We start from the raw sequence: 115343 nt of genomic DNA, 5'->3' as shown, positions 1-115343 counted from the left end.
CCGACGGGGTCGCCGACGTTGCATCGAGCAACGATCCGGACCAGAGGAACAGCAGAGCGGGAGGACAGCACGTGCCCGCTTCCCGCCCGTTCCGCACCGGCGCGCCCCGGCGGGTGGCCACGCTGTCGGTGCACACCAGCCCGCTCGACCAGCCCGGTGCCGGCGACGCCGGCGGCATGAACGTCTACATCGTCGAGGCCTCGCGGCGGCTGGCCGCCCGCGGCATCGAGGTCGACATCTTCACCCGCGCCACCTCCAGCGACCTGCCGCCCGTGGTCGAGATGAGCCCGGGCGTCACCGTCCGGCACGTCAACGCCGGGCCGTTCGAGGGCCTGGGCAAGGAGGAGCTGCCCGCGCAGTTGTGCGCCTTCACCGCGGCCGTGCTGCGCGAGGAGGCCCAGCACGAGCCGGGCTTCTACGACGTCGTCCACTCGCACTACTGGCTGTCCGGCCAGGTCGGCTGGCTGGCCCGCGACCGGTGGAGCGTGCCGCTGATCCACACCGCGCACACGCTGGCCAAGGTCAAGAACGAGGCGCTGGCCGCCGGTGACCGGCCCGAGCCGCGCGCCCGCGTCATCGGCGAGGAGCAGGTCGTCGCCGAGGCCGACCGGCTGATCGCCAACACCGACGAGGAGGCGCGCCAGCTCGTGCGTCTCTACGGCGCCGACCCGGCCCGCACCCTCGTCGTCCCGCCCGGCGTCGACCTCGACCGGTTCGCCCCGGGCGACCGCGCCGCCGCCCGCCGCGCGGTCGGGATGGCGCAGGACGCGATCGTGCTGCTGTTCGTCGGCCGCATCCAGCCGCTCAAGGCGCCCGACGTCCTCCTGCACGCCGCGGCCGCCCTGCTCGAGGACGACCCCGCGCTGCGCAGCCGGCTGCGCGTCCACGTCGTCGGCGCCCCCAGCGGCTCCGGCCTGGACGCACCCGAGCAGCTCCAGAAGCTCGCCGGGGCACTGGGCATCGCCGACGTCGTCACGTTCTTCCCGCCGCAGCCGCCGGAGCAGCTGGCCGACCACTACCGCGCCGCCGACGTCACGGTCGTGCCGAGCCACAACGAGTCCTTCGGCCTCGTCGCCCTGGAGTCCCAGGCCTGTGGCACGCCGGTCGTCGCCGCGGCCGTCGGGGGCCTGCCGACGGCGGTGCGCGACGGCGTCTCCGGTGTGCTGGTCGCCGGGCACGACCCGGACGACTACGCGGCCGCGGTGCGTGCGGTGCTGGCCCGCCGCGAACTGCTCGCCGCCGGCGCGCGGCGGCACGCCGGGCGGTTCTCCTGGGACCGCACGGCCGACGCGCTGATCGAGGCCTACACCGCGGCGGCGCGCGACATGGCCGCCGCACCCGTCCGCCCCGCACGCGAGCGCCTGCTCGGACCGCTGCGCGTGCTGCCCGGGATCCAGGTGGCGCGATGAGGGCGCCCGGGGGCCGGAGCACCGAGGAGCTCGACGAGGTCATCGACCAGACGCTGCGCGACGCCGAACTGGTCCACGAGCACCCGGGGCCGGGGGTCTGGCTCGTCGACCTGCCCGGCACCAAGAAGCTCAAGACCGTCTGCGGGCTCAGCGTCGGCGAGCACGCGCTGCGGGTCGAGGCGTTCGTCTGCCGCCAGCCCGACGAGAACCGCGAGCAGCTGTGGACCTTCCTGCTGCAGCACAACGCCCGGATGTACGGCGTCTCGTACTCGATCGACAACGTCGGCGACGTCTACCTGACCGGCCGGCTGCCGCACGCGGCGGTCACCCCCGAAGAGCTCGACCGCATCCTGGGCTCGGTCCTCAGCTACGCCGACGACCACTTCAACACCATGCTGGAGATCGGCTTCGGCACGTCCATCCGCCGCGAGTGGGACTGGCGGGTGAAGCGCGGGGAGTCGCTGCGCAACCTGGAGGCCTTCGCGGCCTTCGCCGACCCCGCCCGCCGGGACGCCGACGGCAGCACCGACGCCGGCCGCGGGGAGTGACGACGGACCGCACCGAGGCCGAGGAGGCACCTCCCGGCTACGCCCGCCGCTGGTGGGTGCTCGCCACCATGACGGTGTGCCTGCTCGTGGTGATCATGGGCAACACGATCCTCAACGTCGCCCTGCCCACCCTGCAGCGCGAGCTCGGGGCCACCCAGGCCGAGCTGCAGTGGGCGGTCGACGCCTACATCCTCGTGTTCGCCGGGCTGCTCTTCTCGTGGGGCGTGATCGGTGACCGGATCGGCCGCCGCCGGGTGCTGGTCATCGGCCTGTCCATCTTCGCCCTCGCCTCCGTCATGGCCGCCCTGAGCGACAGCCCGATCGAGCTCATCGCCTGGCGGGCGGTCATGGGCGTCGGGGGTGCGGCCGTGCAGCCGACCACCCTCGCGGTGATCACCAACGTCTTCCCCGGTCCCGAACGCGGCCGGGCCATCGGCGTGTGGGCGGGCACCGCGGGCATCGCGGTCGCGGGTGGCCCGCTCGCGGGCGGCGCGGTGCTCGAGCACTTCTGGTGGGGTGCGGTGTTCCTCGTCGGCGTCCCCGTGGCGCTGCTCGGCATCGTGGGCGTGCTGGCCATCGTCCCGGAGTCCAAGGACCCCCACCCCGGCCGGCTCGACGTGCCCGGTGTCCTGCTGTCCATCGTGGCGCTCGGCGGCATCGTCTACGGGATCATCCGTGGTGGCGAGGGCGCCGGCTGGACGACGCCGGGCGTGCTCGTCCCGCTGGTCGGCGGGCTGCTGCTCCTGGCGTTGTTCGTGCAGCTGCAGCGCCGCTCGGCCCACCCGGCGCTCGACGTCTCGCTGTTCCGCAACCCGGCCTTCTCGGCCGCCGCGGCCGCGCTCGGCCTGAACTTCTTCGCCCTGCTGGGCGCGACGTTCTACGTCGTCTTCTACCTGCAGGGCGTACTGGGCTACAGCCCGCTGCAGGCCGGCGCGACGCTCATCCCGGTGGCTCTCGGCATGGCGATCATGGGTCCGCGCAGCTCGGTGCTGGCCGAGCGGTACGGCGCCAAGGTCGTCTGCGCGGTCGGGTTCGCGCTGATCACGTCGTCGTTCCTGGGCTTCCAGCTGCTCGGCGCCGACTCGCCGCTGTGGCTGCTGCTGGTGATCCTGTCCGTGCAGGGCGTGGGCATGGGCTCGGTCATGGCGCCCGCGACGGAGTCGATCATGTCCGTCGTCCCGCGGGAGAAGGCCGGGGCGGGCGCGGCGGTGAACAACTCCGTACGCCAGGTGGGTGGGGCGCTGGGGGTGGCGATCCTGGGCTCGCTGCTGGGTGCGACGTACACCGCCAACCTGGGCGACGCCACCGACGTGCTGCCCGCGGAGGTCCGTGAGGAGGCCGGCGAGTCGATCGTGAGCACGCTCCAGGCCGTCGGCCAGGTGGGCGAGTCAGGGGATGCCGAGGCGGCGGCAGCGGCGGCCGGGCTGGTGGAGCCCGCCCGGGAGGCCTTCGTCGACGCCATGCACATCACCGCCATCGGGACGGCGGGTGCCGGCGCGATCGCCGTCGTCGTCGTGCTCGTCTGGCTGCCGGGGCGCCGCGACCGGGTGACTGCGCCCACCCGCTGAGGTGGTGCGTGCACCGGGCTCGCGCTGCGGCCGGACGTCGTTCGGGCAGGATGTGGTCGTGACTTCTACGGGAACCCTCGTGCTGCTCCGCCACGGCGAGAGCGAGTGGAACAAGGCCAACCTGTTCACCGGCTGGGTCGACGTCCCCCTGACGGACAAGGGCCGCGTGGAGGCCGCCCGCGGTGGGCAGTTGCTCGCGGAGCACGGTCTGCTCCCCGACGTCTCGCACACCTCGCTGCTGCGCCGGGCCATCATGACCGCGGAGCTGGCCCTGCACGAGGCCGACCGGCAGTGGATCCCGGTCCACCGCTCCTGGCGGCTCAACGAGCGGCACTACGGCGCCCTGCAGGGCAAGGACAAGGCCGCCACCCTCGCCGAGTACGGCGAGGAGCAGTTCATGACCTGGCGCCGCTCCTACGACACCCCGCCGCCGCCGATCGAGCCCGGCAGCGAGTTCGCCCAGGACGGCGACGCCCGCTACGCCTTCCTCCCGCCGGAGGCCCGCCCGGCCACCGAGTGCCTGGCCGACGTCGTCGTGCGCATGCTGCCCTACTGGTACGACGCGATCGTGCCCGACCTGCGCCAGGGCAAGACGGTGCTCGTCGCCGCGCACGGCAACAGCCTGCGCGCGCTGGTGAAGCACCTGGACGGGATGGGGGAGGACGAGGTCGTCGGCCTCAACATCCCGACCGGGGTGCCGCTGCGCTACGACCTGGACGACGACCTGCGCCCGGTGACCCCCGGTGGGCAGTACCTCGACCCAGACGCCGCGGCCGCTGCCATCGAGGCCGTCAAGAACCAGGGCAAGCACTAAGCACTGACGAGCCGGCCCCGGAGGGGTCGGCGAGGAGGTGCTCGAAGCCGCCCCGCGAGGCGCGCCGACGAGCGGGGGCGGGGACCATCCCCCGAGGAGGCAGCGGGAAGGGGCTCAGCTCAGGTCGGGGACCCCTCCTGACCGCGGTGTCGTCCGGAGGACGACGGTGTCATCGCCGCGGTGCGGTCCGGAGGACCGCCATGTCACCAATCAGATGGGGGTGCTGGCCTCGGGGACGTGCCGCTCGCCGGTCACCAGGTAGACCACCCGGCGGGCGACGCTGACCGCGTGGTCGGCGAAGCGCTCGTAGTAGCGGCCGAGCAGCGTGACGTCGATGGCGGTCTCGACGCCGTAGGGCCAGCTGTCGGCGAGCAGCTCCCGGAACAGCCCGCGGTGGATGCGGTCCATGGCGTCGTCGTCGGTCTCCAGCTCGCGCGCCTTCGCGACGTTCTGCGAGGCGATCACGGTGCCGGCCTTGGCGACCAGCATCTCCGCGACGTGGCCGGCCTCGAGGAACGCCGGGCGCACCTCCTGCGGGACGGCGTGGTCGGGGAAGCGCATCCGGGCCACCTTGGCGATGTGCTCGGCGAGGTCACCCATGCGCTCGAGGTCGCTGGCGATGCGGGTGGAGACGACGATCGTGCGCAGGTCCGTCGCGACCGGCTGCTGACGCGCGAGCAGTGTGAAGCAGCGCTGGTCGATGCTCTCCCGCGTCGCGTCGATCTGCTCGTCACCGGCGATGACCAGGTCGGCGAGGGCGACGTCCGCGTCGAGCAGTGCCGTCGTGGCGGTGCTCATCTGCGACCCCACGGAGTTGGCCATCTCGACCAGGCAGCCGCGGATGTCGTCGAGTTCCTCGTGGTAGCTGTCGCGCACGTCGTCCTCCCCGGTGGCGCAGCACCTCGCCGCACCGCTCCTGCCCGACCTTAGGCCGGTCGCGGGGGGTACCCGGCCGCGCCCAGGTGAACGCGGACCTACGCAGGCGTGAACACTCCCTCGTCCGGGGCGCCCGATCAGGTGTTCGGTCCGGAGCGGGTTCCCGGCAGACCTAGCATCGGCACCGTGAGTCCGTCGGTCGCCCTCGTGGTGGGCCTCGTCCTGGGTGGGGTCGTGGCCCTCACGGTCGTGCTCGGCTCGCGCCGCAGCTTCGACGGGCCTCGCCCCGACCCCCAGGTCGTTCCCCTGCCGGAGGCCGCGATGGCCCGGCGGCTGCTCGACCTCATGGACCCGGCGGTGCTCGTGGTGGACGCCGACGACGCCGTGCTGCTGGCCAACCCGGCCGCCCGCGCGCTGGGCATCGTGCGCGGCACCCGGCTGCTGGTGCCCGACCTGCTCGACCTGGCCCACGGGGTGCGCTCCGGCGCCGGCCGGCGTACCGACGTCCGGCTGCCCGGGAACCTGGTCGGTGCCGGCCCGCGGGTGATGAGCGTGCACGGGGTGCGGCTGGACAGCGGCGCCGCCCCGCCCCCCGGCCCGGTCGCGCTCGTGCTGGAGGACGTCACCGAGACCCGCCGCACCGAGGCGGTGCGCCGCGACTTCGTCGCCAACGTCGGCCACGAGCTGAAGACGCCGGTCGGCGCGCTGGCGCTGCTGGCGGAGGCGATCGAGGGCGCGGCCGACGACCCGGAGGCCGTGCAGCGCTTCGCCGCCCGCATCGCGCACGAGGCCGACCGGCTCGGACGCCTCGTCCGGGAGCTCATCGACCTGTCCCGGCTGCAGGGCGGCGAGCCGCTGCCCGAGCTTGTCCCGGTGCCGGTCGACCGCGTGCTGGCCGAGGCCGTCGACCGCACCCGGACCGCCGCGCGCGCCAAGCGGCTGGACATCGCCGTCGGCGGTCAGGCCGGCCTGGTGGTCCGCGGGGTGGAGAGCCAGCTCGCCACCGCGGTCACGAACCTGCTCGCCAACGCGGTCGCGTACAGCACGGGGGAGTCGCGCATCGCCGTCGCCGCGCGGGCCCGGTCGGGCTTCGCCGAGATCACCGTGACCGACAGTGGCATCGGCATCCCCCGCCAGGACCGGCAGCGGGTGTTCGAGCGGTTCTACCGGGTGGACCAGTCGCGGGCCAGCAGCACCGGCGGCACGGGGCTGGGCCTGGCCATCGTCAAGCACGTCGCGAGCAACCACGGTGGATCGGTCTCCGTGTGGAGCGAGGAGGGGCTGGGCTCGACCTTCACCCTTCGCATCCCGCTCGCCGCCGCACTGCCCGAGGCCCTCGCATCGGATGCACCTGCTACCGGCGACGCCGTCGCCGCTGACCCCGGAAAGGGGACCGCATGACCCGCGTGCTGGTCGTGGAGGACGAGGAGTCCTTCTCCGACGCGCTGTCCTACATGCTCCGGCGGGAGGGCTTCGACGCCGTCGTCGCCTCCACCGGCCCGGAGGCGCTCGCCGAGTTCGACCGCGGCGGAGCCGACATCGTCCTGCTGGACCTGATGCTGCCGGGCCTCCCCGGCACCGAGGTCTGCCGCGCGCTCCGTGCCCGCAGCGGCGTGCCGATCATCATGCTGACCGCGAAGGACGGCGAGATCGACAAGGTCGTCGGCCTGGAGCTGGGCGCCGACGACTACGTCACGAAGCCCTACTCCGCCCGCGAGCTGGTGGCGCGCATCCGGGCGGTGCTGCGGCGCCGGGGTGAGTCCACCGAGTCGGCCTCGGCGGAAGCCGTGCTCGAGGCCGGTCCGGTCCGGATGGACGTCGAGCGGCACGTCGTGGCCATGGACGGCGAGCCGGTCGCCCTGCCGCTCAAGGAGTTCGACCTGCTCGAGTTCCTGCTGCGCAACACCGGCCGGGTGCTGACCCGCGCGCAGCTGATCGACCGGGTGTGGGGCGCGGACTACGTCGGCGACACCAAGACGCTCGACGTCCACGTCAAGCGGCTGCGGGCCAAGCTGGAGCCCGACCCGGCGAACCCCAAGTACCTGCTGACCGTCCGCGGTCTGGGCTACAAGTTCGACGCCTGACCGCGGCCCCGGGAGGGGCCGGTCGCTAGTCCTTCAGCTCGTCGATCTTCTCCGACGCCTCGGCCTTGGTCAGGTCGTCGGGGACGTCCTCGTCGGTGCCGCGGGCCAGGGTCTCCAGGTAGCTCTTCTGCGCCCCGGTGGCCGGCTCGTCGCCGGTCACCCAGTCGGACGGGTCCTTCTCCAGCGTCGGGTCCTGCTGCTGCGATTCGCTCATGTGTTCGATGCTAGGCGGGTGCCGGCGTCTCCGCTCGTCGGACGGCGACCTCCAGTGCGGCGCTGCGCCGGGCCTGTGCCAGCCGGCGTCCGGTGCGGTGCACGTGCTCCTCGCCGCACGTGGGGCAGGTGACGGTGACGGCGATGTGGTCGGGGTGGTTGGCGATCGACCGGAGCGAGTCCGGCGTCGCCAGCACGCGGTGCCCGGTGGCCGGGCAGGTGATCAGCAACATGCGGGCAGCCTGCTCGGAGGCCAGAACCCGGACGAGTGGCAGGAGTGACCGCCGTCGCAGGTTTTCTGCCATCATGCCCGCATGACGCTTCCCGACCGTCCGCTCGTGGTCAGCGCCGTCGTCGCCGACGGGCTCATCGGCAGCTTCGGGCTGGGCGTCTGCCACGAGGTGTTCGGCTACGACCGCGCCCACCTCGGCCTGCCGCGGTTCGACTTCGCGGTGGTCGCCGAGACGCCCGGGATCCTGCGGACGGACACCGGCCTGGGCGTGCTCGTCGAGCACGGTCTGGACCGCCTCGATCGGTCGGACATCGTGCTGATCACCGCCTGGGAGCTGTTCGAGCACGTCCCGCCGCCGGCGCTGCTCGACGCGCTGCGCGCCGCGCACGCCCGCGGCGCCACGCTGATCAGCTCCTGCACGGGCGTCTTCGTGCTGGCCGCCGCCGGCCTGCTCGAGGGCCTGCGGGTGACGACGCACTGGCGGTGGGCCGGCGAGCTCGCCGGCCGCTTCCCGGGGCTCGACGTCGACCCGGGAGTGCTCTACGTGGACAACGGCACGATCCTCACCGGCGCGGGCACGGCCGCCGGGGTGGACACCCTGCTGCACCTGGTGCGCCGCGAGTGGGGCGCGGCGGCCTCCAACTCGCTGGCCCGCGAGATGGTCGTCCCGCCGCACCGCGACGGCGGCCAGGCGCAGTTCGTCGACGCGCCCGTCGCCCGGTGCGAGGACGACCTGCTCGGCGTCGTCCTGGAGTGGGCGAGCGCCCACCTGGCCGAGGACCTGAGCGTGGAGGTCCTCGCCCGCCGGGCGCTCATGAGCCCGCGGACCTTCGCCCGGCGCTTCAAGGCGACGACGGGGACGACGCCGCACGCCTGGCTGCTGGGCCAGCGGCTCTCGGCGGCCGAGACGCTGCTGGAGGAGAGCGACGCCCCGGTCGAGGAGATCGCGCGGCTCGTCGGCTTCGGTACCGCCGCCGGCCTGCGCGAGCAGTTCGCGCGCCGGCGGGGGGTCTCCCCGCGCGCCTACCGGCAGACCTTCCGGTCAGGAGGGGCGGCGCAGGTGCAGCTGGACGGGCGTCGCGCGGGGCCGGAGGGTGGGGGAAGGGCTCGCGGGGTGGGGGGCGATCATCCCCTGGTCGAGGCGGAGCTCGGTCAGCCGGCGTAGCTCCGCGTAGGCGGCCGCCCCCACCAGCGCGGTCAGCTCGGCCGCATAGGTGTCGACCAGGGGCTCGGGCGAGACGTGGGCGGCGGGCGCCCCCGTGCACCACCAGTGCAGGTCCTGCCCCCCGGGGCCCCAGCCGCGGCGGTCGAACTCGCCCACCGTGCTCACCAGCACCCGGGTGCCGTCGGGCCGGTCGACGTGCTCCTGCTCCCGCCGCACCGGCAGCTGCCAGCAGACGTCGGGCTTGGTGGTCAGCGGGTGCAGGTCGTGCCGCAGCGCCATCCGGTGCAGGGCGCACCCGCCTCCGCCCGGGAAGCCGGGCCGGTTGAGGAACACGCAGGCGCCGTCGACGACCCGGGTGCGCAGCGACCGGGCGCCCTCCTCGGCGTCGTCGGCCGCACCGGATGTCTCCGGGTCCTCGGCGTCGTCCTCCTCGGTCCAGGCGTCCCGCCCCACGGGCGCCAGCTGCCAGTCCTCGTCGTCGAGGTCGGCGACGGCCGCGGTGACCCGGGCCAGGTCGTCCTCGTCGGTGAAGAAGGCGCCGTGGCTGCAGCACCCGTCGTCGGGCCGCCCCTCGACGACGCCGGCGCAGCCACGGCCGAAGATGCACGTCCAGGCCGAGGCCAGCCAGGTCAGGTCGGCGCGGACGACGTGCCCGGGATCGGCGGGGTCGGCGAACTCCACCCACTCCCGGGCGAAGTCCAGGGGTACCTCGTCGGGTGGTTCGTCCGGCACCCGCCCAGCCTAGTGAGAGGGCCCTCCTCCTCCCGCCCCGCTCCGCTCGACGCGAGCCTCTGGACGGGGCCAGGCAGACTGGCCCCATGCGGCTGGGTGTGCTCGACGTCGGTTCCAACACGGTCCACCTGCTCGTCGTCGACGCCCACCGCGGTGCGCACCCCACCCCGATGCACGACGACCGCTGGGCGGTGCGGCTGGCCGAGCACGTCGGGCCGGACGACGTGCTGTCGCGCGTGGGGGAGAAGGCGCTGCTGCAGTCGGTGCAGGAGGCCTGCGACCAGGCGGAGAAGCAGGGCTGCGACGACTTCATGGCGCTGGCCACCTCCGCGATCCGCGAGGCGCGCAACGGGCAGGACGTGCTCGACCGCATCCGGCGCTCCACCGGGGTGGAGCTGCAGGTGCTCACCGGCGAGGACGAGGCGCGGCTGACCTTTCTCGCGGTCCGCCGCTGGTTCGGGTGGAGCGCCGGCCGCCTGCTCGTGCTCGACATCGGCGGGGGCTCACTGGAGCTGGCCGCCGGGATCGACGAGCTGCCCGACGTGGCGCTCTCGCTGCCGCTGGGGGCGGGGCGGATGACCCGCCGCTTCCTGCCCGACGCGCTCGACGGTGGTCGCCCCGACCTGGCCGCGCTGGAAGCGCTCGAGGAGCACGCCGCCACCCTGCTGGAGCCGGCCGTCGAGAAGCTGCGCGCCGCCGGGGCGCCTGATCTCGTGGCCGCGACGAGCAAGACCTTCCGCACCCTCGCGCGGCTCACCGGGGCGGCGCCGTCGTCGGCCGGCATCCGGACGCCGCGCGAGCTCTCCCTGACCGGCCTGGACCAGCTGGTGCGCTTCGTGTCGCGCATCGAGTCCGGCGCGCTGGCCGAGCTGCCGGGGGTCTCCGCCAACCGGGCGCACCAGGTTCCTGCGGGAGCGACTGTCGCTGCCGCCTCCATGCGCCTCCTGGACGTACCGTTCGTGCGGATATGCCCCTGGGCCCTGCGCGAGGGTGTGATCCTGCGGAGGCTGGACTCGTTGGGAGGAGCGTGATGGCCGAACCGGACTGGAACCCGGACACGGGTGGGCGCCCGCTCGCGGAGATCCTGCGCGAGGCGGGCATCGACACCTCGCGGGCGGCCAAGCGGCGCCGGTGGGACGAGCCCGACGAGCCCGTGCGCCAGCGCCGTCCCGACGCCCGGCCGCCCGCCGACCGGCCCTTCGGCCGCCGCCGGAGCGACGTGGAGGAGCAGGACACCGGTGCGGTCCGGTCCGGCGCGACCCGCGCCGGCTCACGCCCGCTCAGCGCGTCCCGGGCCGCCCCCGGCGCCGGATCCCCACCCGTCCGGCCCTCCGAGGACCGGCGTGCGGTGTCCGGTCCCACGACCACCGCCCTCCCGGAGGTGCGGCCCGACCGCTCCCCGGCGGCGCCGCACCCGTCGGCTCCGCTCCCCGACATCCCGCTGGGTGCGCTGCGCGGTGACCGCGTCGCGGAGCGCGTCACCGGTCGGGACACCGGCCGGGTCGCCGATCGCGCCGTGGGCCGGGACACCGGCAGGGTTGCCGACCGCGGCGTCGGCCGGGACACCGGCAGGGTCGCCGATCGCGCCGTCGGCCGGGACACCGGCCGGGTCGCCGATCGCGCCGTCCGTCCCGGTCACCGTGCCGCGCACCGCGACGAACTGTCGTCCACGGGCCCGATCCCCGTCGTCCGCGCCGGCGACGTCGACGACCTGGACGAGGACGCCAGCCCGCTGGCCTGGCTGCGGTTCGTGGGCGAGCTGCTCATCGCCCTGGCCGTGGGCGTCGGCGTCTTCTTCGCCGCCACGGTGTTGTGGGAGATGGCCGCCTACGTCGCGGTGCTGCTGGTGCCGCTCGCCGTGGCCGGCCTGGTCGCGGGTGTCGGCATGTGGCGGCAGCGGCAGGGGGCCGAACCCGTCGGCCCCCGCCTGCTCGCCCTCCTCGTCTTCGCCGGCACGCTGCTCACCATCGTTCCCGCGGCGCAGCTGCTCGCCACCCGCTGATCTCCGGCGCGCCGGCCCCGCTCACGCCGTCGCGTCGGCCGCCTCGTCGTCCTGGGCGGTGGCGAACTCCTCCACGATGGCTGACGAGAAGGCCTCCAGGTCGTCGGGCTTGCGGCTGGTGATCAGGTTGCCGTCGACGACGACCTCCTCGTCCACCCAGTCGGCCCCGGCGTTGCGCAGGTCGGTCTGCAGCGAGGGCCACGAGGTCATCCGCCGGCCGCGGACGACGTCGGCCTCCACGAGCACCCACGGGGCGTGGCAGATCGCGGCCACGGGCTTGCCGGCCTCGAAGAAGGCCTTCACGAAGGCCACGGCGTCGGCGTCGGCCCGCACGAAGTCGCCGTTGATGACCCCGCCGGGCAGGACCAGGGCCGCGTAGTCGTCGGGGTCGGCGTCGGCGACCGTGCTGTCGACCTTCTTGGTGTCGCCCTTGTCGATGTGCTCGTAGGCCGTGATGGTGCCCGCCTCCAGCGACACCAGCTCCGGCTCCGCGCCGGCCTCCTCCAGCGCCTGCCACGGCCGGTCCAGCTCGACCTGCTCGACGCCGTCGGTCGCCAGGACCGCCACCCTCATCCCGCTCAGTTCTCCTGCCATGTCGCCGCCGCTACCCGGGGCCCCGCCGGCACACACACCGGCGCACTACGGTTCGGTCGTGTCCGTGCTCACCCGCCCCGAGGTGCGGCGCCTCGTGGAGCACCCCGTGCTGGGCCGGCTGCTCGCCGGCCGGCTCGTCGCCGGCGCGCGGGCCGAGGACGGGCTGGCCGTGGCCGCCGCGCTCGTCGCCGAGGGGCGCGCCGTGGCGCTGGAGCACCGGCCGGGACCCGGGGACGACGGGGCCGCCGAGCTGGCCGCGCTGATCGCCCGCGTGCGGTCCTCGGGGCCGCCCGGGGACTGCGAGCTGACGGTGCCGGTGGACCGGCCGGCCGTCGCCCGGCGGCTCGCCGGAGCTGCGGCCGCGGCCGGTCTGGGCATCGTGTTCGACGGCGACCCCGGACCGGTGGACGCGCTGCTGGCCGAGCACCCCGGCGCACGGGCCGTCGTCCGGGCGGGGGAGCCGCGGGCACTGGCGCGCTGCCGGGCGCTCGCCGGGAGCCGGGTGCGGTTGCGGGGCTCCGGACCCGCTGCCCGACCGGCCTTCGTCCGCTGCGTCGACGTCCTGATGGCCGGCGACGGCAGTCCGGCCGTCGCCACGGGCGATCCACGACTGATCGCCATCACCGGAGAGCGCGCGGCCTGGCACGGCCGCGCGCCCGAGAGCTGGGAGCACGTCATGCCCTGGAAGGTCCGAACCCCCGAGCAGCAGCGGCTCGCGGCCGCCGGTGCGACGGTGCGGGTGGCCGTCGTGTCCGGAGCCGGCGCGGTCACCGCCCTCCTGGGCCGCCCGGGTGGGTTCCGGTGAGCGCCCCGGAGCGCCGCGGCGTGGCCGTCGTCGGCGGAGGCCGGATCGGCGAGGCGCTGCTGTCGGGAATGGTCCGGCGCGGCGGTCCGGCGGACGTCGTCGTCTGCGAGCGCAGCGCCGAACGGGGCGCCGAGCTGGCCCAGCGGTACGGGGTGGACCTGGTCGATCTCGCCGGCGCGGCGGCCCGGGCCCGCGTGCTGCTCCTCGCGGTGAAACCGCAGGACATCGACGTCCTGCTGGGTCTGCTGGCCGGGCACCTGGACCCCGACCACCTCGTCGTGTCGGTCGCGGCCGGCGTGACCACCGCCCGGATCGAGGCGGCCCTGCCGGCCGGGGTCCCGGTCGTGCGGGTCATGCCCAACACCCCGGCGCTGGTGGACGAGGGGATGAGCGTCCTCTCGGCCGGCGCGCACGCCGGCGACGCGCACCTCGACGAGGCCGAGGCGCTGCTGGCCGCGGTGGGCCAGGTCCGGCGGGTGCCCGAGGCGCAGCAGGACGCCGTCACCGCGCTGTCCGGCAGCGGTCCGGCGTACTTCTTCTACCTCGTGGAGGCGATGGTCGACGCCGGGGTGGCGCTCGGGCTGTCCCGGGAGCTGTCCGTCGACCTGATCGTGCAGACGGCGCTGGGGGCGGCGGTGATGCTGCGTGACTCCGGGCAGGAGCCGCAGGCGCTACGGGCCGCGGTCAGCAGCCCCGGCGGGACGACCGTCGCGGCCATCGCCGAGCTCGACCGGCACGACGTGCGGGCGGCGATGGCGGCGGCGGTGTCTGCCGCGCACGCCCGCTCGCTGGAGCTAGGGACGTCGAGCGCCTGAGACCTCCGGGTCCGGTGTCAGGGCAGGGGAGCGGGTGACCGCTGATCCGCCTGTCGTCTCCTCGTGCTCACTCCGCGCGAGCGGGCGAACACACTAACGGGGGAAGCGCCACAAAGCGAGCACGCTGCGTCGTTTCCTCGTCACCCGTCTGCGTGACACGCGGATCAACTTGTCGATCGGTCGACATAGGTGCACATCTGCCCAGGACGGATCGGTCCGTCTGTTCGATTCATCCATCGCTCCTGTCACGCCTGTCCCCTTACGCTCTGTTGCAGCACGTGCGTGTTCAGTTGCCGGTGGGGAAGCCGGCGCCACGACGCGAGCTAGGTCCGGAGACGAAGTCATGACCATGCCCCAGCGCCACCACGCCGCCACCGTCGTCCGCCCGGGGATCCCCGGCCAGCGTCCGATGGGCCGTCCGATGCAGGCCTCCGCCGTCGCCCGTCCCGTGCCCGCCGCCCACCCGGCCGCCATGCCCCTGGGTCGCCCGAGCGTCCCGGCCCCCCGCGCCGCCGTCACCTTCCTGACCGTCGCCGAGGTCGCCGCGATGATGCGCGTCTCCAAGATGACCGTGTACCGCCTCGTGCACGCCGGCGACCTCTCCGCCGTCCGCGTCGGCCGCTCGTTCCGCGTCCCGGAGCGCGCCGTGCAGGACTACCTGCGCGACGCCTACACCGACATCGCCTGAGTCGGAACACTGTCGTCCTCCGGACGACGACCGCGACCACGAGCCGTCCCCCGGGACGGTTGAGCCGCACCGTCGCGCCTGCGCGGACCCTCCGGGCCCACTCGGCACGACACCCGCGGCCACGAGCCGTCCCCCGGGATAGCTGAGCCGCACCGTCGCGCCTGCGCGGACCCTCCGGGCCCACTCGGCACGACACCCGCGGCCACGAGCCGTCCCCCGGGACGGCTGAGCCGCACCGTCGCGCCTGCGCGGACCCCTCCGGGGCCCACGCGGCACGACAACCGCCTTCGGATCCCGCCGTCTCCCGCGCCAACGTCGCCGCGGGGCGGCTCGGGTACGCTCGGCCACCGGGCGACACCGGGGTAGAGCCCCCGCTGTCGCGTACGAGCTGATCATCTGCGACGAAGTCGGGAGCACCACGTGGGTTCTGTCATCAAGAAGCGGCGCAAGCGGATGGCCAAGAAGAAGCACCGCAAGCTGCTCAAGAAGACGCGCGTCCAGCGACGCAACAAGAAGTGAGCTGAGGCTCGTGCCGCCCGCGGTCGTCCTCGTCACCGGTGTGAGCCGGTGGCTGGGCGGAGCGCTGGCGGCCGAGCTCGCGGCTGACCCCGCCATCGGGCGGGTGATCGGCGTGGACACCGTCCCGCCGTCGCCGGCCATGCTGCGCCGGCTCGGGCGCACCGAGTTCGTGCGCGCGGACATCCGCAACCCGCTGATCGGCAAGGTGATCGCGGCGGCGTCGGTCGACACCGTCGTGCACATGAACATCAGCTCGACCCCGGCCGGCTCCGGCGGGCGTGCCCCGATGAAGGAACTGAACGTCATCGGCACGATGCAGCTGCTCGCCGCGTGCCAGGCGGCCCCGTCGGTCCGGCGGTTCGTGCTGAAGTCGACGACCGCCGTCTACGGCGCCTCCTCGCGCGACCCCGCCGTGTTCAGCGAGCAGATGCAGGCCCGGCAGGTGCCCTCCGGCGGTTTCGCCAAGGACAGCGTCGACATCGAGGGCTACGTCCGCTCCTTCGGGCGCCGCCGTCCCGACGTCGACATCGCGGTGCTCCGGTTCACCAACTTCATCGGCCCGCGGATCGACTCGCTGCTGACCGGATTCCTCCGCATGCCCGTGGTGCCCACGGCGATGGGCTACGACGCCCGCGTCCAGCTCCTGCACGAGGACGACGCCCTGGCGGTCCTCGTCCGTGCGACCACCGGCGACTTCGTGGGCACGGTGAACGTGGGCGGCGAGGGCACCCTGCTGCTCTCGCAGGCCATCCGCCGGCTGGGCCGCATCGAGGCGCCGCTGCCCTCGCCCGCCCTGGGCTCGGTCGGCCGGGTCTCCCGCCGCTTCGGCTTCGTCGACTACTCGCCCGAGCAGATGCGGTTCCTCAACTTCGGGCGGGTCGTCGACACGACGGTCCTGCGCACCGGCTTCGGCTACGTCCCGCGGTACACCACGTCGGAGGCGCTGGCGGACTACGCGCGGACGGTGCCGCCGGTGGTCTCACCGCGGCTGGTCGCGACGACGTCCTCCCGGCTCCGCTCGGCCCTGGGCCGGGCCGGCTCGGCGGCGGCGGCACTCGGAGAGCGGCTGAACCCGGCGCCCCCGGCGCCCGGGCTGCGGGCGGTGCGCGATGCCTGAGGCGCGCGTCATCCCGCTGCGCCCCGACGACGACGAGCCGTTCGTGCCGCCGGCCCCGGCCCCCGGGTGGGAGGACCAGCTCGCCGGCGTGCTGGAGTTCCTCCGCCGCCGCGTGACCGGTGAGTACGAGACCGACGAGTTCGGCTTCGACCCGGACCTGACCGACCACCTCCTGCTGCCCGTGCTCCGGCCGCTGTTCCGCTCCTGGTTCCGGGTGGACACCCAGGGCCTGGAGAACGTGCCCGACACCGGCGGGGCGCTCGTGGTGGCCAACCACTCGGGCACCATCCCGGTCGACGCGCTGATGACGACGGTGGCGCTGCACGACGAGCACCCGGCACAGCGCCGGTTGCGGCTGCTCGGCGCCGACCTGGTGTTCGACGCCCCCTTCGTCGGTGCGCTGGCGCGCAAGCTGGGCACCACGCTGGCCTGCAACGAGGACGCCGAGCGGCTGCTGACCGAGGGCGAGCTCGTCGGCGTCTTCCCCGAGGGGTTCAAGGGCGTCGGCAAGCCGTTCTCCGAGCGGTACACGCTGCAGCGGTTCGGCCGGGGCGGTTTCGTCAGTGCGGCTTTGCGCACCGGTGTCCCGATCGTCCCGTGCGCGATCGTGGGCGCCGAGGAGATCTACCCGATGCTCGGCAACGCCAAGACGGCGGCGCGCCTGCTGGGCGTGCCGTACTTCCCGATCACGCCGACGTTCCCGCTGCTCGGCCCGCTGGGTCTGGTGCCGCTGCCGTCGAAGTGGCTGATCGCCTTCGGGGAGCCGATCGAGACGGCGTCCTACGGTCCGGGGGCGGCCGAGGATCCGATGCTGGTCTTCAACCTGACCGACCAGGTGCGCGAGACGATCCAGCAGTCCCTCTACCGCCTGCTCATGCAGCGCAAGGGCATCTTCGGCTGATCCAGCCCCCGACGCGGTGCGCCGATGCGCCGTCCGACGGCCGGAAACGGTGCGTCAGCGCGCCCTGTCGGCACCCGTCGGCGGATACCAGGGGAACTTGTTGCGACGGCGCAGCGCGAGGGCGCCGCCGACGAGACCGCCGGACAGCGCCGCGGCGGCGACGGTGGGGACGCCGATCTTCGCGGCCTTCCGGCCGGTGCGGAAGTCGCGGATCGTCCAGCCGCGCGCCCTCGCCACCGAACGCAGCTCGGTGTCGGGGTTGACCGCGACCGCCGTCCCGCAGAGCGAGAGCATGGGCAGGTCGTTCGCCGAGTCGCTGTAGGCGGTGCAGCGGGCCAGGTCCAGCCCTTCCCGCTCGGCCAGCGCCAGGACCGCCTCGGCCTTGGCCGGCCCGTGCATGAGCTCACCGACGAGCCGCCCCGTGTACTGCCCGTCGACCACCTCGGCGACCGTGCCGAGTGCGCCGGTGAGACCGAGCCGGTGGGCGATGATCGAAGCGAGCTCGACCGGCGTCGCGGTGACCAGCCAGACCCGCTGGCCCCGGTCGAGGTGCTGCTGGGCCAGCGCCCGGGTGCCGGCCCAGATCCGGTCGGCCATCAGCTCGTCGTAGATCTCCTCGCTGTGGCGGACGATCTCCGAGACCTCCCGGCCGGCGACGAAGGCCAGGGCGTTCTCGCGGATGGTCAGCATGTCGTCGGGGTTGCCCTCGTTGCCCCCGATCCGGAACTTGGCCTGCTGCCACACGAAGCCGGCCATGTCCCGCGTGGAGAAGTACTTGCGGGCGGCCAGGCCGCGGGCGAACCAGAAGAGCGAGGCGCCCATCATCATCGTGTTGTCGACGTCGAAGAACGCCGCGGCCGCCGGGTCCGGCTCGACGGCGGGCGGGGGCGCGACGTCGGCGGCCGCGGCGGACGCCGCCCCGGCCACGTGGGCCCGGGTCTCCTCGCCGCCCGGTTCACCGGGGCGGATGTCCTTGCGGCTCCGGAAGGGCAGTCGCGGCACGGGCATCCTCCCTGGATCCGGCCCGCCGTGCGGGCGGGTACCGACGTCAGCGACCCTAGCCGGGCGCGCGGAACCGGTCGAAGCGGCTGCTCAGCACTCTCCCAGGTGCAGCAGGCCGCCGACGCAGACCCCCAGTGGCAGGGGGCCGAGGGGCACGTCGAGCACGGGCTTCGGCGTGGCCGTCGACGGCGCCGGCGAGCTCGGCGCCGGGGGCAGCCCGGGCAGGGGAAGGGGCAGAGGGAGCAGGCCGCCGGGAGCGCTGCTCGGCGACGGCACGGGCGCGGGCACGGGCACCGGCGCCGGCGCCGGCTGGTTGCCCGGTGCCGGCAGCGGTGCGGGCGCCGGTGTCGGCTGCCCTCCCCCCGGGCCGGCCGGCACGGTGGGATCGGCGGCCGGGTCCGGAGCGGTGGTCGGGGCCGGGCTCTCCGGCACCGAGCCATCCGGGCCCACGGGGGCGACGGGGCTCTGCGGCGCCGGGGTCGTCGGAACGCATCCCCCGGGCACGGGGCCGAGCCGGTCGGCGCCGGCGATGGCCGGGCCGGTCGGGCAGTCGAGGGCCGCGCGCAGGACGTCGACGCGCTCGGTGATCTCGGCGAGCAGTCCCAGGGACCCGGCGACGTCGTCCGCCGCCGCCGCCGGGACCTCGGCACGCACCGCGTCCAGTTGCGCGGACTGGTCGGCGGTCCACCCGGACAGCCGGTCCAGCGACGCGGTGTCGGAGGTGTCCAGGGCCCGGGTGAGGTGCCAGGAGGCGCCCTCGCGGGTCTGCTCGTCCATCGTCGCGAGGGTGGACCGGACCAGGCTCGCGTCGCCGTCGAGGTCGGCGAGCTCGTCGAGCCGGGTCCGCGCCAGGTCCAGGAGGGCCTGGCCCCGGGAGTCACCGGCCAGCGCCAGCTGCGTCTGCTCGGTGCCGCGCTTCACGCCGTAGAGGACGTCGCCCGGTTGTGCCGCCGTGGACAGCGCCACCAGCGTGGCGAGCGAGGTCACCGTCAGGGCCGCGCCGGCCAGTCCGGCGGTCGCCCGGGTCCGCCAGCGGCCGGCGGGGGCATCGGCGGCGCGGGCGGCGAGCAGCCGGCGCAGCGGCGAGGGGCGGACCGGCTCGGGCGTGCGGACGGCGGCCATCGCGACCAGCCGCTGTCGGGTGGCCCGGCGGAACTCCGGGTCCGGTTCGGCGGCGAGGTGCGGCGAGAGCTCCTGCAGCATCGTGACGACCCGGGCGTCCTGGCTGTCCCCGCCACGGGCAGCACGGCGGGACGGCGCCGCGTTGCTCTCGTGCGTGGTCACGCGGTACCTCCGGTTGCCGGGGCGGCGCGGCCGATCGTCGGCGCACTCGCTCGCAGACGGCTCAACGAGAGCGGGGGCTGCCCGGTTACGCCCTGGAGCCATGGCGTCGCTCTCATCGCAGACCGTCCGGCAGGAGCCCGGCGAGACGACGCACGGCGCGGTGCTGCAGCGCCTTGATCGCACCGTCCTTCTTGCCCATGATCTCCGCCGTCTCGGCCACCGAGAGGCCGTGGATGAAGCGGAGCACGATGCACTCCTGCTGCTCGCTGCCCAGCTGCTGCACGCACGCCAGCAGCTCGCGGTTGGTCAGGTGGGCGACGACGGCGTCCTCGGGACCGTCGGTGATCCGGTCCGCGTCCCGCATGTCCGCGGTGGCGACCTCCAGCCGGTACCGGCTGCTCTTGACGTGGTCGAGCACGATGTTGCGCGCGATGGTGACCAGCCAGGCGCCGACGTCCCGGCCCTGGAAGCTCAGCGAGTCGATCCGGCGCAGCGCCCGCACGAAGGTCTCGCTGGTCACGTCCTCCGCGGTCGCCCGGTCGCCGATCCGGTTGTAGACGTACCGGTAGACCAGCGACACGTAGTGGTCGTAGAGCTGCCCGAACGCCTCGGCGTCGCCCTCCTGCGTCCGCCGGACCCAGTCCCAGACGTCCGGTCCGTCCGCGTCCGCCGGTCCGTCCGCGTCCGCCGGGGCGCCCGCGTCCCCGGGGCCGCCGGTGTCGGGCAGCGCCGCGCCCGGTGCCGCGACGTCGGGCTCGGCGGCGCCGGCCGGAGGCGTCTCCGCGCTCGGCCGGGGGTGCGGCGTCGGCCGCGGCCGCGGGCTCGGGCGCGGGCGCCCGGCCTCTGCCGGCGCCGGCTGCCCGGCGTCGAGGGGGTGCGGCATTGCGGGCGATGACCTCCTCGTCGGCCCGCCGTGCCTGGACCGTCTCCTCCCCGACGCGCTCGGCGACGTACGGCGCGTGAGCTGCGGGGCTGGCCCCATGGTGACAACATCGCCCCAGCCCGTCCACGCCAGCCCGCCGGACGAATCGCCGGTGCCGCCGGCGGAGCGCGAGGCCTGCGCCAACGGAGGAGATGTGTCGGACCTGGAGGCAGGGAGGTCGCTGGCCGCGCTCGTGCGGTCCGCGGCTCGTCAGCGCCCCGACGCGCCGGCCGTCGTCACCCGCGACGAGCGGCTGACCTGGGCGGAGCTCGATGCCACGGTCGACCGTGCCGCCGCCGGGTACGCCGCTCGGGACCTGGTGCCCGGTGACCGGGTGGCGGTGCAGCTGCCCAACGGCCTGGCCTGGCTGCGCGCGGTGCTGGGGGCGCTGCGTGCGGGGCTGGTGGTCGTGCCGGTGAACACCGCCTACACCGAGCCCGAGCTCGAGTACGTCCTCACCGATTCCGGCGCCGCGCTGCTCGTCGCGCCGGCGGAGCGCGACGCCATCGCCGGGGTGCCGGTCTGTCCCGGAGCGCCCGAGGGTGACGGCCCGCCACCCGCGGTCGCCGACGACCCCTCGGAGCTGGCCTTCCTCTGCTACACCAGCGGCACGACCGGACGTCCCCGGGGCGCGATGCTGACCTCGGGTGCGCTGCGGGCCAACCAGGAGCAGTGCCTGGCCATGGAGCCGCCGCCGGTGCGCGCCGACGACCGCGTGCTGCTGGTGCTGCCGCTGTTCCACGTCTACGGCCTGAACGCCGGGTTCGGCCTGGTCGCCGCCACGGGTGCGTGCGCGGTCATCGAGGAGAGCTTCGACCCGCGCGCCACCCTGGCCGTGATGGCCGAGGAGCACGTCTCCGCGGTGCCCGGCGCGCCGCCGATGTACCAGGCATGGCTGGCGCTGGCCGACGCCGCCGGCAGCGATGCGGACGTGCGGCGCGCCTTCGCCGCGGTGCGGGTGGCCTCCTCCGGGGCCGCCCCGCTGCCCGAGGAGGTCTGGACGGCGATGCGTGACCGCGCGGCGGTCACGGTCTGGGAGGGGTACGGGCTGACCGAGGCCTCACCCGTCGTCGCGAGCACCGTGGTCACCGGCCGACCCAAGCCCAACTGCATCGGTGGCCCGCTCCCCGGCATCGAGGTGGCCCTGCGCGACACCGCGGACACCGCCGACCCGACCGACATCGACGACGCCGCCCCGGCGGCCGGCGAGGGGACGGCGGACGGGGCGGAGGAGGAAGGCCCGGACGACGGCCCCGGCGAGGGTCCGGGCGAGCTGTGGATCCGCGGGCCCAACCTCTTCTCCGGCTACTGGCCGGACGGCGCCGACGGGCCCGACGCCGACGGCTGGCTCGGCACCGGCGACCTCGCCTACCGGGACGCCGAGGGCGACCTGCACCTGGTCGACCGGCGCAGCGACCTCATCCTGGTGAGCGGGTTCAACGTCTATCCGGCCGAGGTGGAGCGGGTCCTCGACACCCACCCGGCCGTCGCCGAGAGCGCGGTCATCGGTGTCGCCGATCCGCGCACCGGTGCCGCGGTGCGGGCGGTGGTGGCCCTGGAACGGGATTCCCGGCTCACCGTCGAGGAGCTGCGCGAGCACGCCGCCGGCTCGCTGGCCCGCTACAAGGTGCCCACCTCGGTGCACTTCCTGCCCAGCCTGCCGCACTCGCTGACCGGCAAGGTCAGCCGCGCCCGCCTGCGCGAGCTCGGTCTCACCGGGGTCGCGACGGACGAGGACTCCGATGACGAGTGAAGGCCCGCCGCGCCTGCGGCTGATGACCCGGGTGGGCTGCCACCTGTGCGAGGTCGCCGCCGAGACCCTCGGGCGGATCGCCGGCGAGGCCGGGCTGGTCCCCGACACGGTGGACGTGGACGCCGACCCGGAGCTGCAGGCGGAGTTCGGGGACCGCGTGCCGGTGGTCCTGCTCGACGGCCGCGAGCACTCGTACTTCACCGTCGACGTGCCCCGCCTGCGCAGGGATCTGGGACTCGGCTGAACGACGTGTGAACGGCCGGTGCACGGCGTCCGTCGACGTGGTCTCCACCACAGCGCCACCCGTTCGGGCAGGTCGGCGGGCTGACGCGTCGTCCGGCACTTTGTTCCTGCGTTCACAAGCGGCTACCGTGGCCTCCGCGGTCACCCCGGTGGCCGCGGATTCGAACCTTGTCGTCGTTCTGCGTGTCGTCGCACCGCCCGGTCGCTGCCGGTCGTCGGGGGCGGCCGCTGTGGAGAGCCCGTTGATGCAGCCGCGGCCCCGGACCATCCCGGAGGCCACCGTCGCCCGCCTGGCCGTGTACCTCCGGGTGCTGGCCACGCTCGCCGACGGCGGCCGGAGCACCGTCTCCTCCGGCGAGCTCGCCTCGGCGGCGGGCGTGAACCCGGCCGGGCTGCGCAAGGACCTCTCCCACCTGGGCCCGTGCGGTGTGCGGGGCGTGGGCTACGACGTCGGCCTGCTGCGTGACCGGCTGACCCGCGTCCTCGGCGTGGAGCGGGCCCACGGCTGCGTCCTGGTCGGCATCGGCAACCTCGGCTCCGCCCTGGCCGACTACGCCGGCTTCGGCACGCGCGGGTTCGAGTTCGTCGGCCTGTTCGACGCCTCCCCTGCCCGGATCGGCCAGCGCATCGGCGAGCTGCAGGTCCGCGCGCTGGACGAACTCGAGGACGTCGTCGCCGCGACGGGCGCCTCCATCGGCGTCATCACCACGCCGGCCGAGGTGGCACAGCGGGTGTGCGACCGGCTGGCCGCGGCCGGGGTCCGCAGCATCCTGAACTTCGCGCCCGTGACGCTCACGGCTCCCGTCGGCGTCGACGTCCGCAAGGTCGACCTGTCCGTGGAGCTGCAGGTGCTGGCCTTCCTCGGGCAGCAGCGGGTGCCCGCCGGCGTGGGGGAGTCGGCATGAGCCTCCTGGCAGTGGGGATCAGCCACCGGACCGCACCGGTCGCGCTGCTCGAGCAGTTCGCGATGTCCGACGACGACCGGGTGAAGGCCCTGCACGAGCTGGTCGACGGCGACCACGTGGCCGAGGCGCTGGTCCTGGCCACCTGCAACCGGATCGAGGTCTTCGCCGAGGTCGAGCGCTTCCACGGCGGCGTCACCGACGTCAGCCGGGTGCTCGCCCGCCAGGCGGGCGCCTCCGTCGAGGAGCTCTCCCCGTACGTGACCGTCCACTACGAGGACCAGGCCGTCGCGCACCTGTTCACCGTCGCCGCCGGGCTGGACTCGATGGTGGTCGGCGAGACGCAGGTCCTCGGGCAGCTGCGCGCCGCCTACGCCCTGGCCCGCGAGGAGGGCACCGTCGGGCGGGCGCTGCACCCGATCGCGCAGCGGGCCCTGCGGGTGGGCAAGCGGGTGCACTCCGAGACCGGCATCGACCGCGCGGGGGCCTCGCTGGTCTCCGTGGCGCTGGACCGCGCCGAGGCCCGCATCGGCGACCTCGCCGGCCGCCGCGCGCTGGTCGTCGGCGCCGGGTCCATGGGTGCGCTGGCCGCGACCACCCTGGCCCGCCGCGGTGCCGACGTCGTCATCGGCAGCCGCACCCACAGCACCGCGCAGCGGCTGGCCACGACCCTCGGCGGCCGCGCGATCGAGCTGGCCGAGGCGCCCGGGGAGCTGGCCGCCGCGGACGTCCTGGTGTCCTGCACCGGCGCCTCCGGCATCGTGGTGAGCACCGACGCCGTGGCCACCGCGATGCAGGAGCGCGAGGGCCGCCCCATGGCCGTCGTCGACCTGGCACTGCCCCGCGACGTCGACCCGGGCGTGGCCGCGCTGCCGGGGGTGCACGTCGTCGACCTGGCCCTGCTGCAGGGCGAGCGGGTGGCCGCCCGCGAGGCCGGCGCACCGGCGGCCGGTCCGGTCGCCGCGGACGACATCGACGCCGCGCACGCGATGATCGAGGCCGAGGCCGCGCTGCTGCGCGCCGAGCAGCAGGCGGCTGCTGTGGCGCCCACCGTCTCCGCCCTGCGCAGCCAGGCCGCCGAGGTGGTCGACGCCGAGCTCCTCCGGCTCTCCGCCCGGCTGCCCGACCTGGACCCCCGCTCGCGGCAGGAGATCGCGCGCACGGTCCGCCGCGTCGTCGACAAGCTGCTGCACGAGCCGACCGTGCGGGTGAAGGAACTGGCCGCCGTGCCCGGCGGCACCGACTACGCCGGGGCGCTGCGCGCCCTGTTCGGCCTGGGCATCGACGCCGACGTCGCGGGTGAGACCACCAGCCTGGCCGACGCCGTCACCGTCGACCCCGAGCGCACGGGAGGTACCGCATGACCGCTCTCCGTACCTCCGCCGGGACCACCGCGGGCACGGCCGTGCTCCGCCTGGGCACCCGCGCCAGCGTGCTGGCGCGCACCCAGTCCCAGACCGTCGCCGACGCGATCACCGCCGCCACCGGCACCCCGGTGGAGCTGGTCCACATCACCACCGAGGGCGACCGGTCGCAGGCCGCCATCGCCCAGCTGGGCGGCACCGGCGTCTTCGTCACGGCGCTGCGCGACGCGCTGCTCGCCGGCGAGATCGACCTGGCCGTGCACAGCTACAAGGACCTGCCCACCGCGCCGGCGCCCGGACTGATCCTCGCCGCCGTGCCGCCCCGGGAGGACCCGCGCGACGCCCTGGTCGCCCGCGACGGGCTGACCCTCGGCGAGCTGCCCCCGGGTTCCCGGATCGGCACCGGCGCCCCCCGCCGCGTCGCCCAGCTGCGGGCCCTCGGCCTCGGCCTGGAGGTCGTGCCGATCCGCGGCAACGTGGACACCCGCCTCGGCCGCGTCGCGGGCTCGGCCACCGGCCCCGGCGACCTGGACGCCGTCGTGCTCGCCCGCGCCGGGCTGTCGCGGCTCGGGCGGCTCGACGTCATCACCGAGACCCTCGACCCGCTCCAGGTGCTGCCCGCACCGGCGCAGGGCGCGCTGGCCGTCGAGTGCCGCACCAGCGACGCTCGCACCCGCGAGCTGCTCGGCCGGCTGGAGGACTCCCGGACCCGCGCCTGCGCCCTGGCCGAGCGGACCACGCTGGGCACCCTCGAGGCCGGCTGCAGCGCGCCCGTCGCCGCCTACGCCGAGGTGGCCGAGGGCGAGCACGGCCCGGAGCTGTTCCTGCGCGCGTCCGTCACCGCCATCGACGGCAGTGACGGCGTCCGCGGCTCCCTCAGCGGCGCGCTCGACCAGGCTGCGGTCCTGGGTCGCGCGCTCGCCGAGGACCTGCTCGACCGCGGCGCGGTCGAGCTCATGGCGGTCAGCCAGTGACCGCCGCACAGACCCCCGCAACAAAGGCCCCCCGGGCCAGGATCAGGAGCACGCGATGACGCGCTTCCGCAAGACCGTCGGCAGCACCGGCCGGGTCGTCTTCGTCGGCGCAGGACCGGGTGACCCCGGCATGCTGACCGCACGCGCCACCGCCGCGATCGCCGAGGCGGCCTCCGTGCTCGTCGACGTCGACGTACCGGCCGCCGTCCAGGATGCCGTCCGCGGGATCAACCCCGCGGTGGAGCTCGTCCCCGTCTCCGGCGAGCCGGCCGAGATCGCCAAGGGCGCCGTCACGGCGGCCAAGGGTGGCGCGGTCGTCGTGCGGCTGGTCGCCGGCGACCCCTACACCGACGACGCCGCCGTCAAGGAGGTGCTCGCCGTCGGCCGCACCTCCGTGGGCTTCGACGTGGTGCCCGGTGTCGCGCCGGCCACCGCGGTCCCCGCCTTCGCGGGCGTCGCCCCCGGCAGCACGGCCCTCACCGCCGACCTGAGCAGCGGTGTGGACGTCGGCGCGCTGGCTGCGGCCACCGCGTCCACCGGCGGCACCCTGGTGCTGCGGGCCACCGTCGAGGAGCTCCCCGACGCCGCCACCCGGCTGGTCGAGGGGGGCCTGTCCGGCAGCACCCCCGTGGTCGTCACCACCGGCGGCTCCTCGACCGCCCAGAAGAGCGTCGTCGCCAAGCTGTCCGCCGTCGCCGAGAAGGCGGCCGGTCTGGACTCCTTCACCGGGCCGGTCGTGGTCACGATCGGGGCGGCCGTCGACAAGCGGGCCCGGATGTCGTGGTGGGAGAGCCGCCCGCTGTTCGGCTGGCGCGTGCTGGTGCCCCGCACCAAGGACCAGGCCGGCGAGATGAGCGACCGGCTGCGCGCCTACGGCGCCGTCCCGGTCGAGGTGCCGACGATCGCCGTCGAGCCGCCGCGCAGCCCCGCGCAGATGGACCGCGCGGTCAAGGGCCTGGTCACCGGCCGCTACGGCTGGATCGTCTTCACCTCGGTGAACGCGGTCAAGGCGGTCCGCGAGAAGTTCGCCGAGCTCGGCCTGGACGCCCGCGCCTTCGCCGGCGTCAAGGTCGGCTGCGTCGGTGAGCAGACCGCCGACGCCGTGCGCGCGTTCGGCATCGTGCCCGAGCTGGTGCCCGCGGGCGAGCAGTCCAGCCAGGGCCTGCTGGCCGAGTTCCCCGAGTACGACGACGTCCTGGACCCGATCGACCGCGTGCTCCTGCCGCACGCCGACATCGCCACCGAGGTGCTCGCCGCCGGTCTGGTGGAGCGCGGCTGGGAGGTCGACGACGTCACCGCCTACCGCACCGTCCGCGCCGCGCCGCCGGCCGCGTCGGTCCGCGAGGCGATCAAGGGCGGCGGCTTCGACGCGGTGTGCTTCACCTCGTCCAGCACCGTCCGCAACCTGGTGGGCATCGCCGGCAAGCCGCACGCCAAGACCGTGGTCGCGGTGATCGGCCCGGCGACGGCCGCCAGCGCGCAGGAGTTCGGCCTGCGCGTCGACGTGCAGCCCGAGACGGCCGCCGTCGCCCCGCTGGTGGACGCCCTGGCCGAGTACGCGCTGTCGCTGCGCGAGGCGGAGGACGGCGAGGGCAAGTGAACCGCCGGGGTGGCGGGGCGGGACAGGAGCAGGGCGGGGGAGCCAACCCCGGCTTCGCGCGCGGGCGCCGGCTCCGGTCGACGCCCGCGCTGCGGCGGCTGACCGCCCAGACCCGGGTGGCTCCGGCGGACCTGGTGCTGCCGGTGTTCGTCAAGCAGGGCATCGCCGAGCCGGTGCCGATCGGCTCGATGCCCGGCGTCGTGCAGCACTCGCCGGACAGCCTGCGGAAGGCCGCGCACGAGGCGGCCGAGGCCGGCATCGGCGGGCTGATGCTCTTCGGCATCCCGGCCGAGAAGGACCCGGTGGGTTCCCAGGCCGACGCCGCCGACGGCATCGTCAACGTGGCGCTGCAGCAGCTGCGGGCCGACCTGGGCGACGAGCTGGTCCTCATGGCCGACCTCTGCCTGTGCGAGTACACCGACCACGGGCACTGCGGCGTCGTCACCCCGGCCGGGGTCGTGGACAACGACCCGACCCTGGACCGGTACGCCGCCGTGGCGATCGCGCAGGCGCAGGCCGGGGCCCACCTGGTCGCACCCAGCGGGATGATGGACGGGCAGGTGGCCGCCATCCGCGCCGGGCTGGACAGCGCCGCGTTCACCGAGACGCCGATCCTGGCCTACGCGGCCAAGTACGCCTCGGGCTTCTACGGCCCGTTCCGCGAGGCGGCCGAGGGTGCGCCGCAGTTCGGCGACCGCTCGACCTACCAGATGGACCCGCCCAACGCCGACGAGGCGCTGCGCGAGGTCGCGCAGGACCTCGCCGAGGGCGCCGACGCCGTCATGGTCAAGCCCGCCCTGCCCTACCTGGACATCGTCCGCCGGGTCGCCGACGCCGTCTCCGTGCCGGTCTCCGCGTACCAGGTGAGCGGCGAGTACGCGATGGTCGAGGCGGCCGCCGCCAACGGCTGGGTGGACCGCGAACGGGCGATCCTCGAGACGCTGGTGTCCATCCGGCGGGCGGGTGCCGGGCAGGTGCTGACCTACTGGGCGGTCGAGGCCGCGCGCTGGCTGGCCCGCGGCTGACATGAGCTCGTACGTCGAGCCCGGGGGCTCCTGGCGGCCGTTCTGGACGGTGGCCGGGGCCCTCGGCCTCCTCGTCCTGCTGGACCTGGTGCTGCCGGGGCCGGACGTCCCCCCGTGGCTGTGGGCGCTCTCGATCGTCGCCGTCCTGGGCGCGGTCGGGATCGGCTGCCTGTCGGCCCGCCGGATCTGGACGGTCCGGGTGGACGCCGACGGCCTCGCGGTCGGCCCGGACGTCGTCCCGCTGGACGACGTCGACACCGCGCACCTGGCCACCGTCGAGGGCGGGGTGGACGCCGGCGCGCCGCTGCTCGGCGGCGGCTGGACGCTGCCGCCCGGACGGTCCGGACTGCCGCTGCGGCTGCGCGCGGGGCGCACCGTCCTGGTGCCCACCCGCGACCCCGCGGCCCTCCGCGCGGCCCTGCTCGCCGCTGTGTCCGACGCCTCCGACGGGCGCCCAGGAAGAGAAGGGACACTGGGGACGTGACCTCGCCGGACAGCTCACCCTTCCCCTACGAGGCCCCCGTCTCCGCGGAGCTCTTCGCCCGCGGCCGCGGCGTCACCCCGGGTGGGGTGAACTCACCCGTCCGCGCCTTCCAGGCCGTCGGGGGGACCCCGCGGTTCATGGTCGAGGGCTCCGGCCCGTGGATCACGGACGCCGACGGACGGCGCTACGTCGACCTGGTCAGCTCGTGGGGCCCGCTGCTGCTGGGGCACGCGCACCCCGCCGTCGTCGAGGCCGTCACCGCGGCCGCCCGGCGCGGACTGACCTTCGGGGCGCCCACCGAGGGCGAGCTGGACCTCGCCGAGGAGATCCGCGACCGGATGCCGCCGGTGCAGCGGGTGCGGCTGGTCAACTCCGGCACCGAGGCGGTGCTGTCGGCGGTGCGGCTGGCCCGTGGCGTCACCGGTCGCCCGCTGATCGTGAAGTTCGCCGGCAACTACCACGGCCACGTCGACGCGCTCCTGGCGTCCGCCGGCTCCGGCGTCGCCACCCTCGGGCTGCCCGACACCCCGGGCGTCACCACGGGTGCGGCCGCGGACACCGTGGTGCTGCCCTACAACGACGTCGCCGCCGTCGAGGCCGTCTTCGCCGAGCGCGGCCCGCAGATCGCGGCGGTCATCAGCGAGGCGGCGGCCGGCAACATGGGCGTCGTCCCCCCGGAGCCCGGCTTCAACGCCGCGCTGCGCCGGATCACCGCCGCGCACGGCGCGCTGCTGGTCCTCGACGAGGTCATGACCGGCTTCCGGGTCTCGCGGTCGGGTTGGTACGGCCTGGACCCGGTCGACGCCGACCTGCTCACCTTCGGCAAGGTGATGGGCGGCGGGCTGCCCGCGGCGGCGTTCGGCGGCCGCGCCGACCTCATGGAGCACCTGGCCCCGGCCGGGCCGGTCTACCAGGCGGGCACGCTCTCGGGGAACCCGGTGGCCGTGGCCGCCGGGCTCACCACGCTGCGGCACTGCACCGACGAGGTGTACGCGCACTGCGACGAGGTCGCCGCCGTGCTCCGCGGGGCGGCCAGCGCCGCGCTGTTCTCCGCCGGGGTGCCGCACCGGGTGCAGCAGGCCGGCAACATGTTCTCGGTCTTCTTCGTGCCCGACGAGCGGCAGGTGCGGAACTACGACGACGCCCGCACCCAGGACGCGTTCCGCTACACCGCCTTCTTCCACGCGATGCTGGCCCGCGGCGTCTACCTGCCGCCGTCGGCGTTCGAGTCGTGGTTCGTCAACGCGCAGCTCTCCGGTGAGGCGCTGGACCGCGTGCTCGAGGCGCTGCCGGCCGCCGCACGCGCCGCGGCCGAGGCGGACGGGACGGAGCCGGCCGGGCCCGTCGCGAGCGAGCGGTCCACATGAGCGAGCGGACGACGGTCCACCTGCTCCGGCACGGTGAGGTGCACAACCCGGGCAAGGTCCTCTACGGGCGACTTCCGGGCTTCCGGCTGTCCACCACCGGCGAGGCGATGGCGGTCGCCGCGGCGGAGTGGTTCGCCGGGCACGACGTCACCCACCTGGTCTCCAGCCCGCTGGAGCGGGCGCAGCAGACCGCCCGCCCGCTGGCGGAGGCCGCCGGCCTGGCGATCAGCACCGACGACCGGCTGATCGAGGCGGGCAACGCGTTCGAGGGGATGGTCGTCGGCGGAGCGGGCGGCGTCTTCCGCGCGCCCCGCAACTGGTGGAAGCTGCGCAACCCCTTCCAGCCCTCGTGGGGCGAGCCCTACGTCGAGATCGCCGCCCGCATGCTCGGCGCGGTGGAGGCAGCCCGGGACGCCGCCCGCGGGCACGAGGCCGTCCTGGTCAGCCACCAGCTGCCCATCTGGACGATCCGGCTGCACCTCGAGGGCCGCCGCTACCTGCACGACCCGCGCCGCCGCGAGTGCGCGCTGGCCAGCGTCACGTCGGTGACCTACGACGGCGACCGGTTCGCCGGGCTGACCTACGCGGAGCCGGCGGGCGCCACCCCGTCCGACGCGGTGCCGGGCGCATGAGGAAACTGCTGCTCACCCTGTTCGCGGGCGCGCTGGTGCTGACCGGCTGCGCCACCGGCGAGGGTGCGGTGTCGGTGAACAACGGCGGCGAGTTCCGGTTCGTCGAGGGCACCCCGAGTGGCGAGGTGATCCCGCCGGGCGAGCGGGCGACCGCCCCCGAGTTCGCCGGCACGCTGCTCGACGGCGAGGAGTTCTCCTCCACGGAGCTGGCCGGCGACGTCGCCGTCCTCAACTTCTGGGGGTCCTGGTGCGCTCCCTGCCGGGTGGAGTCGCCGGAGTTCCAGGAGGTCTACGCCGAGGTCCGCGACGACGGCGTGCAGTTCCTCGGGATCAACGTCAAGGACACCGACCAGCTCGCCCGGGCGTTCGAGGACAACTTCGGCATCGAGTTCCCCTCGCTGGACGACCCGCGCGGCGAGGTGGCGCTGGCGTTCCGGGACTACCCGGCCAGCGCCATCCCCTCCACCATCGTGCTGGACCGGGAGTCCCGGGTGGCGGCCGTGTACACCGGCGCGGTCCGGCAGGACGACCTGAGGGTCGTGCTGGACCAGTTGCTGACCGAGGAGGGCTGAGCGACGTGGGGGAGACCTTCGCCGACCTGGTCAGCGACGGGCCGCTGCTGGTCGCCGCCGCGGTCGCGGCGCTGGTCGGGCTGATCAGCTTCGCCTCGCCCTGCGTGCTGCCCCTGGTGCCCGGCTACCTGTCCTACGTCACCGGGCTGGTCGGCTCCGGCGCGGGGACGACGGCGGCCGCCCCCGTCCAGGGAGGCGGTGGGACGGCGACCGCGGTGCGCGCCGACGAGCGCGCCCCCCGCGGGCGCATGGTGCTCGGCGCGGTGCTCTTCGTCCTCGGCTTCAGCGCGGTGTTCATCGTCTTCGCGACGGCGTTCGGCGGCCTGGGCCGGCTGGCGCTCCAGCACGCGCGGACCCTCGACATCGTCTTCGGGCTGGTCACCGTGGTCGTCGGACTGGCGTTCCTCGGCTGGCTGCCCCTGCTGCAGCGCACCAAGAAGCTCTCGGTGCGGCCCGCGGCCGGGCTGGCCGGCGCACCGCTGCTGGGCGTCGTCTTCGGGCTCGGGTGGACGCCGTGCCTGGGCCCCACCCTCGGCGCGGTGTACTCCCTCGCGGTCAGCGAGGCCTCCGCCGGGCGGGGGGCGCTGCTGGGCGCCGCCTACTGCCTCGGGCTGGGCGTCCCGTTCGTCCTGGTGGCGCTCGGCGCCCGCTGGGCCGTGGGCGCGACCGACTTCCTGCGCCGCCACGCCGCCTCGGTCACCCGGATCGGCGGGGTGGTCCTGGTGCTCATCGGGCTGCTGCTGCTGACCGGTGCCTGGGCGGAGATGATGCGCTGGCTGCAGGGCTGGCTGGCGGCCAGCGGACTCGCGGACACCTCGCTGTGAACCCTGGAGCCCGATCATGAGCACCATCGCCCCGCCGCGGGAGGCCGCCGCGCCGCCGCCCCCGGCCCGCCCGTCGCTCGGCCGCCGGATCACCGGCCGGCTGCTGGCCTGGTGGCGCCGGCTCACCGCGATGCGCACCGCCATCGTGCTGCTGTTCCTGCTCGCGCTGGCCGCCGTCCCCGGCTCGCTGCTCCCGCAGCGCTCGCTGTCGCAGACCAACGTCCGGCGCTACTTCGCCGATCACCCCGACCTCGCGCCGGTGCTCGACCGGCTCTACCTGTTCGACGTCTTCAGCTCGCCGTGGTTCGCCGCGGTGTACCTGCTGCTGTTCATCTCGCTCATCGGCTGCGTGCTGCCACGCGCTGTGGAGCACGCCCGCGCCCTGCGCTCCGCTCCACCGCCGGCGCCGCGGAACCTGATGCGGCTGCCGGACTCCGGCGAGGTGGCCACGCCGCTGGCCCCCGCCGCCGCGCTGGACGTCGTGGAGGAGGAGCTCCGGGTCCGGCGGTTCCGCGTCGTCCGCCGCGAGGGGGAGGTCTCGGCCGAGAAGGGCTACCTCAAGGAGACCGGGAACCTGCTGTTCCACCTCTCGCTGATCGCCCTCCTGCTGGGGCTGGCCGGCGGCAAGCTGTGGGGCTACGAGGGCAGCATCCTGGTGACGGAGGGGGACGGCTTCTGCAACTCCTTCCAGCAGTACGACACCTACTCGGCCGGCGCGCTGATCGACAGCGGCGACCTCTCGCCCACCTGCGTGACCCTCGAGGACTTCCAGGCGGAGTACGAGCCCGACCTCACCGCGTCGTCGTTCACCGCCGACATCCGCTACGGCGGACCGGGTGAAGAGGGCGAGCCGACGACGATCGGGGTCAACGACCCGCTGCGCACCGACGGCGACCGGCTGTACGTCACCGGCCACGGCTTCAGCCCCACGTTCAGCGTGACGCTGCCCGACGGCACGGCGTTCACCGACATCTCGGTGCCGTTCCTGCCGTCGGACCCGTCGACGATGGCCAGCGAGGGCGCGCTCAAGCTGCCCGACGTCGGTGGTGACAGCCGCTCGCAGCTGGCGCTGGAGGGCTTCTTCGCCCCCACCGGTCTGGTGCAGGGCGGGATCCTCACCTCGATCGACCCGCGCCCGCTGGACCCGAAGGTCGCGGTCGTCGCCTACCAGGGCTACCTCGGGCTGGACTCCGGCATCCCGCAGTCGGTCTACTCGCTGGACGCCAGCCAGATCGAGCGGGGCCGGCTGGTCGAGGCGGGGGCGGCCAACCTGTCCGTCGGTGACTCGCTGACCCTCGAGGACGGCACGGTCGTCACCTTCAGCGGCGTCCAGGAGTTCGCCGCGCTCCAGTACTCGCACGACCCGGGCCAGGTCTGGGTGCTGGTGTCGGCCATCGCGCTGCTGACCGGACTGCTCGGCCTGCTCCTCCTGCGCCGGGAACGGGTCTTCGCCCGGTCCGGACCCGCCCCCGACGGCGGCGGTACCGTGCTGGCGCTGGCCTCGCTCACGCGGGGCAGCGGCGAGAGCGCCCCCCGGTTCGCCGCCCTCACCGACGACCTGAGGGCCGCGCTCGCCGCCCGCACCGCACCGCAAACGGAGGCCTCCCCGCGTGACTCCTGACCAGTCGCTCCTCGACCTGTCGGACACCCTCTTCTCGACCACCGTCGCGCTGTACTCGGTCGCGCTCGTGGCCTTCTGCGCCCAGCTCGCGTTCGGGCGTCGTCCGGCGGCGGATCGGCAGCTGGTGGCCGCGGGCGGACCGGCCCCGGACGCTCCGGGATCCCCTGCCGACGACGCCGCGGACCGTGCCGCGCAGCGCCGGTCGCAGCGCTGGGGTGCGATCGCCATCGGCCTCACGGTCCTCGGGGCGCTCGCCCACGCCGGTGTGCTGGTGAGCCGCGGGCTGGCGCTGGACCGGCTGCCCTGGGGCAACATGTACGAGTTCGCCACCGCCGTCGTGCTCGTGGCGATCGTCGCCTACGTCGTGCTGGCGGTGCGCTCGCCTGCCCTGCGGCACATCGGGGTGTTCGTGCTCGCGCCGGTCGTCCTGGGCATGGTGGCCATCGGGCTGTTCCTCTACGTCGAGGGCGGCCCGCTCATCGCGGCGCTGCGGTCGGCCTGGCTGGCCATCCACGTCAGCACCGCCATCATCGGCTTCGGCATCTTCCTGGTCAGCGGAATCGCCAGCGTCCTGTACCTCGTCCGCTCCAAGGACGAGCAGAAGCCGGCCGAGGAGCGGGGCGCCGGCTTCGTCGCCCGGTTGCCGGAGTCCGCGGTGCTCGACCGCCTGGCTCACCGCACCGCGGTGTTCGGCTTCCCGATCTGGACCTTCGCGGTCATCGCCGGGGCCATCTGGGCGGAGAGCGCCTGGGGCCGGTTCTGGGGCTGGGACCCGAAGGAGACCTGGTCGTTCATCGCGTGGGTCGTCTACGCCGCGTACCTGCACGCCCGCACGACCGCCGGCTGGCGGGGGCGGCCCGCGGCGTGGGTGAACGTCGTCGGCCTGGTCGTCATGATCTTCAACCTGACCTTCGTCAACCTCGTCTCCAGCGGCCTGCACAGCTACGCCGGCGTCGAGTAGGCCCGGCGCCGGCGCTCACGGGCAGTGACCGGCTGCCCGGAGGATGCGGCGGGTCGCTGACGGATGCCGGGCGCGCGTGTTTCCATGCAGCCATGACGTCAGGCCCGCAGTCCGGTGGAGGTCACCGTGGGTAAGCACTCCGCGGTGAACGAGTCGACGACGCACCCGCTGGTGGCGGACGCGCTGGCGCGCCGCCCGGTGTCTCCGGCCGCGGCGCACGCCGACGACGCGGATGCGCGGAGCGGCAGCACCGGCTGGCCCGAGCCGGCCCCTTCCGGGGGTGGGGCGGTCGGCTGGCCGGACGACACCCGTCCGGAGGACGGTCAGGCGGCGCCGGGCGGGACGACCCACCGGGAGGCTGCCGACGTCGTCGCGCCGGCCGTCACCGAGCCGCGCCGGGGCTGGTGGCGGCTGTTCGGGGCGAGACCGGCTGCCTGAGTCAGGTGGGGGAGCCGTCGTCCCGGCGGGCGCGGCGCTCGAGCTCGCGCAGGAACTCCGGATCGTCGTCGGGCGCCACCGGGCGCGTGGGGCCCTGCGGTCGGGGACCCCGGGGCGGCCGGGGCCCGCGCAGGCCACCACCGGGCCCGCCCGGACTGGCAGCAGCCTTTATGACCAGCGCGATCACCACGATCGCCACCACGAGCACCACCAGGAAGATCATGGTCCCACCCCCTCGTCAGAACCCAGCGTACGACCGCGGCGATACTCGGTGCCGACCATGAACGGGCGGACGGCCGGAACACCGGCCGCCACGAGGACGGAGACCACGCCATCGACGCCGTCGACCGGCACCTGATCGAGCTGCTCCGGGCCAACGGCCGTGCCAGCTATGCCGAGCTCGCCCGGCAGGTGGGCCTCTCCTCGCCCGCGGTGCACGAACGGGTGGGCAAGCTGGAGGCGGCCGGTGTGATCACCGGCTACCGGGCGGTCATCGAGCCCGCGTCGGTCGGGCTGGACGTCACCGCGCTCATCGGCGTGATCGAGAGCGACTCGGTCGACGACACCGGGCTGGAGACCGCCATGCGGGAGGTGCCGGGCATCGAGGACTGCTGGCGGGTGGCCGGCAGCGAGGGCTACGTGCTCAAGGTGCGTGTGGCCGACATCCCGGCACTCGAGGCCACCGTCAACGCGTTGAACCGGATCAGGGGCGTGGCGCGCACCCGCACCACCGTCGTCCTCTCCACCAAGTGGGAGGGGCGGCATGGGTGAGCGGCGACCGGTTCCACACGGGTCCGGGAAGCTTTCGATGACCACGTGGGAGGGCCGGCATGGCTGAGAACGAGACCGCGGGGGCCTCGGCGGCCCCCGCCGGGCCGGCGGGCGGCCCGGCGACGCCGCCCAAGGTGCTGCCCTGGCTGCTCATGCACACCATCGGCCGGCTGGGCATCTTCGCCCTGCTGACCCTGGTGCTCTGGTGGGCCGGGCTGGACTTCTTCTCCGGGATGCTGTTCGGGCTGCTGCTGTCGATGCCGATCGCCTACCTGGCGCTGCGACCCTCGCGGGAGCGGCTCAGCGAGGCGCTCGTCGCGCGCAGCATGGCCCGCCGCGCCGAGAAGCAGCAGCTCCGCGACCGGCTCAGCGGCGAGCAGCCGTCGTCCTGACGCTCAGCCGCTGAGCGCGAGGCCGGCGCCCAGGAGCACCCCGGTCGCCAGTGTGAGCCGGCCGGTGCCGGCCAACGCGGCGATCAGCGCGGGACCGCGGCCGCCGCCCAGCACGGTGCGCAGCGGCGGGATGCCCAGCGGCACCGCGAGCAGGGCGAGCAGCGCCCAGGGGCGGACGATCCCCACGGCGAGGACGACGAGCAGCGCGACGACGAACAGGGCCGCGAAGGCGTACCGGGTGCCGCGCTCGCCCAGCAGCACCGCCAGGGTGCGCTTGCCGACCAGGGCGTCGCCGTCGATGTCCCGCAGGTTGTTGACGACCAGGATCGCCACGATGAGCAGCCCGATCGGCACCGAGACCGCGAAGGCCAGCCCGGGCAGCGTGCCCGTCTGCACGTAGGTGGTGCCCACGACGGCGACCAGGCCGAAGAAGACGAAGACGAAGAGCTCGCCCAGTGCCCGGTAGCCGTAGGGGATCGGCCCGCCGGTGTAGGTCCAGGCGGCCAGGATGCAGATCGCTCCCACGGCGATCAGCCACCAGCTCGTCAGCGCCGCCAGCACCAGCCCGGCCACCGCGGCCACGGCGAAGGCGAGCAGCGCGGCCAGCAGCACCGCCCGAGGGGACGCCGCCCCCGAGCCGACCAGCCGCATGGGCCCCACCCGGTCGGCGTCGGTGCCGCGGGTGCCGTCGGAGTAGTCGTTGGCGTAGTTGACCGCCACCTGCAGCGCGAGCGCGACCACCAGCGCCAGGAGCGCGGTGGAGGCGCGGAAGCCGTCGAGCGCGGCGGCGGCGCCGGTGCCCACGAGTACCGGCGCCAGCGCGGCCGGGAGGGTGCGGGGCCGGGCGCCGGCCAGCCACTGGGCGGGGGTGGCCACTCAGACCTCCGGGATCAGGGCCGCGACCGCGCGGCGATCGGGCTTGCCGGTGTGCAGGGTCGGGACGGCGGCCAGCAGGTGCAGCTGCCGGGGTGCCGCGGCCGCGCCCAGCCGGTCACCGACCCAGCGGCGCAGCTCGGGCAGGTCGGGAGCGCGGTCACCGGCGGGCACGACGGCCGCGACCACCCGCTGGCCCCACTCCGGGTCGGGCCGCCCGACCACGACGGCGTCGGCGACGCGGGCGTGCTCGCGCAGCACCGCCTCGACCGCGGCCGGTGCCACGTTCACCCCGCCGCTGATGAGCACGTCGTCGAGCCGGCCGAGCACGGTGAGCCGGCCGTCGTCGTCCAGGCTGCCGGCGTCGCGGGTCTGGAACCAGCCGTCCCGGAACGCGGCGGCCGTGGCCGCCGGATCGAGCCGGTAGCCGTGTGCCAGCACGGGGCCGGACAGCTCGACGCCCCCAGCGCCGGGTCCTGCGGGCCCGCCGTCGGTCACCCGGACCCGCACCCCGTCGAGCGGGGCGCCGTCGTAGACGCACCCGCCCGCGGTCTCGGTCATCCCGTAGGTCGTCACCACGCGGATCCCCTGCGCCCGGGCGCGCGCCAGCAGTGCCGGGTCGGTGGCGGCCCCGCCGACCAGAACCGCGTCGAAGCTGCGCAGCGCGTCGGGCTCGGCGTCGAGGAACCGGACCAGCTGGGTGGGCACGAGCGCGGTGTAGCGGCGGTCGCCGGCCGGCAACCGGGCGCTCGCCGCGGCGAGGTCCTCGCCCCTGCCGAGCACCACCGCCTCGCGGCCGGCCACCTCGCTGCGGCAGAGCACCTGCAGACCCGCGATCGCCGAGACCGGCAGGGCCAGCAGCCAGCTGCCCGGGCCACCGAGCCGGTCGAGGGTGGCGTGCGCCGAGGCCCGCACGGCGTCGGCGGAGAGCAGCACCCCGCGGCCCGAGCCGGTGGAGCCGGAGGTCACCACGACGAGGTCCGTGCCGTCCTCGAGGGGCTCGCCGTCGCGGAGCACGGCGCGGGCGGCGTCGACCGCGGCCGGCGGGCCGGCGGGGAGGACGCCCAGGGGCCGGTCGCCGTCGAGAGCGGCGCGCACGTCGGCCTGCGTCAGGTCGGCGGCCGGGACGAGGGTCAGGTGCCGGGCCACGAGGGACCAGCGTACGGCGGGCCCCTTCTAGGCTGTCGGCCATGATCCCGAACCCCGCGCCCGGCGGTGGACCGGCGCTGGAGGCGCGGGTCTACTCGGTGCCGCTGCGCACCCGGTTCCGCGGCATCGACGTCCGCGACGGCGTGCTCCTGCGCGGTCCGGCCGGCTGGGGCGAGTTCTCCCCGTTCTGGGACTACGACGTGGCCGAGAGCCGGCGCTGGTGGGCCGCCGCCGTCGAGGCCGCCACCGAGGGGTGGCCCGCACCCGTGCGCGACGCCGTTCCGGTGAACGTCACCGTGCCCGCGGTCGACGCCGGGCGGGCGCACGCCGTCGTCGCGGCGTCGGGCTGCCGCACCGCCAAGGTGAAGGTGGCCGAGCCCGGGCAGACCGGGTCCGACGACCTCGCGCGGGTGGAGGCGGTCCGCGACGCCCTGGGCCCCGGGGGCGCCGTGCGGATCGACGCCAACGCCGCCTGGGACGTCGACACCGCCGTCGCCCGGATCCGGGCACTGGACGCCGCCGTGGGGCTGGAGTACGTCGAGCAGCCGTGCGCGACGCTCGAGGAGCTCGCCGCGCTGCGCCGCCGGATCGACGTCCGGATCGCCGTCGACGAGGGCGTGCGGCGCTCGGCCGATCCCCTCGCGGTCGACCTGCGCGAGGCCGGCGACGTCGTCGTCCTCAAGGTGCAGCCGCTGGGTGGCGTACGGGCCGCACTGCGGGTGGCCGAGGCGCACGGGCTGCCGTGCGTCGTCTCCTCGGCGCTGGAGAGCTCGGTCGGCATCGCCGCGGGAGTGGCGCTGGCCGCCGCCCTGCCGGAGCTCCCGTTCGCCTGCGGGCTGGCCACGGTGGCGCTGTTCACCGACGACGTGTCCAGCACCTCGCTGCTGCCGGTCGGCGGCGTCCTGCCCGTCGTCCGGCCCGATCCCGACCGCATCGACGCGGTCGCCGCCGACGCCGACGTCACGGCGCGCTGGGGAGCGCGCATGGCCGCGGTGAGCGCCGGGTGAACCCCTCCACCGCCTTCGCCCGCGTGCTGGTCGACGAGCTGCTGCGCGGCGGCGTGACCGATGCCGTCCTGGCGCCCGGCTCCCGGTCGGCGCCGGTCGCGCTGGCCCTGGCCGCGGCCGAGCGCGCGGGTCGGCTGCGGCTGCACGTGCGCATCGACGAGCGGACGGCGTCCTTCCTGGCTCTGGGCCTGGCGAAGGCGTCCGGCCGCCCGGTGCCGGTGCTGACGACGTCGGGGACGGCGGCGGCGCACCTGCACGCCGCGGTGCTCGAGGCCGACGCCGCGGGTGTCCCGCTGCTGGCGCTGACCGCCGACCGGCCGCCGGAGCTGCGGTCCACCGGCGCGAACCAGACCATCGAGCAGGCCGCGCTCTACGGCGGGGCGGTGCGCTGGGCCGCGGACGTCGGCGTGCCCGAGGCCGGGCGGGAGACGGCGCAGAACCGGTACTGGCGCTCGCTGGTGGCCAAGGCGCTGATCACCGCGACGGGGGAGCTGTCGGCGGATGCCGGGCCGGTGCACCTCAACCTCGCGCTGCGGGACCCGCTGATGCCCGACGACGACGGCGAGGCGCTGCACCGCCCGTGGGCCGGCCGGCCGGACGGCGCGCCCTGGACGGCCGCCGCCCCCTCGCCCGGGTTCGCCGCGATGGCCCACCGGCTCCCCCCGCGGACCCTCGTGGTCGTCGGGGACGGGCCCGCGCACGCCGCGCCCGCGCTGGACGGCTCGTTCCCCTGGCCGGTCGTGGGCGAGCCCAGCAGCCCGGCGTGGGGCATCGGTCTGCGCGGTGGCGTGCTCCTGCTCGGCGCCGCCGAGTGGCTGGCCGAGCACCGCCCGGAGCACGTCGTCGTCGTGGGCCGGCCCACCCTGTCGCGGCCGGTCAACGCGCTGCTCGCCGATCCGGCGGTCACGGTCGAGACGGTCAGCGCCGTCCCGCGGTGGGCGGACGCGGTGCGCAGCAGCAGCCGCGTCTCCCGAATCCTGGCGGGACCAGAGGCGGACGATGCGCCCGTCGCGGCGTGGGCGGGCGCCTGGCGGTCGGCCGCCGAGCGGGCCGGATCGGCGGTCGACCATGCGCTGGACGCGTCGCCCTCGCTGACGGCGGCACGGGTGGCCCGCGACGTCGTGGCCGCGCTGCCGGCCGGCGCGCTGCTGGTGCTCGGCTCCTCCACCCCGGTGCGCGACGTCGACCTCTGGGCGCAGCCCCGCGCGGACCTCACCGTGCTGGCCAACCGGGGGGTCGCCGGTATCGACGGCACGATCTCCACGGCCATCGGGGCCGCCACGGTGCACGGCGGCCCGGCGTTCGCCCTGATGGGCGACCTGACGTTCCTCCACGACCTGACCGGTCTGCTGACCGGCGAGGGGGAGCCCCTCCCGGACCTCACCGTCGTGGTGCCGGACAACGACGGGGGCGGCATCTTCGCGCAGCTGGAGCCGGGCGAGGACCGCTACGCCGAGGGCTACCGCCGCGTCTTCGGAACTCCGCACGGCCGGGACCTCGTCGCCGTCGCCGGTGCCCTGGGGTGGAGCGCGTCGGCGGTGACCACGCCCGACGAGCTGCGGGGCGCGCTGGCGCTGGGCGGGCCGCGGATCGTCGTCGTCCGCACCGATCAGCGCGCCGAGGCCCGCCTGGGCCGGGAGCTGCGCGCGGCCGCCGCGGCGGCGCTGGCCACCTGACCCCGCCGCGCCGCCGCTCCCGACGGAGCTGGATCGGCGCGCCCTGCGCCTATCGTGTCGCGCGACGCGGCGACCGCCGGGGAACCCAGGAGGGGGTGCGCACATGACGGGTGGCTTCTGCGGCTCCTGTGGGGCTCCGCTCGGACCCGGCAGCGCCTTCTGCTCCTCCTGCGGCGCGCCGGTGGCCACGCCGTCGCAGGGAAGCGCGCACCACGGGGCACCGGGTGGAGGTCCCTGGGGTTCCGGGCAGCCGGCGCGGGCCGGTGGGCCGGCCGCCGCCTCGGAGCGGACCGCCGTCGACGCCCTCATGTCCGGTGACTGGAGCGGCGCCCTGCGCGCCGCGGGCTTCTCCGTGCTCGCCATGCTCGGCCTGGCGCTGGTCGGTGCCCTGCTCCTCGCCGGCGGCGACCTCGGGGTGCGGGAGGTCCTGGCCCTGACCGCGGGTGCGGTGTGCACCGCGGTGGGCGGCGACGTCTTCGTCGACACCTCCGTCTCGTTCTCCGCCGGCACTCCCCTCGGCGACGACCTCTTCGGTGATGTCGACGGCTCCGCCGGCTTCGGTCTGCTGCCGCTCACCCTCACGCTGGCCGGACTGACGCTGCTGGGCCGGCTGTTCGTCCGCTCGCTCCGGGCTCGCGGGGTGCAGCGGAACATCGACGTCCTCCTCCAGGGCGTGCGCACGGTGCTGGTGTTCACCGCCCTGTTCCTCCCGCTCGCGCTGCTGACCCGCTACCGCGCCGACGGGAACGACGAGCTGCCCGGCTTCTCCGGCCGCGTCGGTGTGTCGATCTGGTCGACGCTCACCGGAGCGCTGCTGTTCGCCGTCGCGACGCTGGGTCTGGTCTGGCTGTTCTCCCGGCAGACCAGCACCGGTCTCCCGCGGCGCCTCGCGGCCCTCCGCGCCCAGGCGATCGCCCCGCTGCTGGGCGCGCTGGCGGTCTTCGGTGCGGGGGTCCTGGGCGTGCTCGCGTTCCTGGTCTACGGCCTCGTCCAGCTCGACGACCGGCTCGCGCAGCTCGGCCTCCTCGTGCTCGGCGGGGGCAACGGGATGCTGGCCAGCGTCCTGTGGTCGGCCGGTGTCCCGCTGGACGCCGACGCGGGCCTCGGCCGCGGCTTCGTCGGTGGGCCGGCCGGCGGCGTGGTCGGCGTCGGCCGGAGCATCGACCTGTTCACCTTCACCGACGTCAGCGGCTGGATCTGGCTGGCCCCGGTGGTCCTGCTGCTCGTCCTGCTGGCGGTGGCGACGGTGCTGACGGTGCGGCAGAACTCCGTCGAGGACGCCCGCCGGGAGGGGTTCCGGTTCGCCGGGGCGCTGGCCGTCCTGGCGTTCGTCGCCGCGCTGCTGCTGCGCATCGCCACCGACGTGGAGGGCGGGCTCGAGTACGTCGGCTCCGCGGGTGCGTCCGCGACGTTCAACCCGGTCGTCGCCGCGCTGGTCCTCGCCGTCTGGGGGCTCGTGGCCGGGTTGCTGGGCCCGGTCATCGCCACCCGGATCCCGGGCGACCTCGTCACCACCCTGCGCGCCCGGTTCGGCGTCGCCGCGCCGCGCCCGGTCGCGCCGGCGGCTCCGGGGTCGGTCGGCCAGGGCTGGCAGCAGTCCGCGCCGCACCACCCCACGCAGCAGTTCACGCAGCAGCCCGAGGCGTACGGGCAGCCGCCGTTCCCGCAGCAGCAGCCCTACGCGCAGCCGCCGCAGGAGCAGCAGCCGCCGTACCCGCAGCAGCAGCCGCCCCCGCCGCCTCCGCAGTAGCTGGTGGGCGCGGGTTCCTAGCCCTCGAGGGCGTTCTGGAAGGCGGCGAACTTCGCCTGGGTCTCGGCCAGCTCCGCGGCCGGCTCGGATCCCGCCACGATGCCGCAACCGGCGAACAGCCGGGCGCCGCCGTCGGGGGTCAGCTCCGCGCAGCGCAGCGCCAGCCCGAACTCGCCGTCGCCCCGGGCGTCCAGCCAGCCGACCGGCCCGGCGTAGCGGCCGCGGTCCATGCCCTCGAGCTCGCCGATCAGCACGGCGGCGTCGGCCGTGGGCGTTCCGCACACCGCCGCGGTCGGGTGCACCGCACCGACCAGCTCCAGCAGGCCCGCCGATCCGCGCTGGGTGCCGGTCACATCGGTGGCCAGGTGCCGCACGTTGGCCAGCGTGAGCAGTTCGGGCTCGGCCGGAGCCGTGAGCCGGCTGCAGTAGGGAGCCAGGGCGTCGACCAGGGAGTCGACGGCCCAGGCATGCTCCGCGCGGTCCTTGGCCGACCCGAGCAGCGCCGCGGCGAGGCGGTCGTCCTCCGCACCCGCACCGCGCGCCGCCGTCCCGGCGAGGACGCGGGAGGACAGCTCCCGTCCCGTGCGGCGCAGCAGGAGCTCGGGGGTGGCCCCCAGCAGCCCGTCCACGGCGAAGGTCCAGCAGTCGGGGAACCGCCCGGCCAGCCGGCGCAGCAGCCGTCGTGGGTCGAGGGCGGGGTCGGCGGAGACGAGCAGATCGCGGGCGAGCACCACCTTGTCCAGCTCGCCGGCGTCGATCCGGGCCACCGCGGTGGCGACGGCGGCGCACCACGTGGCGGGGTCGAGCGCGCCGTCGGCGTAGCGCAGCCGCGGTGCGGGGCCCTCGACCGGCGCGGGGGAGGGGAGCGGGTCGGGCGGCACGCCAGCGCCCACGGTGGTGACCCAGCCGATGCCGTCCCGACGGCCCACGACGACCTCGGGGACGACGAACACCGACGTCCCGGCTGCCGGGTCGAACGCGACGCTGCCGAACAGCACCGCGCCGGTGCCGGGGACGCCGAGGTCGTCGGCGACGTCGAGCCCGGAGGTGTACTCGTCCCACCAGGCCGCGGCGTCGGCGAGGGCGGAGGGGCCGGAGACCTCGAGGCGCGCCGCCTCGCCCCAGCCGACCAGCCCCTCGCCGCGGCGCACCCACGACAGCCCGGCGCGCGCCGGCACCAGGTCGAGCAGGTCACCGGCGTCCTCGGAGCGGACGGTCGTGACGGTGCGCGCACCCGCGGGACGGGAGGTCAGGGCGGGCGCGGGCACGGCTCCAGCCTAGGAGGCCTTGTAGCGTCGTCGCCGTGGCAGACCGGCGAGACACCCCGCACACTGCCGGACTGCGCGCGGATCTGGACAAGCGGCCCGCCGAGGTCGCGGCGATGTTCGACCGGGTCGCGCAGCGCTACGACGTCACCAACACGGTGCTCTCCGGCGGGCTGGACGCCTCCTGGCGCCGGGCCACCCGCCAGGCGTTGGGCGCCCGGCCGGGGCAGACGGTGCTCGACGTCGCGGCCGGGACGGCGGTGTCCACCGTGGAGCTGGCGTCGGGCGGGGTGCGCGCGATCGCCTGCGACTTCTCGCAGGGCATGCTCCGCGCCGGCGCGGCCCGCTCGGTGCCCAAGGTGGCCGGCGACGCCATGGCGCTGCCCCTGGCCGACGAGAGCGTCGACGGCGTCGTCATCTCCTTCGGCCTGCGCAACGTGGCCGATCCCGACGCGGCGCTGCGCGAGTTCCGACGGGTCACCCGGCCCGGGGGCACGCTGGTGGTCTGCGAGTTCTCCCGGCCCACCTGGACGCCGTTCCGGACGGTCTACCTCGAGTACCTCATGCGGGCGCTGCCGCGGATCGCCCGCGCGGTCAGCAGCAACCCCGAGGCCTACGTCTACCTGGCCGAGTCGATCCGGGCCTGGCCCGGCCAGGCGGAGCTGGCCGGGCGGCTGCAGGACGCCGGCTGGGCCGACGTCGCCTGGCAGAACCTGACCGGTGGCGCCGTCGCCCTGCACCGCGGACGCCGCCCCGCCTGACCTTCCCGCGGGGCCGCGAGGGGCATAGCGTCGGTCCATGACGAGCCCGCCGTCCCCGCAGCCGCCGTCGCCGGCCCCCTCTCCCACGGATCCGATCCCGCCGCCGGAGCCCGCTCCCTATCCGGCGCCCGACCCCGGCGACCCGATCGCGCCCCCGCCCACGGGGCCCCAGCCGGTCTAGCGGTGCACACCGCACCCTTCGCCGACCGCCGCGCCGCGGGGAGGGCGCTGGCCGCCCGGCTGGCCGGGACGCTGCCGGGCGACGTCGTCGTGCTCGGCCTGCCGCGCGGCGGTGCGGTCGTCGCCGCCGAGGTGGCCGCGGTGCTGGGCCTGCCGCTCGACGTGCTGCTGGTCCGCAAGCTGGGGCTGCCCGGGCAGCCGGAGCTCGCGATGGGCGCCGTCGCCGCGATCGGGAACACGGTCGAGACGGTCCGGACCGACCGAGTGCTGGCCGCCGCCGCGGTGGACGACGCCACGTTCGCCGGGGTGCGCGACCGCGAGCTGGCCGAGCTCGGGCGCCGTGCCGCCGCCTACCGGGGCGGCCGTGCGCCGGTGGCCGTGACCGGTCGCACCGTCGTCCTCGTCGACGACGGCCTGGCCACCGGCGCGACCGTCCGTGCCGCCCTGCAGGCCCTGGCGCGGCAGGAGCCCGGGCGCACCGTCGTGGCCGTCCCGGTCGCGTCCTCCGGCGCGCTGGACGAGGTCGGCGCCCTCGCCGACGAGGTCGTCTCCCTGCTGGTCCCGCCGTCGTTCCGGGCGGTCGGAGCGGCCTACCGCGACTTCGCGCAGACCTCCGACGACGAGGTCCGCGACCTGCTGCGCACCGCAGCGCCGGAACTGTGACGCATCCCTCCCCAGGGGGGTGCTGTCGTCTTCGTCACACCCCGGCCTAGAGTGGTGACGAGGCGACCTTGTGAATCAATTCACAAGGTCGGGACGAAGGAGTGGAACCGCCGTGCAGGGGACGACCGACCGGAGCGCCGACGTCATCGTCGTCGGCGCCGGACCGGCCGGGGCGTCCGCCGCGTGGCAGCTCCGGCAGGCCGGTCGCGACGTCGCCGTCCTCGAGAAGGCGGACTTCCCCCGGGAGAAGGTGTGCGGGGACGGGCTCACCCCCCGCGGCGTGCAGTCGCTCCTGGACATGGGCGTCGACACGTCCGGCTGGCGCCGGCACAAGGGTCTCCGCGTGCACGGCGGCGGCACGGTGACCGACCTGGACTGGCCGCGCCTGCAGCACTGGCCCGACTTCTCCCTCGTCCTGCGCCGCAGTGACCTCGACGCCCGGCTGGCCGCGCACGCGGAGGCGGCCGGCGCGCGGGTGCACACCGGGATCACCGTCACCGAGCCGCTGCTCGACGACGCCGGGCGGGTCGCCGGCGTGCGCGCCACCGCGGGTCCGGACAGGGAGCCGCAGGTCTGGCGGGCGCCGCTGGTCGTCTCCGCCGAGGGCCTGTCGGGCCGGCTGGCCAAGTCGCTGGGCCTGGTCCGCCGCGAGGACCGACCGCTCGGGGTCGCCGTCCGCCGGTACGTGCGTTCCCGGCGCACCGCCGACGACTACCTCGACATCTCCTTCGACCTGACCCCGGCCGGGCCGTCCCGCGACTCCATGCCCGGCTACGGCTGGATCTTCGGCATGGGCGACGGCACCGCGAACGTCGGGTACGGGCTGCTCGACACGCGGCGGGGGACGGGGTCCGACCACCGGGCCGTGCTGCGCGCCTGGCTGGACACCTTCCCGGCCGAGGACGGTCTCGGCGAGGACGACGCCGTCACGCCGCTGCGGGGGGCCGGCCTGCCCATGGCCCTGAACCGCGGACCGGCGTACACCCGCGGGCTGCTGCTCGCCGGGGACGCCGCCGGCACCGTGAACCCGGTCAACGGCGAGGGCATCAGCTACGCCCTCGAGACCGGCCGGATGGCCGGCGAGGCCGCTGCCGATGCCCTCGCCCGGCCCGGGGGCCCCGCCCGCGAGGCGGTGCTGCGGGGCTACCCGCAGCGGCTGCGGGCGGCCTACGGGCGGCACCACCGGCTGGGCCTGGGCTTCCTGGCGCTGCTCGCGCGCCCGGACGTCGTCCGGTTCGCCACCGCGCACGGGCTGCGGCGACCGGCGCTGGCCGCCGCGGCGCTGCGCCTCATGGGCAACCTCACCGACGGCCGTGACGGGGACGCCGTCGACCGCGCCATCACGGTGCTCACCCGGCTGGCCCCGGCGGTCTGACGTGGACGAGCTCGCGATGCGGTCCCCGGTCGACACGGCGACAACCCGATCCACGGCTACGCGGAACGTGATCGTCCTCACCCTAGGCTGGTGCTGATGCTGTCGACCTACGTCCCGATCGTGGGGCTCTTCGCACTGGCCGCGGCGTTCGCGCTGTTCTCGGTCGCGGCCGCGCCGTACGTCGGTCCCCGCCGCTACAACCGGGCCAAGATCGACGCCTACGAGTGCGGGATCGAGCCGGTGGACCAGCCGCTCACCGGTGGCCGGTTCCCGGTGAAGTACTACCTGACCGCGATGCTGTTCATCGTCTTCGACATCGAGATCGTCTTCCTCTACCCGTGGGCCGTGCACAACGAGGCGCTGGGCGTCTTCGGCCTGGTCGCGATGGTCGTGTTCATCGGCACCGTCTTCATCGCCTTCGCCTACGAGTGGCGACGCGGCGGGCTCGAGTGGGACTGAGGGGAATCTGACCATGGGTCTCGAAGAGAAACTGCCCAGCGGTGTGCTGCTGACCAGCGTGGAGAAGCTGGTCAACTGGACGCGCAAGTCCTCGCTGTGGCCGGCCACGTTCGGCCTGGCGTGCTGCGCGATCGAGATGATGGCCACCGGCGCCGGGCGCTACGACCTGGCCCGGTTCGGCATGGAGGTGTTCCGGGCCTCGCCCCGGCAGGCCGACCTGATGATCGTGGCGGGCCGGGTCAGCCAGAAGATGGCCCCGGTCCTGCGCCAGATCTACGACCAGATGCCCGAGCCCCGCTGGGTGCTGGCCATGGGCGTCTGCGCCAGCTCCGGCGGCATGTTCAACAACTACGCCGTCGTCCAGGGCGTCGACCACATCGTGCCCGTGGACATGTACCTGCCCGGCTGCCCGCCGCGGCCGGAGATGCTCACCGACGCCATCCTCAAGCTGCACCACAAGATCATGAACGAGCCGCTGGGCGACAAGCGCGCTCGCGAGCTCCAGCGCGCACGCCAGGACGGCACCGCGAAGGACCTGCTGGTCGAGATGCCCTCCACCGTGCGCGTGGACAAGGCCGCCCGCCGGGCGTACGAGGCGGCTGCGGCCGAGGGCCGCACCGGGCAGTTCGCGATCGACCAGCGCGGTGGCAACGCGGTGCTGCTGCCGCCCGAGCGCGACGGGGCCGGCGTCGACGGCGGCGCGTGGCGGGGGCTGGGCCGATGAGCAACGACGGCGGCGAGGTCGTGCCGGGCCGCGAGGAGGCCGGCTACGACGACGCGACGGCGCCCTCGGGCGGCTTCCGCAAGGGCGCCTTCGGGGTCAGCGGCAGCGGGGACACCTCCGGCTTCGGCGGGCTGGTGCGCGTCGAGCCCGGCGGCGCGGTCGCGCTGCACTCCACCGAGCGGCCCTACGGCGGCTGGTTCGACGAGGTCACCGACGCGCTGATCGACGCCGTGGGGGAGGCGACCTACGCGGCGGCGGTGCAGCGGGTGCTGGTCGACCGCGGCGAGATCACCTACTTCGTGGCGCGCGAGCACCTCCTGGCACTGGCGCAGGCCCTGCGCGACGACGAGGCGCTGCGCTTCGAGCTGTGCAGCAGCGTGTCCGGCGTCGACTACCTGGACAGCGGCGGTCCCGAGGTGACCCCCGGCCGGCCCCGGCTGCACGTGGTGCTGCACCTGACGTCCATGACCTACCGGCGGCGGATCCGGCTCGAGGTCGCGGTCACCGCGGAGGACCCGCACGTCCCGTCCGTGACCGGCATCTACCCGACGGCGGACTGGCACGAGCGGGAGACCTACGACATGTTCGGCATCGTCTTCGACGACCACCCGTCGCTGACCAGGATCCTCATGCCCGACGACTGGGACGGCTTCCCGCAGCGCAAGGACTACCCGCTCGGCGGCGTCCCGGTGGAGTACCACGGCGCGACGATCCCGCCCCCCGACACACGACGTGCCTACCGGTGAAGGGGACCGACCGATGAGCACGACCTACGACCCGTACGCCGGCTCGCGCGAGACCACCGAGGGCCGCGTCTACACCGTCACCGGTGGGGACTGGGACCTCACCTTCGCCGACCCGCACGGCGAGGACCGCCTCGTCGTCAACATGGGGCCGCAGCACCCCTCGACGCACGGCGTCCTGCGGCTGGTGCTCGACCTGGACGGCGAGACGGTCACCAAGGCCCGGGTGGTCATCGGCTACCTGCACACCGGCATCGAGAAGAACACCGAGTACCGCAACTGGGTGCAGGGCACGACCTTCGTGACGCGGATGGACTACCTGTCCCCGCTGTTCAACGAGGCCGGCTACTGCCTCGCCGTCGAGAAGCTGCTTGGGATCGAGGCGCCGCAGCGGGCGCAGACGATCCGCGTGCTGGTCATGGAGCTCAACCGGATCGCCTCGCACCTGGTCGCCCTGGCCACGTTCGGCATGGAGATGGGCGCGCTGACGGGCATGACCAACGGCTTCCGCGAGCGGGAGATGGTCCTCGACCTGCTCGAGGAGATCACCGGCCTGCGGATGAACCACGCCTACATCCGCCCCGGCGGCCTCGCGCAGGACCTGCCCGAGGGCGCCGTGCAGAGCATCCGCGACTTCCTGGCGGTCTTCCCGAAGCGGGTGGCCGACTTCCACCGGCTGCTCACCGGCCAGCCGATCTGGCAGAACCGGCTCAAGGACTCCGGCTACCTCGACGTCACCGGATGCGTGGCGCTGGGCGTCACGGGGCCCGTCCTGCGGGCGGCCGGCCTGCCGTGGGACCTGCGCAAGGTGGAGCCCTACCTGGGCTACGAGACCTACGACTTCGAGGTGCCCACCGCGGACACCAGCGACGCGTGGGGCCGCTACCTGGTGCGGATGGCCGAGGTCAACGAGTCGCTGAAGATCGTCGCGCAGGCGCTGGACCGGCTGGAGCCGGGACCGGTCATGGTCGACGACAAGAAGATCGCCTGGCCCGCGCAGCTGTCCCTCGGCGCGGACGGCATGGGCAACTCGCTCGACCACGTGCGGCACATCATGGGCCAGTCGATGGAGGCCCTGATCCACCACTTCAAGCTCGTCACCGAGGGCTTCCGGGTGCCGGCCGGCCAGGTGTACGTGCCCGTCGAGTCCCCTCGCGGCGAGCTCGGCTTCCACGTGGTGAGCGACGGCAGCACCCGGCCGTGGCGCGTCCACGTGCGCGACCCCAGCTTCGTGAACCTGCAGGCCACGGCGGCGATGAGCGAGGGCGGCATGATCGCCGACGTCATCGCGGCCATCGCATCGATCGACCCCGTGATGGGGGGAGTGGACCGATGAGTGCTCTTCCAGGCAGCCCGGAGGCCGCAGCGACGACCGGTCTGGACGACAGCCCGGTCCAGCCGGCCCCGCTCGACCTCCCGCCGCTGACCGAGCAGACCCGGCTCGAGGCGCGGGAGATCATCGCCCGCTACCCGCAGCCGCGCTCGGCCCTGCTGCCGATGCTGCACCTGGTGCAGAGCTACCAGGGCTACGTCTCGCCCGAGGGCGTCACGCTGTGCGCGGAGGAGCTCGGCCTGACCAAGGCCGAGGTCGGCGCGGTCGCGACCTTCTACACGATGTACAAGCGCCGTCCCACCGGCCGGCACCTGGTGAGCGTCTGCACCAACACGCTGTGCAGCGTCCTGGGCGGGCAGCGGATCATGGACGCGCTCTCGGCCGACCTCGGTGTGCACCACGACGAGACGGCGGCCGACGGCTCCATCACCCTCGAGCACGCCGAGTGCCTGGCCGCCTGCGACTACGCGCCGGTGGTGACCGTCGACTACGAGTTCTACGACCAGCAGGACGTGGACAGCGCACGCCGGCTGGTGGCCGCCCTGCGCCGCGGTGAGAAGCCGCTGCCCACGCGGGGTGCGCCCCTGACCGACTTCAAAGGCATCTCCCGCCAGCTGGCCGGCTTCTCGCAGTACGACGACGCCACCGCCGCCCGGGCCGCCATCGACGCGCCCGGTGAGTGGGGCCCGACGCTGGCCGGGCTCCGGCTGGCCGCCGAGCGCGGGGAGTCCGCCCCCGAGCTGCCCGGCGGAACGGCACCCGAGCCGCCCGACGCCGGCGAACCGCGGGAGACGGTGCGCCCGTCCGGACGTACCGGCGAGACCCTCGGCGACGAGGCCGCGGACGCGCGCGTCGCCGCTGCCGACAACCCCGCCGAGCGGGCCGGCGCGGCGCAGGCCCACCCCGACAAGGGGGCGGAGTACGGCCGCCGTCGGCCCCCCGGCGGGCTCGACCAGCAAGGCACCGACACACCCGCAGGGACCGAGCCGGGCACGTCCGGCCAGGGTCCCGGGAAGGCCTGACCGATGCCGCTCACTCCCGTGCTCACCACCCGCTGGGGCGCCGACCGGTCCTGGCGGCTGTCGACCTACGAATCGATGGAGGGCTACGCCGCGCTGCGGACGGCGCTGTCGATGACCCCCGACGAGCTGGTCACGATGGTCAAGGACTCCGGCCTGCGCGGTCGTGGCGGCGCCGGCTTCCCGACCGGCATGAAGTGGAGCTTCATCCCGCAGCCCAAGCCCGGCGAGACCCCGAGCGGTCCGGCGGCCATGCCCAAGTACCTGGTCGTCAACGCCGACGAGGGGGAGCCGGGCACCTGCAAGGACCTGCCGCTGATGATGGCCGACCCGCACTCGCTGATCGAGGGCGTGATCATCTCGGCCTACGCGATCCGGTCGAAGTTCGCCGTCATCTACGTCCGCGGCGAGGCCGTGCACGCCCACCGCCGGCTGGTGGCCGCCGTCGAGGAGGCGTACGCGGCCGGCTACCTCGGCAGCGACATCCTGGGCTCGGGCTACGAGCTCGACCTCGTCGTGCACGCCGGCGCCGGCGCCTACATCTGCGGCGAGGAGACGGCGCTGCTCGACTCCCTCGAGGGCTACCGGGGCCAGCCCCGGCTCAAGCCGCCGTTCCCCGCGGTCGCCGGCCTGTACGGCGCCCCGACGGTCATCAACAACGTCGAGACGCTGGCCAGCGTGCCGTTCGTCGTCCGCGGCGGGGCCGAGTGGTTCAAGGCGTTCGGTCCGGAGAAGTCACCCGGGCCGAAGATCTACTCGTTGTCGGGCCGCGTCGTCCGCCCCGGGCAGTACGAGGCCCCGATGGGGACGACGATGCGCGAGCTGCTGGAGATGGCCGGCGGCGTCCGCCCGGGCCACGAGCTGAAGTTCTGGACGCCGGGTGGATCGTCGACGCCGTACTTCACCGCCGAGCACCTCGACGTCCCGCTGGACTTCGACTCGGTGGCAGCGGCCGGCTCCATGCTCGGCACCACCGCGCTCATGGTGTTCGACGAGACCGACTCCATCGTCGAGGCCACCCTGCGGTTCACCGAGTTCTACGCGCACGAGAGCTGCGGAAAGTGCACGCCGTGCCGGGAGGGCACCTACTGGCTGGTGCAGATCCTCGAGCGGATCGCGCACGGCCGGGGCACCGCGCAGGACCTGGACATCCTCATCGACACCTGCGACAACATCCTGGGCCGGTCCTTCTGCGCCCTCGGTGACGGAGCGACGAGCTGCATCACCAGCTCGCTGAAGTACTTCAAGGACGACTACGTCGCCCTGCTGCCCCCGGAGGAGCAGGCCCGGCTGGGTCGCAGCCTCCGCCTCGAGCCGGTCGGAGCCGCGTCATGAGCCTGACGAACCCCACCCCGGCGCCCGCGGTCCCGCCCGGCGCCCCCGGGCCGCACACCCCGCCGGACGCCGTCCACTGCACGATCGACGGCTTCGACGTCGCCGTCCCCAAGGACACCCTGATCATCCGCGCCGCCGAGCAGGTGGGCGTCTTCATCCCGCGGTTCTGCGACCACCCGCTGCTCGAGCCCGTCGGCGCCTGCCGGCAGTGCCTGGTCGAGGTCGAGGGCCAGCGCAAGCCGGTGGCCTCCTGCACCATGCCGGTCACCGAGGGCATGGCGGTGCGCACCCAGCTCTCCAGCCCGGTGGCCGACAAGGCGCAGCAGGGCACGATGGAGCTGCTGCTGATCAACCACCCGCTGGACTGCCCGACCTGCGACAAGGGCGGCGAGTGCCCGTTGCAGAACCAGGCGATGGGTCACGGGCGGACCGAGAGCCGGTTCGTCGACGAGAAGCGGACCTACCCCAAGCCGCTGGCGATCAGCACGGAGATCCTGCTCGACCGCGAGCGCTGCGTGCTCTGCGCCCGCTGCACGCGGTTCTCCCAGCAGGTGGCCGGCGACCCGTTCATCGAGCTGTTCGAGCGCGGGGCGCTGGAGCAGGTGGCGATCTACGAGGACGAGCCGTTCGAGTCCTACTTCTCGGGCAACACCACCCAGATCTGCCCGGTGGGCGCCCTGACGAGCACCCAGTACCGGTTCCGCGCACGCCCCTTCGACCTGCGCAGCGAGGACAGCGTCTGCGAGCACTGCGCGTCGGGCTGCTCGATGCGCACCGACTACCGGCGCGGCAAGGTCACCCGGCGCCAGGCCGGTGACGACCCGGCGGTCAACGAGGAGTGGACCTGCGACAAGGGCCGCTACGCGTTCCGCTACGTCACCTCCAACGAGCGGCTCACCACCCCGCTGGTCCGCGGTGCCGACGGCACGCTGCAGCCGGCGTCCTGGCCGGAGGCCTGGGCCGCGGCCGCCGCCGGGCTGGCCGCCGCGCGCGAGGCGGGCGGCGTCGGGGTGCTGCCCGGCGGACGGCTGACCGTCGAGGACGCCTACGCCTACGCCAAGTTCGCCCGCGTGGCGCTGGGGAGCAACGACGTCGACGCCCGCGCCCGCGCGCACTCCGCGGAGGAGATGGCCTTCCTGGCCGGCACGGTGGCCGGCACCGGCCCCGACCGGGGCGGGGTCACCTACGACGAGCTGGGTGCCGCTCCCGTCGTCCTGCTCGCCGGGTTCGAGCCGGAGGAGGAGTCGCCGATCGTCTTCCTGCGGCTGCGCCGGGCGGTGCGCACCGCGAAGACCCAGGTCTACGACCTCGCGCCCTTCCCGACGCGGGCCGCGCAGAAGTTGCAGGCCACGGTGCTGACCACGCTGCCCGGCGCGGAGGCCCGGTCGCTGCAGGCGCTGGCTGCCGGCACCTGGGGCGGCCCGGCGGTGGAGGCGCTGCGGACGCCGGGCGCCGTCGTCCTCGCGGGGGAGCGGCTGGCCGAGGTGCCCGGCGCGTTCACCGCGCTGCTCGAACTGGCGGAGGCCACCGGCGCCCGCATCGCCTGGGTGCCCCGCCGCGCCGGCGAGCGTGGCGCGCTGGAGGCCGGCGCGCTGCCCGGTCTGCTGCCCGGCGGACGCGCGGTCGCCGACCCGGACGCCCGCGCCGAAGTGGCCGCGCGCTGGGGGATCGATGCCGCCGCCATCCCGCCGGGACCGGGGATGGACACCACCGGCATCCTCGCCGCGGTGCGCGACCGGCGGCTGGCCGGGCTGCTCGTCGGCGGGGTCGACCCCGCCGACCTGCCCGACCCCGTCCTGGCCGAGAACGCGCTGGCGGAGGCCCGCTTCGTCGTCAGCCTGGAGATGTTCCCGACGGCGGTCACCGAGTGGGCCGACGTCGTGCTGCCGGTCGCCGCCGCCTCGGAGAAGGCCGGCAGCTACCTCGACTGGGAGGGCCGGGTGCGGTCCTTCGACGCCACGCTGCACGACACCGGCAGGCTGAGCGACGCCCGGGTGCTGCACGGCCTGGCCGACCTCATGGACGTCGACCTGCGGCTGCCGACGCCCGAGGCGGCGCGGGCGGAGCTCGCCGCGCTGGGCACCGCGCGGTCGGCCGGCATCGCCGGCCCGGACGTCGAGGCCGCCGGCGCGCCGTCGCTGCGCGCCGACGAGGCGCTGCTGGCCTCCTGGCGCCAGCTGCTCGACGTCGGCACGCTGCAGCGGGACGAGCCGGAGCTCTCCGGCACGGCCCGCCGGCCGGTCGTCCGGCTCGGCGCGGAGGCCGCCACCCGCCTCGGCGTCGCCGACGGCGAGCTGGTGACCGTCACCGGGCCGGCCGGCTCGGTGACCCTCCCGCTGCTCGTCACCCCGATGCCCGACCACGTGGTCTGGCTGCCGATGCGCTCCCCGGGCAGCGAGGTGCGCACGCACCTGGGCGCCGGACCAGGCGCCGTCGTCCGCATCGCCGCGGCGGCCAGCACCGTGTCCCCGCCCACCGGGGCCACGACGATGTCCTCTCCCACCCCGGCGGGAGGTGTGGCGTGATGCTGCTGGCCAGCCCGGAGCAGCCGACCCTCGAGGACTTCGGCAACGACGTCTGGTGGATCGTGCTCATCAAGGTGCTGGGCGTCTTCGTGATCCTGGTCCTGCTGACGCTGTTCGCCATCGTCTTCGAGCGCAAGGTCGTCGCCCGCATGCAGCAGCGGATCGGCCCCAACCGGGTCGGCCCGCGCGGCTACCTGCAGAGCCTGGCCGACGGGCTGAAGCTGGCGTTCAAGGAAGACATCATGCCGGCGCTGGCCGACAAGCCCGTCTACTTCCTGGCGCCGGTGATCGCGACGGTCCCGGCCTTCGTGGCGTTCTCGGTCATCCCGATGGGCCCGGCGGTGAGCATCTTCGGCGAGGTGACGCCGCTGCAGCTGACCGATGCCCCGATCGGTGTGCTCGTGGTCCTCGCCTCCTCGGCGATGGGCATCTACGGCATCGTGCTCGGCGGCTGGGCCTCCGGCTCGACCTACCCGCTGCTGGGCAGCATGCGCAGCGCGGCGCAGATGATCAGCTACGAGATCGCGATGGGACTCTCCATCGTCGCGGTCTTCCTCTACGCGGGGTCGATGTCGACCTCGGAGATCGTCGCCGCCCAGGCCGAGGGCAACGAGGTCTCCTTCTTCGGCTGGGAGTTCACCGGTCCCAGCTGGTTCGCCGTCCTGCTGCCGGTCTCCTTCGTCATCTACGCCATCGCGGTGGTCGGCGAGACCAACCGGGCACCCTTCGACCTCCCCGAGGCCGAGAGCGAGCTGGTCGGTGGCTTCCACACCGAGTACTCGTCGCTGAAGTTCGCGCTGTTCTTCCTGGCCGAGTACATCAACATGGTCACCGTCTCCGCGCTGGCCGCCACCCTGTTCCTCGGCGGCTGGCGGGCGCCGTGGCCGCTCTCCATCTGGGACGGCGCCAACTCGGGCTGGTGGCCGATGCTGTGGTTCTTCGGCAAGGTCGTCGTCGCCCTGTTCTTCTTCATCTGGCTGCGCGGCACCCTGCCGCGGCTCCGGTACGACCAGTTCATGCGGTTCGGCTGGAAGGTGCTCGTCCCCGTCGCCCTCGTGTGGATCCTCGTCGTCGCCACGATGCGGACCGTCTCCCAGGAGACCGACCTCTCCACCGGCGAGGTCGCGCTCTTCGTCGGGGTCCCGGTCGCGCTCCTGGTCCTGCTGGCCATGGCGCTGGGGGGCCGGGCGGCCAACCGCGAGACCCGCGTCGCCGCGGAGCACGCCGCCGCCGGCGGGGTGCACACCGTCTCCGACGAGCCGGAGGTGCTCCCGCCCGCGGGAGGGCAGCGCCGTCCCACCGGCGGGCCCAGCCGCGCCGAGGGCGGCTTCCCGGTCCCGCCGATGGACCTCACGGTGCCGCCGTCGCCCCGGCTGCGGCACCAGCCCGCCGACGAAGGCGGCGCCGTCGTGGCCACCGGCCGCCGCGGCACCACCACTGTCGAGGAGGACAACCCCGATGTCTGAGAACCGGTCCGAGCGCACCCCCGCGACCCGCGGCGGCGGTGAGGTGGCCCGGCCCTCGACCGGTCACCTGGCCAAGCGCACGGTCCGCGACAGCCTGATCCCCGCCCCGCTCCAGGGCTTCGGGGTGACCTTCGCCCAGATCTTCCGCAAGGTGACCACCGAGCAGTACCCGTTCGAACCCAAGGTGACCAAGCCGCGGTACCACGGCCGGCACGTGCTCAACCGCCATCCCGACGGGCTGGAGAAGTGCGTGGGCTGCGAGCTGTGCGCCTGGGCCTGCCCGGCCGACGCCATCTACGTCGAGGGCGGCGACAACACCGAGGAGGCCCGCTACTCCCCGGGCGAGCGGTACGGCGCGGTCTACCAGATCAACTACCTGCGCTGCATCTTCTGCGGGCTGTGCATCGAGGCCTGCCCGACGCGGTCGCTGACGATGAGCAACGACTTCGAGCTCGCCGACGACAACCGGCAGGACCTGATCTACACCAAGGAGCAGCTCATGGCGCCGCTGCTGCCCGGCATGGAGCAGCCGCCGCACCCCATGCGGCTGGGCGACGACGAGAAGGACTACTACCTGCGGGAGCCGCAGGCCGGTTCGGCGGCCGAGCCGGTCGTGGGGGAGAAGGCGTGAACGACGTCGTGATCGGCACCGGGGAGACGGTCGCCTTCTGGGTGCTCGGCCCGGTCGCCCTGGCCGGGGCGCTGGGCATGGTGTTCAGCCGCAACGCGGTCCACTCGGCGCTCTGGCTGGTCACCACGATGCTGTCGCTGGGCGTCTTCTACGTCATCCAGTCCGCACCGTTCCTGGGCGCCGCGCAGATCATCGTCTACACCGGCGCGATCATGATCCTGTTCCTCTTCGTGCTCATGCTGGTGGGCCGCGACTCGTCCGACTCCGTCGTCGAGGCGCTGCGCGGTCAGCGGGTGGCCGCGGCGGTCCTGGGCATCGGCTTCGCCGGGCTGGTCGGCGCCGGCATCGCCCGCGCGACCGAGGGCATGGTGGTGCGCGGCCTGGGCGACGACGGGGGCAGCGACAACGTCACCGCGATCGCCGAGCTGCTCTACACCCGCTACCTGCTCGCCTTCGAGATCACCGGGGCCCTGCTGATCGTCGCGGCGGTCGGGGCGCTCGTGTACACCCAGATGGAGCGCGAGCCCGGCACCCGGCGCGGCCAGAAGGAGCTCTCCCGCGCCCGGTTCCTCACCGGCCGGCCGCAGACCCTGCCCGGCCCCGGCGTGTACGCCCGCGCCAACTCCGTCGCCGCCCCGGGGCTGCTGCCCGACGGGCGCACCTCGACCGACAGTTACGCCACGGGCATCGAGCCCGGCGAGGTGGAGCAGGTGCCCCGTCCCACCGGCCGGGAGCAGCTCGGCTCGCCCGACGCCGCACTGGGCACGCTGGACCCGGCGCCCAGCGACATCCCCGGCGGCCGGGAAGGTGGTCAGCACAGGTGAGCGAGCGTGCGAGCGGACCCACGGACACAGCACGCGGGGGCATGAGCCCGACGAGCGCCGGCGAGGAGGACTCATGACCCCGACCTACTACCTGGTGCTCGCGGCGATCCTGTTCACCATCGGCGCCGTGGGCGTCCTGGTGCGGCGCAACGCCATCGTCGTGTTCATGTGCGTCGAGCTGATGCTCAACGCGGTCAACCTGACGCTGATCACCTTCGCCCGCACCACCGGCACCATCGACGGCCAGATCATCGCGCTGTTCGTGATGGTCGTCGCGGCGGCCGAGGTCGTCATCGGCCTAGCCATCATCATGTCGATCTACCGGACCCGGCGGTCCGCCTCGGTCGACGACGCCAACCTCCTCAAGTACTGACGCGCGGGACGGGGACATCTGTGTCTGAGGCACTGCCCGCCGAGGGTCTGCTCGGCTGGTCCTGGCTGCTCATCGCGCTGCCCCTGGCGGGCGCTGCGGTGCTGCTGCTGGGCGGCCGGCGCACCGACCGCTGGGGCCACCTGCTGGGGACGGCGACGGTGGTGGGCGCTTTCCTGCTGGCGGTGCTCTGCGCCGTCCAGCTGACCGGCGTCGAGGAACGGTCGGTCGACGTCGACCTGTTCACCTTCATCTCCACCGGCGATCTCGACGTCCGTGCCGGGCTGCTCTACGACCCGCTGTCGGCGATGTTCGCGCTGCTGATCACCGGCGTCGGCTCGCTGATCCACGTCTACTCGATCGGCTACATGGCGCACGACCCCGGGCGCCGCCGGTTCTTCGCCTACCTGAACCTCTTCGTCGCGGCGATGCTGCTGCTGGTCCTGGGCAACAGCTTCGTGGCGCTCTACGTCGGCTGGGAGGGCGTCGGTCTGGCGTCCTACCTGCTCATCGCCTTCTGGTACACCCGCCCGGCGGCTGCGACGGCGGCCAAGAAGGCCTTCATCATGAACCGGGTCGGGGACGTCGGCCTGGCCCTGGCGATCTTCATCATGTTCGCCCAGCTCGGGACGACGTCCTACGCAGGCGTCTTCGGTGCGGTGGGCACGCTGGCCGGCGGGACGATCACCGCCATCGGGCTCCTGCTGCTGCTGGGCGCCTGCGGGAAGTCGGGCCAGTTCCCGCTGCAGGCGTGGCTGCCCGACGCCATGGAGGGGCCGACCCCGGTCTCGGCGCTCATCCACGCGGCCACGATGGTCACCGCCGGCGTCTACCTGATCGCCCGCTCGGCCCCGATCTACGACCTCACCGAGACCGCGCGCGCCGTCGTCCTCGCCGTCGGGGCGATCACGCTGCTCATCGGCGCCATCGCCGGCTGCGCCTTCGACGACATCAAGAAGGTGCTGGCGTACTCCACGGTCAGCCAGATCGGCTACATGTTCCTGGCCGTCGGCCTCGGCCCCGCCGGCTACGTCGCCGGCCTGGCGCACCTGCTCACCCACGGCTTCTTCAAGGCCGGCCTGTTCCTCGGCGCCGGATCGGTCATGCACGCGATGGACGACCAGGTGGACATGCGCCGCTTCGGCGGGCTCTGGAAGAAGCTGCCGATCACCTTCGCCACCTTCGGGCTGGGCTACCTGGCGCTCATCGGGTTCCCGTTCCTGTCCGGCTACTTCACCAAGGACGCGATCATCGAGGCCGCGCTGGACCGCGACGACGTCTGGGGCTGGGTCCTCGGGGGCGTGGCCGTGCTCGGTGCCGGCCTCACCGCCTTCTACATGACCCGGCTGATGCTCATGACCTTCTTCGGCCGGGCCCGCTGGCGGGAGGGGATCCACCCGCACGAGTCCCCGTCGGTGATGACCGCGCCGATGATCGTGCTGGCGCTGGGCTCCGTCGGCGCCGGGTTCCTCCTGGTCGAGGCCTTCCCGCTGTCGGACTGGCTGGAGCCGGTGTTCGGCGAGCCGGAGGAGGCGGCCCACGTGGTCGCGCCGGCGACGGTCGGCCTCGTGGTGACCGTCGTGATGCTCCTCGGCGTGCTGGCGGCCTGGCTGTTCGTCGGCCGCCGCGAGGTCCCGACCGAGGCCCCGGTGCGGGTCTCGCCGGTCACGCGGGCGGCCCGCAACGCCCTCTACGCGGACACGGTCAACGAGTCGCTGGTCATGCGCCCCGGTCAGTGGCTCACCCGCGCCCTGGTGTGGGTGGACAACCGCGGCGTGGACGGCGCGGTCAACGGGCTGGCCGCCGGTCTCGGGGGCTCCTCCTCGCGGCTGGGTCGGACGCAGACCGGGTTCGTGCGCACCTACGCGCTCGGCATGCTCGGCGGTGCGGTGCTGGTGGCCGGTGCGCTGCTGGCGGTGACGTCGGGATGAGCGGACGGCGCAGTTTCCCCAGGACGAACGGAGAGGTTGTAGGACGTGGCTGACTTCCCGTTCCTCGTGGCGATGATCGCCGTGCCGGCGATCGGTGCGGCGGCGGTCGCTGCCCTCCCCAAGGGTCGCGAGCTGATCGCCAAGCAGCTGGCCCTGGGCGTGAGCCTGGTCGTGCTGGTGCTGGCCGTCCTGGCCGCGATCGCCTTCGACACCGGCGGCGAGCGGTTCCAGCTGACGACGTCGGTGGCCTGGATCCCCGACTTCGGCGTCGACTTCGCCCTGGGCGTCGACGGCATCGCGCTGGTGATGCTGCTGCTCATCGGCCTGCTGGTGCCGCTGGTCATCGGCGCCTCCTGGGAGGACCGTGCACCCGGCTCCGAGGAGGCGCCGGCCGGCTCCCCGGGGCGCTCGATGCGGTTCTTCTTCGCCTGGCTGCTGCTGCTCGAGGCGTTCATGGTCGGCGTCTTCGCCGCCACCGACGTCTTCCTCTTCTACGTCTTCTTCGAGGCGATGCTCGTCCCGATGTACTTCCTGATCGGCAGCTTCGGCGGGCCGCGACGGCAGTACGCCGCGGTGAAGTTCTTCCTCTACAGCCTCGTCGGCGGGCTGATCATGCTGGCGTCGGTCATCGGGCTGTACGTGGTGAGCAACAGCCAGCTCGGGGAGGGCACCTTCGCCTTCGACGCGCTGCGCGAGCTCGAGATCGACCCCGGCGTGCAGAAGCTGCTGTTCCTGGGCTTCTTCGTCGCCTTCGCCATCAAGGCGCCGCTGGTCCCGCTGCACACCTGGCTGCCCGACAGCGCCGCCGAGGCGCCGATCGGCGGAGCGGTGCTGCTGGTCGGCGTCCTGGACAAGGTGGGCACCTTCGGGTTCCTGCGCTACTGCCTGCCGCTGTTCCCCGACGCGTCGCGGTACTTCGCGCCGCTGGTGCTCGTCCTGGCCGTGGTCGGCGTCCTGTACGCCGCCCTGCTGGCCATGGGGCAGAGCGACATGAAGCGGCTCGTGGCCTACACGTCGATCTCGCACTTCGGCTTCATCGCGCTGGGCATCTTCGCGTTCACCACCGAGGCGGCCACCGGCGCGGTGCTCTACATGGTCAACCACGGCATCGCGACCGGCCTGCTGTTCCTCGTCGTCGGCATGCTGATCGCCCGCGGCGGCTCCCGCCAGATCGGCGACTACGGCGGCGTCGCGGCCCAGGCGCCGAAGCTGGCGGCGGTCTTCCTCGTCGCGGGCCTGGCCTCGCTGGCGCTGCCGGGTACCAACAGCTTCGTCAGCGAGTTCCTCGTGCTGATCGGCTCGTTCCCCGAGCGGCCGGTGCACACGATCCTGGCCACCGTCGGCATCATCCTGGCCGCGCTCTACATCCTGCTGATGTACCAGCGCACGATGCACGGCCCGGCACGCGGCGTGGTCGCACCCATGGACGGCGTCGCGTCCGGGACCGCAGGTGAGCCGGCGCCGGCAGGTGAGCACCGCGGGTCGGGCGCCACCGCCGTCCTGACCGCGCCGACCGTCGCGGCCGTGCGGTTCCGTGACCTGAGCCGGCGGGAGATCGCCGTCGTGGCGCCGCTGGTGGTGCTGGTCGTGGTGCTCGGCGTCCAACCCCAGCTGCTGCTGGACATCATCGAGCCGGCGGTCGTCGCGACCCTGGACGACCTCGGAGGGACCCGATGATCGAGGCCCCTGACCTCTCGTGGGCGGCGCTGGCGCCGCTGCTGATCGTCTTCGGCGCCGCCTGCATCGGTGTGCTGGTCGAGGGGTTCGTGCCCCGCGACGTGCGGCACCGCGTCCAGGTCGCCGTCGCCCTGCTGGGCACCGCCGGTGGCTTCGCCGCCACGCTGCTGGTGGCCGCCCTGCGCGATCCGGAGATCACCGCCGGCGGCGCGCTCGCCGTCGACGACGCCGGCCTGTTCCTGCAGGCGACGGTCACCGGGCTCGCCGTCCTCGCCGTGCTGCTGTTCGCCGAGCGCGGCTTGGACCCGGCCCGGTCGGCCTTCGTGGCCTCGGTCGCCGTGCCGGCCGGCAGCCCGCGCGACCGCGACCAGCTCACGGCCACCCGGGTGCAGACCGAGGTCTACCCGCTGGCCACCTTCGCCGTCGGCGGCATGATGGTCTTCGTCACCGCGAACGACCTGCTGGTCATGTTCGTCGCCCTCGAGGTGCTCAGCCTCCCGCTGTACCTGATCAGCGGGCTGGCCCGGCGCCGCCGGCTGCTGTCGCAGGAGGCGGCGGTCAAGTACTTCCTCCTGGGCGCGTTCGCCTCGGCGTTCTTCCTGTACGGGCTCGCGCTGGTCTACGGCGCCACCGGCACCATCCGGCTCGGCGAGATCCGCGAGGCCACCGCCGAGGGCGGCAGCGACGTACTGCTCGTGCTCGGGCTGGCGCTGCTCGTGGTCGGCCTGCTGTTCAAGGCCAGCGTCGCGCCGTTCCACAGCTGGACGCCCGACGTCTACCAGGGCGCCCCGACCCCGGTCACCGCCTTCATGGCCGCCTGCACCAAGGTGGCGGCCTTCGGCGCGATCCTCCGGCTGCTCTACGTCGGGTTCGGCGCCGAGGAGTGGACCTGGCGGCCGCTGATCTACGGGGTGGCGATCGTGTCGATGGTCGTCGGCGCCGTCCTCGGCCTCACCCAGACCGACCTCAAGCGCATGCTCGCCTACTCCTCGATCGCGCACGCCGGCTTCCTGCTCACCGGCGTGCTGGGGCTGGGCGCGGGCGGGGACGGGTCCGGCCTGGCGGCCACGATGTTCTACCTGGTCACCTACGGGCTCACCACGCTCGGCGCCTTCGCCGTCCTCACGCTGGTGCGCGACGGCGACGGCGAGGCCGGGCACCTGTCGCAGTGGGCCGGGCTGGCGTCGCGGTCCCCGCTGACCGCCGCGGTCATGGGCCTGTTCCTGCTCGCGCTGGCCGGGATCCCGCTCACCGCGGGGTTCACCGGCAAGTTCGCGGTGTTCCGCGCCGCCGTCGAGGAGGGCGCCTGGCCGCTGGTGCTGGTGGCGGTGCTGGCCAGCGCGGTCGCGGCGTTCTTCTACCTGCGGGTCATCGTGCTCATGTACTTCTCGCCGCCCGCGGCGGACGGGCCGACGGTGGGCGTGCCCGGCATCCCGACGACGGTCGTCCTCGCCGTCACGGCCAGCGCCACGCTGGCGCTGGGCATCCTGCCCGGGGCGGTGCTGGACCTGGCCGAGCAGGCGGCTACATTCGGCCGTTGATGACCGGAGCCCGTGCCGCAGCCGACGGCACCCCCACCGAGGTCTGGCACCGGATCTCCACGCCGGCCTCCACCATGGGCCCCTGGCTGCCCGAGGGCACCCTGGGCGATGCCCTGGCCGCAGGGCTGGCCCGGGTCGAGGCGGCGCTGGCGGAGTCGGTCGGGAGCGAGCACCCGTTCGTGCGCGAGGCGGCCGGCCACCTCATGGCGGCCGGCGGCAAGCGGTTCCGGCCGATGCTGGCGCTGCTCGCCGCGCAGCTGGGCGATCCGGACCGGCCCGAGGTCACCTCCGCGGCGGTGGTCTGCGAGCTCACCCACCTGGCGACGCTGTACCACGACGACGTCATGGACGAGGCCTCCGTGCGCCGCGGTGCCCCCAGCGCCAACAGCCGCTGGACCAACAGCATCGCGATCCTCACCGGCGACCTCCTGTTCGCCCGGGCCTCCGACCTGCTGGCCGACCTCGGTCCCGAGGCCGTCCGCATCCAGGCGCGCACGTTCGAGCGGCTGGTCACCGGCCAGATCCGCGAGACGGTGGGCGCCCAGCCCGGGGACGACCCGGTCGGTCACTACCTCGAGGTGCTGGCGGACAAGACCGGGTCGCTGGTCGCCACCTCCGCCCGGTTCGGCGCCTCCTTCGCCGGAGCCGACGACGACCTGGTCGAGGCGCTCACCGCCTTCGGCGAGGAGGTCGGGGTGGCCTTCCAGCTCTCCGACGACCTCATCGACATCGTCAGCGTCGCCGGCGCCTCGGGGAAGTCGCCCGGGACCGATCTGCGCGAGGGCATCGCCACCCTCCCCGTGCTGTTCGCGCTGGCCGGGAACGATCCGGCGGAGGCACGGCTGCGCGAGCTCGTCGCCGCGCCGGTCACCGACGACGCCGAGCACGCCGAGGCGCTGCGGCTGCTGCGCGCGTCCCGCTCGCTGGAACGGGCCACCGATGTGCTCCGCGAGTACGCCGACCGGGCCCGGGCGCGGCTGTCCGCCGTGCCCGCGGGGGACGTCCGCGACGCGCTGTCGGCGCTGTGCGACTACGTGGTGACGCGTACCAGCTGAGGCGACGGGGAACCACGGGGTGATGAGGACCCCACTCGCCTGCCTGCTGGCGCTGTCCCTCCCCCTCGCCGCCTGCTCCGCCTCGTCGACGGCGGAGGAGGAGGCAGGGTCCGTGTCGACGCCCCCCACGACCTCGGCGCCCACCGGTGCTCCGTCGCTGGCGGTCGAGGTGGTGGCCGACGGGCTCGACCATCCCTGGGACGTCGCGCAGGCCGCGGACGGCACGCTGCTGCTCGACGAGCGCGCGGGCGGCTTCACCGCGGTGCTGCCGGACGGCACCGTGCAGGAGGTGGCGGCGGACTTCGGCGACCTGTTCGCCGTGGGGGAGACCGGCCTGATGGGCCTGGCGCTGGACCCCGCCTTCGCCGAGAACCGGCGGTTCTACACCTGCCAGGGCGTCACGGACGGCGGCGATGCCTCGATCGAGGTGATCGCCTGGGCCGTGGACGACGAATGGTCGGCCGCCGACCGGGTGCAGGACCCGCTCATCGGCGGCATCCCGGTCAACGAGGACATCGGGCGGCACGGCGGCTGCCGGCTGGAGTTCGCACCCGACGGGGCGCTGCTCGTGGGCACCGGGGACAACGCCGTGGGCACCTTCCCGCAGGACCTCGGCTCGCTGGCCGGCAAGGTGCTGCGGGCCGATCCCGCGACGGGGGAGGCGTTGCCGGACAACCCGTTCGCCGCGCCGGACGACGGGGCTGCCGACCTGATCTACACCTACGGGCACCGCAACGTGCAGGGTCTGGCCGTCCGGCCGGGCACCGATCAGGTGTACTCGGTCGAGCACGGCCCCGACCGGAACGACGAGGTCAACCTGCTGCAGCCCGGTGGAAACTACGGCTGGGACCCGGTGGGCGACGGGGCGTACGACGAGAGCGTCCCGATGACCGACCCGGAGATCGAGGGTGCGGTGCCGGCGGTCTGGGACTCCGGCGCCCCGCCCATCGCGCCGAGCGACGGCACCTTCCTCGACGGCGACCAGTGGGCCGACTACGACGGACTGCTCCTGCTGGGCGCGCTGCGCGGCCAGCATGTGCTGGCGCTCCGCCTGGACGCGTCCGGCACGCTCACCGAGCAGTTCCGGCTGCCGGAGCTGGACGGCGACTACGGGCGCATCCGCACCGTGGAGCAGGGCACCGACGGCGCGCTCTACGTGACCACCGACAACGGCGGCGGCTCCGACCAGCTACTGCGGGTGACGCCTCGCGCCTGACGTCGCCCGGGCCGGTGGTGCCGTGCGCGAGCACCTGTCGTGGGGGTGCGGCGGGCCGCCATCTCCTGGGTGCTGGAGTCGATCGCCCGCGCGGGGGGCGGGCACCCATCCTGGAGGTCCCGCATGCGCAGGTCCCGGGTACTCGTCGTCGTCGTCCTCGCTGTCCTCGCCCTGGTCGTTCCCGGGCTGTCCACCGCCTCGGCCGCGCCGCAGGCCCCGCGGGCCCCGGAGATCGGCTGGGTCGCCCCGGTCGCGTGGACGGTGCCCTGGAAGGCCGACACCGTGCAGGTGCTCGGCAGCTACCGCTGCTGGGGTGGGGAGTCCATCCACCTGTGGGTGTCGGTCAAGCAGGGTGGCCCCGACCCGACGGCGGAGGGCAGCAGCTCCACGGTCGACGCCTGGTACGACACCAACGTCTCGGGTGACGTCGCCGTGCGATGCAACGGCCGCTGGCAGACCAAGCTGGTCACGCTTGGCCGGCATGCGGAGGACTACGGCGGGCGCGACCTGGACCCCCTGCGCAACGGCAAGGCCTGGCTGCAGTTCTGCCTCGTCTCCGGCGCCGAGGACGACCCGAACCCGATGCTCGCCTCGAAGAACCGCTGGGTGCACGTCGTCGGCGCCGGCCGGCGCTGACGGGCTCGCGAGGGCTCGTCCTGACGGGACGGGCCCTCGCGGGTGGCTCGCGGAAGCCGAGGCGTGGCACAGTCCGCCACCGTGTCCGCCACCGTGTCCGCCACCGTGTCCGCTCCGGCGACGATCCTGCTCGTGACCGGCGCCCCGGCCTCGGGCAAGTCGACGGTCGGGCGTGCCGTCGCGCGGCTCGCGCACCGCGGGGTGTTCCTCGACGGGGACACCTTCTGGCAGGCGGTGGTCGCGGGACGCGCGGACATGGGCGAGCATCCGACCGCCGAGGCGCTCGAGCAGCTCCACCTGCGGTACCGGGTGCTCGGCACCGCCGCCAGGATCTACGTCGAGGCCGGCTTCACCACGGTCATCGCCGACAATGTGTACGGCGACCACCTGCGGGTGGTGCGTGCGGCGGTCGCCCCCGTCCGCCTCCTGACCGTCGCCCTCATACCGTCGCCGGAGGTGATCGCCGCGCGGGAACGCGGCCGCGGCTCGGCCGTGTACGAGGCCTGGTTGCCCGAGGGGCGCGGCCTGCTCGACGCGGTACGCACCTTCAGCGGATGGGTGCACGGGACGGCGGCCGATCTGCACCACGACTCGACGGGCGAGACACCCGACGAGACAGCGGCCGCCGTCCGCGCCTGGGGCGCCGCCTCCGCGTAGCGGCGCCCGGTCGGACGCGCGTCTCAGCCGAGTGACCGTCCGGCCACGCGGGCGGGCACCGGCGTCCCGGCGGGGAGCAGGGGATCCGGCTCGGGTTCTCCGACGACGGTCCGCAGCGGCAGCACCCCGGCCCACACCGGTAGCGACAGGTCGCGCTCCTCGTCACCGGGTGGACCGGTGCGGATCTTGACGCTGGCCTCGGCGAGGTCCAGGGCCAGCACCGCCGTCGCAGCCAGTTCCTTGCGGTCGGGCCGGCGGGTGGCGGCCCAGGAGCCCGGAGCCAGCTGCTCGGTGAGCACCCGCAGGCCGAGCAGCTTCTCGTCGGCGTCGGCGACCGGTCTGGCCGTGCCGTGGACCACCGCGCACCGGTAGTTCACCGAGTGGTGGAACGCCGAGCGCGCGTAGACGACGCCGTCCAGGTGGGTGACGGTGAAGCAGACCGGGGCGCCCGCCGTGGCCGCGCGCAGCGTGCCGGCCCCGGTGGAGCCGTGCAGGTAGAGGGTGTCCTCGGAGCGGCCGTAGCCCGTGGGCAGGACCACCGGGGCGCCGTCGAGCACGACCGCCAGGTGGCCCACCAGACCGGCGTCGAGGACGGCGTACAGGTCTCCGCGGTCGGTGCGGGCGCGCTTGGCGCCCCGGCGGACGGTGCTTCGCGGGGTCGGGGACAGCGGGGGAGCGGGGACCATGCTCCCGATCCTGGACGGCGGAGTGGACCTCCGGAACGGCCAATCGGCTAGCATCCCGGCAGGCCACTGGAGAGGGGGCACGGTGACCGGCATCCCGCCCGTCGTGCTCGACCGGGCAGCCGGCACGTCGCTGTCCGTGCAGCTCGCCGACGCCCTGCGGGCGGCCGCCGCCGGCGGCTCCCTGCGGCCCGGCGACCGGCTGCCGTCGACCCGGGAGCTGGCCGCCGCACTGCGGGTCAGCCGCACGGTCACCAGCGCTGCGTACGACCAGCTCCTCGCCGAGGGCTGGGCCGGCGGTCGCCGCGGCGTGGGCACGTTCGTGCTCGGCGCGGTGCCGTCAACCCCGGCAGCACCCTCTCCCGCACCGGGACCGGGCACGCCGGTGCCCGCACTGGTCGAGCTGCGGGCCGGGTCGCCCTGCCTGGAGGTGCTGGACCGCGCCGCGTGGCGGCGGGCCTGGCGCGCGGCGGGGGACCAGGTGCCCGACCTCCGGCCCGACCCGGCGGGCGACCCCGCCTTCCGGGCCGCGGTGGGGGACCACCTGCTCCGGCACCGCGGTCTGGTCGCCGGCCCCGACGACGTGCTCGCCACGGCCGGCACCTCGGCCGCGGTGGGGGAGGTGGCGCGGATCCTGCCGCCGCGCAGCAGGGTCGCCGTGGAGGACCCGGGCTACTCGCGCGCGGTGGCTGCGCTGCGCGACGCGGGCGTCGACGTGGTCCCGGTCCCCGTCGACGACGACGGTCTGGTCGTCGACGCCCTGCCGGGCGGTCTGGCGGCGGTCTACTGCACACCGGCGCACCAGTTCCCGACCGGCCGGCGGATGTCCGCCGCACGCCGGCTGGCCCTGGTCGCCCGGGCGCGCGCGGAGGGGTGGTGGGTGCTGGAGGACGACTACGACGGCGAGCTGCGGTTCGACGTCGCCCCCCTGCCGCTGCTCGGCGCGCTCGGACCCGACGTCGTCGTCCACCTCGGCACCTCGAGCAAGATCCTCAGCCCGACGCTGGGCGTCGGCTGGCTGGTGGCTCCCGCACCGCTGCGCGCGGACCTGCTGGCCCGCCGCACCGACACCGGCATCCGCCCTGCCCGCGCGGGGCAGCGGGTGCTCGCCGCGCTGGCCGCCTCCGGCGACCTGGCCCGCCACCTCCGGCGGCTGCGCCGGGAGATGGCCGGCCGGCGCGAGCAGGTGCGTGCCGCGGTCGCCGCGGCCGGATGCGTCGCCGAGGGTGACCCGGCCGGTGCGCACGTGGTGGTGCGCCTGGCGGACCCCGCGACCGAGGAGGCCGTCCGTGCGGACGCGGCCCGGCGGGGGCTGGCGCTCGACGGACTCGGACGCCACCACCAGGGGGACGGCCCGGACCGCCGAGCCGGCCTGGTGCTCGGCTTCGCCGCTCCGACCCGGGCGGAGCTCGACCGGGCGCTCCCCGTCCTGACCACGGTGCTGAGGGCCGCCGGCCGGGGCTCAGGCGAGCAGGAACACCAGTCCGGTCAGGAGCGCGGCGACCACGGCCAGCCACAGCAGCATGCGCAGCGCGCGGCGCCGGCCCCGTCGGTTGGATCGCAGGCCTGACGCCAGGTCACCCCACGAGTCGATCTGGCCGGCGGGCGACAGCGGCTCGCGCTCGTACCGCTCCATCAGCTGCCCCCACCCCGGACGCGCACGGGCCCGTCCTCCCCAGGGGAGGACGGGCCCGGGACCACGTGTCTCAGCCCTGGACGGACCAGGTCTCGCCGCCGCCCAGCAGGGCGTCGAGGTCGGCGTCCCCCTGCACGCGGGCGGTGTCGAGCTGCTCGGTCATCATCCCGTCGTAGGTCGGCTTCTGGACCGAGCGGAACACGCCCATGGGCGTGTAACGCAGGTCCTGTGACGACAGCCGGGACAGCGCGAACGCGTACGCCGGGTTCTCCCGCGTCGCGTCGTGGACCACGATGTCCTCGGCCGCGACCTGGTTGGTCTCGGCGATGCGCAGCCCACCGAAGTCGTCGCGCACGACGCAGGCGGCGCCGTCGGGACCGAAGACCAGCGGCTTGCCGTGCTCCAGGGGGATCGACCACTGGGTGCCGGTGTTCGGGTCCTTGAGCAGCTCGAAGGCGCCGTCGTTGAAGATGTTGCAGTTCTGGTAGATCTCCACCAGCGACGTCCCCTGGTGCTCCGCCGCCTGGCGCAGCACGTCGGTGAGGCCCTTGCGGTCGGAGTCCATGGCGCGGCCGACGAAGGTGGCGTCGGCGCCCAGGGCCAGCGAGATCGGGTTGAACGGGTGGTCCAGCGAGCCCATGGGGGTGGACTTGGTGACCTTCCCGACCTCGGAGGTGGGGGAGTACTGGCCCTTCGTGAGGCCGTAGATCCGGTTGTTGAACAGCAGGATCGTCATGTTCACGTTGCGGCGCAGCGCGTGGATCAGGTGGTTGCCGCCGATGGACAGCGAGTCGCCGTCGCCGGTGACGACCCAGACCGACAGATCGGGGCGGGAGGCGGCCAGACCGGTGGCGATCGCCGGGGCGCGGCCGTGGATGGAGTGCATCCCGTAGGTGTTCATGTAGTACGGGAAGCGGGACGAGCAGCCGATCCCCGAGACGATGACCATGTCCTCGCGGGCGATGCCGAGGCTGGGCAGGAAGCTCTGGACCGCGTTGAGGATGACGTAGTCACCGCACCCCGGGCACCAGCGCACCTCCTGGTCGGTCTTGAGGTCCTTGGCCTTGAGCTCGGTCTTCTTCTCGCCCGAGACGGCGACCGAGGTGGCCACGGCGGCCGAGATCGGGTTCCCGGGCATGCCCAGGTCGTGCACGTGCGTGTCCAGCGTGGTCACTGCATGGCTCCGTTCGCTGCGGTTCCGGCCGGAACCGCGTCGGTGCTCGAGGTGTCGATGGCGTCTTGGATGACCGCGGCCAGTTCGGCGGACCGGAACGGCATCCCGCTCACCTGGGTGTGGCTCTGCACGTCGACCAGGTACTTCGCGCGCAGCAGCAGGGCGAGCTGCCCCAGGTTCATCTCCGGGCAGATGACCCGGTCGTACCGGGCCAGGACCTCGCCGAGGTCGGCGGGGAACGGGTTGATGTGCCGCACGTGGATCTGGGCCACCTTGCGGCCCGAGGCCCGGATCCGCCGGCAGGCGGCACCGATGGGGCCGTAGGTGGAGCCCCACCCGATGACGGCGACGGTCGCGTCCCCGTCCGGGTCCTCGACGTCCGTCGGGCCGATCGAGGCGGCGATGCCGTCGATCTTGGCCTGCCGTGTGCGGACCATGAAGTCGTGGTTGCCCGGGTCGTAGGAGATATTGCCGTTCCCGTCGGCCTTCTCCAGCCCGCCGATGCGGTGCTGCAGCCCGGAGGTGCCGGGGACCGCCCACGCGCGCGCCAGGGTCTCCGGGTCGCGCTGGTAGGGATGGAACTCCGGGGTGCCGTCGGTGGACTCGGCGTTCGGCCCGGTGGCGAACCCGACCGTGCCGGTGAGGTCCGGCAGCGAGTCGGCATCGGGCACCGCCCACGGCTCGGCCCCGTTGGCGAGGTAGCCGTCCGAGAGCAGCATGACCGGGGTCCGGTAGGTCAGCGCCATGCGCGTGGCCTCGATCGCGGCGTCGAAGCAGTCCCCGGGCGAGCGGGGCGCGATGACCGGCAGCGGCGCCTCGCCGTTGCGGCCGAACATGGCCTGCAGCAGGTCCGACTGCTCGGTCTTGGTCGGCAGGCCCGTCGAGGGGCCGCCGCGCTGCACGTCCACGATGAGCAGCGGCAGCTCGGTCATGACCGCCAGCCCGATCGTCTCGGCCTTGAGCGCCACGCCCGGGCCGGATGTCGTCGTCACGCCGAGGGCGCCGCCGAAGGAGGCACCCAGCGCCGCGCCGATGCCGGCGATCTCGTCCTCGGCCTGGAAGGTGCGGACGCCGAAGGCCTTGTGCTTGGACAGCTCGTGGAGGATGTCCGAGGCCGGGGTGATCGGGTACGCGCCCAGGAAGATCGGCAGACCCGAGCGCTGGCCCGCCGCGACGATGCCGAGCGCGAGCGCCTGGTTCCCCGAGATGTTGCGGTACTTCCCCGCCGCCATGGGAGCGGGCTTGATCTCGTAGGAGACGGCGAAGGCCTCGGTGGTCTCGCCGTAGTTGTAGCCGGCGCGGAACGCGGCGATGTTGGCCGCCGCGATCTCGGGCTTGCGGCGGAAGGTCCGCTCCAGGAACCGGATCGTGCCCTCGGTGGGCCGGTGGTACATCCAGCTCAGCAGGCCGAGCGTGAACATGTTCTTGCTGCGCTCGGCCTCCTTCTTGCCCAGGCCGGAGTCGGACAGCGCGTCCAGCGTCATCGACGTCAGCGGCACCGGCACGGTCTGCCAGCCCTCGAGCGAGCCGTCCTCCAGCGGGTTGGTCGCGTAGCCGACCTTCGCCAGGTTCCGGGGGGTGAACTCGTCGGAGTCGAGGATGAGGAGACCGCCGCCGGGCAGGTCGGAGAGGTTCGACTTCAGCGCCGCCGGGTTCATCGCCACCAGGACGTCGGGGGCGTCCCCGGGGGTCATGATGTCGTGGTCGGCGAAGTGCAGCTGGAACGAGGAGACGCCCGGCAGGGTCCCCGTAGGTGCCCGGATCTCGGCGGGGAAGTTCGGCAGCGTCGACAGGTCGTTGCCGAACGACGCCGTCTCGCTGGTGAACCGGTTGCCGGTCAGCTGCATGCCGTCGCCGGAGTCACCGGCCAGCCGGATCACGACGCGGTCGAGCTCGACCACGCTCTTCACCAGGCCGCCGGGGGCCGAGCTGGCGACCGGGGCGTGGACGTCGTCGAGGGGCGCGCCGTGGGACGGCGAGGTGCTGGCAGTCATCAGTGGTGTACCTCCACCGGCCGAGGTTACGTGCGCAGGGCCATCCCCCGGTACAGAGACCGGAAGGTGATTCCGCATTCACCGGGGACAACCACCCGGGAGAGCTCCGCATTCCTCCCGGCGGGGGGCGGGAACGGCGTCCGCCGCGACGCCGTTGAGGAGGGCGTGCAGCGCTGGAACAACGGACTCAAGACCGCCGTCCTCCTGGGTGCGATGGGCGGGCTCATCCTGGCTGCCGGTGCCCTGGTCGGCGGCCGGAGCGGGTTGTTCATCGCCCTCGTCATCGCGCTGGGCGTGAACGGCTACGCGTACTTCAACTCCGACAAGCTCGCGTTGCGGGCGATGCGCGCCTTCCCGGTGACCGAGACGCAGGCGCCGCAGCTCTACGCGATGGTGCGGGAGCTGGCGACCGAGGCCCGCCAGCCCATGCCCCGGCTCTACGTCAGCCCGACCGACCAGCCCAACGCGTTCGCCACCGGCCGCAACCCGCGCAACGCCGCGGTGTGCGTCACCCAGGGGATCCTCGAGCTGCTCGACCGGCGGGAGCTGCGCGGCGTCCTGGCGCACGAACTGTCGCACGTCTACAACCGCGACATCCTGATCAGCTCGGTGGCCGGCGCCATGGCCACGGTCATCACCTACCTGGCGCACATGGCGATGTTCGCCTCGCTCTTCGGCGGCCGCGGCGGGGACGACCGCGGCGGCGGCAACGCCATCGGCGGGCTGCTGCTCGTGTTCCTCGGGCCGCTGGCCGCCGGGCTGGTGCAGATGGCGGTCAGCCGCAGCCGCGAGTTCCAGGCCGACGCCACCGGCGCCCAGCTGTCGCAGGACCCGCTGGCACTGGCGTCGGCGCTGCGCAAGATCGAGCGGGGCGCCGGTGCGCGACCGCTGCCGCAGGACGACCGGCTGGTGACCCAGAGCCACCTGATGATCGCCAACCCGTTCCGCGGTCAGGGCATGGCGTCGATGTTCGCCTCGCACCCGCCCATGCCGCAGCGGATCGCGCGGCTCGAGGCGATCGCCCGGGAGCTCGGCCAGCACTGACCTCGGCCGGCAACCGGCCCGGGCCGCACCGGCCCGGGCCCGCCGCCGTGGAGCGCGGGGAAGGTCACGCCGTCCCGGGAGTGCCGGGGTGCGCTTCCCCGCGCCCGGCGTGGCTCAGCGGTAGTTGTCGAACTGCAGGGCGACGTCGAGGTCGGCGCCGCGCAGCAGCTGCTGCACCGCCTGCAGGTCGTCACGCTTCTTGCCGCTCACCCGCAGCTGGTCGCCCTGGATCTGCGCCTGGACACCCTTCGGGCCCTCGTCGCGGATCAGCTTGGAGATCTTCTTGGCGACGTCGGACTCGATCCCCTGCTTGATCCGGGCGGAGATCTTGTAGCTCTTGCCGGAGGACTGCGGCTCGTCGGCGTCCAGCACCTTGAGCGAGATGTTCCGCTTGATCAGCTTCTCCTTGAACACCTCCAGCGCGGCGACGACCCGCTCCTCGGTGTCGGCCTGGAGGGTCACGCCCTCCTCGCCGGCCCAGGCGATGGTGGCGTTGGTGCCACGGAAGTCGAAGCGCTGCGAGAGCTCCTTGCCCGTCTGGTTCAGGGCGTTGTCGACCTCCTGCCGGTCGACCTTGCTGACCACGTCGAACGACGCGTCGGCCATGGGTTCTCCCCTCGTCTGGCGGGTACGGCTCGGGGCTCCGAGATCGGTATCCGCCATCTTGTATTCTGCTCCGGTACCACCGCACGGCGGGTTGCCCGAGTGGCCAATGGGAGCGGACTGTAAATCCGTCGGCTTAGCCTTCGAAGGTTCGAATCCTTCACCCGCCACGCCCGGTACGAACGGCCCTCGACCCTCAGGTCGGGGGCCGTTCGCCGTTCCGCCCCGAGGTCCCCGCCCCGAGGTCTCAGCCCAGCGTCGGCGCCCGCGCGCTCGCGGTCGCCGTGCGTTCCAGCTGCTCCCCGCCGAGGAACAGCCAGCCGAAGGCGATGTCGACGAAGCGGGTGCAGCGGACGGTGACCTCCGCGCCGTCGGTCGCGGCCGACCACGCGTCGAGGGCCGTGACGCCCGCGCCGAGCTGGTCGGCCACCGCCGCCTGCGCGCCGGCGCGGGTGAGCGGTAGCGCGGTGCCGACCCCACCGGCGTAGATCGCCGCCTCGTCGGCCTGGTTGGCGGCGGCCAGCGCGGCGCCGTCGCACACGGCCTGGACCTCCTGCTGCTCCAGGAAGGCATCCGAGGCGGCGATGGCGCCGAACACCATGAGCGCGGCGACCAGCCAGCAGACCAGCACGAACGGCAGCGTGGAACCGCGCTCGACGTCGTCCCGGCCGTACCGCACGCGGGGAGCGTAGGTGGCCGGCCCCGTCGTCCACGACCTGTGGACAGAGCCTGTGGACACTGTGGACACCCGATCGGGTGGCGGCGGCCGGCGCGGATCGCCCTGTGGACGACGGTCCGCGCTGCCTCGCGGCGTGGACACACTGCGCCGGTGAGCATCGACATGCCTGCCGAGCAGGTCCGGGCGCTGGGCCGGTCGTTGAGCGGGCGGGCCGGGACCGCCCAGGAGGTGCGTGCCCGCCTCCTCGACCAGGCCGGTGTGGACGGGCCGCTGCGGACGCCGGTCGGGCTCTTCCTCGAGTGCCACGGCACACTCGCCGCCGCGCTGGCCACCGAGCTCGCCGAGCTGGGCACCACGGTCACCGGCGTGGCCGACTCCTGGCTGCGGCTGGACGCCGCGCTCGTCCGGGGTGCGGGAGCGGAGCCCGGCCGGTGACCGCGCTGGTGCCTGATCCGGTGCCCCTCGATCCGCCGCCGGGGGACCCGCGGGCGCTCGCCGACCTGGCCGCGCGACTGGAGGCGGCCGGCGACCTCCTCGCGGTACTCGGCGCGCAGGTGCCCGGCGATCTGGCCGCCGCGTCGTCCTGGGCCGGCCGGGACGCGGACGCCGCGGCGGCTCAGGTGCGGTGCGTCGGTGAGCTGGCCCGCGACGCGGGGGAGGCGCTGCTGCGCGCCGCCGGCCGCCTGACCCGCCACCAGTGGCTGCTGGAGGACGCCCGCGACGCGCTCGCCGTCCTGCAGCGGGCGCAGGAGGACGACTTCGCCGCTGTCGCGCTGCGGATCGGCGGGGTGGTCGATCCGGCGGCCGGCGGGACGGACCCGCTCGAGGAGCTGGAGCGGGCGGAGGCCGTCCGGCGCGCCGCCGCCGGCACGATCCGGGCGGAGGTCGCCGACGACGCGACGGCCACGGCCGCCGTGCTGACCGCGTGCAGCGCCGTCGCGGGTGGCATCGGCCGACCCGGCGACCGGGAGCGGGTGGAGGACCACCTCGGCGCGCTCCTGCCCGGCTGGCACGAGGCCCTGCTGGTGCAGCGCGGCCGGGACTTCGCCGTCGGCATCCGGGCCGCCGGGAACGGCTCGGACGTGGGGACGGCGGCCGCGCTGGAGGCCGCGGCGCGCGAGCTGCTGCCCTGGGCCGGTGACGGTGCGGTCGCCGCGGCGGTGCTGACCGAGCTGGGTCCCCGGGGGTTCCGCGACGTCCTCCGGCAGCTGGGGACCGGCTCGCTGTCCGCCGACAGCACGCTCGCCCGGACGATGGCCGCCGTCCTCGGTGCTCCCGTCCCGCCCGGGGCCGCCGGTGCGGTGGCGCAGGTGCGCGACACCCGGCACGTCGGCCGCGACGACGTCCGCAACCTGGACAGCGACCACGTGGCGCTCGGGATGGGCGTGGTCCTCGCGGCCGGGCGCGGGGATCACCGGGCCGGGCCCCCGCCGGCCACGGTCCGGACGTGGGGTCGGCAGATCATCGCGCGCGAACGCGCGCTGGGCGCCGAGCGGATCGTGGACCGGCTCGGTCCGGGGCCGGCTCCGGCGCCGCCCGGGGACCCGCTCGAGGAGGTCCTCGTCCGGCTCGCCGAGGCCGACGATCCGGCACCGGCCGCCGCACTGCTCGGCGGGGAGCCGACGTGGACGCACCTGCTGCACCGCTCGTGGGACGACGACGGCGCTGCGTTCGGCGCACTCGTGGACCGGGCGGCCGGACAGCCGGGCGACGACGGCGCGGACGTCGTGCGCTCGGGGCTGAGGGCGCTGGCGACCGGGCTGGGGGACGACGGCGACCCCGCCGGCTGGGCCGTCGACCGGACCACCGCCGCGGGCGTCGCGCCGGCGCTCGCCGGAGCCGTGGCCGCCCGTCCGGAGGTGGTGGTCGAACCGCTGGCGCGGGCCGCCGCCGGAGCGGGACAGCAGGACCAGCTCCTGCTGCGCGGCCTCGGGTACCTGAGCGCGGAGCCGGGAGCCGCCGCCGTGCTCGACGACGCCGTCCCGGGAGCGCCGGCCCCGGCCGGGGCAGCGGCGGCCGGCCCGGTGCGGCCGGTGGAGATCGGTGCCGGCTACCTGGCCGTCCGCGAGTACGGGCAACGCCTGGTCCACGCCCTCGACGAGTTCGCGGCGCAGGACGAGGCCGGACGCCGCCTCCGCATCACGGAGGTGGTTACCGGCACGCTGGAGCTCGGGCCGGTGTGGGCGCGCTCGATCGGCGACGTCGTGTCCGTGCTGTCCGTGGTCACGGACGCGGACGGGACCTGGGACGCCGCTCCGGACGACGGTGAGCACGTCGCGGTGCCGGCCGGCATGCCCCGGGCGGCGGCCTACCGGCGGGTCGCCGCGGTGCTGGGCGCGCCGACGGCGCCCGAGTCGCCGCCGATCGACTGGGTGGGCCTGGCCGCCGACCTGGCGCCCGGCGGCGACCGGGTCCGGGACGCCGTGGAGATCGGCGGGGAGCTGGTGGAGGAGCTGCGGGAGCTCGTGGACGCCGTCCCGGACCGCCGTCACCCCATCGACTGACCGAACGTCGATCAATCTCTACGCAGAGTGACGACATGCAAGATCGTCACTCCGTCGTGATCTTCGATGCTTGCCTCGGAAGGGTGACGGGCAGCAATGTCTCCAGCGCGGTCCGTACCGAACGACGCTCTGCCCCCGCGCGTAAGTGACTGCCGCACACCAGTCATTCATGCCATTCAAAGGAGTCGTCATGGCCAGCAACACGCAGCGTGGTTTCAAGTGGGCTCGCGGTTTCAAGTGGGCTCGCTGAGCTAGGACTGCCGGCCCGGGCGCACCGCTCGGGCACCAGTTCTCGCGCGGGGCAGTCGGTCGTCGACCGGCTGCCCCGCGGTGTTCTGCGGCCGTCGGACGGCACTGACCCTTCGGGGGTGGAACGGGGCTCCGCGGCCACTCCGCGCTGTTAGCCTTCGCCTGCTCATCTTCCCCGGGGAATGCAGGTATATGTGGCCGAGCAGGACGCACGCGTGCCCCCTCGGCCGCCCCTGACCAGCAATCCGTGGGCGCCGGCCTGGCTGAGCCTTGCGCTGGCCGTGCCCCTGTCCGCCGTGGTGCTCGCGCCCGATGCGGACGCGCCCGGGGCGGTGGCACTGCTCGCCGTCTTCGTGGCCTTCATCGCCGCTGAATCCGTCAACCTGCAGTTCGAGATCCGGCGGCAGACATTCTGGTGCTCCGCGAGCGAAGCGGCCTTCGTGCTCGCCCTCGCCGAGATCGGCGGACTCTGGACGGCGCTGGCCCGGGCCGTGGCCGTCGCGCTGGTGCTCGTCGTCCAGGGCCTGGCCCGGGCGAAGATCGTCTACAACGTCGCGGTCGCCACCGTCGAGGTGTGCGTGGCCGTCGCGCTGCTGCGGGTCCTGCCCGTCGGCGACATCACCGAGCCGGCCACCTGGCTGTCCTACCTGCTGGCGATCGCCGCGGCAGACGTCGTGGGAGCGCTGCTCGTGGTCGGCGCCATCACCGCCATGCACGGCAACCCCGGCAGGTCGGTGTGGACCGCCGTCTTCGCCCCGATCGTGCTGATCGGCCCCGTCGCCGTCCTCGCCGGCCTGTCCATCCTCCTGCTGGTCGACGCAACGGCCTGGACGTGGCTGCTGATCGTGCCGCTCGCCGCCGCGCTGGTCCTGGTGTACCGCCGGTTCGCGGCCGTGACCCGGGAGGGCCAGTCACTCGAGCGCGTCTACGGCTTCGCCCGCCAGGTGGAGCAGGTGGCCGCCGACGAGGCCGGCACCATGCAGATCGTCCGGTCGCTGCGCGAGCTGCTCAACGCCGAACGGGTGGCGATGTGGCTTCCCGCCTACCTCGACGAGCCCCCTCGCCTCGTGGTGGCCACCGAGAGCGACGAGGCCTGGTACGACGGGCCGGGAGACCCCGACGACGTCTTCCGCCGGGCCGTGCTGGCCGCCGACGGCCCGATCTTGGTATCCGCCGGGCGGGCCGACGAGCAGGAAGCCGCCGGCCTGGCCCGGCGCGGGGTGTCCGAGCTGCTCGCGGCGCCGCTGACGACGGCGGCCGGGGAGCCCGGCTACCTCGAGATCTGTGACCGCAGCAGCGACGTCGTCTCCTTCGCCGACAGCGACCGCGCCGCGATGGACTCGATGCTCACGCACGTCAACGCCGCCATCCGCCACCAGCAGCTGCTCACCCGCATCCGCTACGACGCCGACCACGACCGGCTCACCGGGCTGCCCAACCGGCAGCGGCTGGCCGCGGAGATCGACGAGCTGCTCGCCGCCGACCAGACGGCCGATCCGGCCGGCGGGCGAGCGGGGCTCATCCTCGCCGCGGTGGGCAACTACACCGAGGTCACCGACACCCTGGGGCACGCGGCCAGCGACGAGCTCCTCCTGGTGACCGCAGGGCTGCTGCGCGAGCACGCCCCGCCGCAGGCCCTCCTGGCCCGGATGGAGAGCGAGCGGTTCGCCGTGCTCCTGCCCGGCCTGTCCCTGGCGGCCACCGAGCGCGCCGCGCGCAGGCTCCGGGAGGCGGCCGCCACCCGCGTGCGCGTCGCCGGGCTGGACCTGGAGGTGACGCTCACCATCGGCGTCGCCTCCGCGCCGGTGCACGGCACCGACTCCGGCACGCTCATGCAGCGGGCCGACGTCGCCCTGCTCGCTGCCGCCGACTCCGGTGGGGTGGCCAGCTACCACCCGGTCCTGGACCAGCAGAGCCTCCGCCGGCTGCAGCTCGGCACCGAGATCGAGCAGGCCATGGCCGGCGGCCAGATCGGCGTGGTCTTCCAGCCGATCATCGACGCCCAGACCTCCGACATCGTCTCCGTCGAGACGCTCGTGCGCTGGGCCCACCCGCGGTACGGCTCCATCCCGCCGGACGACTTCATCCACCTCGCCGAGCAGATCGGCCGCATCGGCGCGGTCACCGACCACGTCCTCGACCTGGCGCTGGCCCGCTGCCGGCGCTGGCTGGACCAGGACATCGCGCTGTCGGTGGCGGTCAACCTCTCCGTGCACTGCCTCACCGAGCCCGACCTGGTCGCCCGCGTGCGCGGCGCCCTGCAGCGGCACGGCGTCCCCGGCGAGCTGCTGACCCTGGAGCTGACCGAGGGCAGCGTCGTCGACGACTCCGTCCGTGACAGCACCGTGCTCGCCGACCTGCACGACCTGGGGCTCCGGCTGTCGATGGACGACTTCGGCACCGGCTACTCGTCGCTGTCCCAGCTGCGCCAGCTGCCCATCGACGAGGTCAAGATCGACAAGTCCTTCGTGCTGGGCATGTCGACCAGCCAGGGGGAGTCGTTCATCGCCCGGTCGATCATCGAGCTGGCGCACAACCTCGGCCTGCGCGTGGTGGCCGAGGGCGTGGAGGACGAGATGACCCGCAACCTGCTGACCGAGATGGGCTGCGACAAGCTGCAGGGCTTCCTGGTCAGCCGGCCGCTGCCCGACGACCGGCTGGAGAACTGGCTGCTGGCCCGCACCGGCGTGCGGACGGCGGCCCCGGGGGCGGCCCATCGCCGGCTGTTCGTGCGCGGCTGAGGCGGCACGCCCGTCGGCACCCCCCCTCGTGAACCGGTCGCACCGGCGAGGTACAGTTTTCGAGGCTTCCGAGCACGCCCCTTTAGCTCAGTCGGCAGAGCGTCTCCATGGTAAGGAGAAGGTCTACGGTTCGATTCCGTAAAGGGGCTCTACAATCAGTAAGCTGACCAGCCGGTCCAGTCGCGAGACCGGGCCGCAGGTCGTCCCGGCGGTGTAGCTCAGCCTGGTAGAGCAAGCGGCTCATAATCGCTGTGTCACCGGTTCAAGTCCGGTCACCGCTACTCCCGACGGACCCCGCACGATGGGGTCCGTCGTCGTGTCGGCACTCGTGCCGGTGCGACAGCAGGCCCGGCCCCGGGTCCTGTCCCACAAGGCTAGGAGCGCCCCATGGCAGCCACCGACGTCCGCCCGAAGATCACCCTGGCCTGCCAGGAGTGCAAGAACCGCAACTACATCACCCGCAAGAACCGGCGGAACGACCCCGACCGGCTCGAGCTGATGAAGTACTGCCCGCGCGAGCGCAAGCACACGCTGCACCGCGAGACCCGCTGATCACGGTCAGCGGCTGAGCGAGAGGGCGGGAGCATGGCGCTGGACCGGGAACTGGTCGGGCGCAGCTACCCGCCCTCTGCCGTCTACGAGGTCGGCCGGGCGAAGATCGCCGAGTTCGCCACCGCGATCGGCGATCCCTCCCCGCTGTACCGCGACGCGGACGCGGCCCGGGCGGCCGGGCACCCCGACGTGATCGCACCGCCCACCTTCGCCATCGCGGTGAGCCTCGAGGCGGCGATGGTCGTCCTCGAGGACCCCGACGTGGCCATCGACTACGGCCGGGTGGTCCACGGCGAGCAGCGGTTCGCCCACCACCGCCCGATCCGGGCCGGGGACCGCCTGGTCGCGACGACGACCATCGACGCGGCCCGCACCGTCGCCGGGAACGACCTGCTGACCGCCCGGGTGGACCTGACCACCGAGGACGGCGAGCCGGTCTGCACGGCGACGTCGATGCTGGTGGCCAGGGCATGAGCGGGCCCGTGCGCCGCGCCGACGTCGTCGTCGGCACCGACCTGCCGGAGCAGCTGTACCGGATCACCCGGGCCGACCTGGTCCGCTACGCCGGCGCCTCCGGCGACTTCAACCCGATCCACTGGAACGAGCGGGTGGCCACCACGGTCGGGCTGCCGGGCGTCATCGCCCACGGCATGTTCACCATGGCGCTGGCCGGCCGCGCGGTCACCGACTGGACGGGGGACCCCGCCGCCCTGGTCGAGTTCCAGGTCCGCTTCGGCCGGCCGGTCGTCGTCCCGGACGACGACGCGGGCGCCGAGCTCATCGTGCGGGGCTCGGTCGGCGCCCTGCTGGAGGACGGCCGGGTGCGCGTCGACCTCGCGGTGACCAGCGGGGGCGACAAGGTCCTCTCCCTCGCACGCGCCGTCGTCCGGCTGGCATGAGCCGCCCCTGGCGGAACGCCGCGCTCGCCGGGGCCGCTGTCCTGCTGCTCGGCGGCTGCACCTCCTTCGCCGACACGCTCACCGCGCCGACCTCCGGAACGTCGGCCCCGGCGCCGGCCGCGGCCGGCGACGACGGGTCCTGCGGCGAGCGCGCCCGGCCCGATCCCGACCGGCCGCGGATCGCGCTGGACTTCCGGCCGGCCGACGACCTGCGGACGGTGACCGGCACGCAGACCGTCTCCTTCACCCCCGACCTGCCGGTCGAGGAGCTGGTCTTCCGGCTGGTGCCCAACGGGCCCGACATCTCGGCGGCGGGCTCCCGCCTGGCCGTCGACGCGGTCCGGGGCGACGACGTCGCCGGATCGGGCTACGAGCCGCTGGGTGCGGCCGACCCGGGCGGGGCCTACGTCGTCGCACTGGACGAGCCGCTGGAGGCGGGGGAGACCACCGAGGTCGAACTGGACTTCACGCTCACGCTCGGCACGGGGGAGTTCGAACGGGTCGGGGCCGACGAGGGCGTCTCGTGGTGGGCCAGTGGCGCCCCGCTGCTGGCCTGGGAGCCCGGTGTCGGGTGGGCGCGCGACCCGTTCGTGCCGATCTCCGGCGAGACGACCGTCAGCCCGGCGGCGGACACGACCGTGCGCGTCTCGGCACCCGCGGACCTCACGGTGCTGATGACCGGCGCGCAGGCCGAGCCGACCGCCGCCGACGGCGAGGGGCGCCGGACCTGGACGTCCACGGAGCCCGTCGCCCGGGACGTCAGCGTCGCCGTCGGCCGGTTCACCACCGCGGAGGCGACGACGCCCGGCGGCGTGCGCGTGACGACGGGCGCACTGCCGGAGGCCGAGCCCACCGCCGGGGAGCTGGCCGACGCGACGGTCGAGGCGATCGCGGACCTGGAGGAGTTCCTGGGCCCGTTCCCCTACGACACGCTCACCGTGCCGCAGCTGCCCGACTACGGCGGCGGCATCGAGTACCCGAGCTCGATCCTGCAGGCCTCGCCCAGCCGCCAGGTGCTGGTGCACGAGGTGGCGCACATGTGGTTCTACGGGATGGTCGGCAACTCGCAGTTCCGCGACCCGTGGCTCGATGAGGCGTTCGCCACCTGGGCCGAGGCCGTGGTGAACCCGTCCTCCGCCGAGGACCTGGAGCCGGCGCTGGGGGTGCAGGGCGACGTCGGGGTGGCCATGGACGAGGTCCGCACCCAGCAGCAGTACGTGGCCTACGTCTACGGCAAGGGCGGGGCGACGCTGATGGCGGCGCGCGAGGCCGCCGGCGCCGAGGCGTTCGACGCGGCGGTGCGCTGCTACGTCGACGCCACCGCCTGGGCGATCGCGACGCCCGACGACGTCGCCGGGGCCCTGGCCGACCTCCCCGAGGCCCTCGAGGTGCTCGAGGAGGCCGGCGCCCTGGACGACGACTAGCGGCTAGTCCGCGCTGGTCAGCAGGCGCTGCATCCGGGTGACGCCCTCGACGAGGTCCTCGTCGCCCAGCGCGTAGGACATCCTCAGGTAGCCCGGGGTGCCGAACGCCTCTCCCGGGACCACGGCCACCTCGGCCTGCTCCAGGATCAGCTCGGCCAGCTCGACGCTCGAGCCGGCGGTACGGCCACCGATCGACCGGCCGAGCAGCCCCTTGACCGACGGATAGACGTAGAAGGCGCCCTGCGGCTCCGGGCAGGCGACCCCGGGGATCTGGCGGAGCATCGAGACGATCAGCTGCCGGCGCCGGTCGAAGGCCTCGCGCATGGTGGCGACGGCCGAGAGGTCGCCGGTCAGCGCGGCGATCGCCGCGGCCTGCGACACGTTGGCCACGTTCGAGGTGGCGTGCGACTGCAGGTTCGTCGCGGCCTTGACCACGTCGGCGGGCCCCACGATCCAGCCCACCCGCCAGCCGGTCATCGCGTAGGTCTTGGCCACGCCGTTCACCACGACGCAGCGGTCGGCGAGCTCGGGCACGAGCACCGGCATCGAGGGGGCCGTGGCCCCGCCGTAGGTGAGGTGCTCGTAGATCTCGTCGGTGAGCACCCAGAGGCCGGCGTCGAGCGCCCAGCGGCCGATCTCCTCGACCTGCTCGGCGGGGTACACCGCGCCCGTCGGGTTGGACGGGGAGCAGAACAGCAGCACCTTCGTGCGCGGGGTGCGGGCCGCCTCGAGCTGGGCCGCCGACACGAGGTAGCCGCTCTGCTCGTCGGCCACGACCGGCACCGGGACGCCGCCGGCGAGCCGGATCGCCTCCGGGTAGGTGGTCCAGTAGGGCGCGGGCAGCAGCACCTCGTCACCCGGGTCGAGCATCGTGGCCAGCGCCTCGTACACCGCCTGCTTGCCGCCGTTGGTCACCAGCACCTGGGCCGGGGTGACCTGGAGGCCCGAGTCGCGGGCGGTCTTGGCGACGATCGCCTCCTTGAGCGCGGGCAGCCCGCCCGCCGGGGTGTAGCGGTGCATCGCCGGCTGGCGGGCGGCTGCGACGGCCGCCTCGACGATGTACTCCGGCGTCGGGAAGTCCGGCTCGCCGGCACCGAAGCCGATCACCGGCTTGCCGGCCGCCTTGAGCGCCTTGGCCTTCGCGTCGACGGCGAGGGTCGCCGACTCGGCGATCCCCGCGATGCGACGGGAGACCCGCCGCTGGGCGGGCGGCAGCTCGGAGGACGGGGTGGACGAGTCCGGAGACACGGCGGTCATGCCCCCATCGTGTCAAAGGTCCGCCGCTCGGAGCGAGCCGTCTCCGTCGCGGTCCGGGGACGTTCGCCTCCGCGGTGCCCGGTCCCGTACACTGGCCGTCCTGGGGCAGCTGACCCCGCCACCGGCGTGCCTCGGAACCTCTGCGAGGCCCTGCGCTGCCGTGGTGAGGCGGGCGGTCCCGGGCCCCGCCCAGGGGACTAGGGGTGTAGCTCAATTGGCAGAGCAGCGGTCTCCAAAACCGCAGGCTGCAGGTTCAAGTCCTGTCACCCCTGCCACCGCACGGCAGGTATCGACCGACCACCCGGTCGCTCACCCGAGCGACCGCCACCACGAGGCGAGCGAGGCGCAGTGAGCGACGAGAAGCCGGGACGCGAGGACGACCCTCGCGACGCCGAGCTCACCGACGAGCAGCTCGACCGCGAGACCCCCGGCGTCGACGACGCCGGCGAGCTGGAGGCGGCCGAGGACGCGGTGGCGGCCGAGGCCTCGGCGGAGGAGGACAAGGTCGTCGCCGACCAGCCCCGGCGCCGCGGCGGGCGGATCACCGCCGGTGACGACGACGACGAGCCGGCCGGCTCGCGCCGCGCCGCGCGTTCCGCCTCCCGGCCCGCCGGCCGCGACGGCGAAGGCACCCGGTCGCGCGCCGCGGCCGAGCGCGCCCGTGCCGACGAGATCCGCCGGAAGCGCTCCATCGGCCGGTTCCTCCGCGAGGTCGTCGCCGAGCTGCGCAAGGTCATCTGGCCGGGGCGGCGCGAGCTGATCACCTACACGACCGTGGTCATCGTCTTCGTGGCGTTCATGGTCGCGCTGGTGGCCGGGATGGACCTGCTCTTCTCCCGAGGCGTGATCGCCGTCTTCGGCTGACCTCCGCCCGCGCCCGCACGCCATCCGACAAGGAAGAGACATCTGTGACCGACCCCCGTGAGCCCTTCGACACCGACAGCGCGGTCGAGGGCACCGACCTGGACGACGCCCGCTTCGAGCAGCGCGGCGCCGCCGACGTCGAGACCGGCGTGGGTGAGACCGGTGCCGCCGAGGGCTCCAGCGACACCGCCGCCATGGACGTCGACACCGAGGCCGCCGACGTGGTCCCGGAGATCGAGGGCGGCGACCCCGACACCCTCGCCGCCGACCCGGAGGCCGCGCCGGCCGAGAGCTCCGACGTCTCCGAGGAGGCCGACGAGGACCCGGCCGAGGCCATGAAGAAGGCGCTGCGGATCGCGCCCGGCGACTGGTACGTCGTGCACAGCTACGCCGGCTACGAGAACAAGGTGAAGACCAACCTCGAGGCGCGCATCCAGTCCCTCGACGTGGAGGACTACATCTACCAGATCGAGGTGCCCACCGAGGAGGTCACCGAGATCAAGAACGGCAAGCGCGCGCAGGTCAACCGCAAGGTGCTGCCGGGCTACCTCCTCGTGCGCATGGAGCTCAACGACGAGTCGTGGGGCGCCGTGCGCAACACCCCCGGGGTCACCGGGTTCGTCGGCGCCACGTCCAAGCCCTCGCCGCTGACCCTCGACGAGGTCGTGAAGATCCTCGTCCCGGCCACCGCCCCGCAGGCCGCCCGGACCACCGGCGGCGAGGCCGCTCCGGCCGCCGCCGCGCCGGCCGCGCTCGTCGACTTCGAGGTCGGCGAGTCCGTCACCGTCATGGACGGGCCGTTCGCGACCCTTCCCGCCACGATCAACGAGATCAACGCCGAGCAGCAGAAGCTGCAGGTGCTGGTCTCCATCTTCGGCCGCGAGACGCCCGTCGAGCTGTCGTTCAACCAGGTCAGCAAGATCTGATCGCCTCACGGCGTCAGCTGATCCACCACCGATAGAAGGAAGTCATGCCCCCCAGGAAGCGGTTGACCGCGGTCATCAAGCTCCAGATCAAGGCCGGTGCGGCCACCCCCGCGCCGCCCGTGGGTCCGGCGCTCGGCCAGCACGGCGTCAACATCATGGAGTTCTGCAAGGCCTACAACGCCGCCACGGAGTCCCAGCGCGGCGACGTGGTCCCCGTCGAGATCTCGGTCTTCGAGGACCGCTCGTTCACCTTCGTCACCAAGACCCCGCCGGCGGCGCGAATGCTGCTCAAGGCCGCCGGTGTCGAGAAGGGCTCGGGCGAGCCGCACAAGACCAAGGTCGCCACGGTCACCCGTGACCAGGTCCGCGAGATCGCCACCACCAAGATGGTCGACCTCAACGCGAACGACCTGGACCAGGCCGAGAAGATCATCGCCGGCACCGCCCGGTCGATGGGCATCACGGTCACCGGCTGATCACTGCACCACCGCTCCACCCAGCACTCGTGGGAGGGCCACGCCTGGCCCGCGAACCACACGATCCCCGGCACCGCCCGGGCGAGAGGAATCACCATGGCGAAGCACGGCAAGAAGTTCCGGTCCGCGGCCGAGAAGGTCGACCGGGACAACCTCTACAGCCCGCTCCAGGCCGCCGCACTGGCGAAGGAGACGTCGACGACGTCCTACGACGCCACCGTCGAGGTCGCGATGCGGCTGGGCGTCGACCCCCGCAAGGCCGACCAGATGGTCCGCGGCACGGTCAACCTGCCCCACGGCACCGGCAAGACCGCCCGCGTCATCGTCTTCGCGACCGGTGACAAGGCCGCCGAGGCCGAGGCCGCCGGCGCCGACGTCGTCGGCTCGGACGACCTGATCGAGAAGATCCAGGGCGGCTTCCTCGACTTCGACGCCGCGATCGCGACGCCGGACCAGATGGCCAAGGTCGGCCGGATCGCGCGCATCCTCGGCCCCCGTGGCCTGATGCCCAACCCGAAGACCGGCACGGTGACCCCGGACGTCACCAAGGCGGTCAACGACATCAAGGGCGGGAAGATCAACTTCCGCGTCGACAAGCAGGCCAACCTGCACCTGGTGATCGGCAAGGCATCCTTCGACCAGGAGAAGCTGGTGGAGAACTACGCGGCCGCCCTCGACGAGGTGCTGCGGGCCAAGCCGTCCTCGGCCAAGGGGCGCTACGTCAAGAAGGTCACCATCTCCACGACGATGGGCCCCGGCATCCCGGTCGACCCCAACCGCACCCGCAACATGCTGGCGGACGAGCCGGCCCAGTAAGGCACGCACTCCCGGAGGCCCCGCCGCGCGCACCGCGCGGCGGGGCCTCCGTGCGTTGCAGGACGTCCTCCGCGGCCGGCTCGGCGATGTGGTCGCCAAGGGGCCAGGTGACGGCCAGATCGGCGATGTGGCCGATCGCGCGGAGGCGGTCGGGGCGGGCGGGTGCCGGCTCTGCGCGGGCATCGCGTACTCTTGCAGCCGTTCCCCCCAAGACCGTTGGTCGTCGCACGTCCGCGTGCGATCGAAGGTCCCGGAGTTCCGGGCGACCCGCGCAGGTGGACGGTTCGATCGACAGGCCCTCGCGCCTGCCTCTCGCCCCGTGCGCTCTGCGCCGGGGCGTTCCTCGTCTCCGGGGTGCCGATCGTCCGCGTTCGCGCGGCCGGCCAGCGGTCGCCCGACAGACGAGAGGAGGCCCATGCCCACGCAGGCGAAGGCCGCGGTGATCGACGAGATCACCGAGCGGTTCCAGAACTCGAGTGCGGCGGTGCTCACCGAGTACCGCGGGCTGACCGTGGCACAGCTCACCGAGCTGCGCCGTTCCCTCGGTGCGGGCAGCACGTACGCCGTCGTCAAGAACACCCTGACGAAGCGGGCTGCGGACTCGGTCGGTTTCTCCGACCTCTCCCCGCTGCTCAACGGCCCCACGGCGATCGCCTTCATCGAGGGCGACCCGGTCGAGGGCGCCAAGGCGCTCCGCGACTTCGCGAAGGCCAACCCGCTGCTCGTGGTCAAGGGCGGCGTGGTCGACGGCCGCACGGTCGACGCCTCCGAGGTCACCCGCCTCGCCGACGTCGAGCCCCGTGAGGTCCTGCTGGCCAAGCTGGCCGGTGCGATGAAGGGCAACCTGACCAAGGCTGCCGGGCTGTTCCAGGCCCCGTTGTCGCAGGTCGCCCGCCTCGCCGCCGCGCTGCAGGAGAAGAAGGCCGCCGACGCTCCGGCCGCCGAGGCTCCCGCTGCGGACGACAGCGCTGCTGCTGCTGACACCACCCCCGAGACCGACAGCGCTGCCGCCGACGCGGCCAGCGACGACTGACCCAGAAGGAGATCGACATGGCTAAGCTTTCCAGCGCAGAGCTGCTCGACGCGTTCAAGGAGATGACCCTCCTCGAGCTGTCCGACTTCGTGAAGCAGTTCGAGGAGACCTTCGAGGTCACCGCAGCTGCTCCTGTGGCCGTCGCGGCCGCCCCGGCCGCCGGTGGCGGCGGTGGCGACGCCGGTGGCGCCGCTGCTGAGCAGGACGAGTTCGACGTCATCCTCGAGGCCGCCGGCGACAAGAAGATCCAGGTCATCAAGGAGGTGCGCGGTCTGACGTCCCTCGGCCTCAAGGAGGCCAAGGACCTGGTCGACAACGCGCCGAAGCCGGTCCTGGAGAAGGTCGCCAAGGACGCCGCGGAGAAGGCCAAGGCTGCCCTCGAGGGCGCCGGCGCCACCGTCACCGTCAAGTGACCCCCCACCCGGCGGTCGTGACCGCCGGGTAAGCACCACCCGTACGGCAGCAGGGGCCGTCCTCCTCCGGGAGGGCGGCCCCTGTCGCGTCCCCTGGGAGGGGGAACCCGCCCCACCGCCGGAGGGAAGTGCATGGAGATCCGGGTCACGTGAAAGACGTGACACACGTAACCTGTCGGCTGCGCGTTCGTTACCGACGAGTAGTCAGTGCGTGGACGGCACTCTCCGGATGCGGAGGGGGTCGCGCTGCCGCACACTGCCGAGGCTCGTCGATGCGGCGGGACGGGGACCGGCAGAAATGCCGAGCGGGAGGCGGGGATCGTGGGCGTCGCAGTCGAGGTCGAGGGGCTCACCAAGTCCTTCGGTAGCCAGAACATCTGGAGCGACGTCACGCTGACCCTTCCCCCGGGTGAGATCTCGGTGCTGCTCGGCCCGTCCGGCACCGGCAAGTCGGTCTTCCTCAAGTCGCTGGTCGGCCTGCTCAAGCCCGAGCGGGGATCGATCGTCATCAACGACACCGACATCGTCCGGACCAGCGAGCACCGGCTCTACGAGATCCGGAAGCTCTTCGGCGTCCTGTTCCAGGACGGGGCGCTCTTCGGGTCGATGAACCTGTTCGACAACATCGCCTTCCCGTTGCGCGAGCACACGAAGAAGAGCGAGTCCGAGGTCAGGCGGATCGTCCTCGAGAAGATGGACATGGTCGGCCTGCAGGGCGCCGAGGGGAAGCTCCCGGGCGAGATCTCCGGGGGTATGCGCAAGCGGGCCGGACTGGCCCGGGCCCTGGTGCTCGACCCCGAGATCATCCTGTTCGACGAGCCCGACTCCGGCCTCGACCCGGTCCGCGTCGCCTACCTCAACCAGCTCATCGTCGACCTCAACGCCCAGATCGACGCCACGTTCCTCATCGTCACCCACGACATCGGCACCGCCCGGACCGTGCCCGACAACCTGGGTCTGCTGTTCCGCCGCAACCTGGTCATGTTCGGTCCGCGCGAGCAGCTGCTGACCTCCCAGGAGCCGGTGGTCCGCCAGTTCCTGAACGGCCGCCGCGAGGGGCCGATCGGGATGAGCGAGGAGAAGGACGTCGCCCAGGTCGAGGCCGAGATGGCCGCGCTCGAGGCACGCGGCGGCGACTCGCACAACGGCGTCGGACCGAAGGGTGCCTCGGGTGGGGAGGCGGTCCCGCCGCAGCTGGAGCCCACCGAGGGCCTGCCCGAGCGCAAGGGCGCCCTGCGGCGTCAGGAGCGCGTGGCGCGCATGCTGCACGAGTTCGACGGCGAGACGGCCGCGGCCATCCGCAAGTCCCTGCCTGCGGACCTGCTCGCCCGCGCCGACGCGGGGATCTTCCAGCCCACGAGCGGCGTCGGCGGCCGCCACTGGGCGCCCGAGGCCGACGCGGCGGCCGCCGGGTCGACCGCCACCGTGCTGCTGCCTCGTCGGGAGGACCGCGGGTGACGGCCACCGACGAGCCCAGGGCGCCGGGGCTGCTCGACGGGAAGTACTCGCCCACCCGCCCGCTTGCGGCCAGCGGCAACCTGTTCGCCTTCGCGCTGGACGTGATGCGGGCACTGCCCAAGCGCCCCTTCCAGCTCCGCGAGTTCATCCAGCAGACCTGGTTCGTCGCGAGCGTGACGATCCTGCCGACGGCCCTGGTCGCCATCCCCTTCGGCGCCGTCATCGCGCTGCAGCTGGGCTCGCTCACCCGGCAGCTCGGCGCGCAGTCCTTCACCGGGTCGGCCTCGGTGCTCGCCGTCCTGCGCGAGGCCAGCCCGATCGTGACGGCCCTGCTGATCGCCGGCGCCGGAGGGTCGGCCATCTGCGCCGACCTGGGCGCCCGCAAGATCCGCGACGAGATCGACGCCATGGAAGTGCTGGGCATCAGCCCGATCCAGCGGCTGGTCGTCCCGCGGGTGCTGGCCGCGATGCTGGTGGCCACCCTGCTCAACGGCCTGGTCAGCGTCGTCGGCGTCGCGGGCGGCTACTTCTTCAACGTCGTCCTCCAGGGCGGCACACCCGGTGCCTACCTGGCCTCCTTCAGCGCGCTGGCGCAGGTGGAGGACTTCTGGTCGGGGGAGATCAAGGCGCTGGTGTTCGGCCTGATCGCCGGCATCGTGGCGTCCTACAAGGGGTTGCGGGCCGGAGGTGGGCCCAAGGGCGTGGGTGACGCGGTGAACCAGTCGGTCGTCATCACCTTCCTCCTGCTGTTCGCGGTCAACTTCGTCATGACGGCGCTGTACTTCCAGCTCGTCCCGCCGAAGGGGTCGTGATGGCGCTCCTCTCGCCGGTCGACCGGCTGCGGGTCCGGGCCCGGCGCATCGTGCGCACGGTCTACGGCCGTCCCATGAGCGCGCTCGAGGACCTCGGGGACCAGCTGGGCTTCTACGGTCGCGCCCTCGCGTGGACCCCGCGCACCCTGCGCCGCTACAAGAAGGAGGTCATGCGGCTGCTGGCCGAGGTGACCTTCGGCAGCGGCGCGCTCGCGGTGATCGGCGGCACCGTCGGCGTGATCGCGTTCCTGTCCTTCTTCACCGGCACCGAGGTCGGCCTGCAGGGATACGCGGCGCTGGACCAGCTGGGCACCTCGGCGTTCACCGGGTTCCTCTCCGCCTACTTCAACACCCGCGAGATCGCCCCCCTCGTCGCCGGCCTGGCGCTCTCGGCGACGGTCGGCTGCGGGTTCACCGCCCAGATCGGCGCCATGCGGATCAACGAGGAGATCGACGCCCTCGAGGTCATGGGCGTGCCCTCGCTGCCGTTCCTGGTCACCACCCGGATCGTGGCCGGCTTCATCGCCGTCATGCCGCTGTACGTGCTGGGTCTGCTGAGCAGCTACTTCGCCACCCGCCTGATCACCACCCAGGCCTACGGGCAGTCGACGGGCACCTACGACCACTACTTCAACCTCTTCCTGCCACCGCAGGACGTGCTCTGGTCCTTCCTGAAGGTGCTCGTCTTCGCCGTCGTGATCATTCTCAGCCACTGCTACTACGGCTATCGCGCCAGCGGCGGCCCCGCGGGTGTCGGCCTGGCCGTGGGCCGCGCCGTGCGCTTCTCGATCGTGGCGGTGATGGTGATCGACCTGTTCCTGTCGCTGGCCATCTGGGGCTCGACGACGACCGTGCGGATCGCGGGGTGAGCGGCCGATGAGCAAGGGAGCGGTGATCCGTCGCCGGCTGCAGGGAGTCGCGTTCCTCGTGACCCTCGTGCTGCTGCTCGGGCTGGCGGTGGCGCAGTACAACAAGGCGTTCACCGACGTGGCGCGGGTGACCCTGGAGACCGACACCATCGGCAACCAGCTGCAGACGGCCTCGGACGTCAAGGTCCGCGGCGTGATCGTGGGCGACGTCCGTGCGGTCGACGCGAGCGCCGGCGGCGCCACCATCGAGCTGGCCATCAAGCCCGAGTACCTCGAGCAGATCCCGGCCGACGTCACGGCGCGACTGCTGCCCAAGACCCTCTTCGGCGAGCGCTTCGTCGCCCTGGAGATCCCGGAGGACCCCTCGAGCGAGCCGCTGGCCGACGGCGCGGTCATCGGCCAGGACCGCAGCGAGAACGCCATCGAGCTGCAGCGGGTGGTGGACAACCTCCTGCCACTGCTGAAGGCCGTCGAGCCGCAGGATCTCTCCTACACCCTGGGCGCCGTCGCCGAGGCGGTGCGCGGCCGCGGGGACGCACTGGGCGCCAACCTGGCCGCGGTCGGGCGCTACACCGGTGAGCTCAACACCGTCCTGCCGGACCTGCAGGCCGACATCTCCGGCCTGGCCGACTTCGCCGACACCTACCAGTCGGCGGCCGACGACCTGCTCGGCGTGCTGGACAACCTGGCGGTGACCAGCCGCACCCTGGTCGACCAGCGGGAGCAGCTGCGGCGCACCTTCACGGTGGGCGACAGCGCCGCCGCGGTCACCGCGGGCTTCCTGGAGGCCAACGAGCGGAACCTCATCTCGCTGGCGGAGACCTCGCGGCCGGTGCTGAGCACCCTCGCCGAGTACTCGCCGGTCTACCCGTGCCTGCTCAACGGGCTGGCCCGCTCCGTCCCGCGGTACAGCGAGGTCTTCGGTGGCGACGGCGACCCCTACCTGGATCTGAACATCACCGTCACGTTCCCGCCGCGCAACCCCTACGTGCCCGGTGACCAGCCCCGGTACCTCGACCAGTCCGGCCCCGACTGCCAGGGCCTGGACGACATCGACGGGCTCATCGCCGCGGCCGAGCAGGGCGAGTTCTACTGCCCGCGGCCACCCGAGGACGGCGTCCGGTCGGCGGACAACCCGGCCACGGGCAACCCGGTCTGCCTCGGCGGCAGCGGGCCCGACGACATCCCCGAGGGCGCGGGGGAGCCCAACCCCCAGTCCGGGACGTCGCTGCCGAGTGGACTGGCGGGCTCGAGCGCTGAGCTGGACTTCGTGCGCAGCATCCTCGCCTACCAGACGGGTGCCCAGCCGGACGAGGTCTCGGACCTGGGGGCCTCGCAGCTGGCGCCGTTGCTGAGGGGGACCGAGGTGGCACTCCGATGAGCGGGCAGCACAGCGAGGGAGGGACGTCGTGAGGGGGCTCGTCGCGCCGCTGATCAAGCTGGTGGCCTTCGCGCTGGTCACGATCATGGCCAGCTACGTGCTGATCACCACGATCACCAACGCGGGCTACGGGGAGCAGGTCTCCTACCGTGCCGAGTTCACCGACGTCGCCGGGCTGGTCGAGGGCGACGAGGTGCGCATCGCCGGCGTGCGCGTGGGCCAGGTGAAGGGCATCGGCCTGACCGAGGCCACCGACCGCCCGATCGCCGAGGTCGAGCTCGAGGTGGCCGCCGACGTCCCGCTCCCGGCGACCGTCGAGGCCACCATCCGCTACCGGAACCTGGTGGGTCAGCGGTACATCGCCCTCGCCGAGGGGGAGGGCGCCGCGGGCCGCACCCTGGAGCAGGGCGGGCTGATCCCGGTCTCGCAGACGAAGCCGGCGCTGGACCTGACGACGCTGTTCGGGGGCTTCCAGCCGCTGCTCCAGGCGCTCGCGCCGGCGGACATGAACCGGCTGTCCTTCGAGATCATCCAGGTGTTCCAGGGCGAGGGCGGGACGGTGGAGAGCCTGCTCGGTCACGTCGCCTCGCTCTCGTCCTCCCTGGCCGACAAGGACGCCGTCATCGGCAGCGTCATCGACAACCTGACGACGGTGATGGCGTCGGTCGCCGCCCGCGACGAGCAGCTGTCGGGGCTGATCGTGAGCCTGCAGCAGTTCGTGACCGGCCTGGCCGGGGACCGCGAGGTCATCTTCGACTCGCTGCAGACGATCGACGAGCTGGCCACCGCCACCACGGGCCTGCTGGAGGACGTGCGGCCGCCGCTGGCCGCCGACATCCGCGCCCTCGGCGACCTGTCGGCCAACCTGAACGACACCGAGGACGTGCTCGAGGGGTTCCTGCAGCTGGCGCCCACCAAGATCGACCTGATCACCCGCACGGCGATCAACGGCAGCTGGTTCAACTTCTTCCTGTGCGGGGCGGGCGGCTTCCTGGTGCTGCCGGTGACCGACCCGTCGACCGGGGAGCGGACGGGCGTGAACCTCCCGGCCGAGGGGCTCGACAACGGTGAGCGGGGGTGTGGCGGCTGATGGCCCGGAACTCGAAGCCGTTCCGCGACCGGAACCCGGTCACCATCGGGGCGGTCAGCCTCACGGTGATCGCGGCGATGGTATTCCTGGCGTTCAACGCCCAGTCGCTGCCGCTGATCGGCGGGGGCACCGTCTACCGGGCGCAGTTCTCCGAGGCCGCCGGGCTGCGCGCCGGTGACCCGGTGCGCGTGGCGGGGGTGAAGGTCGGCACCGTCGAGAGCCTCGCGCTCGAGGACGGCGCGGTGCTGGCCGAGCTCCGGGTGACCGACGCCTTCGTCGGTGACCGCTCCGAGGCCGCGATCAAGATCGAGACGGTGCTGGGCGCGAAGTACGTCGCGCTCGTCCCGCGCGGCTCCGGTGAGCTCGATCCCGACGACCCGATCCCGCTCGAGCGCACGGCGTCGCCCTACGACGTGGTCGAGGCGTTCGCCGACCTGTCGACGACGGTGGAGGAGCTCGACACCGCGCAGCTGGCCGGCTCCTTCGAGGTGCTCGCGGAGACCTTCGCCGAGACCCCCGACGAGGTGCGGACCTCCCTCGAGGGCCTGGCCCGGCTGTCGGACACCATCGCCTCGCGCGATGCGCAGCTCGAGCAGCTGCTCACCGCCACCCGCACGGTCACCGAGGTCCTGGCCGACCGCAACGGCGAGTTCACCCAGCTGATCCTGGACTCCAACACCCTGCTCACCGAGGTCCAGGAGCGGCGGGCGCTCATCGACTCGATCCTCACCAGCACCCAGGAGCTCTCCGTCCAGCTCTCCGGCCTGGTGGCCGACAACCGCGAGGCGCTCACGCCCGCGCTGCAGCAGCTGTCGACGGTGACCGACCTCCTCGCCCGCAACCGCGACAACCTCGCGCAGACGGTCGAGAACCTCGCGCCGTTCGTCCGGGTCTTCACCAACACCCTGGGCAACGGCCGCTGGTTCGACAGCTTCGTGGACAACCTGCTGCCCGGCGTGGTCGGCAGCGTCATCTGCGGTGGACCCGGCGTGGTCGGGCTGCCCCTGAGTTGTGCGGAGGGCGACCGATGACCGGCCCGCTGCAGCGCGGCGTCGCCCTGGCGGCCGCGCTCGTGCTGGTGGTCGCGCTGGGGTGGACCGTCCTGCGCCCGGCCGGCCAGTACAAGGTCACCGCCTGGTTCGACCAGACGGTCGGGCTCTACGAGGGGGCCGACGTCCGGATCCTCGGCATCGAGGTCGGCGACATCACCGGTGTGACGCCGGTGGGCGACAGGGTGCGCGTGGAGATGATGCTCTCCGAGGACTACGACATCCCGGCCGACGCCGTCGCCGTGGTGCTCGCGCCGTCGCTGGTGTCGGACCGCTACGTCCAGTTCGCCCCGGTGTACTCCGGTGGCCCCACCATGGAGCACGGCGCCGAGGTCCCGCTGGAGCGGACGGCGACCCCCGTCGAGCTCGACCGCGTCTACGGCGCCCTCGACGAGCTGTCGGTGGCGCTCGGACCGGACGGGGCGAACAGCAACGGCGCCCTCTCCGACCTGGTGGACGTCGGCGCGGCGAACCTCGACGGCAACGGTGACGCGCTGAACCGGACGCTCACCGGCTTCTCGCAGGCGGTGGAGACGCTGGCCCGCAACCGCGACGGGCTGTTCGACTCGGTCGAGAACCTGCAGACCTTCACCAGTGCACTGGCCACGATCGACGCCTCGGTCGGGCAGTTCAACACCAACATGGCCGCGGTGGCCGACCTGCTCGAGCAGGAGCGGGCCGACCTCGCCCTCGCCGTCGAGCTGCTGTCCTCGGCGCTCGGTGACGTGGCCGGCTTCGTGCGCACCAACACCGACCTGCTGAGCACGAACGTCGACAAGCTCGCCGACGTCACCCTCGCGCTCGTGCAGCAGCGGTCCGCCCTGGCCGAGGTGCTCGACGTCGCGCCGGCCGCCCTGGGCAACCTCGCGCACGCCTACAACCCCGACTACGGCACGCTGGACACGCGGGACAACTCCCTCGGGGCCACCAGCCCGGAGGTCATCGTGTGCCAGATCCTGTCCTCGACCAACCGGCTGCAGCTCGACCTGGACATCCTGCCGGCCATCGGCCTGCAGCTGCCCTTCATCGAGCAGGTGTGCAGCCGGCTGCTCTCCGGCGACGCGGACGCCGACGGCTCCTACGACGACCTCAACGGCAACGGGGTGCCCGACCTGCAGGAGCTGCTGACGGCGCTGTTCGGTGGTGCCACGGCGCCGCCGGGCGGCCCGCTGCTCGGCCTGCCCCAGCTCGTGGGAGCCCAGCAGTGAACCGGCCGCTCACGCGCGTGACCGCCCTCGGCGCGGGCGTCCTGCTGCTCGCCGGCTGCGGCGGGTTCCGCGGCGCCTACTCGATCAGCCTGCCGGGCGGGGCCGACGTCGGGGACGAGCCGTACTCGGTGACCGTGCAGTTCCTCGACGTCCTGGACCTGGTGCCGCAGTCCGGCGTCCGTGTCGCCGACGTGCCGGTCGGCCGGGTCGACGAGATCGAGCTGGGGGAGGACTGGACCGCCGAGGTGACCGTCACCGTGAACGGGGACGTGGAGCTGCCGGCGAACGCGGTGGCGATGGTCCAGCAGTCCTCCCTGCTCGGGGAGAAGTACGTCGAGCTCGCCGCGCCCGGCAACGAGGAGCCACGTGGGCGGCTGGAGGACGGCGCGGTGATCCCGCTCGAGCGCACCAACCGCAACGTCGAGGTGGAAGAGCTGCTCGGCGCGCTCTCGCTCGTGCTCAACGGTGGGGGGCTCGCCCAGCTGCAGACCATCGCCAAGGAGCTCGGCCAGGCTCTGGAGGGGCGGGAGTCGGCGATCCGCAACACCCTGGACCAGCTCGACGTCCTGATCGGCGGCCTGGACGAGCAGAAGGCCGAGATCAACCGGGCGCTGGACAGCGCGAACGCCCTGGCCGCCACCCTGGCCGAGCGCACCGGCACCATCGAGACCGCGCTCGACACGATCGGGCCGGGCCTGGACGTCATCAACGAGCAGCGGGGCCTGCTGGTCTCGATGCTGGAGAGCCTGTCGAGGCTGGGCGACGTCGGCACGCGGATCATCGACCAGGCCGCGGCGAACACCGTCGCCGACCTGGAGCTGCTGCAGCCGGTCCTGACCCAGCTGGCCGCGGCCGGTCCCGACCTGGCCGGGTCGCTGGACCTCCTGCTCACCTACCCGTTCCCGGCCAGCGCCGTGATCGGGGACGGCAGCGGGGGCGACGTCCCGATCAACTACCGGCAGGACCAGCGCACCGGCGGGTACGGGGTGTTCGCCAACATGACGGCCACGCTGGAGCTCGACCTGACCCAGGTCCTGTGCCGGTACGTCGTCGACCCGCTCAGCGGGGCGCTCGAGACGCTCGAACCGCAGGACCTGGCCGGCGACTCGTGCGGCGTCCCGGGCACCCCGCCGGCCAACCAGCGCACCGCCGCCGGCGAGGGCGGTGGCGCCCCCACCGGGCCCGGCCCGACGCAGGGGCTGAGCATCCTGCCGGAGGAGATCGTGGGGCAGTTGCCCACGGCGGAGTCCCTGACCGGCCTGCTCGGCCTGCCCCAGGTCCTGGGAGGACAGCCGTGATCACCCGCACGACGAAGATCCAGCTGCTGGCGTTCCTCACCCTCGCCGTCCTGGCCACCTCCTACCTCGGCTACAAGTACGTCGGGCTGGACCGGCTGGTGCTCGGCAGCGGCTACGAGGTGGCCGCCGAGTTCGACGACTCGGGCGGCATCTTCGTCAACGCCGAGGTGACCTACCGCGGCGTCGCGGTGGGCCGGGTCAGCGACATGGAGCTCATCGACGACGGCGTGCGCGTCGTCCTCACCATCGACCCCGACGCCGACCCGATCCCCGCGGACGCGACGGCGACCGTCGCGAACCGCAGCGCGGTGGGGGAGCAGTACGTCAACCTCGAGCCCGACGGCGAGGACGGGCCGTTCCTGGAGGACGGCTCGGTGATCCCGCGCGAGCGGACCTCGATCCCCGTCCCCGTGGAGGAGTTGCTGCTCAACGTCGACCGGCTGGTCGGGTCCATCGACGAGGAGAACCTCCGGACCGTCGTCGACGAGCTCGGCCGGGCGTTCGCGGGCGCCGGGGACGACCTGGGGCGGCTGATCGACAACGGCAACCTGCTGCTCGCCCGGGCCGAGGAGTCCCTGCCGCAGACCCTGGACCTGATCACCGACGGCCGCACCGTGCTCGACACCCAGGTGGCCAGCCGGTCGGCCATCGAGCAGTGGGCGGCCGACCTGCGGCTGGTGTCGGACACGCTCGTGGACATCGACCCCGACATCCGCGGCCTGCTGGTGGACGCTCCGGACGGCGGCCAGGCGCTGCAGGACCTCGTGGAGCGCGCCGGACCGGGGCTGGGCTCGCTGGTGCGCAACGTCGACATCCTCAACGGCGTCACGATCCCGCGGCTCGACGGCGTGGAGCAGATGCTGGTGACCTATCCCGACATCGTCTCCGGCGGGTTCAGCGTGGTGCGCAACGACGGCGGCAGGATGCGGGCGCACTTCGGCTTCGTGCTGAACGCCGGGGAGCCGCACGCCTGCACCAGCGGGTACTCGTCCACCGCTCGGTCGCGCAGCCCCGGGGAGGTGGCCGCCCTCGACGTGGACGAGGTGTCCTGCGACGTCGTCAACGGCGTCGACCCGGACCCGTCCGACGGCGTGGACGAGACCGGCTCCAACATCCGCGGCGAGCAGAACATCGGCCGGTCGGGCGGTGTCGCCGCCGACGGGCCGCCGAGCGGCGGTGCCGAGCTGCCCCCGCTCGGTACGGTGATCGGCGGCCTCGTGGACGGGGTGGGCGGGCTGCTGGATGACGTGCTCGGCAACCTGCTCGGCGCCAGCCCCTTCGCGCGGACCACGGGCTGATCCGGGCATGCCACCGGTGCGGGAGCGAGACGACGAGGAGATCCACGGGGTGACCAGCGACGCGAGGCCGCGCGCCGACGAGGCCGACGGCGCCCCGGCGTCCTCGGCCCCCGGGCCGGACGAGGTTCCGCCGGGCACGGCCGGGGAGACCCCCGCCTCCGCGGGGGAGTCGCGCGGGACGGACGACGTCTCCCGGGCCCGCGGCCGGGTGAGCCTCCCGCTGGCGCCGGTCCTGGCCGTCCTGCTCGTGCTGCTCCTCGCGGCCGGCGGCTGGCTGTGGTCCACCCGACCCGACCCCTCGGCGGTGACGACGGACGACTACGTGGAGGTCCTCCAGGCGGCGCGCTCCGGCGTCGTCGACCTGACCTCCTTCGACCACCTCACCATCGACGACGACATCGCCCAGATCCGGCGCGTGGCCACCGGCGACCTGCTCGACGAGTCCGTCGCCCAGCTCGAGGAGCAGCGGGACCGGTTCGCCGAGGTGCAGGCCGTGGTGAACACCGAGGTCATCGGCGCTGCCGTGACCCGTGCCGACGAGGACTCCGGGACGGTGCTGCTGGTGATCCAGGCGACGCAGCGCAGCGCGGCCGACGAGCGGCCGGCGATCGTGAAGTACCGCATCCAGGTGGAGCTGCAGAAGGTGGACGACCGGTGGTTGCTGTCCGGGATCGCGGGGCTGTGACGGCATGAGCGAGACCCCTGAGGACCGTCCCCGTCCCACCCCGCGGTCCCGCCCGGCGCCGGCGCCCCGGCCGACCTCTGGAGGGCGGCCGAGCCCCCGCCCCCGGGTCGCCGGAAGCCGCCGCGAGCGCGAGGAGGCCGCCGCGCGCGCCGCCGCGTCCGCCGAGGGCACCGCCGCGTCCGCGCCCCACGCCACGCCCCCCGGGGCGACCGCATCCGCGGCGACCGGGAGCACCGGCCGCCGGAGCCGGCCGCGGCGTCCGGCCCCCGAGCGGGGCGGCGCCGCGCGCCGGCGGTTCCCGGCCCTGCTGGCCCTGCTCGCGGTGCTGTGCCTGGCCGCGGCGGCGGGCGTCGGCTACCTCACCTGGGAGCGGCTGAACCCCGCGTACGTCGACGACGAGATCTTCGCCGCTGCGCGCAGCTCGGTGGAGGACCTGTACGCCTACGACTACCGCGACTCCGAGGGCAGCCTGGACCGCAAGCTCGCCGTCCTCACCGGGGACCTGCGCGAGACCTACGAGGCGGAGTTCTCCCAGGGGGGGATCCTCGACACCTACGAGCAGGTCTCGGCGACCACCAGCTACGAGGTGCTGGACGTCGGTCTGCAGCAGGTGAACGACGCCCAGGACACCGCGACCGTGGTGGTGTTCGGGCGGTACCTGACCAAGTCGGTGACCAGCGGCAACGCCCCGGCGCCCGCGGGGTCGGAGTGCGAGGTCACCCCCGAGGGGGAGCAGTCCTGCGTCCAGACCATCCAGATGCGCATGGTCGAGGTGGACGGCGACTGGAAGATCAGCGAGCTCTCGCAGCTCACGACGAGCTGACCCGGGAGCCGGGCCGCCCTCGGCGTGGCGGTCGGACGCGGCCGGGGCGGCTGGCATCATGGGCCGCACCGCGCCGGTGCGTGGACCGTGTCGCGCCCGTTGTGGCGCCGGTCGCACCGGTACCCCTGGCGTGGACATCGCGCAACAGCAGGGGTAGGGTCTCCTGTTGCGCTGCCCTCTGACTGCCTGCCCGCTGAGACGGGTCACGACGGGTGCCCGGAACCCACACCGGTGCCTCCCTCGCCGACCGTCGATCCGGGTGTTCGCGGCCGTCGCGGACAGCCTCGCCATCACCGACGACGACCCAGGACGACCCGCACCCACCGCCCGCACGTCGTGAGGTCCTTGGAAGGACGCATCTTGGCAGGCTCTCGCCCCACCAGCATCAACCCCAGCACCACCGAGTCCGGCACCACCAGCACGGCCCCCGCACCGCAGGACGGCCCCCGCACCGGCGAGGCCGACCAGCAGAAGATCCCCGGCGCCCCGCTGCGCGTCTCGTTCGCCAAGATCTCCGAGCCGCTCGCGGTCCCGGACCTGCTGGCCCTGCAGACGGCCTCGTTCGACTGGCTGATCGGCAGCCCCGAGTGGCGCGAGACGCTCTCCCCCGAGGAGCAGGCGGCCGCCGTCGGCGGCCTGGCCGAGATCCTCGAGGAGATCTCGCCGATCGAGGACTTCAGCGGCTCGATGTCGCTGTCCTTCTCCAACCCGCGCTTCGAGGACGTCAAGGCGTCCCTCGAGGAGTGCAAGGACAAGGACATGACCTACGCGGCGCCGCTGTTCGTCACCGCCGAGTTCATGAACAACACCACCGGCGAGATCAAGAGCCAGACGGTGTTCATGGGCGACTTCCCGATCATGACGAACAAGGGCACGTTCGTCATCAACGGGACCGAGCGCGTCGTCGTCTCCCAGCTCGTCCGCAGCCCCGGCGTCTACTTCGACAAGTCGCTGGACAAGACGTCGGACAAGGACGTCTTCTCCGCCAAGGTCATCCCCAGCCGCGGTGCATGGCTGGAGTTCGACGTCGACAAGCGCGACACCGTCGGCGTGCGCATCGACCGCAAGCGCCGCCAGCCGGTCACCGTGCTGCTCAAGGCGCTGGGCTGGACCGAGGACCGCATCCGCGAGCACTTCCAGTGGTCGCCCACGGTGCTGGCCACCCTCGAGAAGGACCACATCGCCGGCCAGGACGAGGCCCTGCTGGACATCTACCGCAAGCTGCGCCCGGGCGAGCCGCCGACGCGTGAGTCCGCGCAGGCGCTGCTGGAGAACCTGTTCTTCAACCCGAAGCGCTACGACCTGGCCAAGGTCGGCCGCTACAAGGTCAACAAGAAGCTCGGCGTCTCCGTGGCCCAGGGCACCAGCACGCTGACCGAGGACGACATCGTCGCCACCATCGAGTACGTCGTGCGTCTCCACGCCGGCGAGCCCGACCACGGCGTCGACGACATCGACCACTTCGGCAACCGTCGCCTGCGCACCGTCGGCGAGCTGATCCAGAACCAGATCCGGGTCGGCCTCTCCCGCATGGAGCGCGTGGTCCGCGAGCGGATGACGACCCAGGACGTCGAGGCCATCACGCCGCAGACCCTGATCAACATCCGGCCGGTCGTCGCCTCCATCAAGGAGTTCTTCGGCACCAGCCAGCTGTCGCAGTTCATGGACCAGACCAACCCGCTCGCGGGCCTGACCCACAAGCGCCGCCTGTCGGCGCTGGGCCCCGGTGGTCTGTCCCGTGAGCGCGCCGGCATGGAGGTCCGGGACGTCCACCCGAGCCACTACGGCCGCATGTGCCCGATCGAGACGCCGGAAGGCCCGAACATCGGCCTGATCGGCTCGCTGTCCTCGTTCGGCCGGGTCAACGCCTTCGGCTTCATCGAGACGCCGTACCGCAAGGTCGAGAACGGTCAGGTCACCACCCAGATCGACTACCTGACCGCCGACGAGGAGGACCGCTTCGTCGTCGCGCAGGCCAACAGCCCGCTCGACGCGCAGGGTCGCCTCGCCGAGGAGCGCGTCCTGGTCCGCACCAAGGGCGGTGAGGTCGACTACCTCGCCCCCGAGAACGTGGACTACATGGACGTCTCGCCGCGGCAGATGACCTCGGTCGCGACGGCGATGATCCCGTTCCTCGAGCACGACGACGCCAACCGCGCGCTCATGGGCGCCAACATGCAGCGCCAGGCCGTCCCGCTGCTCCGCTCGGAGGCCCCGCTCGTGGGCACCGGCATGGAGCTGCGTGCCGCGGTCGACGCCGGCGACGTCGTCGTGGCGGAGAAGGCCGGTGTGGTCGAGGACTCCACCGCCGACTACGTCACGATCATGGCCGACGACGGCACCCGGCAGACCTACCGCCTGCTGAAGTTCCAGCGCTCGAACCAGGGCACCTCGATCAACCAGAACCCCGTCGTGGACGAGGGTCAGCGCGTCGAGGTCGGCCAGGTCATCGCCGACGGTCCCTGCACCGACCAGGGCGAGATGGCGCTGGGCAAGAACCTGCTCGTCGCCTTCATGCCGTGGGAGGGCCACAACTACGAGGACGCGATCATCCTGTCGCAGCGCCTCGTGCAGGACGACGTCCTGTCCTCGATCCACATCGAGGAGTTCGAGGTCGACGCCCGCGACACCAAGCTCGGTGCCGAGGAGATCACCCGGGACATCCCGAACGTCTCCGAGGAGGTCCTCGCCGACCTCGACGAGCGCGGCATCATTCGCATCGGTGCCGAGGTCGTCCCCGGCGACATCCTCGTCGGCAAGGTCACGCCCAAGGGCGAGACCGAGCTGACCCCTGAGGAGCGGCTGCTGCGCGCGATCTTCGGCGAGAAGGCCCGCGAGGTCCGCGACACGTCGCTCAAGGTCAAGCACGGTGAGTCCGGCAAGGTCATCGGCGTCCGCGTGTTCTCGCGCGAGGACGGCGACGAGCTCCCCGCCGGCGTCAACGAGCTGATCCGGGTCTACGTCGCCCAGATGCGCAAGATCTCCGACGGCGACAAGCTCGCCGGACGCCACGGCAACAAGGGCGTCATCTCGAAGATCCTGCCGCAGGAGGACATGCCGTTCCTCGAGGACGGCACCCCGGTCGACATCGTCCTGAACCCGCTCGGTGTGCCCGGCCGCATGAACGTCGGCCAGGTCCTGGAGATGCACCTCGGGTGGATCGCCAAGCAGGGCTGGCAGGTCGAGGGCACGCCGGACTGGGCGGCCAACCTGCCCGAGGCGGCGAAGTCGGCCGCGCCCGGCACGCGCACCGCGACGCCGGTGTTCGACGGCGCCAAGGAGGACGAGCTCATCGGCCTCCTCGGCTCGACGACGCCGAACCGCGACGGCAACCGGATGGTCAAGGAGACCGGCAAGGCGCGGCTGTTCGACGGCCGCTCCGGGGAGCCCTTCCCCGAGCCGATCGCCGTGGGCTACGTCTACATCCTGAAGCTGCTCCACCTGGTGGACGACAAGATCCACGCCCGGTCGACCGGCCCGTACTCGATGATCACCCAGCAGCCGCTGGGAGGTAAGGCGCAGTTCGGTGGCCAGCGCTTCGGCGAGATGGAGTGCTGGGCGATGCAGGCCTACGGCGCGGCCTACGCGCTGCAGGAGCTGCTCACCATCAAGTCCGACGACATCCTCGGCCGCGTCAAGGTGTACGAGGCGATCGTCAAGGGCGAGAACATCCCCGAGCCGGGCATCCCCGAGTCGTTCAAGGTGTTGCTCAAGGAGCTGCAGTCGCTCTGCCTGAACGTGGAGGTCCTCTCCAGCGACGGCAACGCGATCGAGCTGCGCGACACCGACGACGAGGTCTTCCGGGCCGCGGAGGAGCTGGGCATCGACCTGTCCCGCCGCGAGCCGTCGTCCGTCGAAGACGTCTGATCGGCAGTCGGCCGGCCCTGAGCCATCGGGGCCGGCCGGCCACCCACTCCAAGCCAATAGAAGCGAAGCACTAGCCCCTGAAAGGGGTCACACCTTGCTCGACGTCAACTTCTTCGACGAGCTCCGCATCGGGCTGGCCACCGGCGACGACATCCGCCAGTGGAGCCACGGTGAGGTGAAGAAGCCCGAGACCATCAACTACCGCACCCTCCGTCCGGAGAAGGACGGTCTCTTCTGCGAGAAGATCTTCGGTCCCACCCGGGACTGGGAGTGCTACTGCGGCAAGTACAAGCGGGTCCGGTTCAAGGGCATCATCTGCGAGCGCTGCGGCGTCGAGGTGACCCGCGCCAAGGTGCGTCGTGAGCGGATGGGCCACATCGAGCTGGCCGCGCCGGTCACCCACATCTGGTTCTTCAAGGGCGTCCCCTCGCGCCTGGGCTACCTGCTCGACCTGGCGCCCAAGGATCTCGAGAAGATCATCTACTTCGCGGCCTACATGATCACCTCGGTCGACGACGAGGCGCGGCACCGCGACCTCCCGACCATCGAGGCCGAGATCAGCGCCGAGAAGTCCAACCTCGAGGGCCAGCGCGACGCCAACGTCGAGGCCCGCCAGCAGAAGCTCGAGGCCGACCTGGCCGAGCTCGAGGCGGAGGGCGCCAAGTCCGACGTCCGCCGCAAGGTGCGCGAGGGCGGCGAGCGCGAGATGCGCCAGCTGCGCGACCGCTCGCAGCGGGAGATCGACCGCCTCGACGAGGTGATGGACACCTTCCGCAAGCTCGAGGTCAAGCAGCTCATCGCCGACGAGAGCCTCTACCGCGAGCTGCGGGACCGCTTCGGCGAGTACTTCGAGGGCGGCATGGGCGCCGCGGCGCTGCAGAAGCTGCTCTCCGGCTTCGACCTCGACGCCGAGGCCGCCTCGCTGCGGGAGACCATCCGCAGCGGCAAGGGCCAGCGCAAGCTGCGGGCCCTCAAGCGGCTCAAGGTCGTCGCGGCCTTCCAGCAGACCCGCAACTCGCCCATGGGCATGGTGCTGGACTGCGTCCCGGTCATCCCGCCGGACCTGCGCCCGATGGTGCAGCTCGACGGTGGCCGCTTCGCCACCAGCGACATGAACGACCTGTACCGCCGCGTGATCAACCGGAACAACCGGCTGAAGCGTCTGCTGGACCTCGGCGCCCCCGAGATCATCGTGAACAACGAGAAGCGGATGCTCCAGGAGTCCGTGGACGCGCTGTTCGACAACGGCCGTCGCGGCCGCCCGGTCACCGGTCCCGGCAACCGTCCGCTGAAGTCCCTGAGCGACCTGCTCAAGGGCAAGCAGGGCCGGTTCCGCCAGAACCTGCTGGGCAAGCGCGTCGACTACTCCGGCCGTTCGGTCATCGTCGTCGGCCCGCAGCTGAAGCTGCACCAGTGCGGTCTGCCCAAGCAGATGGCGCTGGAGCTCTTCAAGCCCTTCGTCATGAAGCGGCTGGTCGACCTCAACCACGCGCAGAACATCAAGTCCGCCAAGCGGATGGTCGAGCGTGCGCGCCCGGTCGTGTGGGACGTGCTGGAAGAGGTCATCACCGAGCACCCGGTGCTGCTCAACCGCGCGCCGACGCTGCACCGCCTGGGCATCCAGGCCTTCGAGCCGCAGCTGGTCGAGGGCAAGGCCATCCAGATCCACCCGCTCGTCTGCACCGCGTTCAACGCGGACTTCGACGGTGACCAGATGGCGGTTCACCTGCCGCTGTCGGCCGAGGCGCAGGCCGAGGCCCGGATCCTGATGCTGAGCTCGAACAACATCCTGAGCCCGGCCGACGGTCGTCCGATCACCGCGCCGACCCAGGACATGGTGCTGGGCCTGTACCACCTGACGACCGTGGTGCCCTCGCGGCACGAGGCCGACGGTGGCACGCCGGCGTCGTTCTCCTCGGCGTCGGAGGCCGTCATGGCGTTCGACATGGGCGCCCTGTCCCTGCAGGAGCGTGCGTTCATCCGTCTCGACGAGGTGTTCGGCGTCGACAACGGCAAGGCCAACCCGGCCTGGGAGCAGCCCGAGGACTGGGCACCCGGCCAGCCCGCGCTGGTCGAGACCAGCCTGGGGCGGGTGCTGTTCAACGAGGCCCTGCCCGAGGACTACCGCTTCGTCAACTACCAGGTGCCGAAGAAGGAGCTCGGGGCGATCGTCAACGACCTCGCCGAGCGCTACCCCAAGGTCCAGGTGGCGGCGACGCTGGACGCCCTCAAGTCGGCCGGTTTCCGCTGGGCGACCCGCTCGGGCGTCACGATCGCCATCGACGACGTCGTCACGCCGCCGGCCAAGCGCGAGATCATGGACCGGCACGAGGCCGAGGCCGCCAAGATCGAGAAGCAGTACGAGCGCGGTGTCATCACCGACTCCGAGCGCCGTGGCGAGCTGATCGAGATCTGGACCCGCGCGCGGGCCGAGGTCTCCCAGGCGATGGTGGACAACTTCCCGACCACCAACCCGGTCTGGGTCATGGTCAACTCGGGCGCCCGAGGCAACATGATGCAGATCAGCCAGATCGCCGGTATGCGCGGTCTGGTCGCCAACCCGAAGGGCGAGATCATCCCGCGGCCGATCAAGGCCAACTTCCGGGAGGGTCTGTCCGTGCTGGAGTACTTCATCTCCACGCACGGCGCCCGCAAGGGTCTCGCGGACACCGCCCTGCGGACCGCCGACTCCGGGTACCTCACCCGTCGTCTGGTGGACGTCTCGCAGGACGTCATCATCCGCGAGGAGGACTGCGGCACCGAGCGCGGCGTCGTCATGCCGATCGGCACCGTCGTCGACGGCGTGGTCACCCGTGACGCGCACGTGGAGACCAGCGTCTACGCCCGCGCCCTGGCCGCCGACGTGGTGGCCGAGGACGGGACGGTCATCGCCCCGGCGAACGCCGACCTGGGTGACGTGCTGATCCAGACGCTGATCGACGCCGGCGTGGCCGAGGTCAAGGTCCGCTGCGTGCTCACCTGCGAGTCGCTGCTGGGCACCTGCGCCACCTGCTACGGCCGCTCGCTGGCCTCGGGCAAGCTGGTGGACGTCGGCGAGGCCGTCGGCATCATCGCCGCCCAGTCCATCGGTGAGCCCGGCACGCAGCTGACGATGCGCACCTTCCACACCGGTGGTGTGGCCGGTGCCGACATCACGCACGGTCTGCCGCGTGTGGTGGAGCTCTTCGAGGCCCGTGTCCCCAAGGGCAAGGCGCCGATCGCGGAGCTCGCCGGCACCGTCCGGATCGAGGACAGCGAGCAGTTCCGCAAGCTGACCATCACCCCGGACGACGGCTCCGACGAGGTCGTCTACGACAAGCTGTCGCGTCGCTCGCGCCTGCGGGTCGAGGACGGCTCGCACGTCGAGGTGGGCGAGCAGCTCACCGAGGGTGCGGTCGACCCGCACGAGGTGCTGCGGATCATGGGCCCCCGCGAGGTGCAGCTGCACCTGGTCCGGGAGGTCCAGGAGGTCTACCGGTCGCAGGGTGTGTCGATCCACGACAAGCACATCGAGGTGATCATCCGCCAGATGCTGAAGCGGGTGACCATCATCGACTCGGGCGCCACGGAGTTCCTGCCGGGTGCACTGGTCGAGCGGACGCTGTTCGAGACCGAGAACCGCCGCGTCGTCGCCGAGGGCGGCGAGCCGGCCTCGGCCCGTCCGGTGCTCATGGGCATCACCAAGGCCTCGCTCGCGACCGAGTCGTGGCTGTCGGCCGCCTCCTTCCAGGAGACGACCAAGGTCCTCACCGACGCCGCGATCCAGGGCAAGAGCGACAGCCTGCTCGGGCTCAAGGAGAACGTGATCATCGGAAAGCTGATCCCGGCGGGTACGGGCATCAGCCGCTACCGGAACATCACGGTGGAGCCGACCGAGGAGGCGCGGGCGGCCGTCTACACGATGGCCGGCTACGACGACGGGCAGTACTACAGCCCCGACGTCTTCGGTCAGGGCACCGGCGAGGCCGTGCGTCTCGAGGAGTACGACTGGCGGCAGTGATGCCACCTAGCCAGTGACGAAAGGGCCCCCAGGTCGCCAGACCTGGGGGCCCTTTCGTGTCCCGCCTCCGCGCTGGGATCAGGTGACCTGATCGCAGCGCGTCCTCCCTGACGGTGGGCGGTGAGGGAGGACGCGCTGCGGTGGGGGAGGAGCTCAGCCGGCGAGGCGCTTCATGGTCTCGACCGTCTTCAGGCGGCCCTCGGGGCTGCCGTCGAGGGGCTGGAGCATCAGCGTGGTGACACCGGCCTCGGCGAAGGCGGCGACGCGCTCGGCGACGTGGCCCTCGGGACCGATCAGCGACGTCGCGCGCACCAGCTCGTCGGGGACCTTGGCCGCTGCCTCGTCCTTCTTGCCGTCGAGGTAGAGGTCCTGGATCTCCTTGGCCTCCGCCTCGAAGCCGTACCGGACGGCGAGGTCGTTGTAGAAGTTCTTGCCCCGGGCGCCCATGCCGCCGATGTACAGGGCGAGCCCCGGACGCACCCGGTCGAGGAGGGCCGCCTCGTCGAGGCCGTCCCCGATGGCCACCGGGACACCGGTGATGACCTGGAGCTCGCCCAGCTCCGGGTCGCGCTTCGCCTTGCCGGCGGCGAGGGCGTCGCCCCAGACCGACTGCGCGCGCTCGGGCATGAAGAAGATCGGCTCCCACGCCTCGGCGATCTCGGCGGCGAGCTCCACGTTCTTCGGGCCGAGGGCGGCCAGCATCACCGGGATCCGCTCCCGCACCGGGGTGTTGATCAGCTTCAGCGGCTTGCCGAGGCCGGTGCCCTGGTCGGCCGGCAGCGGTACCGAGTACTTCTTGCCCTGGTGGTCGAGGCGCTCACGGCGCCACACCTGGCGGCAGATCTCCACGACCTCGCGGGTGCGCTGCAGCGGTGCGTCGTAGGGCACGCCGTGCCAGCCCTCGATCACCTGCGGGCCGGAGGCCCCGAGGCCGAGGGTGAACCGCCCCCCTGAGACGAAGTCCAGCCCGGCCGCGGTCATCGCGGTCAGGGCCGGCGTGCGGCTGTAGATGGGGAAGATGGCGGAGAGCAGCTCCACCCGCTCGGTCACCGCCGCCAGGTAGCCCAGCTGGCTGACCGCGTCGAACGTGTAGACCTCGGCGACCGCCGCGATGTCGAGCCCGGCGGACTCGAGGTCGCGGATCTCGGCCGCGGTCTGCGTGAACCCACCGCTGTAACTGGCTTGGGTGCCGATGCGCACGTGCCCTCCTTCGGTTCGGGGCGCGCGACTCGGCGCCCTGGGGGCACGCTATCGGCCCGCTGCGAGCTGCGGACCACGCCGATCACCTCGGGAACCACCCGGACGCCGTCGACGTCGCCAGGCACGCGGGGCGCGGCGGCCGGGTCGGTCATGGTCCCCATGGTCCCCTCCAGGGCCCCGGGGGACACCCGTGCGACCCCGGAGGGCGACTCCTGGCCCGCTGCTCGCCTGCGGGTCACCCGCCCAGCGGCTGGGCGCCGAGGAGCCGGCGCACGGGTCCGACGGGACGACGCCACCGACCCGCCGAACGTGCGCATCGCCGCCGTCCTGCTCCCGCGCGACGCCTCCAGCGGGTACCGTCCGATCCGCTCCAGCGACGGCGCAGCCGTCTGGGAAGAAGACCGGGCGGCACACCGTTGCCCGGGATGTCACCCGCCCCGGCGGGTGGTGGCCGGCCTCCGGCCGTGCGTGTGAGGGACCCGGCTTTGACCGGTCCTCCGGGCGCGGGTATCGTGGTCAGCCGTGCCCAGGGTGCCCTGGGCCTGCTCCCGTTCGCGGTGCGCCTGGGTGACCTTCTCGGTCACCGGGGACCGCCCTCCGACCCCCGGTCGGAAGGTGGCGGCGCCGAGTCGCGAGGGGCAACCGAGTTCGGTCCGACCGTGGACCGGTCCTGGGCTGGGCGACACGCCCGACCGCGTGGACCGGACGATGGCGGTGGCCGGGATCGGGTGGGCTCCCCCCGGGGGTCCGGCACCCCCAGCACGACCAGCACGCACCACGACATCAGCTCGAATCGCTAGCACCACCCAGCGCAGGTAGGAGATCCAGGCCACCCATGCCCACGATCAACCAGCTGGTCCGCAAGGGCCGCGAGGACAAGGTCACGAAGACCAGCACTCCGGCGCTGAAGGGTTCGCCCCAGCGCCGCGGAGTCTGCACGCGCGTCTACACGACGACGCCGAAGAAGCCGAACTCGGCGCTGCGCAAGGTCGCTCGCGTCCGCCTGACCAGTGGCATCGAGGTGACGGCCTACATCCCGGGCGTCGGCCACAACCTGCAGGAGCACTCGATGGTGCTCGTCCGCGGTGGTCGTGTGAAGGACCTCCCGGGCGTGCGCTACAAGATCATCCGCGGCTCGCTGGACACCCAGGGCGTCCGCAACCGCAAGCAGGCCCGCAGCCGCTACGGCGCCAAGAAGGAGAAGAGCTAATGCCGCGCAAGGGCCCCGCGCCGAAGCGACCCCTGGTCGTCGACCCGGTCTACCAGTCGCCGCTGGTCACCCAGCTGGTGAACAAGGTGCTCGTCGACGGCAAGCGCTCGGTCGCCGAGGCGATCGTCTACGGCGCCCTCGAGGGTGCCCGCGCCAAGACCGACACCGACCCGGTCGTCACGCTCAAGCGCGCGCTGGACAACGTCAAGCCGGCCCTCGAGGTCCGCAGCCGCCGCGTCGGTGGCGCGACCTACCAGGTCCCGGTCGAGGTCCGCGCCTCGCGCAGCACCACGCTGGGCCTGCGCTGGCTGATCCAGTACAGCCGCGCCCGTCGTGAGAAGACGATGACCGAGCGCCTCATGAACGAGCTGCTCGACGCGAGCAACGGCCTCGGTGCCGCCGTCAAGCGGCGCGAGGACACGCACAAGATGGCCGAGTCGAACAAGGCCTTCGCGCACTACCGCTGGTAACGCACGCACCAGCGCCCGCCGTCGGCGGGACTCCCGGGGCCGCACTCACGAGGTCGCAGCCCCGGCACCCGCCACACGGACCAGAATCAAGAGGGGAAGCAATGGCCAGCAACGAGGCCCAGCTCCGCAAGACCCGCAACATCGGGATCATGGCGCACATCGACGCCGGCAAGACCACCACGACCGAGCGCATCCTCTTCTACACCGGTATCACGTACAAGATCGGTGAGGTCCACGACGGCGCGGCCACGATGGACTGGATGGAGCAGGAGCAGGAGCGCGGCATCACCATCACGTCGGCCGCGACGAAGTGCTCCTGGAACGACCACGACATCAACATCATCGACACCCCCGGGCACGTCGACTTCACCGTCGAGGTGGAGCGGTCGCTCCGGGTGCTCGACGGTGCCGTCGCGGTCTACGACGGTGTCGCCGGCGTCGAGCCGCAGACCGAGCAGGTGTGGCGGCAGGCCGAGAAGTACGGCGTCCCGCGCATGTGCTTCGTGAACAAGCTCGACCGCACCGGGGCGGACTTCTTCCGCTGCGTCGACATGATGGTGGAGCGCCTGGCGGCCAACCCGCTGGTGCTGCAGCTGCCCATCGGGGCCGAGTCCGACTTCATCGGCGTCGTCGACCTGGTCGAGATGCGCGCGCTCACCTGGCGCGGTGAGACCAAGATGGGCGAGGACTACGCCGTCGAGGAGATCCCGGCCGAGCTCGCCGACCAGGCCGCCGAGTACCGCGAGAAGCTGCTCGAGAACATCGCGGACTTCGACGACTCGCTCATGGAGGACTACCTCGGCGGCGAGGAGATCGAGGTCGGTCGCCTGAAGGCGGCCATCCGCAAGGCCACCATCGGCGGCCAGGTCAACCCGGTCCTCACCGGCACCGCGTTCAAGAACAAGGGCGTGCAGCCCCTGCTCGACGCCGTCGTGGACTACCTGCCCAGCCCGCTGGACATCGAGGCCATCGTGGGCACCGCCCTCGACGGCGAGACCGAGGTCCTGCGGCACGCCGACGAGGACGAGCCGTTCTCGGCGCTGGCCTTCAAGATCCAGACCGACCAGCACCTGGGCAAGCTGACCTACGTCCGCGTGTACTCCGGCCGGCTCGACGCGGGTTCCGCGGTGCTGAACAGCACCAAGGACCGCAAGGAGCGGATCGGCAAGATCTACCAGATGCACGCCAACAAGCGCGAGGAGCGCGCGGGCGTGGGCGCCGGCCAGATCGTGGCGGTCAACGGCCTCAAGCAGACGACGACGGGTGACACCCTCTGCGACCCGCAGCAGCCGGTGATCCTCGAGTCGATGTCCTTCCCCGCTCCCGTCATCTCGGTCGCCATCGAGCCGAAGACGAAGAGCGACCAGGAGAAGCTGGGCACCGCGATCCAGAAGCTGGCCGAGGAGGACCCCACCTTCCAGGTCAAGCTCGACGAGGAGACCGGCCAGACGGTCATCTCCGGCATGGGCGAGCTCCACCTGGAGATCCTCGTCGACCGCATGCGCCGCGAGTTCAACGTCGAGGCCAACGTCGGCAAGCCGCAGGTCGCCTACCGCGAGACGATCCGCAAGGCCGTCGAGCGGTACGACTACACCCACAAGAAGCAGACCGGTGGGTCCGGCCAGTTCGCGAAGGTGCAGATCGCGCTGGAGCCGCTCGAGATGAGCGCCGACTCCGCGACGTACGAGTTCGAGAACAAGGTCACCGGTGGCCGTGTCCCGAAGGAGTACATCCCCTCCGTCGACCAGGGCATGCAGGACGCCATGCAGTACGGCGTGCTGGCCGGCTACCCGATGGTCGGCGTGAAGGCGGTGCTGCTCGACGGGCAGTACCACGAGGTCGACTCCTCGGAGATGGCCTTCAAGATCGCCGGATCGATCGCCTTCAAGGAGGCGGCGCGCAAGGCCAGCCCGGCCCTGCTGGAGCCGCTCATGGCGGTCGAGGTGACCACGCCCGAGGACAACATGGGCGACGTCATCGGCGACCTCAACTCCCGCCGCGGGACCATCCAGGCGATGGAGGAGCGCTCCGGCGCCCGCGTCGTCCGGGCCCTGGTGCCGCTGTCGGAGATGTTCGGCTACGTGGGCGACCTGCGCAGCCGCACCCAGGGACGGGCGAGCTACTCGATGGTCTTCGACTCGTACGCCGAGGTCCCGGCCAACGTCGCCAAGGAGATCATCGCCAAGGCGACCGGCGAGTAGTCGCCAGACCGGTCGCGGGCTCATCCCGCGGCCGGCGGGCCCCGCCCGAAACCCCAGAGCACGCACCACCTGCGTAACCACGAGGAGAGGAACCCAGTGGCCAAGGCCAAGTTCGAGCGGACCAAGCCGCACGTCAACATCGGCACCATCGGGCACATCGACCACGGGAAGACGACGCTGACCGCGGCGATCACCAAGGTCCTGCACGACAAGTACCCGGAGCTCAACGAGGCGTCCGCCTTCGACCAGATCGACAAGGCGCCCGAGGAGAAGGCCCGCGGCATCACGATCTCGATCGCGCACGTGGAGTACCAGACGGAGAACCGTCACTACGCGCACGTCGACTGCCCCGGGCACGCCGACTACATCAAGAACATGATCACCGGTGCCGCCCAGATGGACGGCGCGATCCTCGTGGTCGCGGCGACCGACGGCCCGATGCCGCAGACCAAGGAGCACGTCCTCCTGGCCCGCCAGGTCGGCGTCCCCTACATCGTGGTGGCCCTGAACAAGGCCGACATGGTCGACGACGAGGAGATCCTGGAGCTCGTCGAGCTCGAGGTCCGCGAGCTCCTCAGCGAGTACGAGTTCCCGGGCGACGACGTCCCCGTGGTCCGCGTCTCGGCGCTCAAGGCGCTCGAGGGCGACGCCGAGTGGGGCGACAAGCTCATGGAGCTGATGAACGCCGTCGACACCGCGATCCCGGAGCCGGAGCGCGACATCGACAAGCCGTTCCTCATGCCCGTCGAGGACGTCTTCACCATCACCGGCCGCGGCACCGTGGTGACCGGTCGTGTGGAGCGCGGCATCGTCAAGGTCTCCGAGGAGATCGAGATCGTCGGCATCCGCGAGAACTCGACCAAGACCACGGTCACCGGCGTCGAGATGTTCCGCAAGCTGCTCGACCAGGGTCAGGCCGGTGACAACGTCGGTCTGCTGCTGCGCGGCATCAAGCGCGAGGACGTCGAGCGCGGCCAGGTCGTCGTGAAGCCCGGCTCGATCACCCCGCACACCAACTTCGAGGGTTCGGTCTACATCCTCTCGAAGGACGAGGGTGGCCGTCACACGCCGTTCTTCAACAACTACCGTCCCCAGTTCTACTTCCGGACGACGGACGTCACCGGTGTCGTGACCCTGCCCTCGGGCACCGAGATGGTCATGCCCGGCGACAACACCGAGATGACGGTGGAGCTCATCCAGCCCATCGCCATGGAGGAGGGCCTCAAGTTCGCCATCCGTGAGGGTGGACGGACCGTGGGCGCCGGCCGGGTCACCAAGATCCTCAAGTAACACCTGGGTGGGGGGGGGGGGGGGGGGGGGGGGGGGGGCGCCCCCCCCCCCCCCACGCCCCCCCCCCCCCCCACCACCCCCACCCCCACCACCAAACAAAAAACAAAACAACC

106 protein-coding genes, 4 tRNA genes and 2 pseudogenes are annotated in these 115343 nt (G+C 73.4%); 93 read left to right on the top strand and 19 right to left on the bottom strand.

Features of this window, described 5'->3' with window-relative positions; translation table 11 throughout:
- Positions 1-71: 71 nt before the first annotated feature.
- From mshA to ACI793_RS10170, 4 genes are read left to right on the top strand one after another with little or no spacing between them, the layout of a single operon-like run.
- Entirely contained in the window at positions 72-1409 is a 1338-nt protein-coding gene (gene mshA / locus ACI793_RS10185; protein WP_456606253.1) for a D-inositol-3-phosphate glycosyltransferase, read from the top strand.
- Entirely contained in the window at positions 1406-1957 is a 552-nt protein-coding gene (locus tag ACI793_RS10180) for a YbjN domain-containing protein (protein ID WP_456606252.1), read from the top strand. Before mshA ends, ACI793_RS10180 begins: the two co-directional genes overlap by 4 nt.
- Positions 1954-3525, top strand: coding sequence for an MFS transporter (locus ACI793_RS10175; RefSeq protein ID WP_456606251.1), 1572 nt, complete (start codon positions 1954-1956; stop codon positions 3523-3525). Before ACI793_RS10180 ends, ACI793_RS10175 begins: the two co-directional genes overlap by 4 nt.
- Positions 3526-3583: 58 nt before the next feature.
- Complete coding sequence (locus ACI793_RS10170) at positions 3584-4339, top strand: phosphoglyceromutase (RefSeq protein WP_456606250.1); 756 nt, start codon at positions 3584-3586, stop codon at positions 4337-4339.
- A 210-nt stretch (positions 4340-4549) separates the two neighbouring features.
- On the opposite strand, the gene phoU is transcribed toward ACI793_RS10170, so the two are convergent.
- Positions 4550-5215: a phosphate signaling complex protein PhoU gene (phoU, locus tag ACI793_RS10165; protein ID WP_456606249.1), complete on the bottom strand. Its 666-nt coding sequence runs from the start codon at positions 5213-5215 to the stop codon at positions 4550-4552.
- A gap of 186 nt (positions 5216-5401) precedes the next feature.
- On the opposite strand from phoU, the gene ACI793_RS10160 reads away from it, so the two are divergent.
- Both ACI793_RS10160 and ACI793_RS10155 read left to right on the top strand, forming a co-directional pair.
- Positions 5402-6616, top strand: a complete 1215-nt coding sequence (locus ACI793_RS10160) for a sensor histidine kinase (RefSeq protein WP_456606248.1) — start codon at positions 5402-5404, stop codon at positions 6614-6616.
- Complete coding sequence (locus ACI793_RS10155; RefSeq protein WP_311343675.1) at positions 6613-7299, top strand: response regulator transcription factor; 687 nt, start codon at positions 6613-6615, stop codon at positions 7297-7299. Before ACI793_RS10160 ends, ACI793_RS10155 begins: the two co-directional genes overlap by 4 nt.
- 25 nt (positions 7300-7324) lie before the next feature.
- On the opposite strand, the gene ACI793_RS10150 is transcribed toward ACI793_RS10155, so the two are convergent.
- Positions 7325-7513 carry a DUF3072 domain-containing protein gene (locus ACI793_RS10150; protein ID WP_456606247.1) on the bottom strand — a complete coding sequence of 63 codons (189 nt, stop codon included), beginning with the start codon at positions 7511-7513 and terminating at the stop codon, positions 7325-7327.
- A gap of 10 nt (positions 7514-7523) precedes the next feature.
- A complete protein-coding gene (locus ACI793_RS10145) occupies positions 7524-7745 on the bottom strand; it encodes a hypothetical protein (RefSeq protein WP_456606246.1) in 222 nt (73 codons plus the stop codon).
- Between the two features lie 81 nt (positions 7746-7826).
- Here ACI793_RS10145 and ACI793_RS10140 point away from each other — a divergent pair.
- Positions 7827-8765, top strand: a pseudogene (locus tag ACI793_RS10140) (helix-turn-helix domain-containing protein); the annotation flags it as partial.
- Positions 8766-8786: 21 nt separating this feature from the next.
- On the opposite strand, the gene ACI793_RS10135 reads toward ACI793_RS10140, so the two are convergent.
- On the bottom strand, positions 8787-9641 hold the full coding sequence (locus ACI793_RS10135; protein WP_456606245.1) for a hypothetical protein: 855 nt from the start codon (positions 9639-9641) through the stop codon (positions 8787-8789).
- 86 nt (positions 9642-9727) lie between these two features.
- On the opposite strand from ACI793_RS10135, the gene ACI793_RS10130 reads away from it, so the two are divergent.
- Positions 9728-10672: a Ppx/GppA phosphatase family protein gene (locus ACI793_RS10130; RefSeq protein ID WP_456606244.1), complete on the top strand. Its 945-nt coding sequence runs from the start codon at positions 9728-9730 to the stop codon at positions 10670-10672.
- The gene (locus ACI793_RS10125; RefSeq protein ID WP_456606243.1) at positions 10672-11643 is read left to right on the top strand and encodes a hypothetical protein; all 972 of its coding nucleotides are present in this window, start codon (positions 10672-10674) and stop codon (positions 11641-11643) included. Before ACI793_RS10130 ends, ACI793_RS10125 begins: the two co-directional genes overlap by 1 nt.
- 21 nt (positions 11644-11664) lie before the next feature.
- On the opposite strand, the gene ACI793_RS10120 is transcribed toward ACI793_RS10125, so the two are convergent.
- Positions 11665-12237 (bottom strand): type 1 glutamine amidotransferase domain-containing protein, encoded by a 573-nt coding sequence (locus ACI793_RS10120; RefSeq protein ID WP_456606242.1) that lies wholly within the window; start codon positions 12235-12237, stop codon positions 11665-11667.
- Positions 12238-12295: 58 nt separating this feature from the next.
- Here ACI793_RS10120 and ACI793_RS10115 point away from each other — a divergent pair, with 58 nt between their 5' ends.
- The 6 genes from ACI793_RS10115 (at position 12296) to ACI793_RS10090 (ending at position 17082) form a co-directional block, all read left to right on the top strand.
- Positions 12296-13042 (top strand): hypothetical protein, encoded by a 747-nt coding sequence (locus ACI793_RS10115; RefSeq protein WP_456606241.1) that lies wholly within the window; start codon positions 12296-12298, stop codon positions 13040-13042.
- Positions 13039-13857, top strand: coding sequence for a pyrroline-5-carboxylate reductase (proC, locus tag ACI793_RS10110; RefSeq protein WP_456606240.1), 819 nt, complete (start codon positions 13039-13041; stop codon positions 13855-13857). The genes ACI793_RS10115 and proC overlap by 4 nt, the downstream gene beginning before the upstream one ends.
- Positions 13858-14200: 343 nt before the next feature.
- Positions 14201-14545 (top strand): helix-turn-helix domain-containing protein, encoded by a 345-nt coding sequence (locus ACI793_RS10105; protein ID WP_311343684.1) that lies wholly within the window; start codon positions 14201-14203, stop codon positions 14543-14545.
- 420 nt (positions 14546-14965) lie between these two features.
- Complete coding sequence (locus tag ACI793_RS10100; RefSeq protein WP_012854759.1) at positions 14966-15064, top strand: 30S ribosomal protein bS22; 99 nt, start codon at positions 14966-14968, stop codon at positions 15062-15064.
- Between the two features lie 10 nt (positions 15065-15074).
- A complete protein-coding gene (locus ACI793_RS10095) occupies positions 15075-16181 on the top strand; it encodes an NAD-dependent epimerase/dehydratase family protein (protein WP_456606239.1) in 1107 nt (368 codons plus the stop codon).
- Positions 16174-17082 (top strand): lysophospholipid acyltransferase family protein, encoded by a 909-nt coding sequence (locus ACI793_RS10090; protein WP_456606238.1) that lies wholly within the window; start codon positions 16174-16176, stop codon positions 17080-17082. The genes ACI793_RS10095 and ACI793_RS10090 overlap by 8 nt, the downstream gene beginning before the upstream one ends.
- A 54-nt stretch (positions 17083-17136) precedes the next feature.
- Here the strand turns inward: ACI793_RS10090 and ACI793_RS10085 are convergent, their stop codons facing one another.
- From ACI793_RS10085 to ACI793_RS10075, 3 genes are all read right to left on the bottom strand, one after another.
- The gene (locus ACI793_RS10085; RefSeq protein WP_456606237.1) at positions 17137-18084 is read right to left on the bottom strand and encodes an HAD family hydrolase; all 948 of its coding nucleotides are present in this window, start codon (positions 18082-18084) and stop codon (positions 17137-17139) included.
- 90 nt (positions 18085-18174) lie between these two features.
- Positions 18175-19368, bottom strand: a complete 1194-nt coding sequence (locus tag ACI793_RS10080; RefSeq protein WP_456606236.1) for a DUF5667 domain-containing protein — start codon at positions 19366-19368, stop codon at positions 18175-18177.
- A 112-nt stretch (positions 19369-19480) separates the two neighbouring features.
- Positions 19481-20251, bottom strand: a complete 771-nt coding sequence (locus tag ACI793_RS10075; RefSeq protein ID WP_456606235.1) for a sigma-70 family RNA polymerase sigma factor — start codon at positions 20249-20251, stop codon at positions 19481-19483.
- A 151-nt stretch (positions 20252-20402) separates the two neighbouring features.
- Here ACI793_RS10075 and ACI793_RS10070 point away from each other — a divergent pair, with 151 nt between their 5' ends.
- The 15 genes from ACI793_RS10070 (at position 20403) to ACI793_RS10000 (ending at position 35050) form a co-directional block, all read left to right on the top strand.
- Entirely contained in the window at positions 20403-22043 is a 1641-nt protein-coding gene (locus tag ACI793_RS10070; RefSeq protein WP_456606234.1) for an AMP-binding protein, read from the top strand.
- Complete coding sequence (locus ACI793_RS10065) at positions 22033-22287, top strand: glutaredoxin family protein (protein WP_456606233.1); 255 nt, start codon at positions 22033-22035, stop codon at positions 22285-22287. Before ACI793_RS10070 ends, ACI793_RS10065 begins: the two co-directional genes overlap by 11 nt.
- A 244-nt stretch (positions 22288-22531) precedes the next feature.
- Positions 22532-23191, top strand: coding sequence for a redox-sensing transcriptional repressor Rex (locus ACI793_RS10060; RefSeq protein ID WP_456606232.1), 660 nt, complete (start codon positions 22532-22534; stop codon positions 23189-23191).
- Positions 23188-24552, top strand: coding sequence for a glutamyl-tRNA reductase (locus ACI793_RS10055; protein ID WP_456606231.1), 1365 nt, complete (start codon positions 23188-23190; stop codon positions 24550-24552). Before ACI793_RS10060 ends, ACI793_RS10055 begins: the two co-directional genes overlap by 4 nt.
- Positions 24549-25526 carry a hydroxymethylbilane synthase gene (gene hemC / locus ACI793_RS10050; RefSeq protein ID WP_456606230.1) on the top strand — a complete coding sequence of 326 codons (978 nt, stop codon included), beginning with the start codon at positions 24549-24551 and terminating at the stop codon, positions 25524-25526. Before ACI793_RS10055 ends, hemC begins: the two co-directional genes overlap by 4 nt.
- 55 nt (positions 25527-25581) lie before the next feature.
- On the top strand, positions 25582-27126 hold the full coding sequence (locus ACI793_RS10045; protein WP_456606229.1) for a uroporphyrinogen-III synthase: 1545 nt from the start codon (positions 25582-25584) through the stop codon (positions 27124-27126).
- Positions 27123-28151 carry a porphobilinogen synthase gene (gene hemB, locus ACI793_RS10040; protein WP_456606228.1) on the top strand — a complete coding sequence of 343 codons (1029 nt, stop codon included), beginning with the start codon at positions 27123-27125 and terminating at the stop codon, positions 28149-28151. Before ACI793_RS10045 ends, hemB begins: the two co-directional genes overlap by 4 nt.
- Position 28152: 1 nt before the next feature.
- Positions 28153-28635 carry a hypothetical protein gene (locus tag ACI793_RS10035; protein ID WP_456606227.1) on the top strand — a complete coding sequence of 161 codons (483 nt, stop codon included), beginning with the start codon at positions 28153-28155 and terminating at the stop codon, positions 28633-28635.
- Entirely contained in the window at positions 28632-30002 is a 1371-nt protein-coding gene (gene hemL, locus ACI793_RS10030; RefSeq protein WP_456606226.1) for a glutamate-1-semialdehyde 2,1-aminomutase, read from the top strand. Before ACI793_RS10035 ends, hemL begins: the two co-directional genes overlap by 4 nt.
- A complete protein-coding gene (locus ACI793_RS10025; protein WP_456606225.1) occupies positions 29999-30634 on the top strand; it encodes a histidine phosphatase family protein in 636 nt (211 codons plus the stop codon). Before hemL ends, ACI793_RS10025 begins: the two co-directional genes overlap by 4 nt.
- A complete protein-coding gene (locus tag ACI793_RS10020; protein WP_456606224.1) occupies positions 30631-31206 on the top strand; it encodes a TlpA family protein disulfide reductase in 576 nt (191 codons plus the stop codon). Before ACI793_RS10025 ends, ACI793_RS10020 begins: the two co-directional genes overlap by 4 nt.
- A gap of 5 nt (positions 31207-31211) precedes the next feature.
- Positions 31212-32030 (top strand): cytochrome c biogenesis CcdA family protein, encoded by an 819-nt coding sequence (locus ACI793_RS10015; protein WP_456606223.1) that lies wholly within the window; start codon positions 31212-31214, stop codon positions 32028-32030.
- Between the two features lie 16 nt (positions 32031-32046).
- On the top strand, positions 32047-33651 hold the full coding sequence (resB, locus tag ACI793_RS10010; RefSeq protein ID WP_456606222.1) for a cytochrome c biogenesis protein ResB: 1605 nt from the start codon (positions 32047-32049) through the stop codon (positions 33649-33651).
- Positions 33641-34612, top strand: coding sequence for a c-type cytochrome biogenesis protein CcsB (gene ccsB / locus ACI793_RS10005; RefSeq protein WP_456606221.1), 972 nt, complete (start codon positions 33641-33643; stop codon positions 34610-34612). The genes resB and ccsB overlap by 11 nt, the downstream gene beginning before the upstream one ends.
- Positions 34613-34738: 126 nt before the next feature.
- The gene (locus ACI793_RS10000) at positions 34739-35050 is read left to right on the top strand and encodes a hypothetical protein (RefSeq protein WP_456606220.1); all 312 of its coding nucleotides are present in this window, start codon (positions 34739-34741) and stop codon (positions 35048-35050) included.
- A 1-nt stretch (position 35051) separates the two neighbouring features.
- On the opposite strand, the gene ACI793_RS09995 is transcribed toward ACI793_RS10000, so the two are convergent.
- The gene (locus tag ACI793_RS09995; protein ID WP_456606219.1) at positions 35052-35273 is read right to left on the bottom strand and encodes a hypothetical protein; all 222 of its coding nucleotides are present in this window, start codon (positions 35271-35273) and stop codon (positions 35052-35054) included.
- 41 nt (positions 35274-35314) lie between these two features.
- Between ACI793_RS09995 and ACI793_RS09990 the strand changes: the two genes are divergently transcribed.
- Entirely contained in the window at positions 35315-35821 is a 507-nt protein-coding gene (locus tag ACI793_RS09990) for an Lrp/AsnC family transcriptional regulator (RefSeq protein WP_456606337.1), read from the top strand.
- Positions 35822-35880: 59 nt separating this feature from the next.
- Positions 35881-36213 (top strand): DUF4229 domain-containing protein, encoded by a 333-nt coding sequence (locus tag ACI793_RS09985; protein WP_456606218.1) that lies wholly within the window; start codon positions 35881-35883, stop codon positions 36211-36213.
- Positions 36214-36216: 3 nt separating this feature from the next.
- On the opposite strand, the gene ACI793_RS09980 is transcribed toward ACI793_RS09985, so the two are convergent.
- Both ACI793_RS09980 and menE read right to left on the bottom strand, forming a co-directional pair.
- Positions 36217-37089 (bottom strand): 1,4-dihydroxy-2-naphthoate polyprenyltransferase, encoded by an 873-nt coding sequence (locus ACI793_RS09980; protein ID WP_456606217.1) that lies wholly within the window; start codon positions 37087-37089, stop codon positions 36217-36219.
- Positions 37090-38235, bottom strand: a complete 1146-nt coding sequence (menE, locus tag ACI793_RS09975) for an o-succinylbenzoate--CoA ligase (protein WP_456606216.1) — start codon at positions 38233-38235, stop codon at positions 37090-37092.
- Between the two features lie 41 nt (positions 38236-38276).
- On the opposite strand from menE, the gene ACI793_RS09970 reads away from it, so the two are divergent.
- The 4 genes and pseudogenes from ACI793_RS09970 (at position 38277) to ACI793_RS09955 (ending at position 42668) form a co-directional block, all read left to right on the top strand.
- Complete coding sequence (locus tag ACI793_RS09970; RefSeq protein ID WP_456606215.1) at positions 38277-39242, top strand: o-succinylbenzoate synthase; 966 nt, start codon at positions 38277-38279, stop codon at positions 39240-39242.
- Positions 39239-40918: a 2-succinyl-5-enolpyruvyl-6-hydroxy-3-cyclohexene-1-carboxylic-acid synthase gene (gene menD / locus ACI793_RS09965; protein WP_456606214.1), complete on the top strand. Its 1680-nt coding sequence runs from the start codon at positions 39239-39241 to the stop codon at positions 40916-40918. The genes ACI793_RS09970 and menD overlap by 4 nt, the downstream gene beginning before the upstream one ends.
- A gap of 103 nt (positions 40919-41021) precedes the next feature.
- A pseudogene (locus ACI793_RS09960) lies at positions 41022-41096 on the top strand (zinc-ribbon domain-containing protein); the annotation flags it as partial.
- Between the two features lie 129 nt (positions 41097-41225).
- Entirely contained in the window at positions 41226-42668 is a 1443-nt protein-coding gene (locus ACI793_RS09955; RefSeq protein WP_456606336.1) for a streptophobe family protein, read from the top strand.
- Between the two features lie 17 nt (positions 42669-42685).
- Here the strand turns inward: ACI793_RS09955 and ACI793_RS09950 are convergent, their stop codons facing one another.
- Complete coding sequence (locus ACI793_RS09950; protein ID WP_456606213.1) at positions 42686-43936, bottom strand: isochorismate synthase; 1251 nt, start codon at positions 43934-43936, stop codon at positions 42686-42688.
- Positions 43937-43971: 35 nt separating this feature from the next.
- Here ACI793_RS09950 and ACI793_RS09945 point away from each other — a divergent pair, with 35 nt between their 5' ends.
- From ACI793_RS09945 to ACI793_RS09845, 21 genes are all read left to right on the top strand, one after another.
- Positions 43972-44694 carry a demethylmenaquinone methyltransferase gene (locus ACI793_RS09945; protein WP_456606212.1) on the top strand — a complete coding sequence of 241 codons (723 nt, stop codon included), beginning with the start codon at positions 43972-43974 and terminating at the stop codon, positions 44692-44694.
- A 183-nt stretch (positions 44695-44877) separates the two neighbouring features.
- Positions 44878-45537 carry a phosphoribosyltransferase gene (locus tag ACI793_RS09940; RefSeq protein WP_456606211.1) on the top strand — a complete coding sequence of 220 codons (660 nt, stop codon included), beginning with the start codon at positions 44878-44880 and terminating at the stop codon, positions 45535-45537.
- Positions 45538-45649: 112 nt separating this feature from the next.
- Positions 45650-46912 (top strand): geranylgeranyl reductase family protein, encoded by a 1263-nt coding sequence (locus ACI793_RS09935; RefSeq protein WP_456606210.1) that lies wholly within the window; start codon positions 45650-45652, stop codon positions 46910-46912.
- A 96-nt stretch (positions 46913-47008) separates the two neighbouring features.
- Complete coding sequence (locus tag ACI793_RS09930) at positions 47009-47371, top strand: NADH-quinone oxidoreductase subunit A (RefSeq protein WP_456606335.1); 363 nt, start codon at positions 47009-47011, stop codon at positions 47369-47371.
- A gap of 13 nt (positions 47372-47384) precedes the next feature.
- The gene (locus tag ACI793_RS09925) at positions 47385-48095 is read left to right on the top strand and encodes a NuoB/complex I 20 kDa subunit family protein (protein WP_456606209.1); all 711 of its coding nucleotides are present in this window, start codon (positions 47385-47387) and stop codon (positions 48093-48095) included.
- Positions 48092-48841 (top strand): NADH-quinone oxidoreductase subunit C, encoded by a 750-nt coding sequence (locus ACI793_RS09920; protein ID WP_456606208.1) that lies wholly within the window; start codon positions 48092-48094, stop codon positions 48839-48841. The genes ACI793_RS09925 and ACI793_RS09920 overlap by 4 nt, the downstream gene beginning before the upstream one ends.
- Positions 48842-48854: 13 nt before the next feature.
- The gene (locus ACI793_RS09915) at positions 48855-50174 is read left to right on the top strand and encodes an NADH-quinone oxidoreductase subunit D (RefSeq protein WP_456606207.1); all 1320 of its coding nucleotides are present in this window, start codon (positions 48855-48857) and stop codon (positions 50172-50174) included.
- Entirely contained in the window at positions 50171-51193 is a 1023-nt protein-coding gene (nuoE, locus tag ACI793_RS09910) for an NADH-quinone oxidoreductase subunit NuoE (protein WP_456606206.1), read from the top strand. The genes ACI793_RS09915 and nuoE overlap by 4 nt, the downstream gene beginning before the upstream one ends.
- A gap of 3 nt (positions 51194-51196) precedes the next feature.
- Positions 51197-52525 carry an NADH-quinone oxidoreductase subunit NuoF gene (gene nuoF, locus ACI793_RS09905; RefSeq protein ID WP_456606205.1) on the top strand — a complete coding sequence of 443 codons (1329 nt, stop codon included), beginning with the start codon at positions 51197-51199 and terminating at the stop codon, positions 52523-52525.
- Entirely contained in the window at positions 52522-55050 is a 2529-nt protein-coding gene (locus tag ACI793_RS09900) for an NADH-quinone oxidoreductase subunit G (protein WP_456606204.1), read from the top strand. The genes nuoF and ACI793_RS09900 overlap by 4 nt, the downstream gene beginning before the upstream one ends.
- The gene (gene nuoH / locus ACI793_RS09895) at positions 55050-56516 is read left to right on the top strand and encodes an NADH-quinone oxidoreductase subunit NuoH (RefSeq protein ID WP_456606203.1); all 1467 of its coding nucleotides are present in this window, start codon (positions 55050-55052) and stop codon (positions 56514-56516) included. The genes ACI793_RS09900 and nuoH overlap by 1 nt, the downstream gene beginning before the upstream one ends.
- Positions 56509-57147, top strand: coding sequence for an NADH-quinone oxidoreductase subunit NuoI (gene nuoI, locus ACI793_RS09890; protein WP_456606202.1), 639 nt, complete (start codon positions 56509-56511; stop codon positions 57145-57147). Before nuoH ends, nuoI begins: the two co-directional genes overlap by 8 nt.
- The gene (locus tag ACI793_RS09885) at positions 57144-57971 is read left to right on the top strand and encodes an NADH-quinone oxidoreductase subunit J (RefSeq protein ID WP_456606201.1); all 828 of its coding nucleotides are present in this window, start codon (positions 57144-57146) and stop codon (positions 57969-57971) included. The genes nuoI and ACI793_RS09885 overlap by 4 nt, the downstream gene beginning before the upstream one ends.
- A 73-nt stretch (positions 57972-58044) precedes the next feature.
- The gene (gene nuoK / locus ACI793_RS09880) at positions 58045-58344 is read left to right on the top strand and encodes an NADH-quinone oxidoreductase subunit NuoK (protein ID WP_311343724.1); all 300 of its coding nucleotides are present in this window, start codon (positions 58045-58047) and stop codon (positions 58342-58344) included.
- Between the two features lie 20 nt (positions 58345-58364).
- Entirely contained in the window at positions 58365-60272 is a 1908-nt protein-coding gene (gene nuoL, locus ACI793_RS09875; protein ID WP_456606200.1) for an NADH-quinone oxidoreductase subunit L, read from the top strand.
- Positions 60273-60317: 45 nt separating this feature from the next.
- Entirely contained in the window at positions 60318-61949 is a 1632-nt protein-coding gene (locus ACI793_RS09870; RefSeq protein WP_456606199.1) for an NADH-quinone oxidoreductase subunit M, read from the top strand.
- Positions 61946-63490, top strand: a complete 1545-nt coding sequence (gene nuoN / locus ACI793_RS09865; RefSeq protein WP_456606198.1) for an NADH-quinone oxidoreductase subunit NuoN — start codon at positions 61946-61948, stop codon at positions 63488-63490. The genes ACI793_RS09870 and nuoN overlap by 4 nt, the downstream gene beginning before the upstream one ends.
- Positions 63490-64545 carry a polyprenyl synthetase family protein gene (locus tag ACI793_RS09860; protein WP_456606197.1) on the top strand — a complete coding sequence of 352 codons (1056 nt, stop codon included), beginning with the start codon at positions 63490-63492 and terminating at the stop codon, positions 64543-64545. The genes nuoN and ACI793_RS09860 overlap by 1 nt, the downstream gene beginning before the upstream one ends.
- 112 nt (positions 64546-64657) lie before the next feature.
- A complete protein-coding gene (locus tag ACI793_RS09855) occupies positions 64658-65761 on the top strand; it encodes a PQQ-dependent sugar dehydrogenase (RefSeq protein ID WP_456606196.1) in 1104 nt (367 codons plus the stop codon).
- A gap of 123 nt (positions 65762-65884) precedes the next feature.
- Positions 65885-66397, top strand: a complete 513-nt coding sequence (locus tag ACI793_RS09850) for a hypothetical protein (RefSeq protein WP_456606195.1) — start codon at positions 65885-65887, stop codon at positions 66395-66397.
- 81 nt (positions 66398-66478) lie between these two features.
- The gene (locus ACI793_RS09845; RefSeq protein WP_456606194.1) at positions 66479-67054 is read left to right on the top strand and encodes an AAA family ATPase; all 576 of its coding nucleotides are present in this window, start codon (positions 66479-66481) and stop codon (positions 67052-67054) included.
- A gap of 23 nt (positions 67055-67077) precedes the next feature.
- Here ACI793_RS09845 and ACI793_RS09840 read toward each other — a convergent pair whose 3' ends face one another.
- Positions 67078-67740, bottom strand: a complete 663-nt coding sequence (locus ACI793_RS09840) for a pyridoxamine 5'-phosphate oxidase family protein (protein WP_456606193.1) — start codon at positions 67738-67740, stop codon at positions 67078-67080.
- 82 nt (positions 67741-67822) lie between these two features.
- Here ACI793_RS09840 and pdxR point away from each other — a divergent pair, with 82 nt between their 5' ends.
- On the top strand, positions 67823-69307 hold the full coding sequence (gene pdxR / locus ACI793_RS09835) for a MocR-like pyridoxine biosynthesis transcription factor PdxR (RefSeq protein ID WP_456606192.1): 1485 nt from the start codon (positions 67823-67825) through the stop codon (positions 69305-69307).
- A 136-nt stretch (positions 69308-69443) separates the two neighbouring features.
- On the opposite strand, the gene ACI793_RS09830 is transcribed toward pdxR, so the two are convergent.
- Both ACI793_RS09830 and ACI793_RS09825 read right to left on the bottom strand, forming a co-directional pair.
- Positions 69444-70547, bottom strand: coding sequence for a 2-oxoacid:ferredoxin oxidoreductase subunit beta (locus tag ACI793_RS09830; protein ID WP_456606191.1), 1104 nt, complete (start codon positions 70545-70547; stop codon positions 69444-69446).
- Positions 70544-72541, bottom strand: coding sequence for a 2-oxoacid:acceptor oxidoreductase subunit alpha (locus ACI793_RS09825; RefSeq protein ID WP_456606190.1), 1998 nt, complete (start codon positions 72539-72541; stop codon positions 70544-70546). Before ACI793_RS09825 ends, ACI793_RS09830 begins: the two co-directional genes overlap by 4 nt.
- Before the next feature lie 165 nt (positions 72542-72706).
- Between ACI793_RS09825 and htpX the strand changes: the two genes are divergently transcribed.
- Positions 72707-73585, top strand: coding sequence for a zinc metalloprotease HtpX (gene htpX, locus ACI793_RS09820; protein WP_456606189.1), 879 nt, complete (start codon positions 72707-72709; stop codon positions 73583-73585).
- A 114-nt stretch (positions 73586-73699) separates the two neighbouring features.
- Here the strand turns inward: htpX and ACI793_RS09815 are convergent, their stop codons facing one another.
- Positions 73700-74191, bottom strand: coding sequence for a YajQ family cyclic di-GMP-binding protein (locus ACI793_RS09815; protein ID WP_456606188.1), 492 nt, complete (start codon positions 74189-74191; stop codon positions 73700-73702).
- An 85-nt stretch (positions 74192-74276) separates the two neighbouring features.
- Between ACI793_RS09815 and ACI793_RS09810 the strand changes: the two genes are divergently transcribed.
- Positions 74277-74358: transfer RNA gene (locus ACI793_RS09810), tRNA-Tyr, on the top strand.
- Between the two features lie 77 nt (positions 74359-74435).
- Here the strand turns inward: ACI793_RS09810 and ACI793_RS09805 are convergent.
- A complete protein-coding gene (locus tag ACI793_RS09805; protein ID WP_456606187.1) occupies positions 74436-74867 on the bottom strand; it encodes a pilus assembly protein TadG-related protein in 432 nt (143 codons plus the stop codon).
- Between the two features lie 150 nt (positions 74868-75017).
- On the opposite strand from ACI793_RS09805, the gene ACI793_RS09800 reads away from it, so the two are divergent.
- The 9 genes from ACI793_RS09800 to ACI793_RS09760 all read left to right on the top strand — a co-directional run bounded on the left by ACI793_RS09800 (position 75018) and on the right by ACI793_RS09760 (position 83236).
- The gene (locus ACI793_RS09800; RefSeq protein ID WP_456606186.1) at positions 75018-75302 is read left to right on the top strand and encodes a hypothetical protein; all 285 of its coding nucleotides are present in this window, start codon (positions 75018-75020) and stop codon (positions 75300-75302) included.
- The gene (locus ACI793_RS09795) at positions 75299-77371 is read left to right on the top strand and encodes a hypothetical protein (RefSeq protein ID WP_456606185.1); all 2073 of its coding nucleotides are present in this window, start codon (positions 75299-75301) and stop codon (positions 77369-77371) included. Before ACI793_RS09800 ends, ACI793_RS09795 begins: the two co-directional genes overlap by 4 nt.
- Positions 77372-77814: 443 nt before the next feature.
- Positions 77815-80361, top strand: coding sequence for a putative bifunctional diguanylate cyclase/phosphodiesterase (locus ACI793_RS09790; RefSeq protein WP_456606184.1), 2547 nt, complete (start codon positions 77815-77817; stop codon positions 80359-80361).
- Between the two features lie 76 nt (positions 80362-80437).
- Positions 80438-80510, top strand: a tRNA-Thr gene (locus ACI793_RS09785).
- Positions 80511-80568: 58 nt separating this feature from the next.
- A tRNA-Met gene (locus ACI793_RS09780) sits at positions 80569-80642 on the top strand.
- A 106-nt stretch (positions 80643-80748) separates the two neighbouring features.
- Positions 80749-80913 (top strand): 50S ribosomal protein L33, encoded by a 165-nt coding sequence (rpmG, locus tag ACI793_RS09775; RefSeq protein ID WP_091770212.1) that lies wholly within the window; start codon positions 80749-80751, stop codon positions 80911-80913.
- Between the two features lie 33 nt (positions 80914-80946).
- Positions 80947-81387 carry an FAS1-like dehydratase domain-containing protein gene (locus ACI793_RS09770; RefSeq protein ID WP_456606183.1) on the top strand — a complete coding sequence of 147 codons (441 nt, stop codon included), beginning with the start codon at positions 80947-80949 and terminating at the stop codon, positions 81385-81387.
- Complete coding sequence (locus ACI793_RS09765) at positions 81384-81812, top strand: MaoC family dehydratase (RefSeq protein ID WP_456606182.1); 429 nt, start codon at positions 81384-81386, stop codon at positions 81810-81812. The genes ACI793_RS09770 and ACI793_RS09765 overlap by 4 nt, the downstream gene beginning before the upstream one ends.
- Entirely contained in the window at positions 81809-83236 is a 1428-nt protein-coding gene (locus tag ACI793_RS09760) for a M1 family aminopeptidase (RefSeq protein WP_456606181.1), read from the top strand. The genes ACI793_RS09765 and ACI793_RS09760 overlap by 4 nt, the downstream gene beginning before the upstream one ends.
- A gap of 3 nt (positions 83237-83239) precedes the next feature.
- Here ACI793_RS09760 and ACI793_RS09755 read toward each other — a convergent pair whose 3' ends face one another.
- Positions 83240-84493, bottom strand: a complete 1254-nt coding sequence (locus ACI793_RS09755; RefSeq protein WP_456606180.1) for a pyridoxal phosphate-dependent aminotransferase — start codon at positions 84491-84493, stop codon at positions 83240-83242.
- 199 nt (positions 84494-84692) lie between these two features.
- Between ACI793_RS09755 and ACI793_RS09750 the strand changes: the two genes are divergently transcribed.
- From ACI793_RS09750 to ACI793_RS09655, 20 genes are all read left to right on the top strand, one after another.
- A tRNA-Trp gene (locus ACI793_RS09750) sits at positions 84693-84768 on the top strand.
- A 73-nt stretch (positions 84769-84841) separates the two neighbouring features.
- Positions 84842-85357 (top strand): preprotein translocase subunit SecE, encoded by a 516-nt coding sequence (gene secE / locus ACI793_RS09745; RefSeq protein WP_456606179.1) that lies wholly within the window; start codon positions 84842-84844, stop codon positions 85355-85357.
- A gap of 44 nt (positions 85358-85401) precedes the next feature.
- Positions 85402-86283 (top strand): transcription termination/antitermination protein NusG, encoded by an 882-nt coding sequence (nusG, locus tag ACI793_RS09740; RefSeq protein ID WP_456606178.1) that lies wholly within the window; start codon positions 85402-85404, stop codon positions 86281-86283.
- A 44-nt stretch (positions 86284-86327) separates the two neighbouring features.
- Complete coding sequence (gene rplK / locus ACI793_RS09735; RefSeq protein ID WP_091770197.1) at positions 86328-86759, top strand: 50S ribosomal protein L11; 432 nt, start codon at positions 86328-86330, stop codon at positions 86757-86759.
- Between the two features lie 96 nt (positions 86760-86855).
- On the top strand, positions 86856-87575 hold the full coding sequence (gene rplA / locus ACI793_RS09730; protein ID WP_311343749.1) for a 50S ribosomal protein L1: 720 nt from the start codon (positions 86856-86858) through the stop codon (positions 87573-87575).
- A 415-nt stretch (positions 87576-87990) separates the two neighbouring features.
- Positions 87991-88608, top strand: coding sequence for a 50S ribosomal protein L10 (gene rplJ, locus ACI793_RS09725; protein WP_456606177.1), 618 nt, complete (start codon positions 87991-87993; stop codon positions 88606-88608).
- A 17-nt stretch (positions 88609-88625) separates the two neighbouring features.
- Positions 88626-89021, top strand: a complete 396-nt coding sequence (rplL, locus tag ACI793_RS09720; RefSeq protein ID WP_456606176.1) for a 50S ribosomal protein L7/L12 — start codon at positions 88626-88628, stop codon at positions 89019-89021.
- A 321-nt stretch (positions 89022-89342) separates the two neighbouring features.
- A complete protein-coding gene (locus ACI793_RS09715; protein ID WP_456606175.1) occupies positions 89343-90479 on the top strand; it encodes an ABC transporter ATP-binding protein in 1137 nt (378 codons plus the stop codon).
- Positions 90476-91291: an MlaE family ABC transporter permease gene (locus tag ACI793_RS09710; protein WP_456606174.1), complete on the top strand. Its 816-nt coding sequence runs from the start codon at positions 90476-90478 to the stop codon at positions 91289-91291. Before ACI793_RS09715 ends, ACI793_RS09710 begins: the two co-directional genes overlap by 4 nt.
- Positions 91291-92160 (top strand): MlaE family ABC transporter permease, encoded by an 870-nt coding sequence (locus ACI793_RS09705; protein WP_456606173.1) that lies wholly within the window; start codon positions 91291-91293, stop codon positions 92158-92160. Before ACI793_RS09710 ends, ACI793_RS09705 begins: the two co-directional genes overlap by 1 nt.
- Positions 92161-92167: 7 nt before the next feature.
- Positions 92168-93541, top strand: coding sequence for an MCE family protein (locus ACI793_RS09700; protein ID WP_456606172.1), 1374 nt, complete (start codon positions 92168-92170; stop codon positions 93539-93541).
- Positions 93542-93569: 28 nt separating this feature from the next.
- Positions 93570-94631, top strand: a complete 1062-nt coding sequence (locus tag ACI793_RS09695; protein ID WP_456606171.1) for an MCE family protein — start codon at positions 93570-93572, stop codon at positions 94629-94631.
- Positions 94631-95662 carry an MCE family protein gene (locus ACI793_RS09690; RefSeq protein ID WP_456606170.1) on the top strand — a complete coding sequence of 344 codons (1032 nt, stop codon included), beginning with the start codon at positions 94631-94633 and terminating at the stop codon, positions 95660-95662. Before ACI793_RS09695 ends, ACI793_RS09690 begins: the two co-directional genes overlap by 1 nt.
- Positions 95659-96888, top strand: a complete 1230-nt coding sequence (locus ACI793_RS09685) for an MCE family protein (RefSeq protein WP_456606169.1) — start codon at positions 95659-95661, stop codon at positions 96886-96888. The genes ACI793_RS09690 and ACI793_RS09685 overlap by 4 nt, the downstream gene beginning before the upstream one ends.
- Complete coding sequence (locus tag ACI793_RS09680; RefSeq protein WP_456606168.1) at positions 96885-98186, top strand: MCE family protein; 1302 nt, start codon at positions 96885-96887, stop codon at positions 98184-98186. Before ACI793_RS09685 ends, ACI793_RS09680 begins: the two co-directional genes overlap by 4 nt.
- Positions 98183-99484, top strand: a complete 1302-nt coding sequence (locus ACI793_RS09675; protein ID WP_456606167.1) for an MCE family protein — start codon at positions 98183-98185, stop codon at positions 99482-99484. Before ACI793_RS09680 ends, ACI793_RS09675 begins: the two co-directional genes overlap by 4 nt.
- A gap of 49 nt (positions 99485-99533) precedes the next feature.
- Positions 99534-100169, top strand: coding sequence for a hypothetical protein (locus tag ACI793_RS09670; protein ID WP_456606166.1), 636 nt, complete (start codon positions 99534-99536; stop codon positions 100167-100169).
- Between the two features lie 4 nt (positions 100170-100173).
- Complete coding sequence (locus ACI793_RS09665) at positions 100174-100992, top strand: hypothetical protein (RefSeq protein WP_456606165.1); 819 nt, start codon at positions 100174-100176, stop codon at positions 100990-100992.
- 360 nt (positions 100993-101352) lie between these two features.
- Positions 101353-104859: a DNA-directed RNA polymerase subunit beta gene (gene rpoB / locus ACI793_RS09660; protein ID WP_456606164.1), complete on the top strand. Its 3507-nt coding sequence runs from the start codon at positions 101353-101355 to the stop codon at positions 104857-104859.
- A gap of 94 nt (positions 104860-104953) precedes the next feature.
- Complete coding sequence (locus ACI793_RS09655) at positions 104954-108859, top strand: DNA-directed RNA polymerase subunit beta' (RefSeq protein WP_456606163.1); 3906 nt, start codon at positions 104954-104956, stop codon at positions 108857-108859.
- Positions 108860-109012: 153 nt separating this feature from the next.
- Here the strand turns inward: ACI793_RS09655 and ACI793_RS09650 are convergent, their stop codons facing one another.
- A complete protein-coding gene (locus ACI793_RS09650) occupies positions 109013-110059 on the bottom strand; it encodes an LLM class F420-dependent oxidoreductase (protein WP_456606162.1) in 1047 nt (348 codons plus the stop codon).
- Positions 110060-110894: 835 nt separating this feature from the next.
- Here ACI793_RS09650 and rpsL point away from each other — a divergent pair.
- From rpsL to tuf, 4 genes are all read left to right on the top strand, one after another.
- Positions 110895-111269 (top strand): 30S ribosomal protein S12, encoded by a 375-nt coding sequence (gene rpsL / locus ACI793_RS09645; protein WP_224499980.1) that lies wholly within the window; start codon positions 110895-110897, stop codon positions 111267-111269.
- Positions 111269-111739: a 30S ribosomal protein S7 gene (rpsG, locus tag ACI793_RS09640; RefSeq protein ID WP_113832907.1), complete on the top strand. Its 471-nt coding sequence runs from the start codon at positions 111269-111271 to the stop codon at positions 111737-111739. Before rpsL ends, rpsG begins: the two co-directional genes overlap by 1 nt.
- Before the next feature lie 101 nt (positions 111740-111840).
- On the top strand, positions 111841-113940 hold the full coding sequence (gene fusA / locus ACI793_RS09635; RefSeq protein ID WP_456606161.1) for an elongation factor G: 2100 nt from the start codon (positions 111841-111843) through the stop codon (positions 113938-113940).
- A 96-nt stretch (positions 113941-114036) separates the two neighbouring features.
- Positions 114037-115230: an elongation factor Tu gene (gene tuf / locus ACI793_RS09630; protein WP_456606160.1), complete on the top strand. Its 1194-nt coding sequence runs from the start codon at positions 114037-114039 to the stop codon at positions 115228-115230.
- The last annotated feature ends 113 nt before the right edge of the window (positions 115231-115343 follow it).

This window comes from Blastococcus sp. SYSU DS0617, from assembly GCF_054051075.1.
This window is presented reverse-complemented; position numbering and strand designations above follow the sequence as displayed.

Bases quoted from the DNA above. Each gene is read 5' to 3' on its own strand.
- ACI793_RS10180 (WP_456606252.1), top strand. From the start codon at position 1,406: ATGAGGGCGCCCGGGGGCCGGAGCACCGAGGAGCTCGACGAGGTCATC.
- ACI793_RS10155 (WP_311343675.1), top strand. From the start codon at position 6,613: ATGACCCGCGTGCTGGTCGTGGAGGACGAGGAGTCCTTCTCCGACGCG.
- ACI793_RS10150 (WP_456606247.1), bottom strand. From the start codon at position 7,513: ATGAGCGAATCGCAGCAGCAGGACCCGACGCTGGAGAAGGACCCGTCC.
- ACI793_RS10145 (WP_456606246.1), bottom strand. From the start codon at position 7,745: ATGTTGCTGATCACCTGCCCGGCCACCGGGCACCGCGTGCTGGCGACG.
- ACI793_RS10130 (WP_456606244.1), top strand. From the start codon at position 9,728: ATGCGGCTGGGTGTGCTCGACGTCGGTTCCAACACGGTCCACCTGCTC.
- ACI793_RS10125 (WP_456606243.1), top strand. From the start codon at position 10,672: ATGGCCGAACCGGACTGGAACCCGGACACGGGTGGGCGCCCGCTCGCG.
- ACI793_RS10120 (WP_456606242.1), bottom strand. From the start codon at position 12,237: ATGGCAGGAGAACTGAGCGGGATGAGGGTGGCGGTCCTGGCGACCGAC.
- ACI793_RS10105 (WP_311343684.1), top strand. From the start codon at position 14,201: ATGACCATGCCCCAGCGCCACCACGCCGCCACCGTCGTCCGCCCGGGG.
- ACI793_RS10090 (WP_456606238.1), top strand. From the start codon at position 16,174: ATGCCTGAGGCGCGCGTCATCCCGCTGCGCCCCGACGACGACGAGCCG.
- ACI793_RS10075 (WP_456606235.1), bottom strand. From the start codon at position 20,251: ATGCCGCACCCCCTCGACGCCGGGCAGCCGGCGCCGGCAGAGGCCGGG.
- ACI793_RS10065 (WP_456606233.1), top strand. From the start codon at position 22,033: ATGACGAGTGAAGGCCCGCCGCGCCTGCGGCTGATGACCCGGGTGGGC.
- ACI793_RS10060 (WP_456606232.1), top strand. From the start codon at position 22,532: ATGCAGCCGCGGCCCCGGACCATCCCGGAGGCCACCGTCGCCCGCCTG.
- ACI793_RS10055 (WP_456606231.1), top strand. From the start codon at position 23,188: ATGAGCCTCCTGGCAGTGGGGATCAGCCACCGGACCGCACCGGTCGCG.
- hemC (WP_456606230.1), top strand. From the start codon at position 24,549: ATGACCGCTCTCCGTACCTCCGCCGGGACCACCGCGGGCACGGCCGTG.
- ACI793_RS10045 (WP_456606229.1), top strand. From the start codon at position 25,582: ATGACGCGCTTCCGCAAGACCGTCGGCAGCACCGGCCGGGTCGTCTTC.
- ACI793_RS10035 (WP_456606227.1), top strand. From the start codon at position 28,153: ATGAGCTCGTACGTCGAGCCCGGGGGCTCCTGGCGGCCGTTCTGGACG.
- ACI793_RS10025 (WP_456606225.1), top strand. From the start codon at position 29,999: ATGAGCGAGCGGACGACGGTCCACCTGCTCCGGCACGGTGAGGTGCAC.
- ACI793_RS10020 (WP_456606224.1), top strand. From the start codon at position 30,631: ATGAGGAAACTGCTGCTCACCCTGTTCGCGGGCGCGCTGGTGCTGACC.
- resB (WP_456606222.1), top strand. From the start codon at position 32,047: ATGAGCACCATCGCCCCGCCGCGGGAGGCCGCCGCGCCGCCGCCCCCG.
- ACI793_RS09995 (WP_456606219.1), bottom strand. From the start codon at position 35,273: ATGATCTTCCTGGTGGTGCTCGTGGTGGCGATCGTGGTGATCGCGCTG.
- ACI793_RS09985 (WP_456606218.1), top strand. From the start codon at position 35,881: ATGGCTGAGAACGAGACCGCGGGGGCCTCGGCGGCCCCCGCCGGGCCG.
- ACI793_RS09970 (WP_456606215.1), top strand. From the start codon at position 38,277: ATGATCCCGAACCCCGCGCCCGGCGGTGGACCGGCGCTGGAGGCGCGG.
- ACI793_RS09955 (WP_456606336.1), top strand. From the start codon at position 41,226: ATGTCCGGTGACTGGAGCGGCGCCCTGCGCGCCGCGGGCTTCTCCGTG.
- ACI793_RS09930 (WP_456606335.1), top strand. From the start codon at position 47,009: ATGCTGTCGACCTACGTCCCGATCGTGGGGCTCTTCGCACTGGCCGCG.
- ACI793_RS09925 (WP_456606209.1), top strand. From the start codon at position 47,385: ATGGGTCTCGAAGAGAAACTGCCCAGCGGTGTGCTGCTGACCAGCGTG.
- ACI793_RS09920 (WP_456606208.1), top strand. From the start codon at position 48,092: ATGAGCAACGACGGCGGCGAGGTCGTGCCGGGCCGCGAGGAGGCCGGC.
- ACI793_RS09915 (WP_456606207.1), top strand. From the start codon at position 48,855: ATGAGCACGACCTACGACCCGTACGCCGGCTCGCGCGAGACCACCGAG.
- nuoE (WP_456606206.1), top strand. From the start codon at position 50,171: ATGAGTGCTCTTCCAGGCAGCCCGGAGGCCGCAGCGACGACCGGTCTG.
- nuoF (WP_456606205.1), top strand. From the start codon at position 51,197: ATGCCGCTCACTCCCGTGCTCACCACCCGCTGGGGCGCCGACCGGTCC.
- ACI793_RS09900 (WP_456606204.1), top strand. From the start codon at position 52,522: ATGAGCCTGACGAACCCCACCCCGGCGCCCGCGGTCCCGCCCGGCGCC.
- nuoH (WP_456606203.1), top strand. From the start codon at position 55,050: ATGCTGCTGGCCAGCCCGGAGCAGCCGACCCTCGAGGACTTCGGCAAC.
- nuoI (WP_456606202.1), top strand. From the start codon at position 56,509: ATGTCTGAGAACCGGTCCGAGCGCACCCCCGCGACCCGCGGCGGCGGT.
- nuoK (WP_311343724.1), top strand. From the start codon at position 58,045: ATGACCCCGACCTACTACCTGGTGCTCGCGGCGATCCTGTTCACCATC.
- nuoN (WP_456606198.1), top strand. From the start codon at position 61,946: ATGATCGAGGCCCCTGACCTCTCGTGGGCGGCGCTGGCGCCGCTGCTG.
- ACI793_RS09860 (WP_456606197.1), top strand. From the start codon at position 63,490: ATGACCGGAGCCCGTGCCGCAGCCGACGGCACCCCCACCGAGGTCTGG.
- ACI793_RS09850 (WP_456606195.1), top strand. From the start codon at position 65,885: ATGCGCAGGTCCCGGGTACTCGTCGTCGTCGTCCTCGCTGTCCTCGCC.
- ACI793_RS09840 (WP_456606193.1), bottom strand. From the start codon at position 67,740: ATGGTCCCCGCTCCCCCGCTGTCCCCGACCCCGCGAAGCACCGTCCGC.
- ACI793_RS09825 (WP_456606190.1), bottom strand. From the start codon at position 72,541: ATGACTGCCAGCACCTCGCCGTCCCACGGCGCGCCCCTCGACGACGTC.
- ACI793_RS09815 (WP_456606188.1), bottom strand. From the start codon at position 74,191: ATGGCCGACGCGTCGTTCGACGTGGTCAGCAAGGTCGACCGGCAGGAG.
- rpmG (WP_091770212.1), top strand. From the start codon at position 80,749: ATGGCAGCCACCGACGTCCGCCCGAAGATCACCCTGGCCTGCCAGGAG.
- ACI793_RS09770 (WP_456606183.1), top strand. From the start codon at position 80,947: ATGGCGCTGGACCGGGAACTGGTCGGGCGCAGCTACCCGCCCTCTGCC.
- ACI793_RS09765 (WP_456606182.1), top strand. From the start codon at position 81,384: ATGAGCGGGCCCGTGCGCCGCGCCGACGTCGTCGTCGGCACCGACCTG.
- ACI793_RS09760 (WP_456606181.1), top strand. From the start codon at position 81,809: ATGAGCCGCCCCTGGCGGAACGCCGCGCTCGCCGGGGCCGCTGTCCTG.
- ACI793_RS09755 (WP_456606180.1), bottom strand. From the start codon at position 84,493: ATGACCGCCGTGTCTCCGGACTCGTCCACCCCGTCCTCCGAGCTGCCG.
- rplK (WP_091770197.1), top strand. From the start codon at position 86,328: ATGCCCCCCAGGAAGCGGTTGACCGCGGTCATCAAGCTCCAGATCAAG.
- rplA (WP_311343749.1), top strand. From the start codon at position 86,856: ATGGCGAAGCACGGCAAGAAGTTCCGGTCCGCGGCCGAGAAGGTCGAC.
- rplJ (WP_456606177.1), top strand. From the start codon at position 87,991: ATGCCCACGCAGGCGAAGGCCGCGGTGATCGACGAGATCACCGAGCGG.
- rplL (WP_456606176.1), top strand. From the start codon at position 88,626: ATGGCTAAGCTTTCCAGCGCAGAGCTGCTCGACGCGTTCAAGGAGATG.
- ACI793_RS09705 (WP_456606173.1), top strand. From the start codon at position 91,291: ATGGCGCTCCTCTCGCCGGTCGACCGGCTGCGGGTCCGGGCCCGGCGC.
- ACI793_RS09700 (WP_456606172.1), top strand. From the start codon at position 92,168: ATGAGCAAGGGAGCGGTGATCCGTCGCCGGCTGCAGGGAGTCGCGTTC.
- ACI793_RS09690 (WP_456606170.1), top strand. From the start codon at position 94,631: ATGGCCCGGAACTCGAAGCCGTTCCGCGACCGGAACCCGGTCACCATC.
- ACI793_RS09685 (WP_456606169.1), top strand. From the start codon at position 95,659: ATGACCGGCCCGCTGCAGCGCGGCGTCGCCCTGGCGGCCGCGCTCGTG.
- ACI793_RS09665 (WP_456606165.1), top strand. From the start codon at position 100,174: ATGAGCGAGACCCCTGAGGACCGTCCCCGTCCCACCCCGCGGTCCCGC.
- rpsL (WP_224499980.1), top strand. From the start codon at position 110,895: ATGCCCACGATCAACCAGCTGGTCCGCAAGGGCCGCGAGGACAAGGTC.
- rpsG (WP_113832907.1), top strand. From the start codon at position 111,269: ATGCCGCGCAAGGGCCCCGCGCCGAAGCGACCCCTGGTCGTCGACCCG.
- fusA (WP_456606161.1), top strand. From the start codon at position 111,841: ATGGCCAGCAACGAGGCCCAGCTCCGCAAGACCCGCAACATCGGGATC.